Source organism: Siphonobacter sp. SORGH_AS_0500 (genome assembly GCF_002838835.1).
Taxonomy (GTDB): Bacteria; Bacteroidota; Bacteroidia; order Cytophagales; family Spirosomataceae; genus Siphonobacter.
In genome coordinates this window covers 288,358-403,700 of sequence record NZ_NHPP01000001.1, presented here as the reverse complement: position 1 = coordinate 403,700, position 115,343 = coordinate 288,358, and the positions used below count along the sequence as shown (strand labels likewise).

General features: G+C 45.0%; 94 protein-coding genes, 2 tRNA genes and 3 pseudogenes (2 of these 99 only partly in view). 51 read left to right on the top strand and 48 right to left on the bottom strand.

All coding sequences use genetic code 11. The features are described 5' to 3' along the window. From BWI96_RS01745 to BWI96_RS01730, 4 genes are all read right to left on the bottom strand, one after another. Positions 1-584, bottom strand: the 5' portion of a protein-coding gene (locus BWI96_RS01745; protein WP_106634969.1) for an undecaprenyl-diphosphate phosphatase. 211 nt of this gene lie to the left of the window's left edge; 584 of the gene's 795 nt are visible here — the first part of the coding sequence; it begins with the start codon at positions 582-584; the stop codon falls past the left edge of the window. Positions 585-686: 102 nt separating this feature from the next. Beyond that, positions 687-956 carry a DUF3098 domain-containing protein gene (locus BWI96_RS01740; RefSeq protein WP_106634968.1) on the bottom strand — a complete coding sequence of 90 codons (270 nt, stop codon included), beginning with the start codon at positions 954-956 and terminating at the stop codon, positions 687-689. Positions 957-1,009: 53 nt separating this feature from the next. After that, positions 1,010-1,894 carry an ABC transporter permease gene (locus tag BWI96_RS01735; protein WP_106634967.1) on the bottom strand — a complete coding sequence of 295 codons (885 nt, stop codon included), beginning with the start codon at positions 1,892-1,894 and terminating at the stop codon, positions 1,010-1,012. An 87-nt stretch (positions 1,895-1,981) separates the two neighbouring features. Then, a complete protein-coding gene (locus tag BWI96_RS01730) occupies positions 1,982-2,566 on the bottom strand; it encodes a bifunctional nuclease family protein (protein ID WP_106634966.1) in 585 nt (194 codons plus the stop codon). A gap of 301 nt (positions 2,567-2,867) precedes the next feature. Between BWI96_RS01730 and BWI96_RS01725 the strand changes: the two genes are divergently transcribed. Next, positions 2,868-3,188 (top strand): enzyme of heme biosynthesis, encoded by a 321-nt coding sequence (locus tag BWI96_RS01725; RefSeq protein ID WP_106634965.1) that lies wholly within the window; start codon positions 2,868-2,870, stop codon positions 3,186-3,188. A 244-nt stretch (positions 3,189-3,432) separates the two neighbouring features. On the opposite strand, the gene BWI96_RS01720 is transcribed toward BWI96_RS01725, so the two are convergent. Both BWI96_RS01720 and BWI96_RS01715 read right to left on the bottom strand, forming a co-directional pair. Continuing rightward, the gene (locus BWI96_RS01720; protein ID WP_106634964.1) at positions 3,433-4,722 is read right to left on the bottom strand and encodes a Gfo/Idh/MocA family protein; all 1,290 of its coding nucleotides are present in this window, start codon (positions 4,720-4,722) and stop codon (positions 3,433-3,435) included. 69 nt (positions 4,723-4,791) lie between these two features. After that, on the bottom strand, positions 4,792-5,616 hold the full coding sequence (locus tag BWI96_RS01715; RefSeq protein ID WP_106634963.1) for a purine-nucleoside phosphorylase: 825 nt from the start codon (positions 5,614-5,616) through the stop codon (positions 4,792-4,794). Between the two features lie 163 nt (positions 5,617-5,779). On the opposite strand from BWI96_RS01715, the gene BWI96_RS01710 reads away from it, so the two are divergent. Beyond that, on the top strand, positions 5,780-6,760 hold the full coding sequence (locus BWI96_RS01710; protein WP_157830174.1) for a DNA/RNA non-specific endonuclease: 981 nt from the start codon (positions 5,780-5,782) through the stop codon (positions 6,758-6,760). Between the two features lie 57 nt (positions 6,761-6,817). Here BWI96_RS01710 and BWI96_RS01705 read toward each other — a convergent pair. Then, positions 6,818-8,079: pseudogene (locus tag BWI96_RS01705) on the bottom strand (asparagine synthetase B). Between the two features lie 120 nt (positions 8,080-8,199). Here BWI96_RS01705 and BWI96_RS01700 point away from each other — a divergent pair. Next, positions 8,200-9,438, top strand: coding sequence for an ABC transporter permease (locus tag BWI96_RS01700; protein ID WP_106634961.1), 1,239 nt, complete (start codon positions 8,200-8,202; stop codon positions 9,436-9,438). Positions 9,439-9,557: 119 nt separating this feature from the next. Further along, a tRNA-Leu gene (locus BWI96_RS01695) sits at positions 9,558-9,641 on the top strand. A 470-nt stretch (positions 9,642-10,111) separates the two neighbouring features. Here BWI96_RS01695 and estT read toward each other — a convergent pair. The 7 genes from estT to BWI96_RS01660 form a co-directional block, all read right to left on the bottom strand. Then, positions 10,112-10,966, bottom strand: a complete 855-nt coding sequence (gene estT, locus BWI96_RS01690) for a macrolide hydrolase EstT (protein ID WP_106634960.1) — start codon at positions 10,964-10,966, stop codon at positions 10,112-10,114. 122 nt (positions 10,967-11,088) lie between these two features. Continuing rightward, positions 11,089-11,892: a helix-turn-helix domain-containing protein gene (locus BWI96_RS01685; protein ID WP_106634959.1), complete on the bottom strand. Its 804-nt coding sequence runs from the start codon at positions 11,890-11,892 to the stop codon at positions 11,089-11,091. A gap of 108 nt (positions 11,893-12,000) precedes the next feature. After that, entirely contained in the window at positions 12,001-13,092 is a 1,092-nt protein-coding gene (locus BWI96_RS01680; RefSeq protein WP_106634958.1) for a serine hydrolase, read from the bottom strand. Positions 13,093-13,202: 110 nt separating this feature from the next. Continuing rightward, on the bottom strand, positions 13,203-14,318 hold the full coding sequence (locus BWI96_RS01675; protein WP_157830173.1) for an AraC family transcriptional regulator: 1,116 nt from the start codon (positions 14,316-14,318) through the stop codon (positions 13,203-13,205). Between the two features lie 397 nt (positions 14,319-14,715). Further along, positions 14,716-15,027, bottom strand: a complete 312-nt coding sequence (locus BWI96_RS01670) for an isochorismate lyase (RefSeq protein WP_106634956.1) — start codon at positions 15,025-15,027, stop codon at positions 14,716-14,718. A gap of 95 nt (positions 15,028-15,122) precedes the next feature. Further along, positions 15,123-15,515 (bottom strand): VOC family protein, encoded by a 393-nt coding sequence (locus BWI96_RS01665; protein ID WP_106634955.1) that lies wholly within the window; start codon positions 15,513-15,515, stop codon positions 15,123-15,125. A 754-nt stretch (positions 15,516-16,269) separates the two neighbouring features. Then, positions 16,270-16,662, bottom strand: coding sequence for a hypothetical protein (locus BWI96_RS01660; protein ID WP_157830172.1), 393 nt, complete (start codon positions 16,660-16,662; stop codon positions 16,270-16,272). Positions 16,663-16,796: 134 nt separating this feature from the next. Between BWI96_RS01660 and BWI96_RS01655 the strand changes: the two genes are divergently transcribed. Then, entirely contained in the window at positions 16,797-17,015 is a 219-nt protein-coding gene (locus BWI96_RS01655; protein ID WP_106634953.1) for a hypothetical protein, read from the top strand. A 343-nt stretch (positions 17,016-17,358) separates the two neighbouring features. On the opposite strand, the gene BWI96_RS01650 is transcribed toward BWI96_RS01655, so the two are convergent. Both BWI96_RS01650 and BWI96_RS01645 read right to left on the bottom strand, forming a co-directional pair. After that, complete coding sequence (locus tag BWI96_RS01650) at positions 17,359-17,745, bottom strand: hypothetical protein (protein ID WP_106634952.1); 387 nt, start codon at positions 17,743-17,745, stop codon at positions 17,359-17,361. A gap of 592 nt (positions 17,746-18,337) precedes the next feature. Then, positions 18,338-20,698: an ATP-binding protein gene (locus tag BWI96_RS01645; RefSeq protein ID WP_106634951.1), complete on the bottom strand. Its 2,361-nt coding sequence runs from the start codon at positions 20,696-20,698 to the stop codon at positions 18,338-18,340. Between the two features lie 248 nt (positions 20,699-20,946). Here BWI96_RS01645 and BWI96_RS01640 point away from each other — a divergent pair, with 248 nt between their 5' ends. Both BWI96_RS01640 and BWI96_RS01635 read left to right on the top strand, forming a co-directional pair. Beyond that, the gene (locus BWI96_RS01640; RefSeq protein ID WP_106634950.1) at positions 20,947-22,071 is read left to right on the top strand and encodes an aldo/keto reductase; all 1,125 of its coding nucleotides are present in this window, start codon (positions 20,947-20,949) and stop codon (positions 22,069-22,071) included. A 385-nt stretch (positions 22,072-22,456) separates the two neighbouring features. Then, positions 22,457-24,742 carry a GH92 family glycosyl hydrolase gene (locus BWI96_RS01635; protein ID WP_106634949.1) on the top strand — a complete coding sequence of 762 codons (2,286 nt, stop codon included), beginning with the start codon at positions 22,457-22,459 and terminating at the stop codon, positions 24,740-24,742. Between the two features lie 168 nt (positions 24,743-24,910). Here the strand turns inward: BWI96_RS01635 and BWI96_RS01630 are convergent, their stop codons facing one another. Then, a complete protein-coding gene (locus BWI96_RS01630; protein ID WP_106634948.1) occupies positions 24,911-25,576 on the bottom strand; it encodes a DUF3431 domain-containing protein in 666 nt (221 codons plus the stop codon). Between the two features lie 88 nt (positions 25,577-25,664). Between BWI96_RS01630 and BWI96_RS01625 the strand changes: the two genes are divergently transcribed. From BWI96_RS01625 to BWI96_RS01610, 4 genes are all read left to right on the top strand, one after another. Beyond that, positions 25,665-26,018 (top strand): hypothetical protein, encoded by a 354-nt coding sequence (locus BWI96_RS01625; protein WP_106634947.1) that lies wholly within the window; start codon positions 25,665-25,667, stop codon positions 26,016-26,018. Between the two features lie 215 nt (positions 26,019-26,233). Next, on the top strand, positions 26,234-26,881 hold the full coding sequence (locus BWI96_RS01620) for an AAA family ATPase (protein ID WP_106634946.1): 648 nt from the start codon (positions 26,234-26,236) through the stop codon (positions 26,879-26,881). A gap of 7 nt (positions 26,882-26,888) precedes the next feature. Further along, entirely contained in the window at positions 26,889-27,143 is a 255-nt protein-coding gene (locus tag BWI96_RS01615) for a hypothetical protein (protein WP_106634945.1), read from the top strand. 284 nt (positions 27,144-27,427) lie between these two features. After that, entirely contained in the window at positions 27,428-27,643 is a 216-nt protein-coding gene (locus BWI96_RS01610) for a hypothetical protein (RefSeq protein WP_106635050.1), read from the top strand. An 85-nt stretch (positions 27,644-27,728) separates the two neighbouring features. Here the strand turns inward: BWI96_RS01610 and xylA are convergent, their stop codons facing one another. Continuing rightward, positions 27,729-29,060, bottom strand: coding sequence for a xylose isomerase (gene xylA / locus BWI96_RS01605; protein WP_106634944.1), 1,332 nt, complete (start codon positions 29,058-29,060; stop codon positions 27,729-27,731). 69 nt (positions 29,061-29,129) lie between these two features. Continuing rightward, positions 29,130-30,620, bottom strand: coding sequence for a xylulokinase (locus BWI96_RS01600; RefSeq protein ID WP_106634943.1), 1,491 nt, complete (start codon positions 30,618-30,620; stop codon positions 29,130-29,132). 276 nt (positions 30,621-30,896) lie between these two features. Between BWI96_RS01600 and BWI96_RS01595 the strand changes: the two genes are divergently transcribed. Next, the gene (locus BWI96_RS01595; RefSeq protein ID WP_106634942.1) at positions 30,897-31,877 is read left to right on the top strand and encodes an SPFH domain-containing protein; all 981 of its coding nucleotides are present in this window, start codon (positions 30,897-30,899) and stop codon (positions 31,875-31,877) included. Between the two features lie 57 nt (positions 31,878-31,934). Here BWI96_RS01595 and BWI96_RS01590 read toward each other — a convergent pair whose 3' ends face one another. From BWI96_RS01590 to BWI96_RS01575, 4 genes are all read right to left on the bottom strand, one after another. Beyond that, entirely contained in the window at positions 31,935-32,522 is a 588-nt protein-coding gene (locus BWI96_RS01590) for a hypothetical protein (protein ID WP_232793537.1), read from the bottom strand. Between the two features lie 280 nt (positions 32,523-32,802). Beyond that, positions 32,803-33,843: a hypothetical protein gene (locus BWI96_RS01585; protein WP_106634940.1), complete on the bottom strand. Its 1,041-nt coding sequence runs from the start codon at positions 33,841-33,843 to the stop codon at positions 32,803-32,805. A gap of 203 nt (positions 33,844-34,046) precedes the next feature. Next, entirely contained in the window at positions 34,047-35,063 is a 1,017-nt protein-coding gene (locus tag BWI96_RS01580; RefSeq protein WP_106634939.1) for a hypothetical protein, read from the bottom strand. 79 nt (positions 35,064-35,142) lie between these two features. Then, entirely contained in the window at positions 35,143-35,796 is a 654-nt protein-coding gene (locus BWI96_RS01575; RefSeq protein ID WP_106634938.1) for a hypothetical protein, read from the bottom strand. 212 nt (positions 35,797-36,008) lie between these two features. Between BWI96_RS01575 and BWI96_RS01570 the strand changes: the two genes are divergently transcribed. From BWI96_RS01570 to BWI96_RS01545, 6 genes are all read left to right on the top strand, one after another. After that, on the top strand, positions 36,009-37,085 hold the full coding sequence (locus BWI96_RS01570; RefSeq protein ID WP_106634937.1) for a hypothetical protein: 1,077 nt from the start codon (positions 36,009-36,011) through the stop codon (positions 37,083-37,085). A 134-nt stretch (positions 37,086-37,219) separates the two neighbouring features. After that, on the top strand, positions 37,220-37,993 hold the full coding sequence (locus BWI96_RS01565; RefSeq protein ID WP_106634936.1) for an ABC transporter ATP-binding protein: 774 nt from the start codon (positions 37,220-37,222) through the stop codon (positions 37,991-37,993). 8 nt (positions 37,994-38,001) lie between these two features. Continuing rightward, positions 38,002-38,754, top strand: coding sequence for a hypothetical protein (locus BWI96_RS01560; protein WP_106634935.1), 753 nt, complete (start codon positions 38,002-38,004; stop codon positions 38,752-38,754). Next, on the top strand, positions 38,727-39,482 hold the full coding sequence (locus BWI96_RS01555) for a hypothetical protein (RefSeq protein ID WP_106634934.1): 756 nt from the start codon (positions 38,727-38,729) through the stop codon (positions 39,480-39,482). The genes BWI96_RS01560 and BWI96_RS01555 overlap by 28 nt, the downstream gene beginning before the upstream one ends. Further along, on the top strand, positions 39,455-39,664 hold the full coding sequence (locus tag BWI96_RS01550) for a hypothetical protein (RefSeq protein WP_106634933.1): 210 nt from the start codon (positions 39,455-39,457) through the stop codon (positions 39,662-39,664). Before BWI96_RS01555 ends, BWI96_RS01550 begins: the two co-directional genes overlap by 28 nt. 18 nt (positions 39,665-39,682) lie before the next feature. Then, entirely contained in the window at positions 39,683-40,444 is a 762-nt protein-coding gene (locus BWI96_RS01545) for an ABC transporter ATP-binding protein (RefSeq protein ID WP_106634932.1), read from the top strand. Here BWI96_RS01545 and BWI96_RS22770 read toward each other — a convergent pair. The 5 genes from BWI96_RS22770 to BWI96_RS01520 form a co-directional block, all read right to left on the bottom strand. After that, complete coding sequence (locus tag BWI96_RS22770) at positions 40,439-41,650, bottom strand: DUF5686 family protein (protein ID WP_369804050.1); 1,212 nt, start codon at positions 41,648-41,650, stop codon at positions 40,439-40,441. The two genes, BWI96_RS01545 and BWI96_RS22770, sit on opposite strands and share 6 nt — an antisense overlap. 77 nt (positions 41,651-41,727) lie before the next feature. Then, positions 41,728-42,963, bottom strand: coding sequence for a DUF5686 and carboxypeptidase-like regulatory domain-containing protein (locus tag BWI96_RS22765; RefSeq protein ID WP_106634930.1), 1,236 nt, complete (start codon positions 42,961-42,963; stop codon positions 41,728-41,730). Between the two features lie 151 nt (positions 42,964-43,114). Continuing rightward, positions 43,115-43,747 (bottom strand): polysaccharide deacetylase family protein, encoded by a 633-nt coding sequence (locus BWI96_RS01530; protein ID WP_106634929.1) that lies wholly within the window; start codon positions 43,745-43,747, stop codon positions 43,115-43,117. A 140-nt stretch (positions 43,748-43,887) separates the two neighbouring features. Then, positions 43,888-45,021 carry a glycosyltransferase gene (locus BWI96_RS01525; RefSeq protein WP_106634928.1) on the bottom strand — a complete coding sequence of 378 codons (1,134 nt, stop codon included), beginning with the start codon at positions 45,019-45,021 and terminating at the stop codon, positions 43,888-43,890. Then, on the bottom strand, positions 45,018-46,019 hold the full coding sequence (locus tag BWI96_RS01520; RefSeq protein WP_106634927.1) for a lysylphosphatidylglycerol synthase domain-containing protein: 1,002 nt from the start codon (positions 46,017-46,019) through the stop codon (positions 45,018-45,020). Before BWI96_RS01520 ends, BWI96_RS01525 begins: the two co-directional genes overlap by 4 nt. Positions 46,020-46,069: 50 nt before the next feature. On the opposite strand from BWI96_RS01520, the gene ruvC reads away from it, so the two are divergent. Continuing rightward, entirely contained in the window at positions 46,070-46,651 is a 582-nt protein-coding gene (ruvC, locus tag BWI96_RS01515; RefSeq protein ID WP_106634926.1) for a crossover junction endodeoxyribonuclease RuvC, read from the top strand. A 190-nt stretch (positions 46,652-46,841) separates the two neighbouring features. Further along, positions 46,842-48,995: a response regulator gene (locus BWI96_RS01510; protein WP_106634925.1), complete on the top strand. Its 2,154-nt coding sequence runs from the start codon at positions 46,842-46,844 to the stop codon at positions 48,993-48,995. Here the strand turns inward: BWI96_RS01510 and BWI96_RS01505 are convergent. Next, positions 48,992-49,615, bottom strand: coding sequence for a 2,3-diphosphoglycerate-dependent phosphoglycerate mutase (locus tag BWI96_RS01505; protein ID WP_106634924.1), 624 nt, complete (start codon positions 49,613-49,615; stop codon positions 48,992-48,994). The two genes, BWI96_RS01510 and BWI96_RS01505, sit on opposite strands and share 4 nt — an antisense overlap. Before the next feature lie 217 nt (positions 49,616-49,832). Between BWI96_RS01505 and BWI96_RS01500 the strand changes: the two genes are divergently transcribed. Continuing rightward, a complete protein-coding gene (locus BWI96_RS01500; RefSeq protein ID WP_106634923.1) occupies positions 49,833-50,933 on the top strand; it encodes an endonuclease/exonuclease/phosphatase family protein in 1,101 nt (366 codons plus the stop codon). Positions 50,934-50,973: 40 nt separating this feature from the next. Here BWI96_RS01500 and BWI96_RS01495 read toward each other — a convergent pair whose 3' ends face one another. Continuing rightward, positions 50,974-53,004, bottom strand: a complete 2,031-nt coding sequence (locus BWI96_RS01495) for a thioredoxin domain-containing protein (protein WP_106634922.1) — start codon at positions 53,002-53,004, stop codon at positions 50,974-50,976. 180 nt (positions 53,005-53,184) lie between these two features. Further along, positions 53,185-54,837 carry a T9SS type A sorting domain-containing protein gene (locus tag BWI96_RS01490; protein WP_106634921.1) on the bottom strand — a complete coding sequence of 551 codons (1,653 nt, stop codon included), beginning with the start codon at positions 54,835-54,837 and terminating at the stop codon, positions 53,185-53,187. A 112-nt stretch (positions 54,838-54,949) separates the two neighbouring features. Between BWI96_RS01490 and BWI96_RS01485 the strand changes: the two genes are divergently transcribed. The 3 genes and pseudogenes from BWI96_RS01485 (at position 54,950) to BWI96_RS23095 (ending at position 58,189) form a co-directional block, all read left to right on the top strand. Then, a complete protein-coding gene (locus BWI96_RS01485) occupies positions 54,950-55,387 on the top strand; it encodes a hypothetical protein (RefSeq protein WP_106634920.1) in 438 nt (145 codons plus the stop codon). A gap of 154 nt (positions 55,388-55,541) precedes the next feature. Continuing rightward, positions 55,542-57,820 (top strand): annotated as a pseudogene (locus BWI96_RS23100) (family 78 glycoside hydrolase catalytic domain); the annotation flags it as partial. Between the two features lie 27 nt (positions 57,821-57,847). Then, positions 57,848-58,189, top strand: a complete 342-nt coding sequence (locus BWI96_RS23095) for an alpha-L-rhamnosidase C-terminal domain-containing protein (RefSeq protein WP_369804049.1) — start codon at positions 57,848-57,850, stop codon at positions 58,187-58,189. Between the two features lie 809 nt (positions 58,190-58,998). Here the strand turns inward: BWI96_RS23095 and BWI96_RS01475 are convergent. Continuing rightward, complete coding sequence (locus BWI96_RS01475) at positions 58,999-59,772, bottom strand: S1 RNA-binding domain-containing protein (RefSeq protein WP_232793535.1); 774 nt, start codon at positions 59,770-59,772, stop codon at positions 58,999-59,001. Positions 59,773-60,206: 434 nt separating this feature from the next. On the opposite strand from BWI96_RS01475, the gene BWI96_RS01470 reads away from it, so the two are divergent. The 18 genes from BWI96_RS01470 (at position 60,207) to BWI96_RS01390 (ending at position 83,014) form a co-directional block, all read left to right on the top strand. Further along, positions 60,207-60,827, top strand: a complete 621-nt coding sequence (locus tag BWI96_RS01470) for an RNA polymerase sigma factor (RefSeq protein WP_106634918.1) — start codon at positions 60,207-60,209, stop codon at positions 60,825-60,827. 153 nt (positions 60,828-60,980) lie between these two features. Beyond that, positions 60,981-62,063 carry a FecR family protein gene (locus BWI96_RS01465; protein ID WP_106634917.1) on the top strand — a complete coding sequence of 361 codons (1,083 nt, stop codon included), beginning with the start codon at positions 60,981-60,983 and terminating at the stop codon, positions 62,061-62,063. Between the two features lie 228 nt (positions 62,064-62,291). Further along, positions 62,292-65,894, top strand: a complete 3,603-nt coding sequence (locus tag BWI96_RS01460) for a TonB-dependent receptor (RefSeq protein WP_106634916.1) — start codon at positions 62,292-62,294, stop codon at positions 65,892-65,894. 18 nt (positions 65,895-65,912) lie between these two features. After that, a complete protein-coding gene (locus BWI96_RS01455) occupies positions 65,913-67,706 on the top strand; it encodes a RagB/SusD family nutrient uptake outer membrane protein (protein WP_106634915.1) in 1,794 nt (597 codons plus the stop codon). 160 nt (positions 67,707-67,866) lie between these two features. After that, complete coding sequence (locus BWI96_RS01450) at positions 67,867-68,796, top strand: sugar phosphate isomerase/epimerase (protein WP_106634914.1); 930 nt, start codon at positions 67,867-67,869, stop codon at positions 68,794-68,796. Positions 68,797-68,869: 73 nt separating this feature from the next. Continuing rightward, the gene (locus BWI96_RS01445; protein WP_232793534.1) at positions 68,870-70,348 is read left to right on the top strand and encodes an FG-GAP-like repeat-containing protein; all 1,479 of its coding nucleotides are present in this window, start codon (positions 68,870-68,872) and stop codon (positions 70,346-70,348) included. Positions 70,349-70,558: 210 nt separating this feature from the next. Continuing rightward, complete coding sequence (locus tag BWI96_RS01440; protein WP_106634912.1) at positions 70,559-71,689, top strand: hypothetical protein; 1,131 nt, start codon at positions 70,559-70,561, stop codon at positions 71,687-71,689. Between the two features lie 152 nt (positions 71,690-71,841). Beyond that, positions 71,842-73,410 (top strand): NAD(P)/FAD-dependent oxidoreductase, encoded by a 1,569-nt coding sequence (locus BWI96_RS01435; protein ID WP_106634911.1) that lies wholly within the window; start codon positions 71,842-71,844, stop codon positions 73,408-73,410. A gap of 173 nt (positions 73,411-73,583) precedes the next feature. Continuing rightward, the gene (locus tag BWI96_RS01430; RefSeq protein WP_106634910.1) at positions 73,584-74,225 is read left to right on the top strand and encodes a CoA pyrophosphatase; all 642 of its coding nucleotides are present in this window, start codon (positions 73,584-73,586) and stop codon (positions 74,223-74,225) included. 245 nt (positions 74,226-74,470) lie between these two features. Next, positions 74,471-77,080, top strand: a complete 2,610-nt coding sequence (locus BWI96_RS01425) for a DNA gyrase/topoisomerase IV subunit A (protein WP_106634909.1) — start codon at positions 74,471-74,473, stop codon at positions 77,078-77,080. A gap of 54 nt (positions 77,081-77,134) precedes the next feature. Continuing rightward, the gene (locus BWI96_RS01420) at positions 77,135-77,866 is read left to right on the top strand and encodes a vancomycin high temperature exclusion protein (protein WP_369804037.1); all 732 of its coding nucleotides are present in this window, start codon (positions 77,135-77,137) and stop codon (positions 77,864-77,866) included. Between the two features lie 72 nt (positions 77,867-77,938). After that, positions 77,939-78,706 carry a TatD family hydrolase gene (locus tag BWI96_RS01415; protein ID WP_106635048.1) on the top strand — a complete coding sequence of 256 codons (768 nt, stop codon included), beginning with the start codon at positions 77,939-77,941 and terminating at the stop codon, positions 78,704-78,706. Positions 78,707-78,735: 29 nt separating this feature from the next. Further along, entirely contained in the window at positions 78,736-79,803 is a 1,068-nt protein-coding gene (locus BWI96_RS01410) for an asparaginase (RefSeq protein WP_232793533.1), read from the top strand. A gap of 49 nt (positions 79,804-79,852) precedes the next feature. Next, a tRNA-Ser gene (locus tag BWI96_RS01405) sits at positions 79,853-79,940 on the top strand. An 83-nt stretch (positions 79,941-80,023) separates the two neighbouring features. After that, positions 80,024-80,569, top strand: a complete 546-nt coding sequence (locus BWI96_RS01400) for an alkylphosphonate utilization protein (RefSeq protein ID WP_106634908.1) — start codon at positions 80,024-80,026, stop codon at positions 80,567-80,569. A 101-nt stretch (positions 80,570-80,670) separates the two neighbouring features. After that, positions 80,671-80,811: an anhydro-N-acetylmuramic acid kinase gene (locus tag BWI96_RS23090; RefSeq protein ID WP_369804036.1), complete on the top strand. Its 141-nt coding sequence runs from the start codon at positions 80,671-80,673 to the stop codon at positions 80,809-80,811. Next, positions 80,775-81,875 (top strand): anhydro-N-acetylmuramic acid kinase, encoded by a 1,101-nt coding sequence (locus tag BWI96_RS01395; protein WP_369804035.1) that lies wholly within the window; start codon positions 80,775-80,777, stop codon positions 81,873-81,875. Before BWI96_RS23090 ends, BWI96_RS01395 begins: the two co-directional genes overlap by 37 nt. 248 nt (positions 81,876-82,123) lie before the next feature. After that, positions 82,124-83,014, top strand: a complete 891-nt coding sequence (locus BWI96_RS01390; RefSeq protein WP_106634907.1) for an SMP-30/gluconolactonase/LRE family protein — start codon at positions 82,124-82,126, stop codon at positions 83,012-83,014. A gap of 57 nt (positions 83,015-83,071) precedes the next feature. Here the strand turns inward: BWI96_RS01390 and BWI96_RS01385 are convergent, their stop codons facing one another. The 13 genes and pseudogenes from BWI96_RS01385 to BWI96_RS01325 all read right to left on the bottom strand — a co-directional run bounded on the left by BWI96_RS01385 (position 83,072) and on the right by BWI96_RS01325 (position 101,761). Next, positions 83,072-84,112: a hypothetical protein gene (locus tag BWI96_RS01385; RefSeq protein ID WP_106634906.1), complete on the bottom strand. Its 1,041-nt coding sequence runs from the start codon at positions 84,110-84,112 to the stop codon at positions 83,072-83,074. Continuing rightward, the gene (locus BWI96_RS01380) at positions 84,112-85,236 is read right to left on the bottom strand and encodes a hypothetical protein (RefSeq protein ID WP_157830170.1); all 1,125 of its coding nucleotides are present in this window, start codon (positions 85,234-85,236) and stop codon (positions 84,112-84,114) included. Before BWI96_RS01380 ends, BWI96_RS01385 begins: the two co-directional genes overlap by 1 nt. Further along, the gene (locus BWI96_RS01375) at positions 85,182-86,612 is read right to left on the bottom strand and encodes an MBOAT family protein (protein ID WP_106634904.1); all 1,431 of its coding nucleotides are present in this window, start codon (positions 86,610-86,612) and stop codon (positions 85,182-85,184) included. The genes BWI96_RS01380 and BWI96_RS01375 overlap by 55 nt, the downstream gene beginning before the upstream one ends. A 71-nt stretch (positions 86,613-86,683) precedes the next feature. After that, the gene (locus BWI96_RS01370) at positions 86,684-89,401 is read right to left on the bottom strand and encodes a hypothetical protein (RefSeq protein WP_106634903.1); all 2,718 of its coding nucleotides are present in this window, start codon (positions 89,399-89,401) and stop codon (positions 86,684-86,686) included. Between the two features lie 150 nt (positions 89,402-89,551). Further along, positions 89,552-90,943, bottom strand: a complete 1,392-nt coding sequence (locus tag BWI96_RS01365) for an NAD(P)/FAD-dependent oxidoreductase (protein WP_106634902.1) — start codon at positions 90,941-90,943, stop codon at positions 89,552-89,554. Positions 90,944-90,982: 39 nt separating this feature from the next. Beyond that, entirely contained in the window at positions 90,983-91,729 is a 747-nt protein-coding gene (locus BWI96_RS01360) for a glycosyltransferase family 2 protein (protein ID WP_106634901.1), read from the bottom strand. Between the two features lie 268 nt (positions 91,730-91,997). Continuing rightward, positions 91,998-93,641 (bottom strand): hypothetical protein, encoded by a 1,644-nt coding sequence (locus BWI96_RS01355; RefSeq protein ID WP_106634900.1) that lies wholly within the window; start codon positions 93,639-93,641, stop codon positions 91,998-92,000. 79 nt (positions 93,642-93,720) lie between these two features. Then, positions 93,721-94,617, bottom strand: coding sequence for a transketolase family protein (locus BWI96_RS01350; RefSeq protein ID WP_106634899.1), 897 nt, complete (start codon positions 94,615-94,617; stop codon positions 93,721-93,723). A gap of 90 nt (positions 94,618-94,707) precedes the next feature. Next, positions 94,708-96,692, bottom strand: a pseudogene (locus BWI96_RS01345) (NAD-dependent epimerase/dehydratase family protein). 88 nt (positions 96,693-96,780) lie between these two features. Continuing rightward, positions 96,781-97,599 carry a transketolase gene (locus BWI96_RS01340; RefSeq protein WP_106635046.1) on the bottom strand — a complete coding sequence of 273 codons (819 nt, stop codon included), beginning with the start codon at positions 97,597-97,599 and terminating at the stop codon, positions 96,781-96,783. Between the two features lie 157 nt (positions 97,600-97,756). Further along, positions 97,757-98,170, bottom strand: a complete 414-nt coding sequence (locus tag BWI96_RS01335; protein ID WP_157830169.1) for a hypothetical protein — start codon at positions 98,168-98,170, stop codon at positions 97,757-97,759. Next, positions 98,146-99,486: a glycosyltransferase family 39 protein gene (locus tag BWI96_RS01330; protein WP_106634897.1), complete on the bottom strand. Its 1,341-nt coding sequence runs from the start codon at positions 99,484-99,486 to the stop codon at positions 98,146-98,148. Before BWI96_RS01330 ends, BWI96_RS01335 begins: the two co-directional genes overlap by 25 nt. A gap of 217 nt (positions 99,487-99,703) precedes the next feature. Beyond that, positions 99,704-101,761, bottom strand: a complete 2,058-nt coding sequence (locus tag BWI96_RS01325) for an OmpA family protein (protein WP_157830168.1) — start codon at positions 101,759-101,761, stop codon at positions 99,704-99,706. Positions 101,762-102,066: 305 nt separating this feature from the next. Between BWI96_RS01325 and BWI96_RS01320 the strand changes: the two genes are divergently transcribed. The 6 genes from BWI96_RS01320 (at position 102,067) to BWI96_RS01295 (ending at position 109,378) form a co-directional block, all read left to right on the top strand. Further along, complete coding sequence (locus BWI96_RS01320; RefSeq protein WP_157830167.1) at positions 102,067-103,341, top strand: M14 family metallopeptidase; 1,275 nt, start codon at positions 102,067-102,069, stop codon at positions 103,339-103,341. Then, positions 103,338-103,760, top strand: a complete 423-nt coding sequence (locus BWI96_RS01315; RefSeq protein WP_157830166.1) for a hypothetical protein — start codon at positions 103,338-103,340, stop codon at positions 103,758-103,760. The genes BWI96_RS01320 and BWI96_RS01315 overlap by 4 nt, the downstream gene beginning before the upstream one ends. Positions 103,761-103,810: 50 nt before the next feature. Further along, complete coding sequence (locus tag BWI96_RS01310; RefSeq protein WP_106634893.1) at positions 103,811-105,610, top strand: M14 family metallopeptidase; 1,800 nt, start codon at positions 103,811-103,813, stop codon at positions 105,608-105,610. Between the two features lie 495 nt (positions 105,611-106,105). After that, positions 106,106-107,134, top strand: coding sequence for a metal-dependent hydrolase (locus tag BWI96_RS01305; protein ID WP_157830165.1), 1,029 nt, complete (start codon positions 106,106-106,108; stop codon positions 107,132-107,134). A 2-nt stretch (positions 107,135-107,136) separates the two neighbouring features. Continuing rightward, a complete protein-coding gene (gene cls, locus BWI96_RS01300) occupies positions 107,137-108,600 on the top strand; it encodes a cardiolipin synthase (protein ID WP_106634891.1) in 1,464 nt (487 codons plus the stop codon). Between the two features lie 319 nt (positions 108,601-108,919). Beyond that, the gene (locus BWI96_RS01295; protein WP_106634890.1) at positions 108,920-109,378 is read left to right on the top strand and encodes a hypothetical protein; all 459 of its coding nucleotides are present in this window, start codon (positions 108,920-108,922) and stop codon (positions 109,376-109,378) included. Here BWI96_RS01295 and BWI96_RS01290 read toward each other — a convergent pair. After that, positions 109,375-110,787 carry an MDR family MFS transporter gene (locus BWI96_RS01290; RefSeq protein WP_106634889.1) on the bottom strand — a complete coding sequence of 471 codons (1,413 nt, stop codon included), beginning with the start codon at positions 110,785-110,787 and terminating at the stop codon, positions 109,375-109,377. The two genes, BWI96_RS01295 and BWI96_RS01290, sit on opposite strands and share 4 nt — an antisense overlap. Before the next feature lie 172 nt (positions 110,788-110,959). Between BWI96_RS01290 and BWI96_RS01285 the strand changes: the two genes are divergently transcribed. Next, positions 110,960-111,346, top strand: coding sequence for a hypothetical protein (locus BWI96_RS01285; protein ID WP_157830164.1), 387 nt, complete (start codon positions 110,960-110,962; stop codon positions 111,344-111,346). 208 nt (positions 111,347-111,554) lie between these two features. Further along, positions 111,555-113,978: a TonB-dependent receptor gene (locus BWI96_RS01280; RefSeq protein ID WP_106634887.1), complete on the top strand. Its 2,424-nt coding sequence runs from the start codon at positions 111,555-111,557 to the stop codon at positions 113,976-113,978. Between the two features lie 94 nt (positions 113,979-114,072). Here the strand turns inward: BWI96_RS01280 and BWI96_RS01275 are convergent, their stop codons facing one another. After that, a complete protein-coding gene (locus BWI96_RS01275; protein WP_106634886.1) occupies positions 114,073-114,504 on the bottom strand; it encodes a DoxX family protein in 432 nt (143 codons plus the stop codon). Positions 114,505-114,761: 257 nt separating this feature from the next. Here BWI96_RS01275 and BWI96_RS01270 point away from each other — a divergent pair, with 257 nt between their 5' ends. After that, entirely contained in the window at positions 114,762-115,187 is a 426-nt protein-coding gene (locus BWI96_RS01270; protein WP_106634885.1) for a GNAT family N-acetyltransferase, read from the top strand. A 102-nt stretch (positions 115,188-115,289) separates the two neighbouring features. On the opposite strand, the gene rpe is transcribed toward BWI96_RS01270, so the two are convergent. Next, positions 115,290-115,343: the 3' end of a ribulose-phosphate 3-epimerase gene (gene rpe, locus BWI96_RS01265; protein WP_106634884.1), read on the bottom strand. It continues 597 nt past the right edge of the window; the window shows 54 of its 651 coding nt (coding positions 598-651); its start codon lies beyond the right edge, outside the window; the stop codon is at positions 115,290-115,292.

Below are 115,343 nucleotides of genomic sequence, written 5' to 3'. Positions count from 1 at the left end.
TAATCCAGCATTTTTTTGCCCGTGGCCGCAAACATCGTTGGAACAGCCAGAAAAAAGGAGAATTCCGCTGCTGCTTTACGGCTGATCCCCTGACTCATCCCGCCAACGATAGATGCACCAGAACGGGAAACGCCCGGAATCATAGCTATGCACTGGAACATCCCGATTTTGAAGGCATTCCATAAGTTAATATCCTTCTCTTCAGTAATGACCGGGTTGGTAAACCATTTGTCTACAAAGAGTAAAATGATTCCTCCGATCAGTAAGGAAACGGCGACGCCCATGGCACTTTCTAACAGGCTATCGATGATATCGCTGAATAACAAACCAAAAACGGCGGCGGGTATAAAAGCGACGAATAACTTGATATAAAAATTAAATGAACGGAAAAAACGCTTGAAGTATAAAACAACCACCGATAGAATCGCTCCGAACTGAATGGCAACCGTAAAAAGTTTGACGAAAGGATCGGAAGCAATGCCGGCGAACGAAGAGTAAAGAATCATGTGGCCGGTGGATGAAATGGGTAAATACTCCGTAAGGCCTTCAATAATTGCTAAGATAATAGCGTGTAGAATTGACATGAAAAAGGTTGATTAAATAGGAAGTAGATTTGGCGGAATAAAACAAAGAAAGTACTGGAAGCAGAGATGCTCCCAGTACCCTTCAAACAAGACCTGTATGAACTAAGCCTTAGGCTTTTGTAAAATGGCGTAGAATTCAATGATATAACCAGCAACCACAACGATAGGACCGAGGGTAAGGCCCAGGAAACCGAAGCCAAATTCCTCTTTGTCCATACTCATGATGAAAAAGCCTGCCAGGATGGTAACCACGCCGATGATCATCCACAAATAGTTGCTACGCTGAAAAGGCATGGCTTTCGCTTGAGCTGAGGCGTCATTGCCAGTTGCGAAGGGGCTGGAAATGCCTGAGGTTTTAAATTCTGTTGCCATAATAGTTAAATGTATGAGCGTTAACCGGGTATAAAATCTTTAATAACAAAAGGCTAGTAAAGCTTATCGACAGATGAGCGTAGATAGCGTTCTACGGACTGAAGCGTGCTTACAAATCCAATAAACATGCCAATGATCAACAGGACAGCGGCCAGGATTCCTAACTTCTCCCAATCGCCTAGCAGGACATTAATTTCGGGAACGTACTTGAAACCCAGATTGATAATAGCTACTAATAACCCGCAGGCGAGTATTGCACTAACAATGCCCTGAATCAATCCGCGGTATAAAAAGGGTTTGCGGATGAATCCATTGGTGGCTCCAACCAACTGCATACTACGAATAGTAAACCGCTGTGAATAAAGAGCGAGTTTAATCGTATTATTAACCAGAACAACAATGATAATCAGTAATAAAACTACGAAGGACGAAAGCACAATATAGATTTTAGTGATGTTTTTGTTCACCTCATCTACAAAATTCTCTACGTAGCTAGCTTCAAAAACCCCCGGAATGCGTTGTAAATCCTGCTTGATTTGTTTCAGACCGTTTTCTGAAAAATAATCTTCCTGAATTTTAATAAAGACGCCATCCCGAAGCGGATTTTCGCCCAGAAACTCTTTGAAATTTTCGCCCGTATCTTTAATAAACTTTTCCGCAGCCTCTTCCTTGGAAACAAAGGTTACCTGAGGCTTGCCCTCTTTCCGGGCAACGTATGGTTTAGCCAGAATCTGGTTACGAACTCCCTCGGATTGCTCGGCAGTAAGGTCTTTGTTGAGGTACACCTGAACCTCAATATTTTGCTTTACTACCTCCGATAATTTCCGGCCCATCACTGTTAATAAACCACACAAGCCAATGATAAACAGGGCGATGGTTAAGCTAACAGTAATAGTCAGATTAGGTAAATACTTTTTACGTTGTTTTTCTGTGGCCATACGAGCGAATCCTTGCAAAAATAGATGTTTCCCGAAGGAAGAAACAGCCGCTTGCTATTTTTAAGGGTTTTTAACGAACAGTAACTCCTAATTGCGACGACTTATTTCGTCGCGAATCTGGGCTGCTTTTTCGTACTCTTCATTCGTCAAAGCCTGATCCAGCATTTTATGCAAATCTTCGGTTGTGTTATCTTTCAACTGATCGGGAAAGGGCTTGCTGGCTGACACGGGAGCGGGCTCAGGTTTTTCGCTTGAAGTTCCTTCATTGGCAACGATTCCGGCTTCTGAAAGTAAGTTTTCAAAAGTATAAATGGGAACGTTGAAACGCAGACCAATGGCGATGGCATCCGACGGACGGGCATCAACTACGCGTTCTTTTAATCCATCCGTGCAGACAATCTGAGCGAAGAAAATCCCTTCCCGCAGATCGGAAATCACAATTTCAGTGACCTTATAATGAAAACCCTGAGCAAACGATTTAAACAAATCGTGCGTCATCGGACGGTTCGGGGTTATTTTTTCAATTTCGATAGCAATTGCTTGGGCTTCAAACATGCCAATAATGATGGGTAATCGACGATTACCAAACTCTTCACCCAATATCAGAGCAAATGACCCGGTCTGTGATTGACTCGGGGAAAGACCTAAAATCTCTAACTTGATTTTTTCCACTGGTTACGACCTCTGTTTAGAAAGGTAGGCAAAAGTAACAAGACCCGTCGAGTTTTGGAAACCAGACCTGCCTTATTCCGATTTATAATGCCTTTCAGGAGTTACAAAAAGTGTAACGAAAAGACTATACCAATTGTTCTGATGCCATTTTTGGCAGAAAAATTAGGGTCAGCTCATGATTTTAAGCTGACATAAGCAGCATTTTGAAGGAGAATCGCTTATGGATTATCTTCGCAAATGGAATAAAATAAAAATACTCATACGGGTCTGTTTCTCCGCGATCAGCCCATAAAATCCCGTTATGAACCGTCTGGAATTGTTAATAGATTTTTGTAGGGAAGAACCCAATGATCCTTTCAACTGGTATGCTCTGACGTTAGAATATCAGAAAACGGATTCCACTAAAGCGGGGGAAGGGTTTGATAAGCTAATCAGCGATTTCCCAGACTACTTACCCACCTATTACCACGCCGCCCAATTCTGGGCAGAGCAGGAGGAAGAGGACAAAGCCCGAGTGATTTACGAACAGGGAATTCAGAAGGCGGAAGAAGCAAAGGATTTCCATGCCCTGCGAGAGCTTAAGGGAGCTTATCAACGCTGGGTGGATGAATGGGAGCTTTAGGGGATAGTTGTTTGTTAATAGAAGAAACAAGTGAACACATTGGATCAGCCGTATTAGGAAGTACCGCTGCCAGCGTGGCCCGGCCAGCTTTTCTGCTGGCAGCAAACCCCAAATAAGCTATTGCTGCCAGCAGAAAAGCTGGCAGCGGCAGGGCTTTCAGCTTGTGAGTGAGAAACAGTTTTTCCAGCTTTTTCTCTGCCAGCAATAGTTCATTTCTTAAGTTCCCATCAGTAAAAGCCTTATTTTAGACCGGATATTGCCATTCTCCCCTATAATCTCGTCGGAGAAGTTTGGTGGCTTCTTCGTCATTCAGGATTTGTTCTTTCGTACCGTCCCAGTTAATGCTTCTGCCTAATTTATACGAAAGCATCCCTAAGAGAGCCATGTTCGTGGACCGCTGACCAATTTCAATATCACAAATGGGCTTTTGTCCGCTTTCAATGCAGTCGAGGAAATTACGCCAGAGTGCAGCAATGTTTTGCTGATCGGGTAAATCCAGTTTAGGGTCCTGATGAATGATGGATTTGTTCTTGTTAGTCGGATAGAAAGTCCAGCCATCCGTCCAGCCCATGTGAAAGGTTCCTTCCGTACCGTAGAAGTAACAGCCGACATTGGCTTTTTCGGCTTCATTCCCCGCAAAAAGCCGGTGTTCCCATTCAACCGTAAAATCGTCAAACTTCCAGGCCGCAATTTGGTGATCCGGGGCGTCGGTGTCGTCCTGGCGAATGGCTCTGTCGCCCGTCGAGTAAATCTGTTTGGGATGCGGGTCTTCACTCCACCACAGAATCTGATCCAGCCAGTGAATGCCCCAGTCGCCAAGCTGCCCGTTGGCATAATCCAGAAATAAACGAAAGCCTTTCGGATGCATGCTGGGGTGGTACTCGGCGAGGGGAGCGGGGCCGCACCAGGCGTTCCAGTCGAGTTCTTTAGGGGGCTCCTGAGCGGTTGTTTTCTCTCCTGGACCACCGCCGTAATGCACGAAAGCCCGGACCATGCCAATTTTTCCGGCTTTGCCCGATTTCAGAAAATCCATTCCTGAAGTGTTATGGGGGGAAACGCGTCGATGCGTGCCTACCTGTACGACGCGATTATGCTTACGAGCGGCATTCACCATCGCCCGACCTTCCAAGATGGTATGACTAACGGGTTTTTCTACATATACATGAGCTCCCGACTCGATGGCCGCAATGCAGCAAAGCGGATGCCAGTGATCGGGCGTGGCTACAATTACAATTTCAGGTTTTTCTTTGGCCAGCATTTCGCGGTAATCCCGATAGACTTTGGGCTGATCGCTGGTGAGTTTACGGAGTTCCTGCTGAGCGGACTTGATCTGGCGAGTATCCACGTCACAAAGAGCAACTACTTTCGATTGCCCTGCCTGCACGGCACACCGTAGGATATTCATGCCCCACCAGCCTGAGCCAATGAGGGCGGTTTTGTATTTTTCCGTTCGAACGAAAGAGGATAACAAAGGGACGGCGGAAAAGGCCAGGGAAGCCTTGGAAGTGCTTTCCAGAAAAGTTCTTCGGTTCATAGAGGTTTAGCGTCTGCCTTCGGGCGGTGAAACCCGAAGGCGTGTAGAGGAACCGAAAGATACAAAACCTCAGGAAATCTGTTGGATTAATCGAATAAAGAGTTGGGTTAAGTGAGGTTCAGCCTGAGCGGCTGCCGCCAGGATTTCTTCGAATTTGGCTTCTTTCAGCGTTTCAGGAAAACATAAATCCGTGATGACAGAACAGGCAAAAACCTTCATGCCCACCTGATGAGCTACGATTACTTCGGGAACAGTACTCATGCCAACGGCATCTGTGCCGAGCTGACGAAGGAGTCGGTACTCGGCTTTTGTCTCCAGTTGTGGTCCCTGAACGCTGGTATATACACCCGAATGAACGGTTACTCCCAACGCTTTTAGAATAGCTTTTCCCTGATTAATTAACTCAAGATCATACGGTTGGCTCATGTCGGGGAAACGCGGGCCAAATGAAGCAGGGTTTTTGCCGCGTAAGGGGCTTTCGGGCAGAAATAACGCAACGTGGTCTTCAATGATCATTAAATCGCTGATGTTGAATACCGGATTGAGACCCCCGGCGGCGTTGGAAACAAACAGATACTTCACGCCCAGCGAATGCAATACCCGAATGGGAAAGGTAACTTCCTGCATCGAATACCCTTCGTAATAATGAAAGCGACCCTGCAAGCAGATAACGGATTTTCCGCCCAAAGTGCCCAGTATTAATTTACCTGAATGCGTTTCAACCGTAGAGATCGGGAAATGGGGGAGCACATGATAAGGAATTTCGCAAAGCACCTCGATTTCCTGAGCCAGATGCCCAAGGCCCGTACCTAGAATAATACCGATCTTGGCTTCAAAATCGGGTAACTGATTTTGTATGAATTCGCTGGTTTCGCGAATGATTTCAGGAGTCATAAGAGAGATGTCAGAAGTACGAAGATAGATTGTGAGTAATAAATTGAAACAAAACGGAATAAATCTGACTAAAAACTGCAAACCGACAACCGTAAACTAAACTGATTTGACAAAAACGAGTCATCTTTACACCCGTTTTAGAATTCGTTATTTATTAGTTGAAATGGCACGTACGAGAGGGATGCGTAATAATCGCTTCGTTTTTATTCTGTTTTTAGTGGGTATCGGACTGGTTCTCCGCTACTGTAACCAGCCGCATCCTTTTGAGGTAATCAAGGGGGATTTGTATGAAATAGCGGGCATGAAACGCCCACCGGAAACGCGTCCGGTGGATACCAGCAAAGAAACAGGTTCGAAACGTGAAAAGGGTAGGAAAGAAGAGTATGACTCGGAAGCTTCGGATGTACGGGAGGAAAGCAGTACACAAAGCGGAGAGGAAAATACTAGCTCTACGCTGGGTTCGATAGATGAGTACTTACCTGCCTACAACAAGAATGATCAGATTATCAGACGCAGAGGATACATTCTTGACTATCAGGAAGAATATGAGCAGCCATCCTGGGTGGTCCATTTGTTACTTAACAAAAAAGGTAATGCTAAGCGAGCCGATAGTTTTCAGCCCGATCCAATGGTAAAGACGAAAACAGCTTTGCCGAATGATTACACCAATACGGGTTATGATCGGGGGCACCTGGCTCCGGCAGGTGATTTTAACTATGATCAGGAATTGAAGGACGAAAGTTTTTACATGAGTAATATGTCTCCGCAATTGCACGAGCTTAACACGGGCATCTGGAATAACATTGAGCAGAAAGTAAGAAGCTGGAGCAAAAAACGGGGTGATCTGGTTATTGTTACCGGACCCGTTCTGAAAAAAGGATTACCAACGATTGGCAAGAGTACGAAAATTGCGGTTCCTGAATACTACTACAAACTCGTATACGATCCTCATAAACAGGAAGCTATTGCGTTCTTTATCGCCAATAAAGCTTTTGTGAACGTAGTTCTTCAGGATTTTACGACTTCAATTGATGACGTTGAAAAGAAAACCGGAATTGACTTCTTTGCCAAGTTACCCAAGTCCGTTCAAACGAATATTGAAGCTCAGCATGACGTGAAAGCCTGGTTTGGCCGGGGACGTTAACGGCTTAGGTTAGTACCATAAAAAATCCCAGTCGGTATAGTCGACTGGGATTTTTTATTAGGTCTTCATTTTCTTCTTTTTCGCGGCGGGGAAAAGAATGTTATTAAGAATCAGCCGATACCCCGGTGAGGTAGGGTGTAAGTTTAAATCTGTCGGTTCTTCGCCTACTTCGTGACGATAATCTTCGGGGTCGTGACCGCCGTAGAAGGTCCAGAAGCCTTTACCGAAGGTTCCGTGAATGTAGCGAGCTTCGCCCACTGAACGATTCTCGCCCAGAATCAATACTTCCGGCTTAATGTATTCCTTTTTGAAAGCCGTCGTTTGCCCCATAAATCCTTTCACGGTCGTGGTATGATTCTGGGTTAACATCGTAGGAACGGCATCCCATTTCGCTGAAAATTGAAACAACTGAAAGTAATCGTTAGACTCGATCAATCGGCGTTCTTCGGGCTGGCTGTCTACCGTAGAAAATTCAATCTGGTAAGGGTCAAGGATAACCTTAAAGTCTTTGAAGGCAAAGGTTTTAGAGAAATCAAGCTTCTGATTAATGTTTGGATCGGCGGGGGTTCCGTCGTAAAAAGGGTCTACGAAATCAACACCATTGGCCGCCAGAGCTACGTCATAGGTATCCGTTGCGTTACACATGGCGAACATATACCCACCACCCGAAACGAATTCCTGAATTTTTTTGCCACGTTAAATTTCAATTCAGGAATGGTTGAAAACCCATATTTAGCCGCTGCCTGTAAGCCATTCCTTTTCTGAGCCTGGTAATAGGGATAATTTCGGTGCTGCCAGAACTTACCCATTTGTCCGGTAAAGTCTTCGTGGTGAAGGTGTAGCCAGTCGTAGGTGGGTAACTTGCCACTCATGACTTCATCATCATAAACCGTTTCGTAGGGAATTTCAGCGTAGGTTAGTACCAGTGTTACGGCGTCGTCCCAGGGCTGATTTACCTTTGGACTATACACGGCAATTTTCGGAGCTTTCTGAAGTTTTACCACGTCCATGTTCACATCCGGCTGTTGCAACTCCTGACGAATTTGCTGGGCCTGACCGTCCGAAATGACTTCATAACTGATGCCCCGAATAACTAGCTCATTCTGAAATTTCTGATTTTCGGGGATCATGAAACTGCCGCCCCGGTAATTAAGTAACCACTCAACTTCGGTTTCGTAATTTTTTAGGACCCAATACGCCAGACCATACGCTTTGAGGTGATTTTTCTGGGATTCATCCATCGGAATCAGTATTTGCGAGGCCCGAGCGGAACCGCAAATCACGCAGAAAAGGATGAACGGAACGATTAGTCGTTTCATTGGTGCAGTAGTTTTCAAAATCAGGAACGAATTTTGACCTTTAGACCATATACGATCTTCCGATCATGGTTCTTGAAAGAATGAATTTACCAGAAATTAAAGATAATTAAGGAGCAATCTATGAATTTGCTTGAAAATACCCGCGAAGGATTACGATCCATCCGGGCGAATTTATTACGTACGGTTCTTACTTCCTTGATCATTGCCGTGGGAATCAGTAGCCTGGTGGGTATTCTGACGGCCATCGACGGTATTCAAAGCAGTATGGATAATAGCTTTGCTGGTCTGGGGGCGAATACGTTTGATATTAATCAGGGCGAACAGATGGGGATTCGTATTGGCGGTCGCCGACAGAAGGTTTTTGGGGCGATTCTTTACCGCGAAGCTCAGGAATACAAAGAACGATTTGGCTTTGGTGCTACCGTTTCTCTTGCTACGATGGTGACGGGAGCAGCTCAGGTCAAGTTTGAGAGCAAAAAAAGTAATCCCAACGTCACGGTGATGGGAATTGACGAGAATTTTTTCGCAGTGAAAAGTTTTAAACTTCAGGAAGGGCGTAACCTGACGGCCAATGATGTGTCGATGTCTACGAATGTTGCCATTATGGGGGCCGAAATTGCGACTAATCTTTTTGGAACGTCCCAACCCATCGGGAAAGATATTACGGTGCTGGGGACAAAATTTCGGGTGGTAGGCTTACTGGAACGAAAAGGTAACCTGACGGGTGGAGGAGACGACCGCCGAATTTATATACCCATTGAAACGGCCCGGCAATTGGCCGGTACCCGCGTGTTATCTTTTGCCATTACAACCAGCGTCCCCGGCCTCAATCGGATAGAGTTATTAATGGGCGAAGCCCGGGGCTTAATGCGGCAAATCCGCCGTGATCCGACGACGCAGGAAGATTCTTTTCAGGTAGAACGGGCGGATGCCGTGGCGGAAAACTTCAAAGAAGCCAGTTCTAAACTCAAATATGGCGGTTTTGGTATCGGCATCATCACCTTACTAGGAGCCAGCATTGCTCTGATGAATATTATGCTGGTTTCGGTAACCGAGCGAACTCAGGAAATTGGCATTCGGAAAGCCCTGGGAGCAACACCGAGTCGCATTCGACAGCAGTTTTTAATCGAAGCCATTGTTATTTGTGTATTGGGAGGCGTTGCAGGGCTCATCCTGGCAATGGTATTTGGCAATGTGGTTTCGCAATTGCTCAGTCAGGGCACGGCTAGCTTTATTATTCCTTGGTTATGGCTTGGCATTGGGATTAGCGTTTGCATCGTCGTAGGCCTGTTTTCGGGCTTTTACCCCGCCTGGAAAGCCTCCCGGCTTGATCCCATTGATGCATTGCGTTATGAATAAGTTTAGTCAGCAGGTTGATTTACAGGAGAATGTGAAGAAGTAGAAAACTTTTTCAGGGAAGAGCTTGCCAAGGCGTGTAGGAATGTTGTATACTTGCACTCCCAAACGCGATACGCAATGCCCAGATGGCGGAATCGGTAGACGCGATGGTCTCAAACACCATTGCCTTCACGGGCATGCCGGTTCGACTCCGGCTCTGGGTACTGGTCATCCCTCTTAGTAGTCTGCTTGTCAGAATATTAAGAGGGATTTTTGCTTTGTTACTGAATAATCTCAGATTTTAAGGCTAGGATAGAAGGTAGCTAACTATGCGTATCAGATCCCCATGCAAAGCACTCAGGATTGGCCTTCACTTGAGCAGCTTTAAGGCCTAGGATGGGCTGTTTTACAGGAACAATTAGCCGCTAATTAGTCGCGTTTAATTGAATTGTTAAAACAACAATTGGATGAATGTTTGCCCAAAGCATATAACGATCAGATGCGTACGTTTGATTACCTCATTAATGGCATCATTCAGCATGAACATCTACCATCTTGGGCAAATTGGCTTAGTAATGAGCATGCTCAAGCACCAGTAAACCTTATCAAACTTAACTTCTTTTAATGTCTAACCTTAAAGGATGGTACCAAAGCTTACCTGTGCCAACAGAATTGTCAATGCTGAGACTTGGCCTTATGGTTTAGCCACGGAGCTAATGTGATCAGCAATGCCAGAGATTATTTTATCCCAATCTGCCGCATGAAGTTCATGGCCTGTTCCTTCTAAAGTTATCCGGTGTGCATCATCGAGCTCCGCTAGCAATACATCCGTGTGTTTGTAAGACCAGATGACATCATCGGTTCCATGAATAAGCAAAGTCGGCTGTTTAATCTCCGAGACTCGTCCATAGTATTGTTCTCCGCCTTGTAGGAATGCATGATTGAACATACTCACGTAATTAGTTGCCCGCTTGAATTCAGCCCGGATCAGCTGTTCGTGTCTGTTTTTATCAAAAGGTTTCCTACCACTCATCAAGTGGGCCCCTTGACTCATGTACTCGACCACGGCCTGCTCATCAGTCCAATCTACCTCTCCTCGCTTAGCCTGAAAAGCAACGATACGCTGGTCCATTTCCGGAATGGTGGGATCAGAGTCCCCCCAAGGTCCTGTGGAGATCAACGTGAGGGACTTAACGCGTCGCGGGTATTTGAGTGCTGCCATCTGGGCGATCAATCCGCCCAGGGACATGCCCACCAAATGAGCTTGACCCAGCCCGTAACCGTTAATGATGGCCATGGCATCATCCACTAGATCGTCTAACTGGTAGGGAGGAGGCCCCGGGGTATAGGTGGTCGATTGACCCACATCCCGGTTGTCGTAGCGAATGACAAAATAGCCTTTACGAGCCAGCTGCTGGCAGAAAGAGGTATCCCACCAGAGCATGGAAGCCGTGGCACCCATGATCAGTAAAACGGTAGGCCTGCCTACCTGGCCGAAGCTTTGGGTGCATAACTGCACATCTTTGTGTTGAATCAGGCGTTCATTCATCGACTTATGGTAATAGGTATCATCTGCTGAAGCACCAGGTAAACCAGCTCTTTTGAGCAGTACACCTGCGTGGACAAAGGTAGTCCCATCGGCAATGGCCTTACTTGTATAAAATCGACATTTTACTCAGAACGAAACAGGGACCAATCCTGCCTGAAATAAGTCATTGGCGGTTGGCCAGCAAACTCGTTGACATCTCGAATAAAATGGGACTGATCCGAGTAGCCAGCCGCGTAGGCCGTTTGGGTCAGCGAAGTGGGGTGATCCATAAACAAATTGATGCTATGCTCAAAGCGAATGATGCGTGATAATAACTTGGGGCTAAACCCGGCTATCGTCTTAAAGCGTCGTTCTAGCTGCCGTTGGGACAGATAATGCTGATCTACTAACGCTTGAATGGCGAGTTGTCCTTTACTCGAAGTAATAGACTGGATGCAGCGGAGGACGCCTAGATCGCTACTCGACAGAGTGGCCAATCTATTCTCAAAAAACATCGTCAGCTGGTGGATTCGCTCTGAGTTTGATCGGGCGAGGATAATGGTTTCTTCCAAATCCTTTCCGACTTGTCCCAACAAGTCAGAAAGTGCTAAATGCTGGTTCGTGAGTTCATGGGCGGGAACTCCTAACAGCATCCCCAGTGCTCCGGGATGAAAGTAAACTCCCACCAAACCCACAGCCTGGGGGGTCACATACTGATAGGCTCGCTGGGTTTGAGCTTGTATACTCGCTCCCTTAAGAATTTGCGAGGTACCCGATGGATTTTCGAGTTCCATCGTCCCTTGATACTGAAAGACCAGTTTGGAAGAGCCCGAAGCGACCGCCCAATGAAAAAAGTGGGTAGTTGGAGGGGCACTACTTTCCAGTGTCCAGAAAAAATGGATGTAGTCTCGGAGCCTCGGGGAGGGCAGATAGCGTAGGTAACGCATGGGCAATGATGTTTAGCAGGCCATGAACAAGATAGCTTGGTGAGTTTGTTAACAGTTTGCTAGGATAAACCCGTTCTGGTAAAAAAGTTGGCTAATAACGAATAGATTTTAGTCCAACTGCTGTTTAATCATTTCATACACATGGATTAACTGCCTTCGGCTTCCGTCGCGTCTTTTTTTCATTAAGAACAAACCAGAGCTCAACAGAGAGTTGCCTGTAAAGTTGCGTTGGGCGATTGCCAATCCACGTGTCGGGTCTACCAAAAGAAACTGTCCCCCAAAACCGTCTGCCCAATAGGTTTGAGTATCCTTATCAATCCACCACAAATACCCATAGGCATCAAAAGGCCACATGCTTTTATCCAATGTCTGGGTATAGGGTTGAAAGCTTTCTTCAATCCAGGAAGCCGAAACGATTGGCTTGCCCATCCAGACTCCCTTTTGAGATACCATCGCCCCGATCCGGGCCATATCGCGGGCACTGAGAAAAATCCAGTACACCCGGTAATCAGATTGGTCGTTTCGGATGGGCCATGGGTTTCCGTATACAACATTGGATGGTGCAAAGTCCTGCAGGCCAAGAGGCTGGGCTAGGTATTTATCCATAAACCCGCCAATGGTTTGCCCTGTTTTCTTTTCGAGAATAGCACCTAACACGTTGAAGTCAAAATTATTATAAAAGAAAAACTCTCCAGGTTTATATTGATCTCGTTTCGGTCGGTTGGCCTTGGCAAAATCCGTCTCGGCTTCGGCTGGCAGATACACTCCTGATTTGGCCATTAACAAATCACGAACTGTAGCGGTTTTCTCCTGGTGGGTCAGCGGGGTTTTGCTTTCATCGATTCCTAGTTCTCCCAAAGTCTGGTCAAGACGCAGCATACCTTTTTCAACCGCAATACCGATCAATAGATCCATTATGCTTTTTCTGGCTGAGTGACAGTTAATCAGCCGCCGGGTGTCTCCCACTTCAAGAATGATCCGCTCCTTCTGAATGGCTACTACGGCCTGAGCGTTCTGGGCAGTATCTTGTATATAAAGAGAAAGCTGGTTTTGGGTTGCGGCGGATAATGTACCCGCTGTGGAAAGGGGCTTGCCATAGCGGCTCTGCTTGTACCATACGCGTGGTAAACAGGCGTATACGGATGTTAAGACCAGGATGATCAGCGTCGCTGTAAGTAAAGATTTGACTCTCTTTTTCATAGTTGCTTGTAGTTTTGGGCGAAGCAACCATCGAATAATTAGATAAGGCCCTCAAAAGATATTTTGAGAGTAATTAACTTGGGTCGATACCTCAGAATACGGATATACCCTTACTCTTGTTTGAAGTGTTTGTTTTGTTGTACATAGGTTTTGGGTGAAATCCCGGCGATTGATTTAAAAATCCTGTAAAAGCTGGCCTCCGAATTAAACCCGCACTCAAATGCGATTCCTAGCAAGGAAAGGTTTTGTGATTGAGGGGTATCCAGCATCCTTTTCACCGCCTCTACCCGGTATTCATTAACTAGTGTTCGAAAGCTCTTGCCAAATGATTGGTTAATCACCTTGGACACCACTGACGAGCTACTGCCCAGTACATCCGCCAGTTTCTGAATAGTAAGCTCGGGATCCAAATACAATTTTTGCTCTATCAAAACCTTCTCGATCTGCTCTTTTAGTAAATTTTTTTTACTTGATTGGTCATTAGAAACGGGTGAGACAGGACCGCTTCGCTGGGCCGGCAGGAATGAAAGTAACTGCTGTTGGGAAAGCTTTGCAAGGATAACCGTGTTGTCTGCAATCATGTAACCCCTAAAACCAAGGTAATACACCAGGCTTGAAAGGTAAATGAAAAACACTTGCAAATAGACAAAGGGCCGTATCTGGAAAATCGAGAAATTTTCCAGCAAGAAAGTTAGCCCCCAGATTCCAATCAGTATAAAGCACAGCAGCGATAACCTTCTAAGCCAATTGTAGGTGGGATAATCGGTAGTAGAGGTATAATCAAAAAGCCATTGACGATACTGATGAACTAACCTTGCCCCCATCCACCAGTAGATAATAGCTGAAAAGATGGCTAAAATTTCCTCTATTTGCTTGACTAGATTAAACGAAAGGCCATTGGCAATAGCGTCTTTTTCATTTAAATCCATGGTCGATAAGGTTGCCATGTATACAGCAAGTGCATACCCCATTGAAATAGCAAAGGGGACAAAATGCGGCCAGTGCTTTCTGTTTAGTTTAAAAGGGACATAAACCAGGGAATGGATGTATAACCAGACGAGTGGCTGAATGAGCAGTTCAAATGCCAGTGGGAAGTACCGAAAGTATACAGAGTGCCAAAGTCCGGTAGTGTGAATCAATATTTTCACACCTAATAAATTGAAAGTGATCAGCACTGCTAACAATAACAACTTATTCAACTGTTGTCTTTTGCGAAGGGTAATCATTGCTGAAATAATGATACCCTGGGCGATCCCAATGAGAATAATTACTTCAAAAAGGGAAAATCCGGCATTGTGACTCATGGTCAATTAGATACAAAAAATGTATTTGTATAGGCTTGAAATAAAAGCATCTATGTAGAAGTGACACCGCAAATCGGTTTTCCCAGGGTTAGTTGCTGTTTTTCACTAATCCTTATGTATAATCTACTTTCTTCTAAGGTAATCCCCATTTGATTTATCGTACGTATACGTTTCCACGTACGATTGTAATAGATGAGTAGGTAAGTACTGGAAGAACGTTCTTCTCCCAGTATTTTAGCTACTCTATATCGTTAGTAAGTGCTATCTAGCCCATGTCCGGGAAAAGCCTATTCCGATCCTGTTTTATAAGTGTTTTTAATTAAGTCGAATGTTTCTGCCAATGTTTGATTTCTTCCTCAATGAAGTGAGTGACTAAGGTTCGATAGAGCCCTTCAATTATATCTGGATTTAATCCCTGCTGCTGGGCCCAGTCTCGGCGTTGAACTAGCATAGCAGTGAAGCGTTCAGGGGCACGTACCGCTGTTTCATTGGTTTTGAACTTAGCCGCTGCTTTGACATATTCAAATCGCTGTGCCCATAGACGAATCACTTCCTTATCGAGGGCATCAATAGCCTGCCTGATATCAACCATGTCCTGACAATCTTCTGGCTTCTTAAAGGGATGATCCATGTATTTCTTAATTGTATAATCAATCGTTATGTTATATTAACTAGCTGAGGCTGTTAGGGAAGCAATTTAGCTGTGAATATCTTTTTTGGAGACATTTAAGCTTTCGGCTCTAGCAAGTCCCAAAGATTGCCATAGAGGTCTTCAAATACGGCTACTTTTCCGTAGGTTTCTTCTTTGGGAGATCTAACAAACTTGATTCCCTGTTGCTGATACGCCTGATAGTCTCTTTCGAAGTCGTCGGTGTAGAGGAAGAGAAATACCCTGCCACCCGTTTGATTGCCAACCCGGCTTTCCTGAGCTTGCCCATCCGCTTTGGCTAGTAATAAAGCACACGACCCATCGCCCTTTGGAGCCACTAACACCCAGCGTTTGGTTTCGCTAAGTTTCGTATCTTCCAGCAAAGTAAACCCAAGCTTAGTCGTATAAAAGTCTATCGCCTCATCGTAATCTTGGACTACTAGGGTGAGGTGAGCAATGCGTTGATTCATAGAAGATGCTAAGCTAGTGATTAAATACTGGTACTGGTGGTATTTAATCACTGCAAGATCTAAAGGTAATCCATGCAAAAGGGGTGGAATAATCCCACGTTATAGATATTCCAAATCACCTGTAAAGAGTCTGCTGGCAGTGAGCGAAGCGAGCGGACCGTTAGCTATCTAGTCCACTGTAGAGGCTTTTCGTGATAACGAACGTTTCAGTACCCGTTGTGAGTGAAAATCAAATTATTGATTATCAGGTATTTGTGGTTTGCCTAACTGGGTTGGCTATATAGTCCACTGTTAGTTTGCTAGGATTGTGTAGATTCAATGGTTGGTTCAATACTCGCTAAAGTTATGGACATTAACCTCCGGCTTTCCTACTTCTCCTGGATCTTGATTATAGCCTCAACATTAGTTACTCTATTACTATCCTTTGGCTTTTACCTGGGCTCTAAAGATGATTCACAGGTTATGCTTATTGAACAGGGATGGGTTTTAATTCTAGTAGCTAGATGGGTTGGGTTTTCACTGTTATCAACACTAGCATCTGTTGCGATTGCCGTTCTTGGAACGATCGTATCAGACGCATCAAGTTACAGGCAAATATTCCGAATCTCAGCCGTTTGCAATAGCATCGGAGCATTTTTAGGAACCGTAGCTTTCGTCAGAACTATCATGTTTCGAAAATCTTCCACCTAACTCCCGGGGGTAGATTAGACGCTTTTAGCTACCGGGGAGGGTTAAATAGTAACTCTACCGCCCTTTACTTGCAAGACTGCCAGGAGGCTGATTCACCAACGATGATTGGACTAACTCCTATATGGGCTGGACAGAAGATATAGGGAGCTTCAGCATTCTCTTTCTTTTCCCGGTCTTCATCATAGTGAAAGGTCAGATAAAACACAGTGTCTGTTTTCTTAAATTCATCTGGAAGATTAAGTACTGCTGCCTGAGAGGTATAAATAGTACTCAAGTGAGCAGGCCGAGGAAGGTCCGAGCGTGGCTCCAAAAATGTCACCAGAGAAGCTTTAACTGGGCAGTACTCCATGGTATAACGTACCGCTACACATGTACGCTTATGAACGTTTGCTTGCTCTTTCGAGCAGGAGAAGAGGATGAAAGCAAGCAGGATGACCGATACGATATGGGATTTCATAGGCATAGACTTAATTGGTTCAATACAGACCCTGAACTTGTATTATAGGTTGCAAGGCCGTTCATCCTAAGTTCTTTGTTACTAGTCATGGAAGAACGATCTTAGATAAACTATCCACCCTTAACCGTCTGCTTATGTCTACTTACAAAGAGTTTATAAAAGTCTTCTTAGTTACCTTAGTAGGCATGTTCGTCTGCGTTTTTGCCATCGAAGTCCTCTACCGAGTTATGAAAGGATTACCATTTGAAGAAGCCATGACTCTCTATCAGCCTAACTATAGCCATGTGGGAGTCGCTTGTGCCATCGCTGTTGCAGTGACGTATGGAAAGAAGAGATCTCTTGCTGAGAAGTAAGTAATAAGCAATTCTCTGGGGTGTAAAATTTTAAACGCCCTTTATTATCAGGTGATTTAGTTTTTATAGATTTTAGAAAAATCAAAGGTAAGCTATTGCCAAACTTTCGCTTACACCGGCATATACTAATGAGCGAATGGTTTGTTGTTATCTATTTAACTTCTTTATTTTTAAGATTTAAACCTGCACGATTTAATCTTTACATTTATGGCATACGATTTTGTGACCCACAATTGTTTTGTAATCAGTCAGGAATAACTAGTATTTTTTTGAAACCTACATGAAGCTTATGGCTCTACTGGAACCGTAAATTATCAAATACACTAATGTAATTATTAATTCACTAGTGCAAAGTTGCTCTATACTCTAGCCAGTAATCCATAGGTAAGTAAGGCAGATGCCATTCTTCAGAGGATGATTTAGAGAATCTTTCAAAGCCATAGATAGATTGTCTAGTAGTTAAAGTCAGATTATGAAATTTAAACATCTGGTTTAATAATACATCGATGGAAATACTCTGAGCTGCTGCATAGCTAATCAGGTCTTTATAGTAGTCATCTAACAAATAGACATAGTATTGGGGATAGTTATTTTCAAAAATCAGCAGTTCACCATAGGCAAAGTCAGATAAGGAGTATTTATCAGGGAAAAGGCCTGAAACGAATGAAACTCCCAGAATTGGGGTTTTTAACAAGTTAATTTTTATTCGCTTGTTAACATCTATCATCATTGAAATGCTTTGAGTCTGCTATTAAGTGTAATATTCACCATCCCAAGGCCCTTCAAAACTGACGGTTGCACATGCACCCTTTCCTCTTCTTCATCTGGAATAAGGCCGAAAGTGTATCCATCAATTTGCACCTGAAATAGTTTAATTTTTATATCCTGGTACGTTACTTCGCCTCCCGCAGTCGCTCGGCTCTGCCGAGTGACTGCATAGCTGTAGGCCTCTGGCCGTCTGAGGCAAAGAAATCTACCAGAAAGCTAAAAGGTTTGCCTAACCTAAAAGCTTTGACTTCCATCGGCCAGAGGCCTGCACTCTACTTTGTCACTCGGCAGAGCCGAGCGACTGCGGGAGGCTATTAGGAGACGATCAATGTTGCATAAGTCGTAGAAAATGGGCTGAAAGTTTCAGATAGACTGTACTAGGGGTATTGCTATAAATCTAAGCTGTTGCTTAGTGGCTATGACGTCGGGAGTTACTCCTGTTCTAATCCCGTATTGGGGATAGTAAAGTTTCCCCCAACGTCCTTCCTTGTGGATGACAGATTCGTTCATTAATGGTCTCGAATAAAGCGAGACAATGTTATTTTAGAAACTCTCTAGGCTGGAAAATAAACCGTAAAAATAGATCCTTCACCCACGACACTATGAGCGGTGATGGCTCCGCCGTGGTTATTGACTACGTTCAGGCAAATGGCCAGGCCGACGCCTGTTCCGGCGAATTCGTTTTTACCGTGTAACCGCTGAAAAACCTGAAAAATCCGGTCAAGGTATTGTTCGTCAAAACCAATACCGTTATCCTGAATGTCAATCTGATGGTAAAGGGGCGTTTGTACAATGGGTTTTACGGTAAGGGGTAAATCGGTAACTTTCGTAATCCGGTACCGAATCTGAATGTTCGGAATCGTCGCATTGCCTAGCGTGTCACGACTGCTGAATTTTAGAGCATTGCTTAATAAATTCTGGAATAACTGACGCAATTGCGAGGCATCTCCCTGAACGCTGGGCAATGGAGCCTGCTGGACCTGAGCCCCGGACTCTTCAATGACAATCGAAAGATTATCCCGAATCTGTTGAAAGACCTCATTCAGACAAACAGGTAGTAATGTGATCGTGCGGCTGGAAATTTTGGAAAAATTGAGCAGGTCATGAATCAATAAAGACATCCGTTTGGCGGCATCCTGCATTCGGTTTAGATACAGCAACTCATCCTTGGCCGTAGGTTGGAATTTCTTCTTTAGCAAATCGCCAAACTGCTGAATTTTACGCAGCGGCTCTTGTAAATCGTGACTGGCGATATAGGCAAACTGTTCCAGACTTTCGTTCGAACGCATTAAATGCAGGTTCAATTCCGCCAGTTCGTCAATTGTACGGGCTAGCTTTTCATTCGTATGGATTAATTCCCCATTGGCTACCGCCAGCTCTTCCGTTCGTGCCTGAATCTGACTTTCCAAAGCAAACTGAAGTTTTCGCTGTTTGGTAACATCCTGAGCAGTTCCACTGACTTTGTAGGGCTCATTCTTGGCGTCGTAAAAGATCTTTCCCTGAGCATGCAAAATGCGTTCTGTATGCGTATGAACGTTTTCCAGCGTATACTCTACATCGTAAATGCTCTGGAGAAGAAAAGCTCCTGCCAGGGCTTCTTTCAGTCGAGGCACATCCGATTTCCGAACGGATTCGAAAAAGGCTTCCAGCGTGATTACTTTTTCACTGTCAAACCCATACCATTGCCGCATCCGATCAGAGAAAATGATTTCGTCCGTTTTTAAATCCAGCTCCCAGGTACCTAATTGAGCCAGTTCAACGGCACCCATCAGGGTAGCCTGAGCTTCAATGGCGTTTTGTCGTTGAACCACTACATCCGTGACATCAACGGCTACAATCAGCGTGGTGGTGTGGCCGGTTCCGGTTGCAACTGGGGTATAGTGAAATTGGTAATAACGTTTCGCAATCGAGTCAGATGGCTCATACACAGGTAATTCGGCAGAAGTATAAGCTTCTTTACGTTGATGAACTCTTTTCAGATCCTGGATGAAATCATGCTCAGCCCAGTCGGTCAGGCTTTCCAAACAGGACTTGCCAATGAGTTCACGTCCTTTCTGCAAAAGCTTAAACAAAGCTTCATTCGCAATTTCAAGCGTCATGTCTTCTCCCGAAACCAAGCCCATGGCAATCGGGGAGGCGGTAATCAGCGTCTGGAAGCGAGGATAGAGATCAGCAGACCCATGAGAAACCGGAGCTTCTTTATAGGAAGTAATGATGAGTTTAAAGTAATCCGGTTTCCTTTCAGTATCATAGGCACACCTTGCCCTGATCCGATGAATCGAGCCGTCATCCCAAACGACTCGGGGTTCAAAATACACCTGACCCGTTTCCATGAGGGTAGAGTAAGCCGCCTGTCGGAGTAACTCATCCTCTGGGTGAAAGTATTGTACGAAAGCAAATCGGCTGAGCTGGGCCGCTGCATTACCCGTCATCAGCCAGGCATACGAGGGAGAGTATTCAATGGCATTACTCTTGAGATTAACGATACAAAAACCGACTTCCTGATTCTGAAAAGCCAGTTCTGCTAGTTTCTGAGAAGGCTGGTGCGGAGCCATTTCTTCAATGATGCCCGTTAATTCAAAAGAGTTTTCCAGCGTTAAAATCTTACCCTTCATCCGCCGCCATTGAAAAGCATCTTTCGTTCGGAATTGTACTTCAAAAGCGGAAGCAGTAGGCGTATTAGGGGTAAAGTGAAAACGTTGGATGATTTGATGATGATCTTCAGTATGGATACACGCCAGAAATTGAAGGAAGGAAATGCGGCCTTCGCCGGAGTACCCCAGAAGCGATTGGGCCAGGTCGTTGCATACGATTTCCTGCGTTGTTGGTTCGTAACTCCAGGTACCGATTCCGCCCACCTGTAAAGCCAGTTGCAATCGTTTGATTTCAGAGTGAAGGTTTGTTGGGGTAGGCATAGAACTGCCGGATAGTTATGCTGATCAAATTAGGTGAAAAATCACATAAACATACTTGAATGTTTAGAAATTTAGATGAGTAAAACCTAGGTATTGTGAATAGATAAGTAAGGATGAGGATAAATTCAATTTTTTTCAATCAATTCAACTTCAAATGGGTTAATACCAGATCGAAGGATGGTTTGAAGAAAAGCTGTTTTTTGACGATTTAAACGATTAATCTACACTTCTTTACGCAACGGAACGCTATGATTACTCGCCGACATTTTCTTACGAATACCTTAAAAGGAGTGGCGTTGACCGGTACGGCACCACTGCTTACTCCCTTCTGGAGCGAACCGTCAAATGAACCAGAAACCATGACAGAAGACCAGAAAATAGCCAGGAAACATTATCGGCTGCCTTATCACTCGGGTTTGGGTGGGGTAGCGATTGGTAACGGATTTAAGCCTACTTCCGACAAGGATGCTGAACAGGCACTGGAAGCAGCCTGGGCACAGGGGGTTCGTTATTTTGACACGTCTCCTTGGTATGGATTGGGGTTGAGCGAAAGACGCTTTGGTCATTTTCTCAAGAATCAGAAACGCGAGGATTATGTATTGTCCACGAAGGTTGGGCGTATTCTCAAAGCTACTAAAACGCCGCCCAAAGCCCTGTGGCAAAATCCTTCGCCTTTTCAGCATGCATATGATTACACGGCCTCGGGCGTTCGCCGTTCCGTAGAAGATAGCCTGCAACGCTTAGGTCTGGACAGCATTGATATCGTGTTCATTCACGATTTATCGCCCGATAACGGAGATTTAAAAGAACGCTGGACGGAGCAATTCGAGATTGCTGCCAAAGGAGCCATGCCCGAGCTGACTAAAATGCGGGAAGAAGGGATAATTAAAGGTTGGGGATTGGGGGTTAATACCATCGAACCTATTCTAAAGACGCTCGAAGTAGCTGATCCAGATGTTTGCCTTTCAGCCACGCAATATTCGCTCATGTATCATCAGGATGCTCTGGACCGGCTTTTCCCGGCCTGTGAGAAAAAAGACGTGTCAATAGTGGTGGGTGCTCCACTGAATGCTGGTTTTCTGGCGGGTGTGGATCGCTATAATTACAGTGGGCAAATGCCCGAAGGGTATAAGGAAAAGCGGGAGAAGATCAGTGCCATTGCGAAAAAACACGGAACGGATTTGCGAACCGTCGCTTTGCATTTCTCGGCGGCTCCATCGTTCGTTTCGGCGGTTATTCCCGGAGCACGAACGGCTCAACAAGCTTCCGAAAACGCGATTTCGATGAAAGCAAAGGTACCGGCTGAGGTATGGCAAGAACTAAAAGCCCAAAAGCTGATTTCCGAACAGGCTCCCACGCCTAAAGTGGGTTAATCAAACCAAAAGAAACCCTGCTCGCATCACAAGCAGGGTTTCGGGATTACTTACTTCAGTTACTAAAGCCTTATCACGCAGAAAAAGCAGTACCAGAACCCCTTAAATAGCTGGTAGTATGGACGATAAAAAGCCTCTTGTGTCTAAAACAGGAGGCTTTTGTCATTATACGTAAGGCGTACTTGCTAACTTTTAGGGGTATTCAGGCCGCATAAAAAATGTTGCGGTTAGAAGAGTTCTAAATCCTGCTTAAGTGCTATAATTTGTATGAAATCAGTCGCTAACCCTTAACAGATTCACGAGCTGAAAGGCCATCATTCCGTCGCTTTAGGTATCGGGAGTCGGTTGAGAATCCTCAAGAAACGTTAATTTTAAGAAAAAACAGATGCGAATAATACTTACTCTAGGTTTTCAATTCATTTTCCTTTACTCCTTCGCTCAGAAGAATATGGTGCCTTACGTGAAACCCTTGATTGGTACCGAGAAAATGGGGCATACCTTTCCCGGGGCTACCGTACCTTTTGGTTCGGTGCAGTTAAGTCCTGATTCTGATACGATTTCGTATGAACTCAATGGCAAGTATAATGGCGAGGTCTATAAGTACTGTGCGGGGTATAAGTATGAAGATAAAACCATTGTCGGTTTCAGTCATACGCATTTCAGTGGAACGGGTCATTCCGACTTAGGTGATTTTCTTATTATGCCAACGCAGGGGAAGCTTCAACTCAATCCCGGTGTAGCCTCAGACCCCAAGACGGGCTACCGTTCGGCGTTTTTGCATACGAATGAAGTCGCTGAGGCAGGGTATTATAAAGTTAAGCTCGACGATGATCATATTCTGGCGGAGTTAACGGCTTCCAAGCGGGTTGGTTTTCATCAGTACACTTTTCCGAAATCAAATGATTCGCACCTTATTCTGGATTTAGCTTCGGGGATTTATAACTACGATGATAAAGTAATCTGGACGTACGTTCGGGTGGTGAATGATTCGCTCATCACGGGTTACCGTCAAACCAATGGCTGGGCTCGTACCCGCACGGAATATTTTGCTTTATCCTTTTCAAAGCCTTTCAAGTCTTACGGACAGAAAAATCTCGACAAGAATCAGGTCTATCGGGGTTTCTGGCGGAAGTTCGACCAGAACCATAATTTCCCCGAGATTGCGGGAAAACGCATTCGTATGCACTTCGATTTTGCGACGGCAGAAGGGGAGCAGGTGAAACTGAAAATGGCAATCTCGCCCGTAAGTCAGGAAAATGCTCTGGAGAACCTGAAAGAAGAAGTGCCCCATTGGGACTTTAACCGGGTAAAAGCGGAAGCTCAGGCATCCTGGAACAAGGAGCTGAACAAAATTCAGGTAGAAACCTCCGAAGATAACCTGGTCAATTTCTATACTTCCATGTATCACACGTTCATTAATCCAACGGAATACATGGACGCGAATCGGCAATACAAAGGCTTGGATCAGGGCGTTCATACGGCGAAGGATTTTGTGAATTATACTACGTTTTCGCTTTGGGATACCTACCGGGCTTTGCATCCGTATTTTAATATTATTCAGCCTTCGCGTAATAATGACATGGTGAAATCCATGATGGCTCATTATGACCAGAGTGCTCTGAAAATGTTACCCATCTGGTCGCATTATGCCAATGAAAACTGGTGTATGAGTGGTTACCACAGCGTTTCGGTAGTAGCCGATGCCATTATCAAGGGCGTTTATACGGGTGATGCCCATAAGGCTCTGGAGGCCTGTATGGCCACGTCTAATCACCGCGATTATGAGGGCATTGGGGAGTACATCGACACGGGGTACGTTCCGGCGGAGAAGAATGGGACGTCTGTTTCAAATACGCTCGAATATGCTTATGACGATTGGTGTATTGCTCAGATTGCCAAAAAACTGAATCGCCAGGAAGTGTATGAGAGCTATTTAAAACGTTCGCAGAATTGGAAAAATGTGTATGATAAATCCATCGGTTTCATGCGTCCACGGATGGCAGACGGTAGCTTTAAGAAAGAGTTCGACGTATTGAGTACGCACGGTCAGGGTTTCATCGAAGGGAATACGTGGAATTACAGTTTTTTCGTTCCTCACGATCCTGCCACAATGATGGAAATGATGGGGGGAGCTAAGAAATTTGCTACTCGTCTGGATACTTTATTCTCTATGCATTTACCCGATAAGTTCTTCGCTGAAACGGAAGACATTTCTCGCGAGGGCATTATTGGGGGTTATGTGCACGGGAATGAACCTGCTCACCACGTGGCTTACCTCTACAACTGGGCGGGTCAACCCTGGAAAACGCAGGAACGGGTACGGATGATTCTGAACATGCAGTATAAGCCAACATCCGACGGCCTGGGAGGGAATGATGATTGCGGTCAGATGAGTGCCTGGTACATTTTTTCGTCGCTGGGTTTTTATCCCGTAGCTCCCGGTTCTGATCTTTATTCGTTAGGAAGTCCGGCGGTGAAAAATGCTGTTCTAACTCTGGAGAATGGAAAGACGTTTACGGTAGAGGCCATTAACCAAAGCGACAAGAATGTGTATGTACAGAAGATTGTACTGAATGGTAAGCCCGTAACGAACTACACGCTTTCGCACGCAGACCTTATGAACGGGGGTAAACTGACGTTCTACATGTCGGCTAAACCTGTTAAAAAGTAATTTATGATAGAAAGCTGACCATTGGCTTTTGACGAAAATGCAGGGGACAGGTAGTTTACATTGGAGCTTCCCGAAAGGTTTAACCTTTCGGGAAGTTAAAAGGGCTCCTGACAAAAATCTAATTTGTAATACAGATCATACCGAAAGCTAAACGCCAGCCTTGCTACTTTATAAAGTTTGATGTCGCATGGGTTTGAGATGCACCGTCTCGCGACCCTGAAGAACTTCATCCGGGATGCCTTTAACTCCGAAAACTTTATCCCAGGTACGTTCGTAACAATGAGCTGCATCTGGAAAAGTAATGGAAAGTTCAAGAGCGTGCTGGTAATAGGATTTCGGCTTTTGTTGAATTATTTCCCGATGGATGATGAACTGAGCCCCCAATACGAAGGTATACTTCTCGGGGCCTTCTAGGCCGGTCAAAGCCCGATAGTAACCCGCAATATCCAGCCCGCGGGCGTCTTCATTTTTACTCCAGGTTTTGAATAATTTCTCTCCTGCTTTATCATCCGTATCAATCAGGTGACCCAGCCATTGAAAGCCGCTTATCTGTCGCTCGCCAGCGGCTAGTTCGCGTAAGGTTTTATGGAAATCGAAAGCATGGTCAAAAGGCTTTCCCTGGCAAAAAACCGTGATTTCAGCCAGAGAATCGTACTTTTCAAGAATATGATGTAGATACGTATGAGCTTCCCGCCCCACGTTAGGTAAGCGAATGCCAGACTCGTAGGTTTGGCTGGAATCTTTATGATAAACCGTCTGCTGAATAAGCTTCGGGACTTTGCGAAGCCAGTTGAGATTTTCGTTGTAATGGGCGACTACTAATTCAAATTGCATCCGGCAAAAATACGCAATTCTGATGGGAGGCTGGCATTGCTTTTTTACTTAGTAGTGTAGATCCATAACCACAAAAATAGATAAGATCATGTTTAACCGTCATAAAGAAAAACACGCTGGTACGTCGCTGGGCTCAGCCACTGCCGATACGAATTTAGTAAATAACCAGGGCTCCTCTTCAGAAGCAGGAAAGAACAGCACTATTACGCAGCCCATCGAAAAACCTGTAGGCGGCCCTTATGATCCTGAAGAGGACATCATTGAAAAAGAGGCAGGATCAGAAAAAGTATATGGTGAAGATCCTAATCCAGAAGCTCAGTTTTTAAACGACGCCAATGCTACGCACGACCGTCGATATAAAGATCTGGAAGAGCGTTTCCCAGAAGACGACGAACTCGATGGCGATCAAGCTCGCCCCGAACGTGACATTCCTCTGGTATAGTTACGTAGCTCTTTTAGGTTAATACCCCAAAGCGGTAGCAGGACTCTTTTCCTGCTACCGCTTTTTTTGTGGTAATATTATTTTGAACAAGTATCTGATAGTTAACTAATTATAGGTGAAACATTATTTGTGTAAATAAAAATTTACTCAAATAAGTAAAAATAAATAATCTGAGTAAGGAATTCAGGCCGTATAATTGTTGAAATCTTAAGCTTATGATTATATCCGTTACTAGTTTGAAGGGAGGGGTTGGGAAGTCCACCTTATCACAAAATTTAGCCGTTTGCTTTGCTCACGCGGGTTATAAAGTCTGCATCATTGACGTGGATACCAACCAGAGTACGATTCGCTGGTCGGGATTGCGTTCGGAAGACAATCCGGCCATTCCGGTATTCGGTCAGCCCGACGGCATTGAACTGTCGAAGAATGTAAAGATTCTGGCCCGGGACTATGAAGTCATTGTGATTGATGGTACGCCGTCACTGAATAAAGTAACCAGCAAGATTATCCTTCTGGCCGATGTGTTATTAATCCCGATCTTACCGAGTGGTCTGGATATGTGGGCGACGGAACAATTCATGGAGCGTTACCAGGATGCAGTTCATGAAAAAGAAGCTCCCATTCCGGCGTACTTCATTCTAAACCAATTTCAGTCAAACATTAACTTGGCCAAAGAAGTTAGAGATGTGCTGGAAGATTCATCAATTCCAGTTTTTCAAACTACCTTAGGTACCCGAACCGCTTACCGCGAAGCCGTCATTAAAGGCGTAGGCGTAGTGGAATACAAAGATCCGAAAGCGAAAACGGAGCTGGTAAACCTCTTTAATGAGTTAATTAAATATGTAGAAGTTGTAAATAATTAATTAAGGTATGGCAAAAGAATCGGTAGGCTTAAAAGGGACATTGGGCCTGGCTCCCAAAATCGCCGTTAAATCATCCACTATCGACATCGATAAAACGGAGAAAGATGTAAAGAATATTCACTCTACTAAAATTGAATTGACTCGAATTAGTGTCGATATGCCAAAAGCCCTATTCAAGAAAATGAAGATCAAAGTGGCCGAAGATGAAATGACAGTTCGGGATTATGTATTGAAACTCATCGAAGAAGACTTGAATAAGTAGGTATTTATGATACGAGTTAGGTATCAGGAGAAGGTCTGAGATAGAAGCATCTCAGACCTTTTTTATTTAAAAATTTAGGTGGAGATAACCGCCATTATTAGCCTTTGGTATCATTTTAAGAACAGCTTCAGATTGGAAAGTTGTGAGGAGTCGTGGAAACACTGGGGACTTTTGTGTAAGAAATGCAATAATATTTATTGAAAAAGTACAGTGGTATGGGTCTTTTATCATCACAAGTGACGATTAGTCGTCCCTATGCAACAAAACCTCAAATTAGTAAAATCATGAACAATCAATCGCAACAAGGTGGCCGTCAACAAGGTCAGCAAAACGATCAGAATCAAGAAAATCGTCAATCCCAACAATCTGGACAACAGAGTGGTCGTCAGCAAGGAATGGACCAAGGTCAGCAGCACCAGGAAGACAGCACTCGTCGTCAGGATCAAAACCAAGATCAGAACCGTGACCGCGAACAAAGTCGCCAGTCTGACCGGGTATAAAAGATAACTCAGTAAAAAGTAAAAGAGGGCCTTCGTTTAACGAGAGCCCTCTTTTACTTAATAAGCAATGATTACCGCTACTCCACTACAAAATAAAACGGTTAATCAAATTCTCCAGGTATTCCTGACGACCAGAACGGGTTTCTGGTTCGCCTAATTCTACGGCCAGATTGCGTAAATCCGTCAGGTTTAATTTACCTTCTTCGTATTCTTTACCTTTACCCGAATCAAAGCTGGCGTAACGATCCGTACGAATCTTCTTGTAATCGGAAGAAGTCAGGATTTTATCAGCGATGATGAATGATTTTGCGAAAATGTCCATCGCTCCTACGTGAGCGTAGAACAGATCGGCAGGATCCGTTGAGTTACGACGACGTTTGGCATCGAAGTTTACGCCACCGCCCTGCAATCCACCTGATTCCAGCAAGATCAGGGCAGACTCCGTCAGTTCATAAATATCGTTCGGAAACTGATCAGTATCCCAACCATTCTGGTAATCACCCCGGTTGGCATCGATGCTACCTAGCATACCCGCGTCAGCAGCAACCTGTAACTCGTGTGAGAACGTATGGCCCGCCAGAGTCGCGTGGTTTACCTCCAGGTTCAGTTTGAAATCGTTCAGTAAGTCGTACTGACGCAGGAAGCCGATTACCGTTGCCGCGTCGAAATCATACTGGTGTTTGGTAGGCTCCATAGGCTTAGGTTCGATGAAGAACGTACCTTTAAAGCCCTGGCTACGAGCGTAATCTTTCGCTGTGTGCAGGAATTTTGCCATGTGCTCCTGCTCACGTTTCATGTCCGTGTTCAGTAAAGTCATGTACCCTTCACGACCACCCCAGAATACGTAGTTTTCACCACCTAAAGCAATCGTTGCGTCAATGGCTCCTTTCACCTGAGCACCCGCGTGAGCCAGAACTGCAAAATCAGGGTTGGTAGAAGCTCCGTTCATGTAACGGGGATTCGAGAATACGTTCGCTGTACCCCAAAGCAACTTCGTACCTGATTCGGCCATTTTACCTTTGGCATAATCCACCCAGGTTTGCAGACGACCTTCAAATTCTACGACATTATTGGTGTAATCAGCCACGTCAACGTCGTGAAAACAGAAATAGGGCAGACCTAATTTCGTAGTAAACTCGAACGCCGCGTCAGCTTTATCTTTCAGGCGTTGAATGGGATCAGAAGAGCTATCCCAGGGATATACGTGCGTGCCGGGACCGAAGGGATCGGAGCCATCACCCACGAGGGTGTGCCAGTAAGCCATGGCAAACTTGAAGTGCTCTTTCAGGGTTTTACCTGCCACCACCCGATTTTCATCATACCAGCGGAATGCCAGTGGATTATCTGATTCGGGACCTTCGTAGTTAATCTTCCCGATGCCGGGAAAATATTCCTTTTCGCCTAATAAAACGGCCATGATTTAATCGTTTAAGGTTAAACTAATTAACGTATAAAGACGAATCGTTTCGGACCCGTCGGGTATCATTTACTTCTGTAAAAACTTTTCCAGAATGGACTGCCAGTGAGCATAATATTCCTGATACTGCTCCGCTTTAGAAGTGTCAGGCTCAATGGTAGCCAGTTTGGTTAGCTTCGTGAACGCTTCTTTGGGAGCTTCGAAGTAACCCAGTCCAATACCTGCTCCGAGAGCGGCACCTTTGGCTCCGTCGGTATCGTATAACTCCACCGGAGTTTGGTTCACATTCACGAAAGATTCGGTGAACACGTCACTTAGGAACATATTGGCCTTACCCGCCCGAACTACCTTTGCCGGACTGCCCATGTCGGTCATGATATCCATGCCGTACTTGAGCGAAAACGCAATTCCTTCCTGAGCGGCCCGGAAAACGTGACTGCGGGTATGAATGTTAAAATCCAGACCTGAGAACGTGCTCGATACCGTGCGGTTTTCAAGCACCCGTTCGGCCCCGTTGCCGAAGGGTAATACCCGAACGCCTTCGCTGCCCGCTGGAATAGTGGCGGCCAGTTGATTCAACTGACTGTAAGTCAAGCCCGAGCCAAATTGGTCCCGTACCCATCGATTCAGAATGCCCGTTCCGTTGATGCAGAGTAAAATGCCTAGGCGAGTCTGATCATTTCGCTGGTGGTTGACGTGAGCGAAGGTGTTCACCCGACTTTTGGGGTCGTAAGCCACCTGATCCGTTACGGCGTACACCACGCCGGAAGTTCCGGCGGTTGCCGCAAATTCGCCCGGTTCCAGAACGTTTAGCGAAAGTGCATTATTAGGCTGATCGCCTGATTTATAAGTAACGGGAATACCCGCTTTTAGCCCCAATAAATCCGCTACTGAACTGCGTAACTCGCCATGATTAGAGAAAAGCGGATTCAATTTGGGTAACACCGATTTCGGGAAGCCGAAGGCATTCATTACTTCCTCCGAAACAGCATTATTCTGAAAATCCCAGAAAATACCTTCCGACAGAGCCGAATTAGAAGTGGTAATACTGCCCGTCAGCATCATAGCGATGTAATCGCCGGGTAGCATGATCTGATAAACGCTTCCGTATACCTGGGGTTCGTTTTCCTTCACCCAAGCCAATTTAGCGGCGGTGAAATTACCAGGCGAGTTCAATAAATGGCTTAAAGCTTTTTCCGTACCAATTTTCTGAAAGGCTTGTTCGCCGTAGGAGACAGCCCGGCTGTCGCACCAGATGATGGACGGACGAAGCACCTGTTCGTTGCGATCCACCAGGACCAGACCGTGCATCTGATACGCAATCCCAATGGCGGCGATGTCCTTCGGATGGTAAGTTCCCGTGGCATTTGCCTTTAAAATAGCCTGTTGCACGCAATGCCACCACATCGAAGGGTCCTGTTCGGCAAAACCGGGCTTGGGCGTAGAAATCGGGTTTTCAAGATCGGGGTAGGAAGCTGAAGCCACCACCTGCTGACTATCTGCGTCAACGATTGAAACCTTAATTGAAGACGTACCAACGTCAATTCCTAGAAGAAGCATCGCTAGAGATGAATTATACTGCAAGTAGTGTCAAATTGACAATAATAACAAGTGAATCGGTTAAAAGCTGACGTAAATTTTGATAATAAAAAAAGAATTTATGGTAATATTTTGAAAATCAGGCCCCATCACTGCGGATCTTATTGGGGTGTTCATAGGCAGAAAAGACAGTTTAATCCACTTGCGAAGCCGTTTATCTTTTAATAGCTTTGACTGACTGATGGATTCATTTACATTCGTCAGTAATCAATGAAGCTAACCTTCTAACTCACCACTATGGGTATTTTTGATTTCATTCGGAACGAATTTATCAATGTCATTGAATGGGTAGATGATACTCAGGATACGATCATCTGGAAGTTTCCTGACAAAGGAAACGATATTAAGTATGGAGCTCAGTTAACGGTTCGGGAAAGTCAGGTTGCGATTTTCATGAATGAAGGGCAGATTGCTGATGTCTTTCTGCCGGGTCGGCACGAGCTCACCACGGCGAACATGCCGATTCTGACGACATTACGTTCCTGGAAATACGGCTTTGAATCGCCCTTCAAGGTAGACGTGTATTACGTCAACACGAAGCAGTTTACCAACATGAAATGGGGAACGGCGAACCCGATTATTGTCCGCGATCCTGAGTTTAAACAAGTTCGGATTCGGGCTTTTGGTACGTATACCTTCCGGGTAAAAGAGCCGAAGAAATTTCTGAAGGAATTTTCGGGAACAAATCCGCAGGTGCGGGTAAGGGATCTGGAAGAACAGTTACGTTCGGCTATCTTCTCCAAATTTTCGGATGCCATTGCCGAAGCCAACGTTTCGGTGCTCGATCTGGCTCGTAACTACACCGAACTCGGTGGAAAGTTGTTACCCATCCTGACGGAAGATTTCGATCAATACGGGTTAGAAATCGTCAAGTTCTACATTGAGAATACGTCATTACCTCCCGAAGTCGAGGCTTTCCTCGACAAAACCACGCAGATGAATATGGTGGGAGACATGGCCCGATTCCAGCAGTTTCAGGCGGGTGTTTCCATCGAAAAGGCTGCTGAAAACTCAGGTGCTGCCGCTAGCATCGTCGGGATGAATCTGGGAGGAATGATGTCAGGGGCGGCGGCAACGGCTCCAGCTTCTTCGGGGGCGGCTCAGTCGAAGGAAGATATTATGGGTTTATTGAAGCAGTTAGGGGAGTTGAAAACCGCCGGAATTCTGACGGAAGAAGAGTTCTCCGCCAAGAAAGCGGAGTTATTAGCTAAGTTATAATGATTCAGATTGTATCTAAACAAAACCAGCCTCCGAGCAATCGGAGGCTGGTTTTATTTAGAACAGTTTCGTCCAGGCAAATCGTATCAACAATAGTAATAAAACGAAACCCATAACGAGGTAACTGAACGGAATGTAGGTGACAGCGTAAAAATGAAGTCGATCCAACAGGAATAGCACACCGATTAAGGCCGCAATCAGGGTCAGAAATCCAGAGAGTTTTCCAAAACCCGGAATGTGTTCAAAAGGAATCTTTTGCCGGATGATCCAGAGCGTGGCAACCATGCTGAGAATGGGCAAAAACTGCGTAATCAGATTCAATGACCAGATGCTCTGCCGTTCAAAAAGAAAGAGATACAGGTTCAGCGTCACCGCAAAAACGCCCGGAATGGCCGAAGCAAAAACCAGTCCCATGTACACATATCGCCAGCGTAGAATCTCGGGAGCCGTTTGACCCGACCAAAGATTCGTAACCAAAGCCAGTAATGGTAAACAGCTCAGAAAGAGAGCAAAAGGGGCAGGGTTTTGCGAGATGTACCGAAAGAGTTCCTGAAGCGTCATGGGGCAAAAATAAGGGAATAACTTATTGGAAGCTTGTCTAAAATCACTACCGCCTGCCGCTGCCAGCTTTTTCGCTGGTAGCAAAACTCACCTCTTCCAGCTCATGCTGCCAGCGAAAAAGCTGGCAGCGGCGGAGAAATAACTCAGTTTCTTAGGAGAATCCGACGGTTATAAATTCCAGAAGGTATCTTAGAAAAATACAAAATCCCCGAAATTGTTTCGGGGATTTTCGATGGGCCAGGTACGTTTGTTACCGAAGAACTCTTGAACCATCAGGCTGTCCTTACGATCAATCCTCGGAAAAACCGGGAAGATTACTTCCTGCCAAGTATCCAGATCTTAAAGCGATTATTCCTCAAGACTATCATTTAGGCAAGTCTAACAGGAAACCAATGGTGAAGTTAGCATCCCAGTCAAACACAAACTGCTCGCAACCCGTAGCATCTGCAATCGCTTTGTAGATATTAATACCGGCTTTGGTCTTTGCATTTTCCATTTTATAGGCGTCGGGAGCGTCCAGTACGGTATAACGTTCTTTTCCTTTACGAACGGCCTTGGCTAATTCAAAAGGTACGCCACCAATGATGAAACAGGTTTTCCGCTGAGCACTTGGCACTTGCTTGGCCTTCGCTTTTACTTCTGAATACACCTGCTCATCGTTTTTACCCTCCTGGAAGTATTTTGAACCGTAGCTTTCCAAAGCCGTCGTTTTATTATCTGTTTTCCAGGAAATCTTGGTATTTCCCGATCCAATATCTACCACAAAGGCAGAGCTGTAGAAATCGGCGGGTAATACACTGCGAAGAGCCAGACGACCTTCTTCTTCAGGGGTTACGGTGTTTACAAAGTAATTCAGCGACTTTAACGCCCGGATGATTTTCTGAGTAACATCGGCTTTCACCGCACCGGAGCTCACTACAAAGTGAATGTCTTTGCTACTCACCCCGTAATCAAGCATGCCGCCAATGTATTTTTTGAGACCCGCCCGAACGTCTTCGTCCATGGCCATATTCTCAATAACCAGGCTATTGCCAAACTCTGATTTTTCCAGTTTCCAGTTTTTGTTCGCATCGATCCGAACAATAAAAGAGTTAAATCCGCTGGCTCCTAACTCGACTACGCCTTTCAGGGTTCCGCCAGTAGGCTGGGGAGCTTCGTAGTCAAAGCTGCGTTTGGAAGAAACAGCGGCGTCTGAATTCGATGAAGTTGAGCTTTCTTCAGAAGCAGAACCCTCCGCTGACGCACTGGTTTCGCCCGACTCCGAACGATGTTCCACTTGCTCCGTCTGATTTTTCTGAAGTGATTTCAGGAGATCGACACCTCCGACGTATTTAAATCCAAAGTAAATGGCTGCCAGAATCAGGACGGTAATCAGCAGCCGTCCGGTTACGGTTAGTCGTTGCATAAATGATGAGATAGAAGGGTATTGAAATTCGTTTAAAGGGGTTTTAGTTGGTTTGAAAGTTTGATGTAGTGGGAGAGATGTGATAGCGTTTGATCGTGTTTGAAAGTTTAATAAGGTTTGAAGATGTTTGAGAAATCTCATTAACCCAAAGGAACTTTCAAATCTCATCAAACTTTCAAACCTACTCAAACTACATCAAATGCTTATTCCAACAAGCTTCGATACCCCTGGTCTTTGGGAGGGTTAATGGGTTTGTTGGGTGAACTGGGAGCGGGTGAATCCAATTGAATGAGTTTGAAATCTCCCTTATTATACGCTTCCAGCATGGCCTGCCCTTTATCGGACAATACGCCGTTTTGTACGTCTACGGAATTAATGAAGTCCATCGAAAGATCCATCGCCCGTTTCATTTCGCCAAGTTTTTTACTCATATCGTCCTGGATGTACTCCATGGATTCATCGAAGTAAAACTTCTTGTCGGGGTTACCTTTAAAGATGCTAATGGCCGTTCGCAGGGCATTTGAACTCTCCTTGACGATCTGATATTCAGCTTCTTTTAACTTAACCTTAATTTCCGTTTCCTTAATGATGTAATCTGCACTGGTGTTCACCTTTTCCATGAAAGCCAAAACCGTCTGCACATTACGCTGAAGCGGGAATAGCTTTTCGTTCATTTCCTGCAAGCCAGCCCCTTCAATAGTGGCCAGGGAGGCCGTTTCTTTCATGCCGGGTTTATCGGCCATGCTTTGAGCTTTATTAGCCTCGGCAAACTTCTGTTTAATGGCCTCGTTGTTCTCATTAATTTTACGATTGAGCTTTACCAATTGTCCCGCTAGTAAGTCAATCTGACCCTGCATTTTACGACGCTTATCTTTCAAATCCTGAATGTAGATTTTCATGATGGCAATCGGGTCGAGTTGAATCACCAGTCCGGTTATTTTACGCATCAGGGTTTTGAAAAGAAAGAAAACGGCCGTGCGTACATCCTTACTCGTAAAAAGAAAAATAAGCGCGCCCAGAGCGGCTAATAACACACCCAGGTAAAGCGTATTTTCGGTTACTTTAATCAAAAACTCGACAACACGATTAAAGTACACTAATCCAACCCCAGCCAGGCCGATCAGAAATATAAAACCTAACACCCCCTCCGGTCGATTCCAGAAGGACTTTCGGGTCTGGTCCTCATTACCACCCCCCAATTGAGAAAAATCTGCTGACATATTTTTAGTTGTTTAGGGTTTTGAGTTTTTAGTTCAGGGTTATTAATTAACTCAAAACCCTAAACTCGAAACATTAAACTCATTTCAAGTACTGGCCAATTTTTTGGATATCCTTGTTGATTTCCTGGGTGAATTGTAAGAATGTGGCTTCGTAGTTGGCTCGGTTTTGCTGGAGTTTACCACTTTGCTCGTCTACTTCTCCCGCGATTTTTACCAGTCGTTCTTTATTCGACGCTATTTTATTCTGAATCTCCACAATTTGCCTGGTCAGGTTTTCATTTTCCTGCTGTAACGATTTTTGTTCGTTTTGTAAGCCGCCTACTTTTTCCTGAACGGCCAGATCCACGCTTCTTAAAAAAGCCTCCCGGTCCGATTGCAATGTCGTTAAATACTGATTAGCCGTTGAGGTTAATAAGCTTGGATTGATATCCTTATTTAAGGCCCGAAAACTAGCCCAGGCGGCCTGAAATTGTTGCTCTTCCTGAAGTCCAAGATTCGATAAATTTTTTAGCGTGGCCCGGAATTCAAAGTAATCGGCTCCGGGTAAATTATTCTTTTCAAGAACCGTAGCAAAGTGCTCAATGAACTTGTGATCTGGCGAACCGGAAACCGTTTGGGCAGCGGGTTTGGGTTCTACCGAAACGGGCTGCTCAGGCGAAGGGTTTGGACTAGCTGGAGCATCTTCAAAGAATATGTTCAACAGCTTTCGACCTAAACTTTTAGATTCAGACATAAGCGTAAGGTTTCAAAGGTTTACTACGGATGAAAACAGCTTTACTAAGGTTTGATTGGCATACATGATGGACCAAAGGTCAGCTATGGCGGCTGAATGACCAGAATCATTCATATAAACGGATGCCAGACCTGACAGAAACCCAGAAAACTGGGTTGAATGTTGAAAAGGTAATGAAAAATTCCTTTTTTTCGGGGAAGTTAACCTAATCTATGGAACGCGAACTTGACGACCTTCTCCACTGCCCTTGCCCCAGTTGTGGAGCTCAATTACAATACAATGCCGAAAAAGAGGCTATGGCCTGCAATCACTGCGGTTATACTGAAAAACTAGTGCTAGGAAAAGATCGGATTGAGGAAATCGACTGGACTCAGGCTCGAACCGATTCGAAACATACCGTCGAGCGTCGGCTGTTTACCTGTCAGCGGTGTGGAGCCAAAACCACGGTCAACTATGACACGCCTACCATTACCTGTGGTTTTTGCGGATCTACCAATGTTAATCCAGACGCTACCAAGACCCGGCTTTTTGAACCCCAGGGAATTGTGCCCTTCAAAATCTCCCGAACACAGGCGACCGAATCGTTTAAAAACTGGATTGGTCAGAGCATCTGGGCACCCAACGATCTGAAAAATCTGGCTCGGGTAGATACATTGCATGGTATCTACATTCCTTTCTGGACGTACGATGTTCAGACGCATTCGGAGTGGGAGGGGGAAGCCGGAACGTATTATTATGTCAATGAACAATTCCGCGATCAGAACGGAAACGTGCAAAGTCGGCAAGTGCGGCAAACCCGCTGGACGTACCGGAATGGAACACACCAGCAATTTTTCGATGACATTCTGATTCTGGCTTCCCGTCAATTACCCCAGCAAACCATTCAGAAAGTATATCCTTTCCTGCTGGAAAATGTGGTCAATTACGAACCACGGGTCATGTTGGGTTGGGAGTCAGAAGTTTATAAAATTGATCCGCAGGAAGGCTTTTCAGTAGCTAAAAAAATAGTAGACGACCGCATCGAGTCGGCCTGTGCTGAGTTACTGGCGGATGATACCTACCGTAATCTGGAAGTACAAACGGAGTATTCGGATCAGACGTTCAAGCACCTGGTATTACCCCTCTGGATTTGTGCGTATCAGTACAATGGCAAGACCTATCAATTCCTGATTAACGGCCAGACGGGTAGTATTTCGGGGAATCGGCCCGTTTCCGTCTGGAAGGTGTTACTGGCCGTATTAGCGTTTATTGGACTAGTTATTCTCTTTTCAGTTCTGGGCGGTAGATAGCGTTACGGAACATAGGAGTATTGAAGTGATGGAAAATGTTGTTGAATCGGTTGTAAAACATTGAATATTAATCTAACAACTAAAAATCAACAACTAAAACAACCTAATTGCCATTACCTAACCAGCAGGTATTTATGAATTCTATTATTTCTATTCAGCAGCTCAGCAACACGTATCCCGGTGGGCAACAGGTTTTGAAAGGCATTAACCTCGAAGTAAAAGCGGGGGAAATTATTGGTTACATTGGTCCGAATGGGGCGGGTAAGTCTACCACCATTAAAATTCTGCTGGGCATGATCTCCCATTTTTCGGGCGAGGTGCAGGTACTGGGACGGAACATTCGGACGGATGCTCTGGACATCAAACGAAGCGTAGGGTATGTGCCTGAAAATGCGGCTCTTTACGAAGTGCTAACGCCTCTGGAATATCTGACGTTCATTGGTCGCCTTTACGGTATGGACGATGCGGTCATTGAACGAAAAGCAGAAGATTTACTACAACTGGTGGGCTTATCCAGTCAGATGAATCAGCGGATGAATACGTTTTCCAAAGGAATGAAGCAAAAAGTATTATTGATCTCCGGCCTGATTCATAACCCGGAAATCATATTTCTGGATGAACCCCTGTCAGGTCTGGATGCAAACGCGGTTATTCTGGTGAAGGAGATATTGGCTCAGTTACGTTCTGCCGGCAAAACCATTTTTTATTCTTCCCATATCATGGATGTGGTAGAGAAAATTTCCGACCGCATCGTCATCATTAATCAGGGACAGGTAATTGCCAACGGAACCTTTGAAGAGCTAAAGGAACAGGCTCATTCGGGTTCACTTGAGCGGATTTTTCAGGGGCTTACGGGCGATGATACCACCCAGAGCAAAGCATCCGATTTCTTACAGGCACTTCAATAACGCTCTTCATGACCGGCTATCTTCTTTCGTTTCTCGACTACTTCCAACGCTTGTTTCGCTGGCTTGGCGTCGATTATTTCATGATGCGGAATATTGTTGAAGTAAAACTGATGATGGACAATCGTCGGAATTACGCAACGCTGGGCAAAAATTATCAGTCTGGCGATTCTAACAATCGGCTTTTAATGGTGTATGGATTGAATGCCCTGCTGGGTGGAATTATGTCCATCTTTGCGTTTATCATTCCGTCTGTTTTACTAACGACAACGATCCTGCTGGGTTACGTTATTGCCTGGGTAGCCCTAAATCTGATTTCCGATTACTCCGAATTATTACTTGATTCAACCGACAATACGATCCTCCTGCCACGCCCCGTTAGCGACCGAACCATTTGGATGGCCCGGCTGGTGCATTTGCTCCTGTACCTTACCTTACTGGCTTTGAGTATAGTGCTCGTGCCAACGCTGGTCATGGCCTTTAAGCTGGGGCTGGGTTATGCTCCTGTATTTTTGTTGCTGGCCTTACAGGCAACGCTCATGGCCGTTTTTCTGACCACCTTATTGTACATGCTGGTGGTTCGTTTTTCCAGTGAAGAGCGGGTAAAAGACATGATTAGTTACGTCCAGATTGGCATGTCTCTATTGTTTACGGTGGGGTACCAGATTCTTCCCCGGCTGATTCCCTATCAGGAATTAGCGACGTTCAGGATCAGATTCAAACCTGGCATTACCTCGTGCCAGCGGCCTGGCTGGGAGGTATGATGGATATGCTGGTCAATCAGAGATACGATTCGGGGCATCTGATTTTGACCTTTCTGGCAGTGGCGGTTCCGCCTTTATTACTGGTGGTCAATACTCGCTATCTGGCTCCTTACTTTACTCAAAAACTGGCCGTCATGGGTTCAGCGGATGCGGGCGTACCCGCCGCTGGGACGAATCAAAAATCGTCGGGATTGGCCGCTCGGCTGGCCGACTGGGTTACTTCGAGCAAAGCGGAAAAAGCCGTATTTGAGATGAGCTGGAAGCTTACTTCACGCGACCGCCGCTATAAAATGCGAACCTATCCGGCTTTTGGGGCTTTGGTACCCTTACTTTTTGTGTTTGTACAACCGCTTTTAAAGGAAAAAACCTCGTTAAGTACCCTTCAGAGTGGCTCTACTTATCTGGTCGGTATCTATCTCTTACAGATTATTGCGGGAAGTTTTTACGATAATAGCTATCAGTCGGATGATTACCGAGCTTCCTGGCTCTACTCAGCTATGCCACTCGATAAACCCGGAGAGGCCATCATTGGAAACTTTAAAGCTACGTTTCTGAAATTTTTTACTCCTTTTTATCTGTTGATTGCTGTTTTCCTATTTTCGGTCTGGGGTTGGAAAATCACGGATGATTTGCTGGCTGGGTATTTCTTTGCGCCTTCATTACCAGTACGGATGTCTGGTTTCGGCAATCGGGATGGCAGATGCCTTTTTCGCAGGAACCCAAAGTAAAAGGCGGGAAATCCACCCTGATGATCGTTATGATGCTCCTTGGGCTTCCGCTTTTTGGGATGATCCATTACGGAGCTACGCATGTCCCGGGCGGTGGCATGTTCATGGCAATCCTGTACGGAGGACTGGCCTGGGCCACGTTGAAAAGTTATCGGCAACTAAACTGGACACAATTTGAGTAATTTCTGCATTTTTGCAGGATGAATACACTTTTTCAGGCTTCCCATCTTCATAAATCCATTGAAGAACATTCGATTATTACTGATTTTTCACTGGAGTTACCGGCGGGAGAAATTTTTGCTCTGGTAGGCGAAAGTGGGGCTGGAAAAAGTACGCTTCTCAACATGCTGGCTTGCCTTACCCCAGCCGATCAGGGAGAAATCTGGCTCGAAGGCAAAGAAATTTCTTCTTCGGCTCGTTACCTCATTCCCGGTCACGCGGACATTAAGCTGGTTCCCCAGGAATACCGCTTGTTACCCAACCATACCATTCGCGAGAACATTGCCTACGCCTTACGGGAATACACAAAGGAGTATCAAATCTACCGCATTGATCAACTCTTGCAATTAACTGGACTTGAGGGGGTGCAGCATAAGCTACCCCGCGAGGTTTCGGGTGGCGAAAAGCAGCGAACGGCCATCGCCCGGGCTATCGCCGATGAACCCAAAGTCTTGTTGTTAGACGAGCCGTTTTCAAATCTGGATACGCTGAATCGTCAGAAACTGAAAGGAGAACTCCGCCGGATTATCCGTGAAACCGACATCGCCTGCCTGTTTGTTACCCATGATTTACTCGATGCCTTAACCGTAGCCGAACGAATAGGGGTAATGCGATACGGAAAGTTAGAGCAGATGGGTTCACCAAAAGAGTTGCTGAACCAGCCTGATACGGATTACGTCAAAGCTTTTATTTCCAGTGGACTAAGCATTCTTCAGGAAGTCAAAGAACGGCTGGAGTTATAAGGTAAAATAGGCCGAAGCTTTCACCGCAAAACGATTAATAGGTATGCCATCGATGGTGCGGGGCTGGGAAATATAGGTTAATCGGTGAAGGGCTTCAATTCGGAAAAACTTCAAGATGTTATCAATCCCATAGCCAATTTCTACGTAAGGTTTACTCGGATTGAGCGAGCCAAAACCGGGAATGGCATTCCCCTGTAAGTCATAGTCGGGAATAATATCCTGATTGGATTGGCGGGCTCCGCCGTATAACACATTCACGTTGAGTAAGGTCCGCCACTTGAGTTTCTTGATGGCCGGAATTCGGTTGAATAATAAACCTTCAAAATTGTGCTCGTACTTCAGCGAAGCATAACGGTCGGACAGAAATTCGTAGTAATTCATCATGTTAAACGCATTTCCGACGTAAAACAAGGACTGATTTCCCAGGTGAGGAAAGAGCAGAGGGTAGGGAAGGGTAGAAGGCGTGTAACCCGCCGAAAGGGTGTAATAACTGCGACCCAGAATGCCCAGCCGGAAGTTATCGGCCATGGAAAGGGTGAAGCGGTGATAATTAAAATCGCCCCCTAACGTATTCTGCAAACCCAGCGAATAACGCAGCGTGTAAATGGGAGACTGAGCCGTTCCGAGGCTAATCCGATCATTGTCGTTGTAAATGAAAAGTTCGTTTTTCGCGATCCGTAACTCCGTGATTAACTCCGTGTTATGATACGTTCGGGATTGGCCCGAGGGTTCATTTTCAGTAATATAGGCGAAATTATATAAAGGCTCGAAACTTCGCTGCCGAATCCCGATCATGGGTGTCAGGCCTTTGATAATCTCTCCCCGGATGTAAGCCATGTGTTCGCGTTGATAATACCCTCTACGGTAGCGGCCAAAGCGGGAGTAAGCCGCGAAAAGACTGTTATTCCCTACGGCTTCCGAGGTTAAGCCAATCTGTTCGAGATCATAACTTGTTCGGGCCCCAATTTCAGCCCAGGGCTTTCGACTAAGGATATACTTGGCGTTCGCTCCATACTTCATGACTCCGTCTTTAAATCCGTAAGCCAGATAACCATCCATCACCCAAACCTTGCTAAACTCAGCATTGGTGCGAAAACCCGCCCGCAAACGTAAACCTTCGATGGTATTATAAGCTCCGGCACTTAAAAAGGGCCCCACTTCAATACCCGGATACACCCGTTGATATCCATTCGCAATGATGGTCAGAACTTGCGTATAGGAACGGACAATGGGAATGTTTTTTACTGAATCAATGAGCGAGTAAGCCGTTTTTTCATCCTCCGTTAAGGATCTGGACGGGCTTCCTGCCAGTAGGTATCTTTTGAATCCCGGTAGTGATCAGCCAGCTCGATGGCTGGGTTGTAAAAGGTTACTTCCCGGGCCTGGTTGATCTTAAAATTTCGATTGGAAACGAAGAATTTAGCTAGAAAACCTACGGAGTTTTTCGTGAATTCTTTCACATCAATCAGTACCCGCGTTTGTTGCGGTAACCAGGCTTTTTCGTGGCTCACCGAATCAGTAATCGGAGCCAGTTGCTGCTGAATTTTGATGCTTTCTACGTAATTAATATTCGCATCACCAGAGATTTGTAAATCAACCTGACGAAGAGCATAACTTGCGGTGTCAATCCATATTTTACCCGTAAAGGCCAGGTCCTGAGCTCTCTTGGGCGTTACTTCAATTTCAAAACAGGGAGCGGAATCAATCTGAATGGTATCGCTCAGAAAGTAATCATAACTACCTTTCCAGCCATCAGCAATGGGAGAAATGAACTCTTTTCGAAGAATTAAAAGCCAGTTTTCGTAAAAATTATACTGCTGAAACGCACTGCCTATAAACTGGGAAAACGTACTGCCGTCGGTAATCCCTACACCCGTAATTTTCGTTTTACGGATCCGTTCTTTCGTTAATTCTGGATTGCGTCGATGGTATAAATCCGAAATACTCTCTGAAAGAAATACCGGAATAATGGGCTTGCCGTCTTCTCCCGCAATTTTCTGTAGTTTATCCAGCGGCCCCGTAATTTTTCGTCCAATGACCCCTTTTTTGAATTGCTCTGAAATCTTGTTGACGTCAAATTCATTTTTAACGTAACTCTCGTATTCATAGGCTTTTAAACGGCCCCAGTCATGAGCAGATTTGGCCGCAACTGTTTTTCTGATGATTCGAAAAGCGGGGTTTTCGCCTTTCGCAAAAATCCGTACTTCCCGAAGTTGGGAAGAGCCCGCCTGCAACTGAAAATCAATGATTTGTTCGGAAAGATGGGGCTGAATGGCTTTGACCGCTCGCTGGTAACCGATGTAACTAACAAAAATGGAATCGCTTAACTGACGGGCGTTGAAGGCATAATTGCCGTCAAAATCGGTATTAGCACCGGCCCCGCCGCCTTTGAGGCCAACGGCGGCAAAGGGAATAGGATCGCCCGTAACGGCGTCAGTGATTTTTCCTTTGATAATATGTTGAGCGTGCGTAATGCCGATGCCCAAGCTTAACAAAACAGCCAGGAGCCATTTATTCATAAACGTATCGATAAACTGATCAAGCCTTCAATTGGGAACTTTGGGGAAGGATATTAATGAAACGATAAAATACAAATACAGTTTCAATCAGTTTTGATTAATCTACGTTTGGTCCTGCTTAAGTACAAAATACGGCTTTTTCTGCGACGACTCAGGAGAGATGCATGGGTAAGGCTTTCAAAGCGAAGTTTTGCTGACGAAGGTATTCCAGCGTTTTAGGCAGAGCATAACTCATGTTTCGCCAGGCTTTGATGCTGTCGTGAAAGACGACAATACTCCCTGATTCACAGGCTTTAATGGTTCCCTGATAGACCTGTTCGGGCGAAAGATCGGGGTTGTAGTCGCCCGTCAGTACATCCCACATAATAAGCGTATGATCGTTCACGAGCTGAGCCGCCTGTCGCTTTCGTATGCGGCCATACGGCGGGCGAAACAGTCGGGTAGGGGGCAATAATTCCTGACATTGGGCCACGTTTTCATAATAAGCCTGATCCTCGGTTTTCCAGCCTTTCAGATGATTGAACGTGTGGTTTCCAACCGAGTGCCCCTGATCGATGATTTGCTTAAAAACATGCGGATGTTTTCGAATATTATCACCAATGCAGAAGAACGTAGCCTGAGCCTCAAATTGTTGCAATTGTTCCAGCACAAACTCGGTTACTTCGGGAATAGGGCCGTCGTCGAAGGTGAGATAAATGGTAGGCTCAACCGATGGAATTCGCCAGATCATTTCCGGATAAATCAATCGTAATAGAGCAAAGGATTTATGAAGAAAGAAAGCCATTATTTATGGGGGTTAGGAGTGACAATAAGTTCTTGTAATTAGTTAATAGTATTGTAGTTCGGTAGCTCAAAAATGAATGAAAATATATTAACTATTAACTAACAACTATTAACCGCAGCGGCGGCCGCTAACAACTGTATTCATTGAAGTTTTCTTCCTTTCCATTCGTATCCTTTACCCTGAGCCGCTAATCCAAAAAAACAGACATAAAAAGGATAGATGAGCTGTACTAAAGGAATCAATAAAATACTTTTTTCCTGACCTAAAAATCGTAATACAAGCGAAAGGAATATAAATTCACTGGAGAATTTAAGCAAAGCCATAGAGGCTAATACGAGTCCTGATAGTTGATTAAAGCTGAATAATAAAACCCCGGCGATACAGCTAACATTTGCCAAGAATACGAAAATAGCTAAAGCCGATACTTTCCAGTCCTGGTAGTGCTTCCACTTGCTGGCCCAACGGCGACGCTGTTGGTAAAAAGAACGAAAATTCTGATGAGCTTCGGTTGTGACCAGAGCTTCAGTACTTTTAACAAAACGAACTTCTCCCGGAAACCGGGCAGCGACTTTGTGCATCAAAAACTCATCGTCACCCGAAGCCAGATTTTCGTTACCAGAAAAACCACCAACGGCCTGAAATGTTGCTTTACTGTACGATAAATTAGCTCCATTGCACATATTGGGCCGTTCCCAGAACATAGCCACAGCGGCAGAACCAATCAAACTGGCAAATTCGACAATCTGAATTCGACTGCTTGCATTCCCTTCATCGTGAAACGTAACGGGGCCGGAAATGAGCCGGGCCTGAGTTTGTTGCTGGAAAGACGCAATAGCCGCCAGCCAATGTTTGCCTACCCGGCAATCGCCATCCGTGGTGACAATCCACTCGTGTTTACTTTGATGTAAAGCCTGTGAAATGGCTCTTTTTTTAGGAGAAGAATGAGGCTCGTTCGTAAGCGTAAGAAGCTTTAACGCGTAGGTGCATTCCTTACTGAAATGAGAAACCAATTCAGCGGTTCGATCACTTGAATTATCATTAGCCACCAGCACTTCAAATTGCTCGTGATCGAAGCTTTGATTTTCCAGATCCTTTAATAATAGTAAAATATTTTTCTCTTCGTTTCGAACGGGAATGATCACACTGATTCGTAACGGATTGGGTTTATTTTGAATAAAAAAGTTGGGCATTGCTAGCCAGCCTTTAATTAAGGCTAAACTAAATAAAAACCAGACAAATGGCCCAATCAGAATAATGATTTCAAGTATACTCATAATCGGTTTTCTTCCCGTTTCAAATACCTTAACTGAGTAACAAATAAAATGCCTACCAAAACGGGTAATACGATATTAATAACCCAGATCGTTAAGGAAGCGGAGGTAACTAAAGCCGGATTTACCTGATAAAAACTGAAGAAATAAAGGGTACTGAACGTCCGAATGCCCAGATCACTTAGAAAACTAAAAGCCGGAATCACACTTTTCGTGAGAAACAATAACCAGACCACTGTTAGCTGATCAAGCAAGGGAAGCGAAACCCCGAAACCGTGAAGCACCAGCAGGAATTGGACGCTATAGGTGAAAAATCGAAAGCCTGACAGAGCAGTTACCTGCGAAACATCCGCCGTTGAATAGGTTTCCAATACCCGGAAAAAACGGGCGGAGTTGGCCAGCCATTTGATTCGCTCCAGCGTGGGGGCCGCCCGGTCTTTAAGGCTTAATAAATAAAGCGTAGCTAAGTTGCTGATCCACAATAAAACAAGAGCAATCCAATGGCCGATACCGGGCGACTGAGGCATTCGATACAGGAAATAACTGTACGCCAGCGTTCCGGTAAAGAGGGTAACCAGAAATTGTACGGTGCTCCCTAGTAGAAAGGCTCCAATGCTATTGAGCCGGTTTTGGGCTTGTAGAAAACCCATTTTCCCCGTCAGGTCGCCTACGTTGGCCTGCGTTACAAAGCCGAGCGACTGCCCAGCCAGTACGCCACGCAGGGCCGTATAAAAAGAGATAGATTCCAGTTTTCGAGCCAGCACCTGCCATTTCCGAGCTTCAATGGACCAGTTGAGTCCGGTCAGGAGTATGGTCAAGGGTAACCATCCGCTGTTTTGCTGCGACCAGGCGGCCTGAATGTACTGCCAGACTTCGCCCAGGTCCTGTTGTTTACTCTGAAGCGTTCGAATGACGAAAGCAATGATGAGCAGCGGAACTACCCAGCGGAGGAGAAAGATAACAATTCGGCGGAAAGCCGGGTAAATGGAGTTATTTTGCATACAAATGCGACAACGAAAGCTTCAGGCTTCTCGTTTGTCACTGCAAAGCTATGTCAGAAAAGATTATTTTAGGTGTTGACCCGGGTACAAGGTTCATGGGGTACGGATTGATTTTGGTGGAAAAGGGACAGGTAACCCTGTTGCAATACGGGGTCATTAACCTCACAAAATATGACAATCATGAATTAAAGTTAGGCAAGATTTTTGAGCGAATCACAGGGCTGATTGATGAGTTTTCACCAGATGAGATGGCTTTGGAAGCTCCTTTTTTTGGGAAAAACGTACAATCCATGCTCAAGCTAGGTCGAGCACAGGGGGTAGCGATGGCGGCAGCCCTCGCCCGACAAATCCCCATTGTCGAATATTCTCCCAAGACGGTCAAGCAATCTGTAACGGGTAATGGAAATGCTTCCAAAGAACAGGTTTCCTATATGCTTGAAAGTATACTGAAAACCAGGCTCGAAGGCGAAAGACTGGATGCCACCGATGCATTAGGAGTAGCCATTTGTCACCATTTTCATGAGAACTCAGTAACGACTCCGAAGGGTAAAAAAGCGTTGGGAATTAAGCAGGCTAAAAAAGGTAGCTGGAGTGCATTTTTAGCAGAAAATCAGGACCGCATCAAAGGTTAAAAACGTATGATTTAGTAACCAGAGGAAGCCTGAGCTACGTAGCTCAGGCTTCCTCTTTTTGTACATATTGTTCATAAGTACTTAAAATATTGATAAGTTTGTATCTGATGATTAGTACTGACATTATTTTAATCTATTTTTAAAATAATAATAGGTAAAAAGTACTAATTTATAATTGCCTACCTGAATTATGGAGAATAAAATTAAGCAAATTGCCCTACGCAGATTTATCTGGGTAGTCATTCTAGTATTATTGTCATTAGTATGTGTTTTTATTGGCTTTACTAGTAAATCGAAGTCTTCAGCAATCAAGAAAAATATTACGGTTTTAAAGGATGAACAAAGCGATTACCAGAAAATAGATACTTGCATATCCCTATTATATGTAGCTGAAAATAATAGCCGATTATATACAGTAACTTCTGATACTACCTATTTATACAAGTTTCGGCAACAGCTGGAAATGATCTCATCCATTATCGATGTTATTCAGAGCGAAAATGAGAAAAGAATGCCTCTGATGCATGAAGATATGAATGAATTGATTGCGGAAAAGAAGAGAAAAAACAATCAGTTTTCGTACCTGAATCAATTAGCAGATAGCTTATGGGTGCTTTCTGCTAAAAATATGGATACCTCACTGGTTGAATTAAATTATCACCCAGCAATGAAGACCATTCATACCATTGAGAAAATAAAAAATATAGACACTGTTCATGTAATTCAAAAAAGAAAAAATAAGAAACTTTGGAGACGCATTGCGGATGCGATATCGAATAAAAATGATTTTGAAAATCAAACGAATATTAATTCAACGGCCTCATCTAAAGTAGAAAAATCGGCTCAGGCTTCAGACCTAGCTCATAGAAATACTATTAAAGCATTGAATGATTATTATAAAAAACTGCTGACTAATAAACAGAAACTTAACCGTACCGAACGTGAAATTCTTTCCCTTAATGAAGCCATATTTGCTGAATTCCAGAAAGCATTGAGTCAGCTAAAGAAAGACGAGATTAAAGAACAAGAGAGGTATAGAGATCGATTACTCACGGGAACCATGCATACTATTGAAGAACTGGATGATCTATCGGTTATTAGCATGGGTATTGTTTTTATTTTAGCAGTAGTTATCCTTTTCAATATATGGAAATTATATAAAAACGATTTGGCCCTCTTGCACTACAGTAATCAGGCCGTGGCATATGCGAGAATGAAAGGCGTGTTTCTGGCTACGATGAGTCATGAAATCAGGACCCCACTTAACTCTATCATTGGCTTCTCGGAACAGATGAATAGGGAGTTACTGCCTGATAGCCAGAGGGATAATCTGAATGCCATTCGTTCCTCATCAAGGTTGTTACTTGAAATTGTGAACGATGTTCTTGATTTTTCAAAGCTAGAAGAGGGTAAAATAGACTTATGCCATAAGCCCTTCCAACCAGCTGCTATCATGAAAGAAATGATGGATATGGTTGGCGTTCAAGCTCAAAACAAGCAGATTAGCCTCTCTTTGACTATCAATTTTGATAAGTCTGTTACCCTATCAGGCGATGCTTTCAGAATGAAACAGGTTATGATGAATCTGTTAAGTAATGCCATAAAATTTACCCCTGAGAAGGGCAAGGTTGAGTTTAAGTCAACACTTCTGGAAGCCACAACTGGTAAAATAGTCTGGTCTTTTGAAGTGAAAGATTCTGGGATTGGTATTTCCCAGGAAAATCAAAAAATAATCTTTAACGATTTTCAACAAATTGACCGGGAAGATCACGTAAATGCAATTGCTGGAACGGGTTTAGGTCTGGCTATTTGTAAAAGAATTGTTGAATTAGCAGGTGGATCTATTCTGGTGGAAAGTACCATAAATGTAGGTTCTACATTCAAAGTCTCGATTCCATCTGTACTAATAGAGCATTCGGTTTCTACGTTTACTGAGTCATCAGCCCAGGAGATTAGTGCAATTCTGGAGGGGAAAAATATATTAGTTGTTGATGATAATAAAATGAATTTGCTACTAATAAATAAAATATTCAAAAAACATCATCTAGTAGTAACAGAAGCTTCTAACGGACAGGAAGCCCTTGACTTGCATCTCAAAAATCATTTTGACTTAATTATTACCGACATTCAGATGCCCATAATGAATGGGTTAGAAATGGCAAAGAAAATTAAAGATAATTCAGATAAGTCCATTTCAAACGTGCGAATCGTAGCCTTTACGGGGACATCAATTCCAGAGCATCAGCAGGAATTACTGGATGCTGGAATTGATGATTCGTTAATGAAACCCTTCGTCGAAAATGATTTAAAACAGCTATTAATACGGATGTTTGGTGTCAATTAAAAAGACTGGGTAAGGTAATCAGAGTGAATGAGGTTCATCTGTTCATCAAAGTGATAAAAACGCGGGGCTCCCGTAGGAATATTTACCTCAGAAATAGCTGTTTCGCTGATCGATTCCAACGCCATGACAAGTGACCGGAGGCTGTTTCCATGAGCGACAACCAGGACGTTATTGCCCACTTTCAAATGAGGTACAATCGACTCATTGTAGTAGGCCATAACGCGTTTCTGAGTCATTTGCAGGCTTTCTCCGTGAGGCGGAGCCACGTCATAACTTCTTCTCCAGAGAGCGACTTGTTCAATGCCATATTTCTCAGCAATGTCTGTTTTATTTAGGCCTTGTAAATCACCATAGTTACGCTCATTTAAAGCCGCATTTTTCTCTATTGGAATCTGCGTTTCATTGATCTCTTTTAAGATGATGGAAAGCGTTTCCTGGGCTCGTTTGAGCTCAGAAGTAAATGCTATGTCAAACGTTATGGTCTTTAACTTTTTGGCGGTTAGTAAGGCTTCATCGCGACCATGATCCGTCAATTCAACGTCTACATCGCCCGTAAATTTGTTTTCCAGATTCCACTGGGACTGTCCATGTCTGACCAGGACTAAAATTCTATTATGCATGTTAACTTTATCAAAAATTGAACGGTTACCTGAACTTTGAATGATCTAAACTATAAATCCATTCTCATTGAACTTTGTTAGGAGATATAGAAATTTCATCTTATTTATAGTTTAACTAAACTGAAAGTATCTATTGTATTTGTATGAATTTATAAACTTTTTAATTCTTTTGCGAGTATTATAGAGTACTTTGCTTATCCCAATTTTCTAGAAATTTATGCAGTTAAGCTTGCTGATTTTTACATACCTACTGGTGATTTTCTCGCTTATTCCACTGATTCGTCATGATTACTGGACGTTTCGGGTTTTTGAATATCCCAGAAATCAGAAATTTTTGCTGTGTTTAATCCTCCTGGTTCTCTGGGCCTGGGTAGGCGATCCTTCCGATACCCTTACGCTGGTCACTATTGGAGTGCTGATTTTGAATATGGTTTATTTATTCTATCAGCTTTATCCGTACACGTTTCTTTCGCCCAAACAGCTCATGGATTGTGCGGATTGTACGCCCGATCGGAATATTAGTCTGCTGATTTCCAATGTTTATCAATACAATCGGGAGTCGGCAAAGTTGTTACAGCACATAAGTCGGCTCAAGCCAGATGTAGTATTATTGGCCGAAACAGATCAATGGTGGGCAGATCAGATGACGCCCATTCATCAGCACTATCCGAACCGCGTTCTCCAACCGATTGATAATACGTATGGAATGCTACTGTATTCGAAACTGAAGTTATCGGATGCCTCCGTTAAGTTTTTAGTAGAAGAGGGTATTCCTTCCATTCACGCCAAGGTTACCCTGCCTTCTAACGAGCAGATTCAGCTTTATTGCCTGCATCCAACACCGCCAGTGCCGCAGGAAAATCCACGCTCGACCGAGCGGGATAAAGAGTTATTGATGGTAGGAAAAGAAGCTAAAAAATCAAAAATCCCGGTGATTGTGGCGGGAGATATGAACGATGTAGCCTGGAGTTATACCACAGAATTATTCCTGAAAACCAGCGGCTTACTTGATCCGCGGCGGGGCAGAGGTTTTTATAGTACGTTTCACGCTAAAATTCCGATTCTGAGATTCCCTCTTGATCATATTTTCTGCTCGTCTGATTTCAAGCTACTGGAAATGCAACGACTGAAAAGTATTAATTCCGACCATTTCCCGATGTACGTTAAACTGACGTATGACCCACAGGCTGAGGCTTTACAGAAGGATAACGAATTAACACTGGATGCCGAAGATCGGGAGGTAGTTGAAGAAAAAATTCAAGCAGATACGGATTCAGATGGTAGTGCAAAGCCAGAAAAAAATCCCATCGGGACGTAATAGACAAGAGCCGTTGATCTTCTCAACGCTCTTGTCTATTTTAACCAATCAGTTCCCAGGCTGCGGCAACGGAGTCAACGGGTAGCTGACAGGCTCGATTGTAACAGACGTAAATCATCGTTCGTCCATCCGAGCCCCGATGCCGAAGCAAGGGTAAGTTGCTGGAAGTAATTGTCCCGGTGATGACTTTATTAGGTACATACTTGGCTTCCAGTTTTTGACGAAAAGCTTCTATTTCGGGCCCAACAATGGCAATTTCTACCGTTGGCGTAGATCGGTAAGCTGCTAAACTGGCCCAGTGCGAAAGATAATCTGCGTTGGTTAGTAGCAGAGGCTTCACTTTTTGCAGCATCTGGCTGGAACGCTCGCCCAAATCCGGTCGATCCAGTAGTAGGCTAAGGCGATATAAAACCGTCGCCATGATCGCATTCGACGAAGGAATGACGTTATCAAACAGCTCCTTTTTTCGGGCAATCAGTTCGTTGGAGTAGGAGGCGTCGGTAAAGAAATACAAACCGTCGTTTTCATCCCAGAAATGCTCCCCGGCGTAATCTGCCAGTTGCTCGGCAAGTTGTAACCAGCTTTCGTCAAACGTAGCCTGATACAAGCTGATCAATGCCTCAGAAACGGCTGCGTAATCTTCCAGAAACCCAGCAATTTTGGCCTGACCGTCTTTGTAGGAATGGTACAACAGGCCGTCTTTGATGAGACGATCCTTAATGAAATGAGCATTAGCTAAAGCCAGCTTCAGAAAAGATTCATCGGCGAAGACGCGGTAAGCATCAACCAGCCCCTTCAACATCAGGCCATTCCAAGAGGTTAGGATTTTATCGTCCAGACCGGGATGAATGCGTTCTTCGCGGTATTGAAGGAGTTTATCAAATTGCGGTTGAAGCTGATCGGAGAGTAACTCCTGCTCCATTTCAAAAGACTCCAGCGTTCGCTGCGGGAACAGAATGTTTTTACCCGTAGCGTGACCCGTGGCTTCTTCATGGTAATTACCTTCTTCCGTGACCTGAAAATACCCACTAACCAGGTCACCCCAAACGGGACCCAGAATGGAATCTATTTCTGCTTTCGTCCAGGTGTAATATTTTCCTTCTTCACCCTCGCTGTCTGCGTCCAGAGCTGAATAAAAACCGCCTTCCGGGTGCGTCATTTCGCGAGTTAACCAGGCGACGGTTTGGGTAACTACCCGTTTGTAAAGAGGCTCCTTCGTAACCAGCCAAGCTTCCGAGTAAAGGCTCAATAACTGGGCATTATCGTAAAGCATTTTTTCGAAGTGAGGGAGAAACCACTCTCCGTCGGTTGAATACCGGGCAAAGCCACCGCCAATCTGGTCATAAAGGCCGCCAAGGGCCATTCCATTAAGCGTGGTTTTAATGGCCTGAAGCGTATCGCTATCGTACGTTTGCTGATAGTAACGCAGAGCAAACAGCCAGATCGAGGGCATGGGGAATTTAGGTGCTCCGTTAGTGCCCCCTCGCTCGGTATCAAACGAAGCTGCCAGCTTATCGTAAACCGCTTTGAGTTCTTCGGAAGAAATAGTCACGCTAGAATCTTCGACTAAGGGTAAGCCATATTTCTCGGATTCTGTGTAATGCATATTGGTCGTAAACCCTTCGGCAGATTGCTGAAGGGCAGACCGCTGATTCTGAAAAGCTTCCGCAATCTGACTGCAAATCCCCATCCAGTTTCGGGCAGGAAAATAGGTGCCCCCGTAAAACGGTTTGGCATCAGGCATGAGGAAGACATTCAGAGGCCAACCGCCACGAACACCCATGGCCTGCACGGCATCCATATAAATCGCATCCACGTCGGGACGTTCTTCCCGGTCCACTTTTACACAAACGAAATGCTCGTTCATGAGTCGGGCAACGGCCTCGTTTTCAAACGACTCGCGTTCCATAACGTGGCACCAGTGACAAGCCGAATACCCAATGGAAACGATCAAAGGTTTATCTTCTTCGCGAGCTTTTTTCAAAGCTTCTTCTCCCCAGGGATGCCAGTCTACTGGATTATGAGCGTGTTGGCGTAAATAAGGCGAGCTTTCATGGATGAGGCGATTCATTGAATGATCAGTTATCTATTTGCGGTTTTCAGTTTCGCAAAAGAGTGAATGGATAAGTTATAGGAAGAAGCCTGAGCGTTGGAATAGGAACCTCAGCGGGTTTGACATCCATCGCCTCAGTTATTAAGCCAAGGAATATGAATTTACTTGTTGTTAGGAATCAGGACAGAAGGGGCATCTCTACTTTCGAATTAAAACCCGTTTCGTTACGGACTTACTTCCATCCCCAACCTTCACTAAATACATGCCAGGAGCGAGGTTATGCGTGTGAAGAGAAACGGGGTTATTACCCGTTTTAGCCGTTATCGTCTGCTGATGAACGATCTGCCCGGTTACGGAGAAAAGCTGAAGAGTTACATCCCGATTTTCGGAAGTAAAGACATCAATCGTCAGGCTGGCCGAAGCGGGATTGGGGTAAGTCTTGATGTCGAGTACATGCAAAGCGGACTCGGGTAAATCAAACGCACAAAGCATAATTTCCCGTCCCCGAAGGGTAATTTCCTGTTGCCAGTTGCCATACCGAAGCGTCATCGGTGTGCTGGCGTTTTCGGCGGCAAAAGGGTTATGAGCTGCTACCAGAATCTGATTTCCTTTTACTACGCCACGCCAGATAGCATCCTGGTCGGCAAAATGATCGCGGGCCGATTTGGGCACATAAAGCAAACCGCCATTGAAAAAATCCTTGAACTGGGAAAGTCGGTATAAGCCCTGCGTAAAGTACTCATAATTAGCCAGGTTTTCATTCGTTCCAGTGTTACCCGGACTTTCCCATAACCATAAACCTTTTGCTCCTGAAAAGAAGGGAAAAATAGCTGTAGCCTCCGCCATCCAGGTCTGAATGGGCTTATTAATATTCGTACTCGTGTAACGTAACCAGACAATTGGTACGACGTCTTTGGAACTCCAGGCTTTGTTGGCTTCTACCTGAAAAAGTAAGTAGGCCAGGTAGTTACCCGCGTAAGGATTGGGGTAGTCGTAGATGTAATAAGCCGAAGGAAGCAGGAAATCCTGCCGATTGTAAAACGAACCCCCAACGGTATTGGTGACTGAATCTTTCGTAAGAAAATGAACTCGTTCGGGATTGGTAACCCAGTCCTGCCAGGAGTTGCCGTCAATATTCAGGAAGGTATTTCGAATGGGTGAATCCGAATAAGAAGTCAGGCGGGTGCTGGCGGGTAAGCCATTCTCCCGCATGTACTGGAAGGGAGCCGCGTACAGATTCTGCATATCCCGATGGTAACGAATCAGAAAAGCTTCGTCGCTCAACTGGGTATAAACGGCAGGAACCAGATTCCGGCGTTTCAAACTCAGAATACTATCATTGGTATTGTAGTGACGTTCGATGTCGGCCATGAGAATGTCTACGTCTGGCATGGCTTTCCCGTGAGAATCACTGAATAAGTTAGCAAACGAACGCATTTCATTGGCCCATTTGCTACGGTAGGTGCTCAGATTATTACCCCAGGGTGAACGAATGACATCCCAGGGCTGGTTAATGCCGGTGGCAGTGCCATACCAGAGAATAGCCCGATTGGCCCGGGGGAGACTACCGTCGTACTCGTTAAAATTAGCCAGGTGAGAAAAGCCTTTTCTGAGTGGCGTTTGTTGGGAATCGTTCAGACGAGGGCCGCTGTAAACGATGGTGAAGGGTAAGGTAAAGTCTGGAAATTTTTGCCAGTTAATCACCCCGTTGGCCGTCGAAGCCTGAAAAGAGGGCGTCTCGCAGGTTTGTGAGAAACCCCCAAAGGGAGTCAATAGCCCAAGAATCGCTACCACTAGCGTCTGAATGCGGAGTAGGGAAGAAGGTAATACGTTCAAATCGATAGTTTTCATGTCTGGAATTCAATTGAACAAAATAAAGCCGATTTTTGCAGATCGGAAAGGCAATCCCTACTTTTGAATAGACGTTTGAAGCGATAGACATCGGTCTTTCCAACTTAATAGCATGACAAAAAAACTGATCTTCGGCCTTTTTAGCCTGATTTTATTGAGCTTTACTTCCTGCAAAAAGGACCCGGAACCAACCACGAAAGCGGATATTATTGTTAACAAGCCCTGGAAACTCACTCGGGTGACGGACACCAATGGTACCACGATCGTGGAGTCTCGTTTAGGAGTGGCTACTCAGGCCATCTTCGGCATGACCATCGAATTCCTAAGCAATAACCGTGTCCGGGCAGTCGATCTGAAAAGTGGTCAGGTCCTGAATGGCGGTACCTGGTACTTGAAAGATGACGATACGAATATGTCCATCGAAGTAGTGGGCTTTACGGGAAATTTCAAGGTCATTCAGTTAACGACCACTGCTTTAATTCTCCAGCAGTCAAACGTTCCAGTGGATGGAAAACAGCAGGCGGCTAATCTGGAGTTTGGGCATGAATAACCAGCATGCGTGAATACAGCCAGTACATTACTACTAATGAAAAGCCAGGGGTGAAGCCTTTGGCTTTTTCTTTTGCCCTGACCTTGCAACTTTTGCAGGGTTAACCATTGAAAATCTATTAATTTGCAGCAGTTCTAGTATATCTCTAAACCTAATGAAAGCATTTTATATCCCTTTACTTTTTCTGGCTTCACATGCGTTATTGGCTCAGCCCACCAAACTTCAAAGCGAATATCTAACCAATCCTTTAGGCATTGATACGCCGCAACCGCGACTAACCTGGCAGTTGCAGGATAGCCGCAAAGGAGCTCGCCAAACCGCTTACCAAATTTTTGTAAGTACGGATTCCGCTCAGGTTCAGAAAGGCGAAGTCTGGAAAACGGCTAAAGTGGCGTTTGTTCGAAATCTGGTTACCTATGAAGGCTCTACTTTAAAACCATACACCAAATATTACTGGGCCGTTCAGACCTGGGATCAGGACGGAAAACCTTCGGGACTGAGTTCAATTGCAAGTTTTGAAACGGGGCACATGAACCAGCAAAATTGGAAAGGATCCTGGATTTCAGATGCTCGTGATGTAACCATCAAACCCGCTCCGTACTTTCGGAAAAGTTTTCAGACGACAAAACGGGTGCGTTCTGCCCGGGCCTATATTGCGGCGGCGGGTTTGTATGAACTGTATCTCAATGGTCAGAAGATTGGTAATCATCGGCTTGACCCCATGTATACCCGCTTTGATCGTCGAACGTTGTACGTAACGTATGATGTAACGAAGCAAATCCAGGAAGGTAAAAATGCAGTGGGCGTTTTACTTGGCAATGGCTGGTATAACCACCAGTCAACGGCTGTGTGGTATTTCCATCAGGCTCCCTGGCGAAGCCGTCCTTCCGTTTGCGTTGATATTCGGGTAACGTATGAGGATGGCACCACGGAAACGATTTCAAGTGATACTTCCTGGAAAACGGCATTGAGTCCGGTGATCTTCAACAGTATCTATACCGCTGAGCATTATGATGCTCGTAAAGAGCAAAAAGGCTGGAATACGGCTGCGTTCGATGATTCCAAATGGAAAAATGCAATCAATCGTCCGGCTCCTTCCCTTCACATTGTAGCTCAGGCCCTGCATCCGATTCGGAACGTAGAGGCCCTGCGTCCGGTAAGTATGGTTCATCTCGATGATACTACCTGGGTATATGACTTTGGGCGAAATATTTCGGGCGTAACCGAGTTGAAGCTGAAAGGAAATGCCGGAACTATGGTTCGGTTGAAACACGGCGAGCGTTTGCTGGAAAATGGTCGGGTGGATTTGTCGAACATTGATGCTCATTATCGCCCTACGGATAACACCGATCCTTTTCAGGTAGATGTCGTAACCTTGAGTGGCCGGGAAGATGAGTTCATGCCAAAATTCAATTACAAAGGGTTTCAGTACGTCGAAATAACGTCCAAAAATCGCGATCTCGACTTAACTCCCGCAAACCTGATGGCCTATTTCATGCACAGTGATGTGCCGCCAGTAGGGAAAATTAGCTCATCAAATCCGACTCTGGATAAGTTGTGGTGGGCGACGAATAACTCGTATCTGTCCAACCTGTTCGGTTACCCAACCGATTGTCCGCAACGGGAAAAAAATGGCTGGACGGGCGACGGGCAAATCGCGATTGAGACAGGTTTATATAGTTATGATGCATCACCATTTATGAAAAATGGCTGGCCGATCATCGAGATGAGCAACAGCCCAATGGCATCTTGCCCGCCATTATACCAACCAGCGGCTGGGGCTATGATTGGGCCAATGGTCCTGACTGGACCAGTACAATTGCCATCATTCCCTGGAATTTATACCTGTTTTACGGCGATAAAAAACCACTGGAGGATAACTACGAAAACATGAAGCGTTACGTGGATCACATCACAGACATTGCTCCCAATGGCTTGACGAGCTGGGGTTTGGGTGACTGGATACCCGTGAAGTCTCAATCACCCGTGGAATTAACTTCCAGTATCTATTATTTCGTTGATGCTACGATTGTTTCCAACGCTGCGGGATTGCTTGGTAAACCCGCTGAGCAGCAGTTGTATGCATCGCTAGCCAAAAAAATTCAGGATGCGATTAATGACAAATACCTGAACAGAGAAACGGGCGTCTACGGCTCTGGATTACAAACGGAACAGGCCGTTCCATTGCAATGGGGCGTTGTTCCTGAAAATCTGAAAAGTAAAGTAGCCGCTCATCTGGCGAAACGAGTAGCAGCGGACGGCAATAGTCTGGATGTGGGATTACTTGGAACCAAAGCTATTCTTAATGCCCTGAGCGAAAATGGTTATGCCGATGTGGCTTATACATTGGCTTCCAAAGAGACGTATCCGTCCTGGGGCTGGTGGATTAAAAATGGTGCAACGACGTTATACGAAAACTGGGATATTCAGGCCAAGTCTGATATTTCACTGAATCACATTATGTTCGGGGAAATTGGAGCCTGGTTATATAAAGGGTTAGGAGGTATTAAGCCCGATCCAGAAAATCCCGGATTCAAAAATGTGTGGCTGCGACCTAATTTTGTGAAGAATCTTGATCAGTTTGAAGCTGAACACGAAGGTCCTTACGGTAAAATCGTTTCTTCCTGGAAACGTTCAGGAACGATAATTGAATATAAAGTAACCATTCCTGCCAACAGTACGGCTTCCGTATTTATCAATTCCAAAAAAGTAAAACTGGATGGAATGCCTATCGTTGGAACGGACAGTAAACAGGGATTCCGATTACTGACCGGAAACTATACGTTCCTGATTGAAGAATAGAATGTAAGAGACTTTCTAAAAATAAGATTTAAATAAAGTAGGAATTCTCTCCCTACTTCGGGAGAACCGTTTTAGGAATAGTTTATATAGCAATAATCTATTATCCAGAGTGAAGCGAAGGAGCTCGATGTTTGTACCCCGGATTTCATCCGGGGCTACCCGTGTTCAACCCCTCCGGGGTTATTTGTCGTAAGACTATTTTAACAATGTTAACAACAACCCCGGAGGGGTTAAATGTAAATAGCCCCGGATGAAATCCGGGGACACTATGAGGACACGGTTGGCATCTAAGGCTATTTCATACTTTATCATCAGCGTCTGTCATCCAGAGCAAAGCGAAGGATCTTATGATCTTTTTCGAGTTTATGGGGTCATACGGTAACTTGACTAAACCCGACCCATTCCTCAGAAGGTCTCTCACTTCGTTCCCGCAGTCGCTCGGCTCTGGCCGAGTGACTACGTAGCTATAGGCCTCTGGCCGGTAGGGTGCGAAAGAGTAGGGAGTCAGGGAACCCAATCCAAACAGGCTTGCGAACATCGGCCAGAGGCCTACCAGACTACAGCGTCACTCGGCCAGAGCCGAGCGACTGCAAGGATCATATTCCTCTATAGCCAATCGAAGAGACTCCACTGGTGCGAGATTCCATCTCGGTCCTAAGATAAGCCAGGTTATACCTGCTGTTATCCCTCAAAGTTGCAGAAGCCCTGATTCGCCATAAGGTCTTCGATTATAACTTTTAAGGTTTAACTTAATAGTCAACGCCCCGAAAATTCAAAACTTTCGGGGCGTTGCCAGTACTAATAAGTTGCTAATTCCGATAAATTCCGTCCTCTTCCAGGCGAATAATTCGCTCCCGATACAAGGCCCCAATGGCTTTCTTGAATGCTTTCTTGCTCATTTCCAGCGTCGCATAAATCACCGCAGGATCACTGCTATCATTTAAAGCCAGAAAACCATTCTGTTCTTCCAGTTTTTTAAGAATCTTTTCAGTGTTAATATCAACGCTTTGATAATATCCCTGAGGTTGTAGCGAGAGATCAATAGACTTGTCTACTCGAACTTGTTTGATAAATGCCTTTACTTTAGTTCCAATCGTGAGCGGCTGGAAAACCTCATTATAATAAAAAAGCCCCCGGTAATGGTTATCGATAATTGCGTTATAGCCCAGATCGCTGCGTTCGTAAATCAGACATTCTACTTCGTCGCCCGGAGCAAAGGGAATGCGGTCGTATTCCAGATACTGACCCACTTTACAAGTACCAATCAAGCGATCCGTTTCTACGTCAGGCACCAGACCCACGACAACGGATTCACCTTCTTCCAGTGGATGATTTTGCTCACTGAACGGAACCAGCAGATCTTTCTCAAGTCCCCAGTCCAGGAAAGCCCCGAATTTACTGACCGACTTAACCGTTAATAAACCGAACTCGTACAGTTCCAACTTGGGTTGAAGCGTCGTGGCAATCAGACGATCTTCTGAGTCACGGTAAATGAATACCTCCAGAGCGTCTCCTTCTTCCAGATTTTCCGGGATGTATTTGTTAGGTAACAGAATTTCGTCTTCACCATTACCCATAAACATGCCAACGCTGGTTAGTCGGAGGGCGGTGAGTGTATTTTTTTTCCTACAGTAATCATGCAATGTATAAAAATGGAAAGTGGCTTTCCGAGTCATGCTTCATTTTACAGACTACAAAGGTCTTAAACTTTAATGAGCTTCTTACGCGATGAACCTTTTAAAACAGGAATAAATATAGAAACCTAATTGCGTATATACATATACGTTCGTTTTTTTAGGTATTGTACTTCATAGGAGAGTATAAAAGGCAGGTATAAACGTCTAGTTATGCCAATTGATTATCAGAAAATTGCAATCGTATATTCGTATTGTGTCAAAATAACGCATTCTATGCTTAGATTTAAACAAAAAAAATAATTGAATTTAATAATTAATCTATGCACATACAATCAGAGAAAAAATTACTTTTGTTCAGTTCTTAACCGAAATAATACTAAATGCCATCCTCAGAAAAATCATCATTGCATCTGGATCAAGAGCTATGGAGCCGATTCAGAGGGGGAGATGCAGGTGCTTTTTCGGATCTGATGAGGCGATATTCCCGGCTTTTGTTTAGATACGGTAGCCGACTTTCACCTAACAGTGATCTTGTTAAAGATTGTATCCAAGACATCTACTTTGACCTATGGGAACACCGGGCCACGATTAGGCAAACGGTCTCCGTAAAGCCCTACCTGTTTAAAGCCTTACGTCTTCGTATTTTCCGCGAACAGGGAAAATGGAATCGCTACGAAAATCTGGAAGATGAAATGCCTTTTTCAGTTGAGTTTTCCGTTGAAAATCAATTGATTGAGATGCAGGAGACGGAAGACATGAAGGAAAAGCTCCAGAAGCTGCTAAACACTCTACCCAAACGACAAAAGGAAATTCTATACCTGAAATTCTACGAAGAACTGAATCACGACGACATTGCCAAAGTAATGAATATGAACCGGCAGTCGGTATATAACCTTATGCATGAAGCCATTCTACGGCTGCGTAAAAATTGGTATTCTTCCTGCACTTATCCTGCTTTAATACTAGCTCTCGGCGGAATCATTACTTTTATTTTACACTAAGTATTCAATATCTACTATGCTGATTTTCAGCAGTTAATATAACTGTCTTTAAAAATTTGTAACTTTTTTAACATTTTTTAACACTTTGACCAGTAGATTTTTGATCAAAGTGGATATTACTGACAAAGACGGGTAAATAATTCTATTCAATCAATGAAAAATTATAATCATTACGAAATAGAAGATTTCCTGATCGACGAAACTTTTGCAGATTGGGTACGCGGCGTACAAAACGAATCGTCGGAAGAATGGGAAGAATGGCTTAGACAAAATCCTTTTAAACAACCACTAGTTCATGAAGCACAAATACTCTTTCAATCTATTCAGGTAAAGCCCGGTCACGATATTGAAGATCATGAAGTGGAAAACATGATTTTTGATATGCAGCAACGCATACAACCGCCCCAGAGGATAGGCCGCTGGCCGATGATACGAGTAGCTGCCGGCCTGTTTTTCATGGTAAGTGTAGGAGTGGCAGTAGGGATCTATTTAAAAAAAAGTGATCGAGGGACAAGTGCTTATCAGTATCTGGTGTCAACTAGCAGTCAACCGTTGATCGAGCGAAAAAATACAACAGGAGCATCCATTTTTGTTCATTTGCCTGATCACAGTTCAGTAGTATTAAAGCCAGGTGCCCGGATTAGTTTCGACCCGGCCTTCAAAGGACAGCAGCGAGTCGTGTATTTGGAAGGAGAAGCTTTCTTTGAAGTAACTAAGAATCCGGATCGGCCTTTTTATGTGTATGCTAATGACTTGGTTACTAAAGTATTAGGGACAAGTTTTGTGATAAATGCCGAACCCGGAGGAGAGAAAGCCAGCGTGGCGGTTATGACGGGGAGAGTTTCTGTATTTTCAAGAAACGGACATGAGACGAAAGTAACGAAACACGCTGAACAGTTAGCCGTTGTGTTAACTCCGAATCAGCAAGTAGAACATCACTGTGGCGACTCCCGCTTATTGAAAGGAATTGTTACTAAACCCCAGTTAATTCAAAAGAGCGATCAGGTTTCAACCTTTGATTTTTCGGATACCTCTTTAACGGAAGTTTTCGCAAAACTGGAAAAAGCCTACGGCGTGCGGATTATATACGACGAAGAAACGATGGCCAAGTGTCCACTGACGGCATCGTTCACCAATCGGCCCCTGTTTGAAATGCTAACGATTATCTGTAAAGCAGTAGAAGCTCGTTACGAAGTCCTGGATGGACAGATTATCGTGTATGGCCGAGGATGTTAAATGAATTACGATCAATTTCCTAATACGACTTTTCAAACTCTATAAAAAACCTGCATCTCTTGCCTATGAAATAAAATTTGACCGCTTTCAGTAAAAAAATCGGCAGTGTTACCAGCACCGCCGACCCTAATTTTCTCCACTTCTCACTGCCAGGTGAACAGCAACTTCCGAAGGGTTGCCCGTGGATTCTTTTTGCCGAATCGCATTTCAACAAAACACCTCAAAGGTATGAAAAAAAATAAACGGCTAATGTTAGCATTCATGAAGATTGGTGCCGCACAACTGGCACTTGCCACATCTTTAGTGGGTGCGAGTTATGCTCATCATAGTATTGCTCAGGATGTTCTGAATAAAAAAGTAACATTGAACATTCAGGGTCAATCCATGAAGGATGCCTTAAAAACCGTAGAGCGTCTTGCCAATGTAAAATTTGTATATAGTTCACAATTAATTCAGGCTAGCCGTAAGGTAACCATTTCAGTAACGAACGAGTCATTAAATCGGGTGCTGTCGCAATTATTACAGCCCTATAACCTGAATTATGAAGTATCGGGTGGTAACATTATTTTAAGCCGCAGCATCACCAATATTCCCGTACATAACTCTTCTGGAACGAGTGCTTCACGGGTCATTCCAGAAGTGGTGATTACGGGTAAAGTAACAGACGAAGCCGGAGCCGGAATTCCCGGAGCAACGGTTCGCCTGAAAAACTCTACGGCGGGTACCAGTACAGATGCCGAAGGTAAGTTTTCGTTGAACGTTCCAGATTTGACCGGTACACTTGTCGTCTCCTCGATTGGGTACACACCCAAAGAAGTTGAAATCAGTAATCAGACGAATCTAACGGTTATCCTAGCCAGTAACTCGCAGGAGTTGGGTGAAGTAGTTGTTGTTGGTTATGGTACGCAGAAGAAATCAGATTTAACGGGTGCGGTATCGGTTATCAACGTTTCTCAGTTAACGGAACAACCATCGCCGCAGGTAACCAGTCAGCTTCAGGGACGTGCTTCCGGGGTGACGGTATTAGGTTCTGGTCAGCCGGGTGAAGCCCCTCAGATTCGGATTCGGGGTATTAACAGTTTTGGCAATAACGCTCCTTTGTATGTAGTAGATGGCGTTCCCACTCAGAACATCAACGATATTAACCCTAACGACGTTGCGTCGATGCAGGTGTTGAAGGATGCGGGTTCGGCTTCCATTTACGGTTCTCGTGCTGCCAACGGCGTGGTCATCCTGACCACGAAAAAGGGTAGTGGCAAAGTAAAAATTACGTACGACGCCTATTACGGAACGCAGCGAGTGAAGAGCGGTAACGTTTGGGATATTCTGTCTCCTCAGGATATGGCTAATCTGAAATTCAGAGCTTTACGTAATTCTTCTTCTAATGCAGTAAAGGATGATATGTATGGTAATGGTCAGGACCCTGTACTTCCAAACTATATCGTTCCCACCGGGGCGAATACTGTAGACGAATCAACATATTATGTAAATCCTAATTACACTAATTCTGACGATTTTAATTCATTCAATCGAATTGTAAAAGCAAATAAAGGAGGTACTGACTGGTTCCATGAAATTTTTAAACCAGCTTCGATCCAAAGCCATAACGTAGCGGTAAGTGGTGGTGGGGCTCAGGGTAACTATCTGTTCTCGCTGAACTATTTCAATCAACAGGGCACCCTGTTAAATACTTATCTGAAACGTTACACTTTACGTTCTAATAGTACATTCAATATTAGTGATAAGGTTCGGGTAGGGGAAAATCTGGCCTTTGCCGTTACGGACAACCGTCGGGTTAACTCCTCAACAGAAGGTAGTGCAATTGGGATGGCTTTCCGGATGCAACCCATTATTCCAGTGTATGATATTCGTGGTAATTACGCAGGATCATATGGCTACCAGTTAGGTAACGCGAAAAATCCGGTAGCGATTCAGGAACGTGCTCGTAATAATAAAGGTCTGCAAACGCGTCTCTTTGGTAATATGTACATTGAAGCAGACATTTTTAAAGATCTCGTAGCACGAAGCAGTTTTGGAGGTGAGGTTTTCTCAGGAGCATTTAACTCCTTTGCTTATCCTGAATACGAGAATTCCGAGAACGTAACCGTTAACTCATATACTGAGAACACGTTCGCTGGATTTAACTGGACCTGGACTAATACCCTGACCTGGTCTCATAACTTCAATAACACGCATGATCTGAAGGTATTAGTAGGTACGGAAGCGTATGCTAACCGGGGCCGTAACGTGGGTGGAACCACGACGGGTTATTTCTCGTTCGATCCCGACTTTACCAACCTGACTTCGGGTTCAGGAACACCTACGAATTATAGTTCACGTTATGCTGATGCCTTATACTCTTGGATTGGTCGTGTAGACTATAACTTGTTAGGCCGTTACTTATTAAGTGCAACCGTTCGTCGGGATGGTTCTTCTCGATTCCTGAAAACGCAATATGGGGTATTCCCGGCTGTGAGTGCGGGCTGGAGAATTTCTCAGGAAGAATTCATGAAAGACATTAGCTGGATTACGGATCTTAAAATTCGTGGGGGCTACGGGGTCATGGGTAACCAGTTGAACGTAGATCCTGCTAATGCGTATACGACGTATGGAGGGGTCCGTGGGCAATCGTATTATGACATGACCGGAAGTGGTAATACTAACGTTTTTGGTATTCAGCGTACCAGAATTGGTAACATTGATGCGAAATGGGAGCGGAATATTAACTCTAACATCGGTATTGATGCCACGTTGTTTAATGGTGCGTTGGACGTAACGGTTGATTACTACCGTAAAGACGTTCGTGATTTGTTGTATAACCCAGAATTAGCTGGTGCCGTTGGTCAGGGTAGTGCTCCTTTCGTGAACATTGCCAACATGAAAAACTCTGGAGTTGACCTAGCTGTTACCTGGAACAAGAAGATTACGGGTGACCTGACGCTGAATCTGACAGGAACACTGACCACTTATGACAACAAGATTCTGAAAGTGTCGAATGGTAGTAACTATTTCGATCAGGAGGGACGTCGTTTTAACGGTAGTAACATCGTCCGTAATGCCGTAGGTCACTCGATTGGACAGTTTTACGGCTATAAAGTAGAAGGCTTCTGGGATTCTCAAAGTGAGATTGATGCGGCTAACGCAAAAGCTCAGGAAGCTACCGGAAACGCATCCGCAGTCTATCAGGACGCAATCAAAGTGGGTCGTTTCCGGTATGCTGATGTGAATGGTGATGGTCAGATCACGGATGCAGACCGTACGTTCATTGGTAATCCTAACCCTAAATTTAGCTACGGTCTGAATATCGCTTTAAACTACAAAAACTGGGATTTTGGAATGTTCCTTTACGGGGTTCAGGGTAATGACATCTGGAATAACGTGAGATGGTGGACGGACTTCTATCCAAGCTTTGGCGGTGCGAAAAGCCGTACGGCCTATTACGACTCTTGGACTCCTGACCACATGAACGCAAAAGCTCCCATTCAGGAAAATACTGGTTCCTTTAGTACCAACCAGGTTCCCAACTCTTACTACGTAGAAAAAGGAGCCTACCTCCGGGCGAAAAATGCTCAGATTGGCTACACGTTACCAGCCGCATCGCTGAAAAAACTGGGTGTTCAGAAATTACGGGTGTATTTACAGTCAGCCAACCTTTTTACAATTACCAAGTATTCGGGCTTAGATCCTGAAATTGGAACGACGGTTAACACTAATAACAGTTCAGGCGGTAGTAACAACCAGTCATTTGCTACGACAACGTCCTTTGGTATTGACGAAGGAGTTTATCCCAACCAACGCCAATTCATTTTAGGTCTGAATTTGTCATTCTAAACAAACGTGAAGAACTCGATGAAAGCATTCAAATATATCCAGGTGACGGCTGTTTTAGCCACTTGCCTAAGTACGTTCTCCTGCAAAGATTCATTTCTTGATCAACCCGTATTAGGGGCATTGAACGATACGCAGTTGACAAATAAAGCTGGAGTTAATGCACTCCTAATTGGGGCCTACGGGGTTCTGGATGGTAATGGTGCAGGTGCTGCCAACGCCTGGGATGCGGCTCCGGGCAACTGGATTTACGGTAGCGTGGCGGGTGGCGATGCCCACAAAGGCAGTGATGGAGCGGATCAGGGAAGCATGAATGACATCATGCAATACACGCAAAACGCCAGTAATGGTTTCTTCAATAGCAAATGGAAAGCTAGTTTTGAAGGGGTTAATCGCACAAACATTACTCTTTTTTACATTAAAAAAGCACAGGATTTAACAGCGGCAGAAGCAAAAACAATAGAAGCTGAAGCTCGTTTCTTGCGGGCACATTATTACTTCGATTTGAAAAAGATGTTTAATAATGTGCCTTGGGTTGATGAAACTACCACAGATTATGTTAACCCTAATCCCGCAGATTTCAACAAAGCTAATACAACGAGTATCTGGCCTAATATCGAAGCAGATTTCAAATTTGCCTTCGATAATCTCCCAACCACTCAGTCGAATGTAGCCCGTGCTAATAAGTGGGCAGCGGGAGCATACCTGGCTAAAACGTATTTGTACCAGAAGAAATATCAGGAAGCAAAAGCCATGTTTGATCAGGTAATTGCGAGTGGTGTTACTTCCAATGGTTTGAAGTATGGGTTGTCGAATCGGTATGAAGATAACTTTGATGCGGCAACAAAAAACAACCTGGAATCAGTATTTGCAGTTCAAATGGTGGCTAAGGATGGAACAAACTCAATTGATAATTCCAATATTGGTCAGATGTTGAACTTCCCTTATAATAGTCCCTTCCGTTGCTGCGGGTTTTATCAGCCTAGTCAGGATCTGGTAAACTCTTTCCGTACGGATGCTTCAGGTTTGCCTTACGTGGATGATTATAACAGTAATCCTGTAAAAAATGATATGGGTGTGAGTTCGAAAGATTCCACCTTCACGCCTGATAAGCAGCAGTTAGATCCACGCCTAGACTGGACCGTAGGTCGTCGTGGTATTCCTTATTTGGATTGGGGTAAACATCCCGGTCAAGACTGGATTCGGAGTCAGCCTTATGCGGGGCCTTATTCTCCCAAGAAAAATGTATACTGGCAGGCTACTCAGGACAAATATGCCGACCAAAGTTCCTGGGCTCCTGGAACCGCTATCAACGTGCTGATCATCCGTTACGCTGACGTACTACTGATGGCTGCCGAAGCGGAAGCTCAGTTAGGGAACCTGTCAAAAGCTCAAGATTACGTTAATATGGTACGGGCTCGTGCGGCTAAGCCAGAAACCTTAGTGTATAGCTACGTAAACGATAAGGCTCCTCTGTCGGGCTTCTCTTCTACGCCTGCCGCTAACTACAAAGTAGCTCAGTATCCCGCCGGTGCCTTCGCAGGATACGGAAAAGACAAGGCCCTCCGTGCGATCTATTTCGAGCGTAAAATCGAATTAGCGATGGAAGGTCACCGTTTCTTTGACTTATCCCGTTGGGGTATTGCGGAACAGACGCTGAACGCCTACATCGCATACGAAAGTAAAATTACTACGGACTTAACGGGTGGACGTTTCACGGCTCCTAAAAACAACTATTTCCCTATTCCTCAGCGTCAGATCGACTTGTCAACAGTAAATGGCACTCCGACTCTCACGCAGAACCAAGGTTATTAATCATAAGGTTAATGTAATCGGACAGATAGGCAGCACCTTGCTGCCTATCTTCTTTTAGAGAAGGTTTTGGGTTTAGCGTTTTGAGTTGAGTGTTAAATAAAACTCTAAACCCGAACATTTGAACTCAAAACGCTGAACACAAAACCCTAAACTCAATCTCATGAACACACGTCGAGGTTTTTTGAAGAGTGCTGGTCTGATGCTGGCTGGTAGCTCGCTTTACCCATTGCTGAGCAGAGCCGAGGGGTTAGGTAGTGCATTCGTAGCAAAGCCCATCGGAATTCAGTTGTTTACGGTGTTTGAACCCATGAATCAGGACCCGAAAGGAACGCTGAAACAAATCGCAGCTATTGGATATAAGGAAATTGAATCTGCGTTTAGCAGTCGGGGAGGGTATTACGGCTTTAAGCCCAAGGAATTCAAAGCAATCGTAGAGGATTTAGGCATGAAATGGCGTTCGCACCATGCCCTTGGAGCCCCATTTAAACCCCGCCCCGGTATGAAAATGCCGCTGGGTAAGGATGGCAAGCCAATGACGTTTCCACCTTCGTTAAACCTAAAAGAGAACTATCAGCAACTGGCCGACGAAGCGGCTGAGGCAGGATTAAATTACCTGGTGTGTGCCAGTACGCCTGTGGCTACGATGGAGGAAATCAAGAGTTCGATTGAGGTTTTCCAGAAAGCAGCCGAAGCAAGTAAAAAAGCGGGAGTTCAGTTTGCGTACCATAACCACGCCACAGAATTCGATCCCGTGGAAGGAGGGAAGACGCCTTATGAAGTAATCCTTTCGCAAACGAGTCCTGATTTAGTGAAAATGGAGCTGGATTTAGCCTGGGCCACCAAAGCAGGCAAAGACCCGGTAGCGATTTTTAAAGAACATCCCGGACGCTTTCCAATCTGGCACATTAAGGACATAAAATCCGATTTGAAGACCATTACGGAAGTAGGTAATGGCGTAGTTGACTTCAAAAAAGCGTTTAGTGCTGCAAAGATTGCCGGGTTAAAGTACTTTTTTGTTGAACAGGATTTAGCTCCTTCGATGGATAACGTAAAAATCAGTTTTGACCATTTGTCGAAGATTCTGGCTTAAGAAGAATTGAATGTAGAAAATCCCGTCTAACTTCCCCACTAGACGGGATTTTTCGATGGTATACATACGAGTTATGAATAGAACGAATCGTTTTTGGGTCATAGGCCTAAGTCTGTTAATGGGCTGTGGACAATCGCCTGAGTCGAAGAAGGAAAAAGATGGAGCCGAACTGGTCGAAACTTATTGTTCGAGTTGCCATTTATCCGTCAAGCCTGAACTGCTGGATAAGGAAACCTGGCTCAAGCATGTCTTACCCGCAATGGCTCCTAAATTGGGCATCCCTACGACGGCAAGCGGCGAATATTACATCGTAGCCAACAGTCAGGAGAAGTCAGCTTTGTCTTTTCAGGAATGGACAAAACTCGTGGCTTATTTTGAAAAGATGGCTCCTGATAGCCTGAAAGCAGCCAGCCGTGAACCTCTTAAGAAAGACTGGTCGATTTTTGAATTACAAAAACCTAAAGAATTTTCGGAACATGCGTTAACCACGATGGTGCAATTCCAAGGCGATAAAATCTATTCTGGTCATAATGGTCAGACTGCGATGTATGCCTGGGATAAAAACCTGAATCGTTCGGAAGTAATCAGTCTACAATCGCCCGTAGTGAATGCGGAATTTATCAGCCCAACTGAAGCAGCCGTTACCACCATCGGAACCTTGCTGGCCGTAGATCAGCCCATCGGAGAGGTGGTGAAAGTAGATCTAGCCACCAAAAAAACGACTCTCATTGCAAGCCAGTTACCACGCCCCATTCAATCCGTTGCGGGGGATTTTGATAAAGATGGACGGATGGACTGGGTCATTTGCGGTTTTGGACATGATAAAGGTGGACTATACCTATCAACGCAACAGGCCGATGGCAGTTATCAGACCCGTCCCATTCGGGCGGAGGCCGGAGCTACTCAGGTGGTGGTTGATGATTTTAACAAAGACGGCTGGCCCGATTGCATGGCTTTGTTTGCTCATGGGGACGAAGGACTCTGGCTGTTCACGAATAATAAAAAGGGTGGATTTGAAGAAAAACGCATTCAGCGATTTCTGCCATTGGCGGGGTCAACCAGTTTTCAATTAGTCGATTTAAACAAAGATGGGCAGTTGGATTTAATCTACACTAGTGGAGACAACAGCGACTATTCCAAAATTCTGAAGCCTTATCACGGCGTTTATACGTTTATCAATCAGGGTAATTTTACTTTTAAGCAAAACTGGTTTTATCCCGTCAATGGTTGCACAAAAGTAATGGCCGCTGACTTTGATCAGGATGGAGATATCGACTTAGCAACGATTGCTTTCTTCGCCGATTTTAAAAATAACCCGGACGAAAGTTTCATCTATTTCGAGCAGGATGCCCGTAAACAATGGGTCCCTCATGCCGTGCCCGTTCACACAAATGGCCGCTGGATTTGCATGGATGCTAAAGACTGGGACGGCGACGGCGATCTCGATATTGTGCTGGGTAATTATTCCCGAGGCTTTAATAATCAGGAGGATTATAAACCAAACTGGAATTTGAACCTGCCCTTAATTGTACTGAAAAACCGGACGAAGTAAGAGCCGAATTTTGCCAACATTCCGAAAGCTTCAAGCTTTCGGAATGTTGAGTTTTGTGATTATTTAACGATAGGTTTATTGGCTATAAAACGTTGAATATCAATTTGATAACTAATAACTAACAACTAACAACTACTTATATGGCCAATTAGCTATTATTTTTGCGGGAAATCTGCGTCATGGCAAAATGCCACCGCGACTTTTCCCTGCATGAAGTCACTTACCATTGTCAATCGCCACTATCCTCCCAATCCCGGTATTACCGGCGAGTCAGCGTGGGATCTTGCTCAGGTACTCATTGAAAATCATGGCGTTGATGTACATATTGTTCACATTGACCGCACCTACGATGGCGGCGGAGCCATTCGGCAACCCGTAGGTCAGACGCATGCAGTATCGACTATTTACGAAGGGAAAAATCCACTACTACGCTTCATTGCTGGTCCATTAGACGGTTTTTTGTTAATTCGAAAGGCTCTTAGAATTCGTAAAGGTCCTTTGTTAGTCATGACCAGCCCGCCCTTACTACCCTTCTGGGCTTCTCTGTTTTTGAAACGGAAAAACTGGATACTCTGGAGCATGGATTTGTTTCCTGAAGGCTTCGCGGCGGATGGAAAAATTAAAGAAACGAATTCGATTTATCGCTGGATTATTAAGAAAACGTATCAGAATGCTCCGAAGGCATTGGTTGCTTTGGGGCCCAATCAGGCGGAGCTATTACGCTGGAAATACCAGCATTCCATCCCTACCATTTTATTACCCTGCGGCGTACTGGTCGATCAGCCCCAGGACGAAACTCGCCCTGAATGGCGAATGGATGACTCCAAAATCTATCTGGGTTATGCAGGCAACGTGGGAGAGGCTCATTCGGCTGAATTTCTGGAACGTATCATCCATCACATAAATCCCGATCATCAGCGACTGATTTTGGCTTTGTACGGAACTAAGGCTGAAAATCTGATCAGACTGGCAGAAGGAAAGCCGGGCATTCTGGTACTAAAAAATATTCCCCGGGCACAGTTGCAATGGCTTGATGTTCAGTTAGTAAGCCTGTTGCCGAAGTGGACACACATTGCCGTACCGTCCAAAGCCGTAAGTGCGATCTGTTCGGGATCTCCCATTATTTTTTGCGGTAGTAAAGAAGCCGATACCTGGGAACTTCTTCGGGATGCCGCCTGGTTAATTAATACAGACGAATCGCTGGATGAGCAGGTAAAGACCCTGTTAAATTCATTGACGCTGGCAGAAATCGAAGACAAAAAACGATCCGCCCGATTAGTTGCCAGAAGATTAAACGAAATGGTAACCCAGGCCTATCAGCAAATTGAGAAATTAATATAAGAGTGTGGTTTTAATTGAAATACTGGACTCTATCAACCACAGAGTTTCACTAAGTATTGCTCAGATTTGCACAGAGTAGAGGGGCAGTTAATATAATTGAAAACTGCAAACAGTAAACTGAAAACTTTTAAGGTTAACTACCTTACAAACCCATGAAAAAAACAGTAACGTACGTTCTCGAGCCCGAGATCGCTCTGGATGCTGACCGCTTTCGTCAGCACATTTCCGAAGAATTAGCTTTACCACTAGATTCCGCCGACTGGCAGGTCCGCAAAACCCGTCAATCGGTTGATGCCCGGGGGCGGCAGGTAAAGGTTAATATCGAAGCGGAGGTCTTTATCAATGAAATTCCCCAACCCCAGCGTCAGTATCAGTTTCAATACGGAAATGTGAGTGCCGCTCCTGCAGCAGTGATCGTTGGAGCGGGGCCAGCCGGTTTATTTGCGGCTCTTCGACTGATTGAATTGGGTATTAAACCCATCGTGCTGGAACGCGGAAAAGACGTGCGGGCTCGTCGTCGTGATCTGGCCGCTATTAATAAAGAACACATCGTTAATCCTGACTCAAACTATTGTTTTGGTGAAGGTGGAGCGGGGACTTACTCCGACGGTAAATTATACACCCGGTCTAAAAAGCGGGGTGACATTCGGCGGATTCTGGAAATTCTGGTGAATCATGGAGCGGTGGAGGATATTCTTATCGACGCCCATCCGCACATCGGGACGAACAAATTGCCTTACGTAGTTGCGGCCCTGCGGGAACAGATTCTGGCTTCGGGTGGAGAAGTGAAATTCGATGCCAAGGTAACCGACTTTATCATCGAACAGGGGCACATGCGAGGGGTAGTTACGGCAGATGGGCAGGAACATACCGGACTTGGCGTGATTTTGGCGACGGGTCACTCGGCTCGGGATATTTTTGATTTATGCCAGAAGCGTAACGTTTTCATGGAAGCTAAAGCTTTTGCCATGGGTGTTCGTATTGAACATCCACAGGCTTTAATCGACCAGCTCCAGTACCATCGGCCCGAGCGTGGGTTATTGCCTGCAGCGGCGTACAGTCTGGTGGCTCAGACGAAGTACAAAGGAGTGGATCGCGGCGTGTTTTCTTTCTGCATGTGTCCCGGTGGCTTTATCGTACCAGCGGCTACGGCTCCGGGCGAGTTAGTCGTAAATGGCATGTCGCCTTCCCGTCGCGACTCGTACTTTGCCAATTCTGGCATGGTTGTGGCGGTGAATGAACCCGACTGGAAGAAATATTCTAAATACGGTGCTTTAGCAGGCTTACATTACCAGCAGGAAATCGAGCAGAAAGCCTGTCAGGCGGCGGCTCAAACCCAAAAAGCTCCGACGCAGCGTGTGCAGGATTTTATTCAGGGAAAAGTTTCATCTGAACTCAATGAGACCTCTTATCAGCCCGGATTAGTTTCACTGGATTTATCGAACATCTTACCTGAAACTATTGCCGAGCCTTTAAAACTGGGCTTACAGGAATTTGGTAAACGCATGAAAGGGTATACGTCGAACGAAGGCCAGTTGATCGGTATCGAAAGCCGTACGTCTTCTCCCGTCAGAATCCCTCGGGACAAAGAGACCTACGAGCACGTAGAAATTAAGCGGTTATATCCATGCGGCGAAGGGGCCGGTTATGCCGGAGGAATTGTTTCGGCTGCCGTAGATGGTGAACGCTGTGCGGAGGCTTTAGCGGCGAATTATCGTTAGATAAACGCATAAATGGGCTTGAAAATCGCTATTTCCGATAAAAAATGCTACTTGAGAATGAATACATTTTCAGTGACTTAAGTTAATCTTACGGGAAAGACTTCCCGAATGGATAACCTATTTCCGCTCAGGAAGCCTTAACTTGCAGGCAATACCCCGTAATTTCTACCAATATGAATTTAGCAACCGCAACCTTTTCTGAATTCTCTGCTTCACTAAGTCAACGTCTACAAGAGCCGTTGCCGGGAGAGCTGGCTCATCAGAAAATGGCAGCCGGGGGCAAAGCTCGTATTAAAATGCAGCCTAATGAACGCACGCGTCAAAGTGCGGTTCTGATTCTGTTTTACGAATATTTGGGTAATTTATACCTGCCACTGATTTTGCGTCCGAAGTATGAAGGCGTGCACGGTGGGCAAATGGCTTTTCCGGGTGGTCGGATGGAGCGGACAGATAAAAGTCTGATTCATACCGCCTTACGGGAAGCCCAGGAAGAAATAGGAATCAAAGCCAGCGACGTGAAGATCCTGGGTTCACTGACAAAATTATATATTCCACCCAGTAATTTTTGGGTATTACCCGTCATTGGAACGCTTTCCTACCGTCCTGATTTCTATCCTGATCCAGTGGAAGTCGATATGATTCTGGAAATTGAGCTGGAAGAAATGATGAACGAAGGAGTGTTAGGCACTGAAAAACGGGAGTCTAAAGGCCTGATATTTGATGCTCCTTATTACCTCTTACAGGATCAGAAAGTATGGGGAGCAACGGCCATGATGATTGCCGAACTGTTAGTCGTATTAAACGAAGCCAAGTAATAATGGTGGTTGGTTTTTTTACGCAAAAATCCAGATTGAATGCATTTATTGGCTGGTATTGATCAATAAAATTCATTATCTTTACTCAGTTAATTAAGTTAGTCGATCCATACGTATGAATTGATGAAGGAAGTGAAGATGAAATCTTTGTTGAAACAGGAAATAATCACTCATTTTCAAGCTTTAGTACCCGTGTTTTACTAACGAAACTGGTCTTCCCTTTTCGTTTGAACCCCTTTTTACCCATGTCCGAACCATTCGAACAGGAAGAATCCCTGCACGATCAGATTGCCGTTGACGGTATGTATCAGCAGTGGTTTCTGGAATATGCCTCTTATGTGATTCTGGAGCGGGCCGTGCCCGCTATTGAAGACGGACTAAAACCCGTGCAACGCCGAATTCTGCACGCCTTAAATGAGTTAGATGACGGTCGTTTTAACAAGGTTGCGAATGTCGTAGGGGCTGCTATGCAGTATCACCCCCACGGCGATGCTTCCATCTATGATGCCATTGTTAATGTTGGTCAGAAAGGTCTTTTGTTTGACTGCCAGGGAAACTGGGGCGACATTAATACCGGCGACAGTGCCGCCGCTGCCCGTTACATCGAAGTTCGTCTGTCTGCCTTTGGTAGAGAGGTCGTATTTAATGATGACACGACCGAATGGCAATTGAGTTACGATGGTCGTAAACGAGAACCCGTTACTCTGCCCGTTAAGTTTCCTTTGTTGCTGGCTCAGGGCGTAGAAGGGATTGCGGTGGGTCTGTCCACTAAAATTCTCCCTCATAATTTCATTGAACTCTGCGAAGCTTCGATTGATATTCTGAAGGGTAACCCCATTTCCTTATTACCCGATTTTCCGACCGGAGGAATGGTCGATACCACGAACTACAACGACGGTCAGCGGGGAGGTAAAGTTCGGGTGCGGGCCAAAATCAAAGAGCTGGATAAGAAAACACTGGTCATTACCGAAATTCCTTACGGAGCGACGACAACTTCCGTTAAGGATTCGATTATAAAGGCTAATGACGAAGGAAAAATCAAGATTCGGAAGGTTGAAGACCTGACTTCGAAGAATGTAGAAATTCACGTTCATCTGGCCCCTGGCGTTTCTCCAGACATTACTATTGATGCTCTGTACGCCTTTACCGAATGCGAAGTAAGTATCTCGCCGAATGCCTGCGTCATCACGGCTGATAAACCCATTTTCTCGAATGTAAGCGACATCCTGCGGATTAATACCGAGCAAACGAAGGAATTATTACGTCGGGAGCTGGAGATTCGTCGGCTGGAATTACAGGAAAAAATTCTGTTTTCTTCGCTTGAAAAAATCTTCATCGAAAACCGGATCTACCGTCAGATTGAAGAATGCGAAACGTTCGAAGCCGTCGTTCAGACCGTTGACAAAGGACTGGACCCCTATAAGAAGGATTTCTACCGTGAAATAACGGAAGAAGATATTCTGCGACTGCTCGAAATTCGGATTAAACGGATTTCTAAATACGATGCTTTCAAGGCCGATGAGGCCATGAAACGGCTGGAAAAAGAACTGGCCGAAGTCATGGAGCACCTGGCTCATATGACGCGTTTCGCGATTGATTACTTCAAAAACTTACTAAAGAAATTTGGTAAAGGCCGCGAACGTAAAACGGAAATCAAGAGCTTTAACACGGTCTCGGTGGCGGTGGTTGCGGCAACGAATGCCAAGTTATACGTAAACCGCGAAGATGGGTTTATCGGTTTCGGCCTCAAGAAAGACGAATACGTATGCGACTGCTCGGATATTGACGACATTATCGTCTTCCGTCGGGACGGCAAGTGTCTCGTTACCAAAATTCAGGACAAAGTCTTCGTTGGGAAGGACATTATGTATTGCGGCGTGTTCCGAAAAGGAGACGATCGCCGGGTGTATAACCTGATGTACAGCGATTCAAAATCGGGGGTGAGTTATGCGAAACGCTTCTGCGTAACGGCTGTTACCCGCGACCGGGAATATGACCTGACGGCAGGTAATCCAAAATCGAAAGTATTGTGGTTTACGGTAAATGATAACGGGGAAGCAGAAACCGTTGAAGTAAAACTAACGGCTTCATCCACGGCCAAGGTAAAGCAATTTGAATGGGATTTCGCGAAATTATCCATCAAAAACCGCGAAGCCTTGGGTAATCAGGTAACCAAGTATCCGATTCGGAAAGTAGAGCTGAAGCGGACGGGTGTTTCTACCTTGGGAGGGGTGGACATCTGGTATGATCCTACGATCAGTCGCCTGAACCGTGATAACCGGGGACAATACCTGGGTAACTTCGAAGCAAAAGATTCAATTCTGGTTATTTATAAAGATGGTAACTATGAGTTAACCAGTTTCGAGTTAACCAACCGTTACGAGCAGGATCAGATTTTGAGTATTTCGAAATTTACTCCAGAAACCGTTATTTCAGCGATTCACTTCGACGGAGGACAAAAGAATTACTTTGTCAAACGTTTCCACATCGAAACAACGACTGTCGATAAGAAATTCTACTTCATTGGTGAAGCGAAAGGCTCTAAACTGCTGGTCGCAAGTGTGGCTGATTTTCCTCGGATCGAATTGAGTACAAAAGAAACCGACAAAGGTCCAATCACAAAAGAAGAACTGGCCGTGGATGAACTGGTGGAAGTGCGGGGCTGGAAAGCTCTGGGTAATAAACTGACCTCTAATAAAGTGGTGGAAGTGAAAGCCTTAGCTCCTAAAATCGTGGAAAAGCCAGTAGAGCAAGAGACGAAGCCCGTGAAGAGCGTTGCAGAAAATTTGGAGGAAAAGGAGATTGAAAATCAGGAAGATCCTGCCTCGCTCAACCAGCTCGATTTGTTTGGATAAAGAAGTCTTGCGAGATTTAGGTAACGAACCGCTAGAGTCGTAATCACAGAATGGATGGATATGACCGAAAAAACCCTACTTTTTAGTGCTACACGCCAGGTGAGTCACCGGACTAGCCTTTTGGTAAAAATTACCAAGTGGATAGCCAAGGTAGGGTTTGCTGTGTTCATAATTATTCTGCTTTGTAATGTTTGGGTAGTGCTAAGTACGAGTAACCAGAATTATTATTTTCTGAAGCAACTTCCGGCTAATGATGTCGGGTTGGTGCTGGGAACGAGTAAATACAGTGCCAGCGGTCGTCAGAATTTATTTTTCAAATACCGTATGGAAGCAGCCGCCTTATTATACCATGAAGGAAAAGTGAAAGTGCTGATTCTGAGTGGCAATAATGATTCGGAATACTACAATGAACCTCGAGACATGGAAGATGCTCTCGTGGCTTTAGGCGTTCCGGCCAATGTGATCCAGCATGACTTTGCGGGCCGCCGGACGTACGATAGTATTGTTCGCTGCCGGGAAGTTTTCAAGCATAAGCAGGTAACCGTCATTTCGCAACCTTTTCATAACGCCAGAGCTTTATTTCTGGCTAATCAACTGGATGTTGAGGCGGTGGCTTTTGCGGCTCAGGATGTACCCAATGGATATTCGATTAAAACCCTGGTTCGGGAATACCTGGCTCGTCCGAAAGCGGTGATGGATGTTTTTTTCCTGAACCCAACCTTTACGCGACGAAACATTCCCATCGAAAACGAACGCCGGAAGCGGGCTGTGGACGATTCCATCTAATGGAACTTACTTTTCAGAAAACCCGGACGATCCGTCTGGGTTTTCTTAGTTTTGCAGGATTATTCAGGGCTTATGATTATAGAAACTCACGCTCACCTGTACGATGAGCAATACGATACCGATCGCGAAGCCATGATTCAGCGGGCGATCGACAAAGGCGTAGACCAATTCTGGTTACCCAACTGCGATTCGGAAACGATTCCGGGCATGATGGAGCTGGCTAAAAATTATCCCGGAAAATGCCGCCCTATGATAGGTCTGCATCCCACGTATGTGAAGGAGAATGTAGAGCAAGAGCTGGCCATTATGAAAGAGTGGCTTGATAAAGACCCGTCAGCATTTGTAGCCATCGGAGAAATTGGTCTTGATTTTTACTGGGATGTTACCTTTGCTGAGCAACAAAAAGCTGCTTTTTTAACGCAGTTGCAATGGGCTCAGGCCTGCAAACTTCCCATTGCCATTCATTGCCGGAATGCCTTTTGGGAGACGGTAGAACTAATCGAAAAACACAACGACCCAAATTTGAGAGGGATTTTTCACTGTTTTTCGGGTGGAGTTGAAGAGGCCAAAAAAGCGATTGAGCTTAACTTTTTGTTAGGCATTGGTGGGGTAGTTACCTTTAAAAACGGAGGGCTTGATAAGGTCATTCCCGAAGTAGAATTAAAACATCTGGTGTTAGAAACGGATGCCCCCTATCTGGCTCCCGTACCATACCGGGGAAAGCGAAATGAATCCAGTTACTTACCGCTGATTGCTCAGAAAATTGCGGATTTAAAAGAGGTTTCGCTGGAAACTGTTACTAAAATCACTACTGAAAATGCCTTACAGTTGCTTCAGTAAGATTAACCAATACCCTAAAGCATACTTCATTGAAACTTATTACTGTTGATACGGCGGCTTCGGCCCATTCCCCGGTTTCAGTTCTGGTCATCTATACCGGCGGAACGTTTGGCATGGTCTATGATCGTCGTCTGGAAACGCTTGTTCCCTTCAATTTCGAGCAAATTCTGGATCGCATTCCAGAATTAGCCCGCCTCCGTTTTTCGATTTCTGTCTTGGTGTTGGATGAATTACTGGATTCGTCCAACATGCAGCCGGAGCACTGGTTACACCTGAGCCAGATTATTGCCGAGCGTTACGATCAGTACGATAGTTTTGTCATTGTTCACGGCACCGATACTATGGCCTATACGGCTTCGGCTCTGAGCTTCCTTTTTGAGAATCTGAATAAACCCGTGATCCTGACCGGAGCTCAGTTGCCCATCGGAGCCGCCCGGACGGATGCCGTCGAGAATTTTATTACCGCTCTCGAAATAGCCGCCGCTCGTGACGAATATAACCAGCCGATGGTACCGGAAGTTGCCATTTATTTTCACTCGCTGTTGCTACGCGGAAATCGGGCACGTAAACAGGAAAGTAGCCAGTTTAATGCGTTCCAGTCGGAGAATTATCCCTTGCTGGCCGAAGCCGGGGTTACCATTGATTACAATCGGCCCTATATCCGGTCTTACCAGTCAGACCAACCGTTTCGGGTGCACCAGAAACTGGATTCAAATGTGGTTATTCTGAAAATTTTTCCCGGAATCTCTGCGTCTGTTTTACACAGTATTTTGTCGATTGAAAACCTGAAAGGAGTGGTGCTGGAAACGTACGGTGCCGGGAATGCTCCCACAGCTCCCTGGTTTCTGGAAGCTTTACAAAAAGCAACCGAACGCGGTGTAATCCTGTTAAACGTCTCGCAATGCATGGGGGGGAAAGTAATGCAGGGACGCTATCAGACCAGTAAGTATCTGAATGACATGGGCTTAGTGAGTGGGGCAGACTTGACGTCGGAAGCCGCCGTTACGAAATTGATGTTTTTATTAGGACAATACGGCGACGACATCGAACGCATTAGAAAAGAATTATCTGAATCTTTACGAGGAGAATTAAGCTAAACGCTTGCTTTTGGGCATTTCAAAGTTGTATCTTGCGGACCCAAAACACAGAGGGGTGTCCGAGTGGTTGAAGGAGCACGCCTGGAAAGTGTGTATACCTCTAAAGGGTATCGAGGGTTCGAATCCCTTCCCCTCTGCTAAAGCCTGATTATCAGCCGATAATCAGGCTTTTTTTGGTTTTCAGTTGTCTTATTAATCCATTCATTTAAAAGGTATCCCCATGTCAATTTGTGCATTATGCGGTTCTTCGGAGCAACTTTCTGTGTATGAAGTGCAACCCGTCCGTTCTTTTCCGAACAAAGTAATACTCTGCCAAACTTGTTTGGATCAGATTGAGCGTAAAACGGAATTGAAACCCGATTACTGGCATTTTCTGTCGGACGCCATGTGGAGCGAAGAACCCGCCGTGCAAGCAATAGCGTGGCGAATGCTGAATCGGTTAAAGACGGAGACCTGGGCAGCGGATTTGCTGGATATGCTTTACCTGGATGAAGAGTTGCTGGATTGGGCAAAGGCTCTCGGAGAAGAGGACGAACCAATCGCGGCTCTGGAGCATAAAGACAGCTTAGGAAATGTATTGAATCACGGCGATTCTGTGGTGTTAACCAAAACGCTGGATGTGAAAGGAAGTTTGATTAACGCCCGTATTGGAACCGTAGTAAAAAATATTCGACTGGTTGAAGATAATCCAGAGCAGATTGAAGGGAAAATCGATGGACAATTGATTGTTATTCTGACAAAATACCTGAAAAAACAGAATGGCTAATAAAGAAGGACTACTCACCTGAGTAGTCCTTTTCATTTGTTTATTTATAATGTAGGTCAATTGGTAGATTCTTTATTTGCCTGCATAAATAGCAATAAACTATGAATTCAAATATTGAGAAATTATACCAGATCGCTAATAAGCAAACCCGCCGGATCATTGGGTTGATGTCAGGGACTTCGATGGATGGGCTGGATGTAGTGCTTTGCGAGTTCGAGGGGCAAGGGGAGAAACGCAGGTAAGGGTTTTAAACTTTAAAACGGTTCCTTTCGACGAGTCGATTAAAGACGAAATTCGAAAAGTATTTGCTCGTCGTGAGATTGATTTTCAGCAACTTGCTTTATTAAATCCCTGGATTGGTAACCTTCACGGAAGCATCGTGCTGGATTGTTTGAAGGAATGGAATGTAAATTCCGCAGACATTGATTGCATTGCCAGCCACGGCCAGACGGTCTTTCACGCCCCTAAAATCTTACATGGCCTAGCGAAATTTCCCAATGCAACCCTTCAAATTGGTGACGGCGATCACATGGCTGTAACAACGGGCATCATTACCCTGTCCGATTTTCGACAGAAGCACTGTGCTGCGGGTGGTGAAGGAGCTCCACTAGCCGTGTATGGCGATTACCTGATTTTCTCAAAACCCGGAGAAAATCGCATTCTTCTCAACATGGGCGGCATCGCCAATTTCACTTACTTACCCGCCAACCTGAATGCAGATGAAGTTTTTGCGACGGATACAGGCACGGGTAATACGTTAATTGATGCAGTAACCCGCAAGTATTTTGACTTGCCTTATGACGAAAATGCTGAAATAGCCCAGCGTGGCGTGATTAATGAAGCATTAGTAACAGAACTTAAAAACGATCCTTTCTTTCAAAAAACATTTCCGAAAACGACGGGTCCTGAGTTATTTAACCTAGATTATTTGCAAAGAGCACAACAGCGAAGCCAGACGGAAGAGCTGTCTCCCGAAGACGTGCTAGCGACTCTGACTCGCTTTTCGGCTGAAACCATCGCTAAAGCAGTGAAGCAATCGCTGGACTGGCATGAAAGTTCTACCCAATGGGTAATTTATGCAAGTGGGGGTGGGGTGCATAATCCTTTGTTACTGGCTCATATTCAAGAGTTATTACCCAAGTTTAGCCTTAGAAAGACCGACGAATTAGGGATTTTGGGGGATGCCAAGGAAGCTGTTCTGTTTGCTACGCTTGCTAATGAAGCCCTGGCGGGTGGTAAAACTAATTTTGGGCATAGACAGGGAGTGCCTAGTGTGTCAATGGGAAAAATATCCTTTCCGCATTAATTGAAGTACTTAATAGTTGTTAGGGTCCGTGGTTGTTAGTTGATCGATTACGATTCAACCTATTACAACAAAAAATATAGTATTAGACAATCAATGTTTAGGCGTTTACCAACACCAATGCAATCTTATGAGTAAGGTAACTCGGCGGCAAGGACCAGAACCGTTATTGTTTTGGATTTGTTACCTGAAATCTTAACTAAAACGGCTATAATCTCTTTCATTTGCAGCATTATTAATCATTCAGACCGATGCGACTTAAAACTTCTCTAAACCTTCTGCTAGGAATTGCCTTATCCACTTCAGTTTTTGCTCAGGAAAAAAACTTGATTGCTCCGGGGGCGAGCCTACAAAAAATCTCCAGTCAATTCATTTTTACAGAAGGCCCCGCGGCTGATAAGAACGGTACTATCTATTTTACTGATCAGCCAAACGATAAAATCTGGAAGTATGACACCGATGGAAAGCTGACCTTATGGATGGATAAAACAGGCCGATCGAATGGACTTTATTTTGACAAGAAAGGTAACCTGATTTCCTGTGCGGATGAGAAAAATGAGTTATGGTCCATTTCACCCGACAAAAAAGTAACAGTATTGATGAGCGATGTTGCGGGTAAAAAACTGAATGGCCCTAACGATTTATGGATCGATGCAAAAGGGGGGATATACTTCACCGATCCTTATTATCAACGTAATTACTGGCAACGTCAGAAACCTGAAATTGAAGAGCAGAAAGTATATTATTTGCCCAAAGGAAAAAAACAGCCGACGGTAGTTGACGATCAATTAGTAAAACCGAATGGAATTATTGGGTCAGCTGATGGCAACTATTTATTTGTGGCCGATATTCAGGCTAATAAAACGTATAAATACCAGATTAATAAAGACGGAAGTCTAAGTAATCGTCAGCTTTTTGTCAATCAGGGTTCCGATGGAATGACGCTGGACGCGGAAGGGAATTTATACATTACCGGAAAAGGCGTTTTCATTTATAACGCTAAAGGCGAGAAAATTCAGCATATTCCTGTACCAGCCGGATGGGTAGGTAATGTTTGTTTTGGAGGGAAAGATCGAAAAATGCTCTTTATTACAGCTTCCGAATTCGTATATACTTTACAAATGATTAATAAAGGAAATTAATAAGGTTTTTAACTAACCCAAAAAGACACGTCTAGGCGTGTCTTTTTTTGAACAGACTTATGGTATGGATGGAATCCTGCTCTTGGCCAACTGTTCATTAATGGCTCTTAACCATAGATCACGGCTTTGGCAAGTCCAGTGACTATCTCCCTTTTGGTAACCTTCCGCACCTAAAGGTTTTACCAGAGAATACGCATCAATTATTTTCACTTTAAGACGCGTATCCGACTGAATGCGTTCAATTAAGTGATTATAAGGCCCCATTTCGGGAGCAGTTACTGTCGTTTTATTAGGAATAATACTAAGGTATATTTCATCAAATCCTAACGAATGATAGTTGTCATAACTCTCATTTAAATGAGTAATCAGCTTCGTAATTTCTTCTTCTGAGACTGAATTAAAATTGGAGTTAATTAAAGTAGAATCCGTATCTAAATTTAAAAAAACATGCTTACGATCAGGAGATAGTGAAGTCATGGCATGCGTCCGATCGAAGAGGTGGAGATTCAACCAGGCTTTAAATTCTTTTAACCGAAGAAAGACAGGCCAGTTAAATAATACGTTGTCGTAACGTTCTTCAGGCACCTTAAGCCGGGAATCATGCGTGCCTTCTAAGAAAGCAACCAAATCATTGGTAGGCACCGAGGCATGGGTGTTGGGTACCGAAGATTGTACAATGGAAAGGTTGGTAATTAAAGTAGCTAAATGTTCGCGAAAATGCCGCTCGACGGATTCAATCAATAACACATTGTGTAAGGAAGTATCTAGCCGTACGGTTTTCTGATCATTCCAGTGAGTATAAGAATAACGCTGAGCAATGAAATCTGAACTATCAACCGAACCAGGTTCCATAAAACTGTCCCCAATGGCATACAGTGCAATCGATGCTTTGGGAGCACCGGTGGGATATAGCTTTGGACAAGTTACATGAGCTTGTTTGAACTGAACAAGATTAGTAAAACGATATAAGTCGCCGTATTTGTAATCATCCGGTAAATAACCTGCTAATCCAAGCGTATGATAAAAGGATTTAGATAATCCGATCAGGAATATTGCGACTAAAATAAAGATGAGTATTAATCGAGCTAATTGACGCATTATACTTGATTTTTCGGAGCAGGAGCATGGACACGTATCCAGTTATTAACTTGATTCAACCAGATTAATTTTCCTTTATTATTCCAGTGCCCGTCGCCCTTATGATACAATTCTGGTTTGCCTTTTAACAAACGGTGCATATCAATGTAAGGCATTTGAAGATCCTCGTGTTGCTGAATTCGTTCAATAATTCGATTGTAAGGCAGGCGGTTAGGTTCAAAGATTAGGCTTTTGTTGGGGATAATTGTTAATACGACTTCATCAAAGCCCATTTTTAAATAATGGTTACGAATACTATTCAGCGTAAGCACTACTGAATCAATTTGAGTGTCTCTAACAGGGTAATAGGTTGAAAATAAATTGGTAGTATCTGTTTCGAAGTCATAATACATATTCTTTTTATCTTCTGTCAATACCGCTTTCCCTACCACACGATCAAATAAAGTAGCGTGTAATTCAGCTTTGAATTCTTTCCATTTTAAAGCCCAATTCTGGTTGAAAACCAGGAACTCAATTCGCTGATTAACGGATTCCGCTGATAAAAAATCTAATCCTAAGCTATTAAAAGAAAAGGAGTGATCGTTTGCCGGGCTGACATTTTTAATTTCTGGTTCTGTCGTTTTAATTCCCCGATCTATGTAGATATACTCCGTTTCTGGATTTAATCGTTCGATGATACTCCGCTGGACAATTTCAAATAAAAGTACGTTGTAGTGACTGGTATCTAGCTTTACGGTCAAATAGGAGTCGTCATTGAGCCAACGACGATAGTTTTTTTCCCCCGCCAATAAAGAAGTATCAATTCCCATTCCGGTAAAACTATCGCCTAGAATAGCAACCGTAGTGTTTTTGATTTTGGTGGGTTTTTCATTCAGTGGAACCTGATCATTTTCGTAAAAGTTTTCTTCTTTAACTCGAGTTAAATTACTGGTATTGTATAAATCACCGAATCGATATTGATTCGGAATAAATCCTTTTTCTGATAATTTACGTTGCCATTTAGGCGAATAAATGAAAATAGCAAAAATGACCAAAGCCCCTAAAATGCCTAATTTGATTATCGTATTCATTAAAACTGGAAGTAGATAAATTGGTTGGCAGTAAAGACTCCAAATAAATAACAACTAACGACAAGGGCACTGAAAATGGCCCAGAACTTCACGTTACTTCTGGTAGGAATCTGGAAGTAACGGTTTTCTTTCCAAAGCAAGAATCCAATCAGAAGCAAACAGAAAATCATTTCGTTTGCATTGAGCGGCGTTTGGAGTTTGTCATGAACGGATATAGACGCGATTCCTTTGAAGTAGAGCAACGCATCGCGGAGGGTAATAGCCCGGAAGAAAACCCAGGTTAGCGTAATTAATCCAAAGGTAAGAACTATTTGTAACCCCCGATACCATGATGCACTAGGGACGGTAATGCCCTGGCGATCCATAAAACGATCCCGAAGCTGGCCCATGGTTTGATAAAAGCCGTGCAGAACGCCCCAGATTACAAAATTCCAGCTTGCTCCGTGCCAGATTCCACTGACCAGAAACACGATGAAGCGATTGATATACTGACGAACGGGGGAAACCCGGCTACCGCCTAAAGGAATGTAAATGTAATCGCGGAACCAGGTGGACAGCGAAATGTGCCAACGCCGCCAAAACTCAGCAATGGAAGCCGCTTCGTAGGGGGACTTGAAGTTTTCCATGAGCGTAAAGCCCATTACTTTGGAAGCTCCAATGGCTACATCCGAGTAACCCGAAAAATCACAGTAAATCTGGAAGGAATAGAAACAGGCAGCTACTAACAAACTGGTTCCGTTATGGTCGGTGATATGACCAAAAGCAGGGTCTACGACCATGGCAAGCCGATCGGCAATTACCACTTTTTTGAATAAGCCCCAGGCCATGCGGATGAGGCCTTCTTTTACGTTTTCCCAATCGTAGCGGAAGTATTCGTGGTACTGCCAGAGCACGTTTTGAGGACGTTCGATGGGCCCCGCTACCAATTGCGGATAAAACATTACATAGAGGGCATAAATCCCAAAATGGCGTTCAGCTTTCTGATTACCCCGGTAGACCTCGATGGTATAACTCATGGCCTGGAAAGTGTGAAAAGAAAGGCCAATGGGTAATAAGATACCGGGAAGAATGTCGGTACCTAGTCGCGGAACATGCGTGTCAGAACCCAATAGGTGTACGACATGCTCAATATTCTCAGAAATGAAGTTGAAATACTTAAAGAAAGCCAGAATACCGACGTTGGCAACCAGACTAAGGGTAAGTAACCATTTTCGCTTGACTGGATTTTTTTGATTTTCAATCCAGATTCCGGCGAGATAATCGATGATAATCGTAGCAAAAAGAATGATGATGTACTCGGGTACAAACACCATGTAAAAGTAACAACTCGCCAGCAGAAGCAGAATCCAGCGTCCATTCCACTTCAGACTGAAATAACTTAACGTAACAATTCCGAAGAAAAGAAGAAATTGAAGAGAATTAAAAATCATTCGACTTTTGGTAAATGGGGCTCAAAATTATCAATATCGGTCTAAACCAGCAGAAAGTGATTCCAAAGGTATTAACGAATCTTCGAGGTTAGGATTTGAACGCCTTTATCACTGGTAGCGTAAATAAAGAGTTTCTGATAGGATTCAGCAAATTCAATGGTAACCTTGTAAAGGCTTGGAATGGGAGCCTGAATCAAAGCTTCGCCCTGCAAATTATAAAGCATAGTTCCACGAGAATCGGTGACTGCGATGATTTTCGTTTCGGCTCCGAAGTCATAATATCGAAGCTGACTTTCTGAGGTAATCGGGAAAATATTAAAAAGGGAGTTTGCCTGTTTATCAAACAAGGTAACATTCTGATTTGTTTGCTGAATAATGAGCCAATCCTTAGCCGACTCTTCTACCAGCATTCGGAATCGCGTTTCTTTCGAAGGTTTGATCAACTGACGGCGATTAACCACCTTTCCTTCCTGAGACATCTTCAAAATTTCACCATTGGCACTAACCAGTTGAAGGGCAAAATCAGCATCGCGATCAGTGGTTTCCACGAAGGCGGGGCCATCGAACGGCTGGTTTAGTTGCACGGGAAAATTAGGCAGACTGAGTCCTTTCGCATTCGACAAGGCAACGCTTCCGTTGGGTTGCAGCAACACGGCATACGAATCGCCCTGGGTGTAGGCCATGCTGATGGGAAGGTTGGCATGGCGAATGTCGGAACGCAAACCCGAAGGCATAAGAGACAAGGTCGCTTTTGTAATCGTATATAAATGTCCGTCTGCATCGAGAGCAGAAAACTGCTTTTTGCGTTCGGGCGTTTGATCAAAAAGAGTTAATTCATAATCAAGCAATTTACTAAATGGCTTGGATGCGTAAAGCTGATAGCCCTTGGAGGTAGGATTCAGGATGTACAAGTGGGTTTCGGTAAATAATACCAGTTGATCCCGCCCTTTACCGAAATAATCCATAAGCTGAACCGGAGCTACCAGTGGCCCCGACAGGCGAAACTTGACCGTAGGCGTGGCTCCAACGGTCACCGGAATCAGGTAATTATCTTTAGTGGTAAGAATTAAATCTGTCGTTCCGGTGACTGCGTTTCGGTAGACATACGGTTCTCGCTGAAGCGGTCTGCCGAGCGGATTAGGAATTAACTTTTGCAGGAAAACTTTTCTTAGCAAACTAGGATCGGCGGTAACCCGGCCCTTCGTCCAGACAAACTGATGATCCACTTTACCGGGCAAAACCGTCACCTGCCAGGTCAGGAAATTCAAACGTTTGATGGGTTCTTCAAGATTGGTAATGGGTCCTTTCCATTCACTTCTGAGGTTTTTCAGGATCGAAAACCAAGATTTTCCAGCGTTGAAAACCAAACTGAAAGGACGAGGCTGTAAAATGCGAAGCACTTCCTGTCCCTGGGCGGAGTTCATCCACACATTACCGCGTTTATAATCAGTAATGTAATTCCGCATGGCCTGCATGTTGCTCGCTACGACGGCATAGCCATCAATGACCGTGTAATACGTTTTAGGAAAACCCTGAAAAATAGATCCAAACCAGAGGGAAGGTAACTCCGGTAACAAAATCTGACGTATGGTATAGCCCGAGATGATTTCCTCAAATTTCTTTGCTTTTTCTTCCTGCCGAATACTGCCTGATTCGTAGTGCATCCAATTCTGGAAGGCCCGGGCATTATTCAGTTTCATCAGCAAGATATTGCCTCCTTCGTTCAATTCATCGCTTTCCATTCGGCAGAGAATCAGCTCCCGATTGATGTGGTAATAAACCGAATCCGGACTGATGATGTACTTGTCTTGCCACTCAGACTTTAAATTCGCTTTCGAGGGCTCGTGTTTTTTCTGATAACGCAGAAAACGATTCGCCCAGCCAATGGGGTCAGAGAGGCTAAACTGGTAAAAAGCGGCGGTAGAATTAGGAATAAAGCGTTGACTAATCAGGGCAGCGGCTTGCTGGGAATCAAAGGTTTGCCAATAGGCGTGAGCATCCTTGGTTGCGGTGGTCGTCTCAACCAGCAGGCCTTTCCGAACTTTATTAACCGTAGTTTTATAAGCAGTATTTACGGGAAGTAAGGCCAGTAATGATCCCGCTGCGGATTGCTGACTCATCATGCGTCCGGCAAGAACGCTCAGATTCGCCCAGTTAAGCCAGAATTTAGTCTTAGCCGTGGCGTATTCGTCAGGAGTAGGGGGAGCATTATCCGGTACATCAAGTAATTTACTGATTTTCATCGCCACGTTCTCAACCAATAAGGAGGAGGGACTCAGTATGAGATAGTTATCATACTGCATGAAAGAAAATCGTTTCCGGCTTTTAGAGATGGTGACGTCCGTAATGCTCTGCTTCGCGGTTTGATGTTTCAGGCCTCTGACTTCATTCGAATTTAATCCATTGAGATACGAAAGAAAAGATTGATCTCCCGGCTGGTAAGGGACATAAATCAGGTAGTTAACCACGCTATTCGTCTCGGCGTGGAGCGAATAGGTTATGGTTTTATTGTGCAGAAATGAGTGTAGTAAAGAGGTATCAGGAACAGCCTGACGTAGCAATTGAAGAGCATCCTGGGCTTCTTCCAGAATGGGTAAATCGGTTAATTTGATCTGGTAAGAACGCAGCGGTTCCGGCGGATTTTGTAATTCAGTACTCTCAACGGCTAAGAGGTAATTTTCGGGAATATAAGCCCACACCGAACGTTCGTTGGTACTCCAGCGATAGTAGGCCCAGCAGGCCAGGCCAGCCAAACACACAATTCCCAGAAACCAGTAAAGACGCTTCACCCGGTAATAAATTTTTTATCCGATAAATGGGTTGTTTTAAGACGCAACACTTGCGTACCATTCAGTTACCGAAAATACGGAACATCTGATATAAAATTCAGTGGTTCCGCAACTGGCAATTTTATGGTACTTACTTATTTTTTAGCTACGTTATTTTCCCCACATGGCATTAGCCGTATCTGGGAAGAAGAGCGAAAGTTCAGGTACATTCATGGCTACCCGGTTGGCCCATTCTACGCCCTGCATCAGGGAGTGATCTTGGTTAGAAACTTCGTATTTCCAGGCTCCGAAACGACCACGGGAATATATATCCAGGGGTTCGAGGGCAGGAAGTACCGTTTTCAGAATGCCATCGCGTTCTACGCTTGGCGTTGGGTAGCCATATTCAAAGCGAATGTGGAATTGCGAGATGATATCCTCTTCCGATTCAATCAGTTGATCTTCCTTGAGGGCTCTGATCACTTCCGCCATCAGGGTTTCCTGATCGACGGGTTTTTTCGGAGATTCACTTACTTCCACCATCAATGACCATTGCTCCTCAATGTTGGGAACGTTGTTTGGCGAATAATTCGAGAAGACCGTGATTCGGTAGTAAGGGCTATTAGATTCAGGGAAATACATCCAGCACTTGGTAGCGAGTTCAGCTTTCGGCTTTCCTTTCAGACCGATCCCAATTACGTTCGTGGAAGAATGTTTCAGTCCCTGAGCTTTTTCAGTAATAGCCGAATCCAGACCTTTTACTTTTTGGGTAAACAAGTCCAGTGGCATCGTGTTCAGCAGCGTTTCGTAACCAATGGTACGCCCATCGGCCAGCGTAATTTGCTTGCTAGCGGCATCAACACTTTCGACGTTGGCGTTCAGGATAATATTCTCCCGACCTACCAGATCACCTACGGCTTCCCAGATACCGCCCGTACCGCCATGTTTGGGGAATTGGAAAGTAGCATTGGGCCCCCAGGAATAATCGTCGTTGTTGAATAAAATATTCTTAGTAATGCGATGAAGATCAACGACCGAAACGCGTTCGCCTACCCAGACAGCGTTCATGTCTTCGGTAGGGTATGCCCAGACTTTGAAGTTGTAAGGGAACATGAAAACTTCACCTAACCCTTTGCCCTGCGTGGCCAGAATCCATTCCCGGAAGTTTGCGGGTTTGCCCTGAAAAGGTTTCTTATAAAGATCAATCAGACCATCCAGACATTTCCACATCGTTTCCTGAGAAAGGTACTTGATGTTATTCTGGAAAGGATAGGGAACGAAACGGTTTTCGATCCATACCCAGCTTTCGCGTTGGTGCGTAAGCCAGCCGTCTGCTCCCAGAGCTTTCAGCATTAACTCGTCAAAATACTTGTAATGCGAAAATTGTACGTGCCCACCAACGTCCCAGGTAAAACCTTGTTCATCGACGAAACTGGTTGCTAATCCACCAATGTGATCTTCTTTTTCAAGGACGATAAAATCAGTGATACCCAGTTCTTTCAGACGATAAGCTGCCCCAAGACCCGTCGGACCAGAACCAATAATGACGTATTTATAATTCATAAGGATTAATGTAAGTGCAATTTCAGAAATGAGGTGTTACTAAGCCTTGATCGCTCTGACTTTGGAATTCAATTCCTGACGGAACTGGAATAATTCCTTGAAGCTTTGCCAGCAAACTTTAAGCAGCTTCATTTTCTGAATGGATACCTCGCCAGTGGCCCGTTCTTTGTGAGTAATGGGGATATCAAATGTTTTATTACCAGCTTTCCGAGCCATAATGGCGAGGAAAATGTTGGGAGCAAAAGGTAGTGGCGTTGGGAGCTGAGCTAATAATCGTTTCAGTAAACTACCCTTAATCAGACGGAAAGGAATATTACTGTCATTGATGAACGTTCCATATACTGCAAACAAAGAGTACTTGAGAACGCGGGTAACAAAAAGGCGGAAGGTAGCATCATGGCGGACCTGACGGAAACCCATGATAAACTCGGATTCATTCCGTTTTTCCCAAAGCTTGAGGACATCTTCAGCCACGAACTGATCATCGGAATCGGTTTGGAATACCCATTCTGAATCAATTTCTACTGCTTTGCGATACGCGTGAACAACGGCGTTTCCGTGGCCACCATTCTTCTGATGAACCACCATTAAAAGAGGATACTTGGGTGCTATCTGGTCAAGTTTGGCTCCGGTTGAGTCTTTGGAACCATCATTTACAACGATAAGACGGGTTTCACCGAGGGGCTGGAAATATTTTTCAAGAAATGCTGACCAATTTTTAACGACGGTTTCAATGATTTCCTCCTCGTTATAGGCAGGCATTACAATAGATAGCAGGACAGACATGAAATAACTATTGGTTCTTACTGAAAAGACAACAAGCAAGGTTGATTCAGCAAAGGTAGTGCATTATTTTGATGAAACAGGTTTCCGAATACGAGCTATTAGACTCTGGGACTAAGCGTTTGTCTTTTACCTTAAGATAATCACTAGACAAATACTTACTTACCAGTTGCGTAATCGCCGTAATTGGATAACCTACAGCTGGACCTTTTGTTTTGCTAACTCATATAAGATTGTATCGTTTGATTAAATATAATATTTTGATAATCTACTACCAGTTCTGTTTTAAAGCTGGTGTCTGATCCTGATCCGGGATATGGATCGTTTGTCCCGTTTTATAGAGAGTAGACTTCCCATGGTCATGGGTAACCACTAAAAGCGAATAATCACCGGGTAAATATTGGTTCGGATTATGGTCAATCGTTGTCGATGAATACGGATGAATATAGTTCCGGCTAGCAGGGGCCACTCCGGGACGATCTATAGCTGTAAACATGAACGGAACCAGGTAAGATTTACCAGGTTTGTGGAGCAGGTAATAGGAACGGGTAAAATCTTTCGCTGCTTCGCCAGCTTTCTCCATTTCCAGAACACTAACCTGCTTCGTCTGGGTAATTTTCAGGCCGGGGTAGGCCGTAAGCTGATTCGTGTCGGGTTGGAGTAACGTGTTCAGCGAGGCATTGTACCAGGCAGCCGCTGCTTCATTAATAGGTTTACTTTTGACAGGTTCAGCCGGATACGAATAGTTAAACTGATCACTCATCAATTGGTTTCTGAGCCGTAAGCTATCGTCATAAAAATAGGAATAGCTAGTCCAGGCAATGAGGAGGCTGAACAGTAACGTTACTAATCCAATCGTTTTTCGAACAAAGCCATTGGTTTGCAGGATGAGCCAGGTATAAACCAGCAGGCTTATGACTATCGTATAGACTTTATACCGACTGGTAGTAAAGGTATTTTCATCAAAACCCAACCGACCGAATGCGACAATGGCAGTAGTACCCAGAACAAAAGCTAAAGCAGACCCTAGGAAATACTCGACTTTAGTTAAGGATTGTTTTTGAAAAACTTTTAAAGCTAATCGCAGGAGAATGCCACCAGAAAGAACAAACAGTATCAAGCCAGTCCCCAAAACCAGTAAGGTTGATTTTCGGGGATAGAGCGGTTCGGCGATGGACCCCAGAATCAATAAAACAGCCCGGACGTAGGCAACGATTTTATTCGGAACGGGGTGGGTGGGTTGTTCCGTCTTTTCGTAATGAAGGAAGTAAAGAACCCAGACCAGAACGCCAACCCCCAGCCAGATAAACACTTTCTTTTTAGGCGATTGAAGCCACAACACAATGACACCAAGGGGCCAGATTAATAACCCATTAGTGCTGGTGATACTGGTTAAAATAGCCAATGAAATGCAGATCCCTAAAGGTAGCTGATAGGCTAGGGCGTATAGACAGCAAATGACCCAGGCAATGACGCCAAAGTTTTGCAGGGCGGCCATGCCCCAATACATATTCTCCCACTGGGAGAGATTGAAAATCAGAAAAGGAATGGGTAATACATAAAGTAAGCCTACGGATTGCTTCAATACTTTATACCAGACCAGTACAATGAGGAGCAGAGACAGATTACCTACCCACATCAAGTGCACAAAATTCAGGTGACCCGTAAGAACATAGTCCAGAAGGGAAACGATTCGGTCGTAAACAATGCGGTGTTCATTATGCTGTCTCCAGAACGCGTCAATATACTGGGGAAGTGACTGAGCTTCCTGAAATCGCATGATAAAGGCCCGCAAGCCGTGATCATCCCACTTAGGAATATTAATGGCCAGTGAATCAAGCAAGTAAAAGTACAGAAGTATAGGTACTAAGCCCATACCAAAGACCAGTAAAGAGATAGATCGATTGTTGGACATGGGGAGAAATTAGAGTTTTGGGTTTAGCGTTATCACTGTAGAAACAACAATAATAACGCTAAACCCAAAACTCAAAACATTAGACAGGTAATGCTTCCAGTATGGATGCTGAATCAAGATGGGATTGCTGCTGATGATAGGATTGATCGCCGTATAATCCGTCGGGATACCCTTCGGCTCGCAGGCTTTTGAATGACTTTAAGGAAACTCCTCTTTCGAGCAATTGCACCGAAAGTTGCTGAGCCAGACCACCAATGCTGACGTGTTCTTCAGTAACAATGACATGCCCTGCATCAGTCAGTAGCCGGACGATTTCATCCGTTACCTGAAGCGGTAGCGTTAGGGCTGTCAATAGGTTAATCTTACGGTCATCACCGTCTAAAGCTGTCAGGACATTCTGCGTAACTGGGCCTAGTGAAATCACACTGGCTTCTGCATCGGGGTAACTCTTCAGCACTTTGAAAGACCCTGAAGTCTGCTCCAGCGAAGGTGTATTTTTTCCATAGCCTAAACGTAGGTAAGCCGGACGTCCAGTCTGTACCATGGTTCTTACACAATCACCAACTTCGTCAGCAAAAGCAGGAACGTAGCAGGTTACGTTTTGCAGGGGACTCAGAGCAGCTAAATCTTCGATGGCATGGTGTGAACTTCCCATAATTCCGTAGCCATAACCACCTCCATTACCCACCAGAAAAACGGGCAGATTGTGCAGGCAAACGTCGTTACGGAATTGCTCCAAACAGCGATACACTACGAAGGGAGCGATGGAATAACAAATCACTTTATAGCCTCGTGAAGCCATTCCTGCGGCCATGCCGACCATGTTCTGCTCAGCCACCCCTGCGTTAATAAACCGGGGACCCATGGCTTTCTGAACATTTTCCAGGGCACTATACCCCAAGTCGCCCGTGATGAAAATAAGCTTTTCATCCTCCAAAGCTAACTTCTCAATGGCTTCACTAAATTCTTTTCTCATGATGGTTTAGTTGTCAGTTGTCTGTTTACTGTTGTCAGTTTTAAAGTATCCCATAACTGACAACAGTAAACAGACAACAGTAAACTGTCCTTATTTTTTCTGCTGAGTAACCAGCGTTTTGATCTCTTCGGAGGTCTGGTATTTTTTGCCGCCTTTTCTAACCATGGTGCGGATAAACTTGGGACGTTTCTTCGTCTCTTCGAAAATCTTGCTGATGTATTCGCCGAGGAAGGAAAGGCCCAGCAGGGTCAATCCGCCAAACAAAGTAATCAGAATAATAACTGTCGTTATGCCCTGCGGCGTATCTGGGTCGATGACGTATTTGGCCAGAATCTGGTAGAAAATACCAAGAACGGACAGACCAGTCAGGATGAAGCCAGCGTAACTCATCAACTCCAAAGGAACAAAGCTAAATGAGAAAATTGCTTTGCGGGCCCAGGCAATGTTTTTTCGCCAGTTGTTAGTAGAAACACCAAACATCCGCTCGGGACGAACGTAGGGTACTCCCGTTTGCTTAAAGCCGACCCAGGCTCGTAAGCCCCGAAGGAATTGTTCGGTTTCGGGTAGGGCTACCAGTTCTTTCACCACTTTCCGGTCAATCATGGAGAAATCACCGGCGTCGCGGGGAATGGGGATGTAACTCAGGTTCTGGAAAATACGATAGAAGCCTTTGTAGAAAATGTGCATGTGCGGCTTCATTTCCCGCTGTACTCGCGTGCCATAGACCACTTCAAACCCTTCCTGCCATTTTTCGTAAAAGTCAGGAATGATTTCTGGGGGATCCTGTAAGTCCCCATCCATTAATACCACGGCATCGCCCGTAGAAATTTCCATCCCACTGAGAAAGGCCGATTGACTTCCAAAGTTGCGGGAGTGGGTGATCCCAATGACGTTCGGATCTTTGGCACAGAGCTGTTCCAGAACGGCTTCGGTATCATCGGGGGAGCGGTCATTTACAAAGATGATTTCGTAACGAACCTTCATGGCATTGAACGTCTTTACGAGTCGCTCGTACATGTAAGGCATGGCCTGAGCGTCTTTGTAACAGGCAATAATAGCCGAGATAACCGGGTTTAAGTATGGATTTTCGAAGGCCGGAACAATCCGCTCTTCGTACTGATGCTTCTGCTGCCAGTCGTAGGTGCGTTGCAGCCCTTCGGCCAATGAAAATTTGGTCCCCCAGTTCAAGTCCTGACGGGCGGCAGTCGGATCACCGTACCATTCGGCTAGGTCCCACTTCCGGTTTTGCATGGTTCCGTAGACGGCTTCCTGCTTAATTCCAAATTGTTGCTGAACGGTTCTGACCAGATCAGCAATGGTGGTTTTAACGCCAGAAGCAATATTATAGGACTTTCCTCCGATCACGCTGTAGTCCGCCAGAGCGGCTTTCACGAAGGCAGAAATGCAGTCGTCTACATACACAAAATCCCGGGAAATTTCAGGCGAGACCAGCGGAGGAAGTTGTCCTTTCCGAACGTTTTCGATCAGTCTTGGAATGAGGCGGTCGGGTTCTTCCCAATCTCCATAAATGGAATACAAACGAAGGTTAACCGCCTTTTTCTGCTGAACCTGATGATAAAACTGAACGAGATAGGCCGAAGAAACTTTTGAAACCGCATAGTGGCTATTCGGCTCTACGGGATCCATTTCGGAGGGGGCTGTGCAGTTAAAGCCATATTCCGAGCTACTTCCGGCGTGGATGTATACCGTTTCGGAAGTACAGTTTTCCAAAATGTTAACCGTTCCGATTACGTTCGTTTCATAGGTCAGCGTAATGTTCTGTTGCTTGGAGTAAGCCCCATACGCTGCGAGATTAAAGACCGTTTTGGGCTTTAACTCGTCAAAAACACCTTTAACGGAGGTCGGAGAAACGATGTCGCAGTGGATGACATTTTCGGCTGGAACGTCCAGTAACTTCAAACGCCAGCCTTGCGGGCATCATGAGTAAGGGTATATACATCTTTGCGGATGGCAAAGAGTTTTTCAAACAATGCAGCTCCAATAAACCCACTGGCACCAAATACAAAAATGGGTCCACGCAGCTGCAATATATCGTCACGTAATGATTCGGTCATTCGATGGGGCAGTTTACCGTTTGCAGTTTTCAGTTTTCAATTGATGCATAGAAGCAATAACTGACAACGGAAAACTAACAACCGAAAACTAATGAACGTGTTCTACAGATAGTTGATAAGTCTCGGTAACGTCTTTTTGGGCTTGCTCGTAGAGGTCGGCAGACATGGGCAGGTAGTGCCATTCCATGCGATTTTCCATGTAAGAAATGCCTTTGCCTTTTACCGTATTGGCCACAATGACTTTGGGTTTGCCATTCCGCTGTGAGCGAAGATGTTCAACGGTTTGGATAATCGCTGGAATATCGTGACCATCGATTTCGTGTACTTCAGCTCCAATGGCCTCGTATTTTCGGGGATCGGCTGAATCACCCAGAATGTCCTGCGTCTGTCCGAATCCCTGCAAACGGTTCCGGTCAATCAACACAATGAGCTGATCCAGTTGATTATTCACCGCAAAATGCAGAGCTTCCCAGGTAGTGCCTTCGTTGGTTTCTCCGTCAGACATTAACACAAAGGTCAGTAAATCAGCACCCAATAATTGATTGGCTTTGGCAATACCCGTGGCAATGGGCAGACCATGCCCTAACGAACCCGTCGCAAAAGGAATGCCGGCGTGTTTGTTGGGAGCCGGGTGAGCGGGAAGCGTAGTGTGGTTCTTATAAAACGTTTGTAAAGTATCGTCAGAGATTTCGCCGAGGTAGTTCAGGCAGATATACAGTGCCACTGCCGCGTGACCCTTCGAAAGAATGAAGGTTTCGGACTCGCGTTTTTGCTTCACTAGTGTTCCGATCATCAGGTCGAGGCAACTCATGGAGCAACCAATATGACCAGCATTGGCCATTTTGTAGAGCCCCAGCGTTTTGAGTCGCAACTCTCCGGCTAATTGTTTTAATTCAGTTTCCAACATGGAAAAATAAGGCTGGCAGTTGAAATTGGTTACTGGTAATCGCAATGGTAGGATTCGTAGATTCAAACCTTTTTAAAGGCTGAATGTTCGGAGAATCCAGTTATTTGTCGATGAAATTAATTCTGACGTGGTCACTTCAAAGGAGGCTATTGCACTATTAATAGCGATACTTGGCTCCTTCGAAATCAAAAATCAGCCGTTTTTTTCCGGTTGACTTTTGCCAAAGATACAATTTATCTGACTCGGCGGGGTCGATTCGCTGCCAATAGGTTGCGTCTTTGGGGAGATAGACATTGATAAGCTGAGCATCCACAACGGATACTTTGATGCCATAGGTGTATTCATCAGCCGCTCCAAAAACATCCTTTACCCCGCTCGGATAAAGAATGGTATCGCCAGGCATGTATAGTTTCTTCAGCAGTTCGGCGGATTTGATATAAGGATTAGGAATCCGGGCTTCCGACCGATAAGTGTACTTGGGAGAACGATCCTGGTAGATTTCTCTTAGCATTTTAGCAATTGCCCCGAACTGAGTCACGCAGGCCACTACGATAATGACCTTTGCCCACAAGGCAAGCTTAGAGCTTTCCCGTAGGCTATAGCAATCAGAATGATAGCATAAGGGAATGAAAAGCCGCCGTATCGTTGGGTAATGCCAAACGTATGCCCGTTTTTCAGAGTCATGACCACCAGAAAAGCCGTAGGGACGAAGGTTAATAAGGCGAAAAGTACAAGTAATGAACGCTCGGAAGCCGCCTTTCTCCGAGTACCGTAATAGATCAGAACCCCTAAGAGGATAAAGCCACTTTGTAGAGCCAAAAATCCCCAGGGTTGAGTTTTGTATAAAAATAAAGAAGCGAGGGTGGCGAGAATAGCCAGAATCGACCATTTGAACCGCTGATACTTTTGATATTGCCAGAGGGCAAAGAGTGAAAGTAGCGTGGTAATGCCCCAGATGATAAAATTGGTCTTTCCCGTTAAACGGCTGGCCAGCCCATTGGTAATCCAGAACTGATCGGTCAGCACGGGAGCCAGTTTACTCCAAACATTTTTAGGAGTAGCGAGCATTTCCGGTGATTGCGTATGGGCTACTTTATTATACAGTTCGCCCTGATATTTCAGCGTGTGCAAGGTGTATTCTCCGCCTTTTCCGGGCGACATCCACCAGACCATGCCTGCAATGGGTAATAACAGGGATAAGCCCAGCCCGATCCAGGTGCGAAGATTCCGAACGTATAACAGCACGTACAAGCCGTGAATAGCGATGACAATAATGGCCAGTAAATGACAGAACCAGACGAGCCACGCCAGTACGCCATACCAGAGGAACTTCGTCCAGTGAACCGGATTCGGGGAACGAACAATATCGAGAAAGACGTCGGTCAGTAATAAGGTAAAGAAAAAGGTCATCGAGTAGTTACGGGCCTGATGACTGTAGGCGATGAAAAAGGGTTCAATGGCCAGTACCAGAGCCACACTCAGAGCCAGCTTATCACTTTTGAGGTGTTTTTGCGTAAATCTAAAACCCAGAGCAACGATCAAAACGCTAAAGATGACCGACAGAAAACGAACGCTGAAATCACTCATCCCAAACAGGGCTACCCAGGCGTGGAACAATACGTAATAAGCCGGGGAGTTGCCAATGTCACTGCGGTTGATGGCTTCGTAATAATCAGCCATGTGTTTGGGTCGCCAGAAATCCTGGGGCGTGAAATATTTCTGATGAAGTTCGGGCTGATTGGCTCCTTCCAGCGGAACGCCCTGCGAAACGAGCAAGGTCGATTTTTCATCAAAAAATAAACTATAATCTCCTAGTGTATACACCCGAAGCCCAAAGGCCAGGAGCAGAATTCCAGACAGGAAAAGGATAAGTTGGTTTCGTGACATGGCACTAATTCGGACCAAAGAAGGCTGATTGAGTCGCGAAAATGGTCAAAAAGGCTGGGGGATGCAAATCTTAACGGGAATGTATCATGGAAACGGTGCACGGGTAATAGAAGCTTCCTAGGGATGGGTACAGCGTAAATACAGGATGTGAAAACGATCCACAACCTGAACGTAATTCCCATACTCACGCGGTAACCCTGATGCTGAAAAGGGTAGGTTACTTGGTTAATATCGTAAACTCAACCCGCCGATTTTTTCGCCGGTTTTCTTCACTGTAATTACTAACCAGTGGTCGGCTGGAACCATAGCCTTTGCAGACAATTCGATTCGCTGAGATGCCTTTGAAGACCAGATAACTTTTGACATGATCGACCCGTTGCTGAGATAAAACCAGATTGGCATCGAAATCTCCCTGATTGTCAGTGTGCCCTTCCATGAGAATCGTCATCGTAGGATGTTCCTTCATGATTTGAACCAGGCGACGTAACTCGGCAAAAGAAGAAGAGTCAACTTCGGGCTGGCTTTGCTCAAAATAGACGGTGTTCATCGTGATTTTTGCTCCTGCTTCGATGGGGATCAGTAACAGGTTTTTACGAAGTTCCCGATACCGTTTTTCCTCTCTCAAATCCAGTTCTTCGGCAATGGGATAAAACCCTTCTTTGGCGGCGTTTAGCCCATAAAGCTTTTTGCTGGGCAGAATGAATTTATACTCGCCCGTGGCCGGGTTATATTCCGTTTGAATACTGTCTTTCTCGCCCTGTAGGACCTGAGCAAAAATTTTGGCGTTTACTGGTTTTCTGGTAACCGAATGGAGCACACTTCCCGAAACGATCACCACCGGTTCGGGTTTGATGGCTTCCGTGGTGCGAATGCGGAAGATATCTTCCTTTCCGTAAGAATTCTCGGTAGAAGATAAGTAGGCATAATCTCCCGAAGCAGGGATAGAGAAAAAAACATCATCACTGGGTGTGTTGATCATCGGTCCCAGGTTTTCTGGCTCTGACCAGTTCTGCCAGGTATTATCCAGGCGGCGGGTTACAAAGATGTCGTGCTCACCATAACCCGGATGTCCCTTACTGGAAAAATAGAGGGTTTTGCCATCCGCTGCTAAAAATGGGGAGCCATCTTCTTCGGGGGTATTAATGATTTTTCCTAGATTTTTGGGGGTAGACCAAAGATTGGGAGCTTTCAGAAAAGAAACGTACAAATCCCGACCTCCGAAAGAGTCGGCCCGGTATACGCTCATCAATAAGATACGTTCATCCGCCGAAAGAGCATATTCAGTAGAGTAACGACCGTGCTGACGAAGAATATCAAAATTCTCGATTTTCATGGGAGTGGGAAAAGTCCAGCCCGTTGGTGTTTTACGAGAAGAGGAGATGCCGAGAGACATTTTTCCTGACTTATCGTATTCATTCACTAAGTAAGCGGTACGCAAGTCCGTCGAAATGGCAAAAAGGCAGTTATGGTCCTCATTATTCAAAGGAGGTCCCATATTCTGAGCTTTCTGCCAGACTCCGTTAATCTGATGCGAAACCCAGATGTCCTGCTTTTTTCTTTCGATCTCATCATCTCCTTCTTTTACGGGTTTTCCCAGGTTTTCTGGATGATTCCATCGGGTAAAGTAGAGGGTTTTGCCATCTGAGGCAATCAGCGGTGTTAATTCATTCACTTTTGAATTAATGGCTTCTCCCAGATTCTCCTTACTAATTTTCTGATCCGTATACTTTTTAGAAAGATGGATCGTCGGTTTAAACGGGACGGTGTCCTGTGAAATGCCAATCGCGTCGATTTGCGTATACCCCGGACGTCTGGTTGTGTTAAGCACAACGGTTAGAGCTGCCACCGGATAACGGGTAAGCGATTCTAACGGAATAGACCAGACTTTACCCTGATGGGATGGAAAAGCGGCGGAGTTAGAATAAACTAGTTTTTCGTCTCCTTTCGGATCGCTCAGCCAAACCTGATTAATGCACCCGGCCCCGTAATTTTCAACGATGGTAATCTGACGGACGGGCATTAAGGTGTCAAAAGATACTTTCAGAAATTCTTCGCCAGAATCCGGCTGGGCGGGTTGCCAGGCGGCTTGGCTATCGCCCATGCCCGGCCCGGAGTTGGGTTTTCCCAAAGCTTGTTTAGCCGCGTAGGAAAAGTCTTCGGTCTTCGTTTCCGAGGAAACCTGCACTACTTTGGTGGCCCAATGAATGCGTTGAGCAAAAGCCCCTGCTACACTTCCAAGAACATAAATAAAGATCAGGCCAATCGTTCTTTTCATAAATAATAATAAAGATACTAGGGGCAAGCAGGAAAGTAACTTGCCTGTTACTGAATTAAAGAAACGGAAAGCCGTCCGATCATCCTTTGTGATTTACTAGTCCAAGATAAGTAAAAGCTTCTTATCTCATGAATTAGTTTTTTAGTCGAAATTTAAAACAAAACTAAAGTTAACTGGAGCCTAAACTTCTATTTTTGTAAGTAACGGACCAAACTACTTTTATTTTTTTCTGCTTGATTCCTCTTTTGCAGAATTTAACGTTTGAGTATCAGCCGGAAAATACTTCAAAAAATCAACTATCCCCTATGAGAAAACGCTTCATCAGCACGCTTGGGCTTGCTCTCTTGCTGGGTGGACGCTTGTGGGCTCAGTCGGTCTATCCCGATCAGGCCGCTTTGACCAAACGTCTCCAGCAAATCAATGCCCAGCATAAAAATCTAACCAGCCTTCAGTCGATTGGTAAAACGTCTACCGGAAAAGACCTTTGGGTTCTGAGTGTCGGGCAGGGCGATGCAAAGAAAAAACCCGCAGTGGTAATCATTGCTAACGTAGAAGGCTGGCATCTGGCCGGAACGGAACTAAGCCTGCAAACCGCCGAAAAATTATTGACCCAGGCTTCAACGGATAGTGTATCGAAGCTGTTAGCCAGCAAGACGTTCTACTTCATTCCTAGTCTAAACCCAGACGCAGCGGCTCAGTTTTTCGCTAAATTAAAATATGAACGCAGCGGTAATGCCCGAACAACAGATGACGATCGGGATGGGCGGATAAACGAAGACGGGCCGGACGATCTTAACGGCGATGGCCTCATTACCCAGATTCGCATCGAAGATCCCGAAGGTAACTACCGGGTGGCAAAAGGCGACAGTCGCGTTCTGGTGAAAGCGGACCCCTCGAAAGGTGAACTCGGACGTTACCTGGTGTACACGGAAGGTATTGATAATGACAAGGATGGGGAATTCAACGAAGACGGCGAAGGCGGGATTCAACTGAACAAAAACTTTACCTTCGAATACGAACCCTTCAAGCCCGGAGCGGGTGATTACCCCATTTCTGAAAACGAAAACCGGGCCTTGGTAGACTGGCTTTATGAGAATAAAAACGTCTACGCGATTATTACGTTCGGGATGTCGAATAACCTGACTGAACCGAACAAGTTTGATGCGATGAAAGCCAATCAGCGGATTATCAAAGGTTGGCAAGCCAAAGACGTGGCGATTAATGAGTATGTCAGCAAATTATACACAGGAGCAGGCCTGACCGATGCTCCGACACTTTCTCCCAGCAAAGGTGACGTATCCACCTGGGCTTATTACCATTTCGGTAAATTCAGTTTCTCGACGCCCGGTTGGTGGATGCCTAAAGACACCACAAAAGCGGCGGCTCGCCCCGCAGGAGCAACGCCTGCTCCGCGTCCCGGTGCAATGCCCGGTCGTGGCATGACATCCGCAGGGGGAGGTTCAGAAGACGAGGTAAATGTGCTGAAATGGGCGGCCACTAACAACATTCCGGCTTTCGTGGAGTGGAAAGAAATCAAGCACCCCGATTTCCCCAACCAGAAAGTAGAAGTAGGAGCATGATGCCTTTTGTGAAATGGAATCCTCCGGTAGCCTTATTGACCCCAGCCGCCGACAAACACGCCAGCTTCCTGCTAGCCTTCGCAAAGGCCATGCCTGAGATTGAAATCGTGCATGTGAAAACGGAAAATCTGTCAGGAGGTCTGAACCGAATCACGGTTGATGTGCATAATAAAGGGTTATTACCTACGCATTCAGAAATCGGTAATCGCGTGAAATACGAAGACCGTTTGAAGGTAATTGCAACTCCGTCTAAAAACCAGAAAATCATTTCGGGTCGTACGCATCAATTGGTTCGTACCGCTATTGCCGGTAACGGTGTTGAGCAAATGACCTGGCTGGTTTCCGGTACTGGTACCTTCGAAATTGAGGCATCTGCGGGCCCTACGGGTTCGGCGAAAGTGAATGTTACCCTGAAATAATGACTCTGTCGTCTTCAGCCTGAACTGATGACGCTCAACATATTCATCGCATGAAAAAATTAGTAACGCTGGCCTTACTGCTCTCTGGAGCTTCAGTAATGGCCCAGCAGAAAGACCCGGTGGGGATTCGAGCCATTGGCACCCCACCCAACCCGAAGGTACAGGTTTCCTGGAACCGCTATTACGACTACAAAGGTTTGCTGGACATTATGCAGCGAATCGTGAAAGCTTACCCTAACCTGGCTAAGCTCGAAACCATCGGTAAGTCCCAGCAGGGCCGGGACCTGTACGTGCTTACCATTACGGATATGAAATCAGGGAAGCCAGATACGCAAAAACCGGCTTTCTGGACGGATGGGAACATTCACTCCAACGAGTTGCAGGGTTCGGAAATGGCTTTGTATGCCGCCTGGTATCTGACTGAAAACCATGCTTCCAATGCTTTTATTAAAGAACTTTTGCGGGACAAAGCCTTTTACTTCGCTCCAACGATTAACCCCGATGCCCGCGAGGACTTTATTTACAATGCCAATACCGCCAACACGCCACGCTCGGGCATGTTACCCATTGATGACGACGGCGATGGTTTGGTAGATGAAGATAACTTCGACGATCTGGACGGAGATGGTGAAATCACGATGATGCGTCGGAAGTCGCCTTATGGTCGCCTGAAAACGAATCCTGAAGACCCCCGGATGCTGATTCCCGTGAAACCCGGCGAGCAGGGAGAATACGAAATGCTGGGCTACGAAGGGCTGGATAATGACGGCGATGGTCAGATCAACGAAGATCGTCCGGGAAGTTATGACCCGAACCGTGACTGGGCCTGGAACTGGCAGCCCGATTATATTCAGGGTGGAGCGTACAAATACCCTTTCAGTCTTCCCGAACCTCGGGCCATTATGGAATGGGTCATGAAACATCCCAATATTGCGGGTGCCCAGAGTTATCACAATTTCAGCGGGATGTTCTTACGCGGCCCCGGTGCGGCGGAGGACGATATTCATTACGACCGCGAGGACGTGCAGGTATACGATTACCTCGGACAAACGGGCGAAAAAATGATTCCGTCCTATAAATACGGAGCGATTCATAAAATCCTTTATACGGTTTACGGCGGCGAAATCGATTGGTTTGCTTTGGGTCGGGGCATTTTTATGTTCTCAAACGAGCTGTGGACGTCTTACCTGTATTTCAACAAAAAAGGAGAGTCGAACGAACTCAGAAATGCTCCCAATACCGAGCCTTATGATTTTGATCGTCTGTTACTGCACGGGGATGCGTTTGTCGAATGGAAACCTTTCAAACATCCGCAATACGGTGATATCGAAATTGGTGGATTCAAGAAAAACTACATCCGAAATCACCCCGGTTTTATTCTGGAAACCGACGGCCACCGGAATGCGGCTTTCACGATTTTCCACGCGAACCAGATGCCAAAAATTGAGGTGAAGGAAGTGGAAAAGCAGGATTTGGGTAACGGATTAACGCAAATCACGGCAACCATTACCAATAGCCGCGTCATCCCTACGCACTCATCTTTTGACGTAAAAAACAAAATCAACCTGCCGGACTATGTAACGCTGAAAGGAGCACAGGTGGTGAGTGGCTTGCAGATGAGTAACCCCGACGGTGGCGGTATGGGTTATGGTGGTCCATCTCCTGCTTTTGAGAGTTACAGAGAGCAGAAACTAAATCCCGATAAACTCGAAGTAGCGAATATTCCTGGTTTGGGTTATGTACGTCTACGTTGGATTGTAAAGGGTAATCCCAGTAACTGGAATATCGAAGTAAACAGCCAGAAAGGTGGGGTAGTAACTGCCAGCGGCAATTTCGAGAAGAAAAAATAGCCCAAACGCGATGCCATCGCGTTTGGCCGGGGAACGAAATGGTGCCCCCAAATGACAGACGGCAGGTTTTCCTGCCGTCTGTTTTGTTACTATGCTTTTTCGGATTGACAATCATCCGCCGTGGTTGGTGTCCTCACTAACCACGGTTAATGGCTGGTGAGGACACCAGCCAGGGGGAGTAACAAAAATCACCTCTTACCCAGACATAAGAAATTCTTTGGCAGAACCACCGTTCCGTCGTGGTTGGTGTCCTCACCAACCACTTTAATGGCTGGAGAAGATATCAACCCGGTGGGAACGTAGGAGTGTTAAAATCGCCCCTTACTCAGGAGTATCCGCCGTGGTTGGTGTCCTCACCAACCACTGTTAATGGCTGGTGAAGACACCAGCCAATGGGAGTAACAAAAATCACCTCTTAACCAGACGCAAGAAATTCTTTGGCAGAACCACCGTTCCTGTTCAGGAGTTAATACAAAAACCTTTCAACTGCTCGAATTGGATACGCTCACTCACATCACCATCGGGGCCTGCGTCGGAGAAGCATTCCTTGCCAAACGCATCGGCAAGAAAGCTTTACTCATCGGTGCCGTTGCCCAGAATCTCCCCGATATCGACGCACTGGATGCTCTATTTCTATCACCCGCCGAAAATCTATTGGTACATCGGGGGATTACTCATTCCCTGTTGCTCGCCTTTTTGGCACCTTTGGGTTTTTCATGGGTATTAAGAAAGAAATTTCCGCAGGTAAACTTTCTCCATTTTTATCTATTCTTTCTGATTCAGCTGTTACTCCATGATTTCCTGGACGTTTGTAACTCGTACGGCACGGGCATCTTCGAACCTTTTAGTCATCAGCGGATTACTTTCAATTTACTTTACGTAATCGACCCTTTATTTACCTTACCGCTGGTTCTTTCCTGCCTCGCGTTGCTTTATCTGAAAAACCAGCATTCCGCCCGAAAAGCCTGGGTTAGTCTGGGGCTGATCTCCTGCTTTTTGTACCTCTCCGTTACCCTTTTTCATAAACGAAAAATCAACCACTCGATTGAAGAATCCCTGCGTACTCAATCCATTACCAGTACGGATTATTTCACTACGCCGACGCCGTTCAATAGTTTGTTATGGTATGCGGTAGCGGCGGTGCCGGGGGGGTACCAGATCGGGTATCGCTCGGTTTTTGACCATGGATGGACCCCATTTCATTTCGTGCCGCAGCGGGAAGAGTTATTGAGGAATATTCAAAAAGAAAAAGAAGTGCAGGATCTGAAATATTTTGCCCGGGGCTTTTATACCATCAGCGATCAGGACCATGCGTTGCAGTTTAATGTACTTCGCTTCGGACAGGTATTAGGCTGGGAAAATCCTGACGCAGCCTTTGCTTTCCACTTCTATTTAAATGCGGACTACGATAATCGCTTGGTGATGCAGCGGGGGCGTTTTTCGGGCTGGAACCAGGGAAGTATTCAACGAATGATACAGCGAATCGGTGGTCAGCAGGTTGAGGCTCCTAAAACTTTAGAGTAATCATGCATTTTTTAGAAGAAATCGATTGGCTATTAATCTGGGAAGTCGTCTACGGGTTTATTGTTTTTCTGGTATGCGTTCGCATCATTTATGATACCCGAGCCAGTACTAAAACGCTGGCTTATCTGTTGTTAACGGTTTTTCTTCCCGTTGCCGGAATCTTCATCTATTTGTCCTTCGGAATCAATTATCGAAAACGAAGTTTGTATTCCAAGAAATTGATTGACAACGATCAGTTACTCAAACAGCTCCATACGCAGGTTACCCAGATTACTGAAAATAACCTGAAGGCCGACGCCCCGGCCGTTCAGCAAAATCGCGAGTTAGCGTATCTACTGCTGAATGATAACCTGAGTCCATTAACGTCTCGAAATCAGGTGAAGTTATTGCTAAATGGCGAAGAGGCGTTTCCCGAGATTATCAAGGCATTAAAGAATGCCAAACATCACATCCACATTGAATATTACATCTACGAAAACGACGCCATTGGAAATGAAATCAAGGATATTCTGATTCAAAAAGCTCAGGAAGGCGTTCAGGTGCGGTTTATTTACGATGATTTTGGCAGCAGATCCATTCGCCGTTCCATTGCTCCCGAGCTTCGGAAGGCTGGGGTAGAGGCGTATCCCTTTTACGAAGTTATTTTCATTGCTTTGGCCAACCGACTGAATTACCGCAATCACCGCAAGATTATTGTCATTGATGGATGTACCTCTTTCACGGGTGGAATCAACATTTCTGACCGTTATCGAAATCCCAATAATAACGATTTGTACTGGCGGGACACGCACATCCGCATCGACGGGCCAGGTTCGTATTACCTTCAGTATATTTTCATGTGCGACTGGAATTTTTGTGCCCAAGATACGCTGGAACCGAGTCGGCACTATTACTGCGAACCCGATGCTTTTCCAGCGGACGCTCTGGTTCAGATTGCGGCCAGTGGGCCTGATTCGGTGCAGCCTACGATTTTATTCGCTCTATTACAGGTGATTAATCTTTCCCGAAAAGAGATTCTCATTACCACTCCCTATTTTATTCCCGGTGATAGTTTACAGGATGCCCTGATTGTAGCGGCCCTGAGTGGGATTAAGGTTAAACTGCTCGTGCCCGGAATTTCGGACTCCTGGATTGTAAACACGGCGGCGAGTTCATATTATGATGATCTGTTGCGAGTAGGCGTGGAGATTTATCGGTATCAAAAGGGTTTCATTCATGCTAAAACCATTGTGTCCGATGGGCAACTTTCCGCTGTAGGAACGGCCAATATGGATCACCGAAGTTTTGAGTTAAATTTTGAGGTAAATGCCTTTATCTACGATGCAGATTTCTCCGAAAAACTTCGAAAAGCCTTCTACGAAGACCTTCAGCACGCCGAACGCATCGATCCTCAACAATGGATTAACCGTCCCAAATGGAAACGAATGCTAGAAAAACTGACCCGCATGATTTCGCCTTTATTGTAAGGCGACCCGCATTCAACTAAGCTAGCAAACCTTCTTTCTAAAATTTTAGAAAAAGCGATAAGTGGATTGACTAGTATGTTTTAATAATTATTAAAACGTTTTAGTAACGTTAATTTTAATTTTTCTGTGGATTGAAACCTGGACGATTAGCTGGAAAAAGCAACCGGGAGCCGAAAACTGCCAACGGAAAAACTGAGAAAATTCAATCTTTTTGGAAAACGATACGTATATGTATTTTTAAACCACAGCTTGTTATGAAATACATCATTTGTAGCCTGCTACTTGCATTAGGTGGATGGCATGAAGAGCCACCGAAAGGATGGACCAGTACGCAAAATGGCACGAACACCGATATGAGGCCGAAAAACCTGCCTGCGAAACGGCTTTTCGTATATACGCTTTTTCCCGTTCAGGAGACGAAACACAGGTCTTTAACGGATTGGTTGAAGATAGAATCCCGAAAGGATGCGATCCAGTATGGGTTTTAACGCAAAATTTTACGCCCGAGACGGTCGACCAAATCGAAACCTTGACCGGAAAAGTAGAACAAAATGGTAAGCAAAAGATCTTGATGTATATGGCTTTTGCGGCTAATAATCAATACTATCTGGCTCGAATTGTGACCGAACCCGACCAGAAAATGTATTCGCCTTATTTGTCTCAAGTGGCGGCCCACTTTCTCAGGCTGGCGAATTCAGAAGGCGTAAACGTTCCGGCTTTACCGCAAGATCAGGCTAAAGACACACAGGAGTTGAAAGAGGTGTTGCAAAACTATTAAACGATGGCATCGGGCGTTTGCTCAGGAATGCGGGCTTTCGTGCGGGGTAACCTTCGAGCGACTAGTACACCGACCATGACCAGCACACCCGAAATCATAAATACATATTGAATGGCATAATGTTCGGCCAGCATGTCAGAAGCGTGCTGGCCGACGTAGTATTGGTAGATGAGTTGCTGTAATAAGGCACTAACCGCAATGCCAATAGAGCCGCTTAACTGCTGAACCAGCGTATATACCGAAGAGGCCGGGGTTACCTGATTGGGTAATACGGCATTCATGGCAGTAGCCGTAAGCGGGGAAACCAGCAAGCCTAATCCAATGCCCCTCACCGTCATGGCGGCTATGACGAAGGGTACACTCGGCGTGTTGATCTGCGAAAATAGGAACATGGAAATGCCAACCAGAGCCAGGCCCGCCATCACAAAACGTCTGGGGCCGTATTTATCTGATAACTTTCCGGCGAGTGGCGTGAAAATGGCCATCATTGCCGAGTTAGGCAGGATCATTAATCCCGAATCCAGTTCTGAAAACTTAAGATACCCCTGCAATAAAAAAGGTAATAGGAAAAGACCACTAAAGAGAGCGATGGATCGGAGCGTAGTAATGAAAATGCAAACTACGTAAAGCGGACGTTCAAAAATACTCAGATCAAATAAGGCTTCGGGGCGTTTGTAACTGCGTTTGATGAAAATAATAAAGGCCGCCAGGGAAACGACGAGAGGAATCAAGACCTGAAGTGAGCCAAGCCCCTTGCTTGATAATAAAGCGATGCCGTACTGAAAAAGGACGATGAAAGCAGTAAAATAGATAAAACCCACCCGGTCAAAGTGGATGTTTTTATCACTCGAACGATCCAGGAATTTCAGGGATCGGGCGGCGATGCCGATGGCTAGCAAGCCGATGGGCAGGTTAATGTAAAAGATGGACGGCCAGCCAAAGGCTTCTGTTAAAATTCCTCCCAGGGTTGGACCAATAGCGGGACCGGTTATGCCTCCCAGCGACCACCAACCCATGACTTTTCCTCGTTCGTTCGCCGGAAAAACGGTAGTCAGAATAGCCATAGCAGTAGGAGACAAAGCTCCACCGCCGAAAGCCTGCAAGGCACGGGCGGCAATGAGTTGTTCCAGATTTCCGGCTAAGGCACACCCAAGCGACCCCAGAATAAAAACGCTGAGACTTCCGATATACAATTTATAAAAGCCAAGTCTGAGACGCAGCCAGTTGGTAAGCGGCATGAAGATGCAAAAGCCCAGCATATAAATGGTAATGACCCATTCGATGGCATCGACTTTCACACCAAATTCGCGGCTCATGGTTGGTAAGGATACGTTAACAATACTACTGTCGATCCCGGCCATGAGCGTGCCAAGCATTAAGGGAATGAGTACGGAAGCGGGACTTTTCATCAAATAAAACAAGCTAACAATTACCTAAGACCCCGAAACAAGTCCTCTGTATAAGTCATTTGGTCTGCAAATTGTTATTTCTGGAAGCCATTTAAGGGGACGAAAAGGGCAGGAAATGAAACAATGTCAAAACCTTTGTTATTTTTGTAGTAAACCGATTTGAACCTTCCTCGTGACGCTGTCATCCAAACCTTCCTGGCGGAGCTTATACCGGCAACCAGCAGCTAGATTTTTTCTAGTGCTGTTTACGGTGATGTTCGTCAATGGGGTAGTGTTTCGGCACGGGCACCGGCTGGCGGATGGGCGGATTATCTCTCACGCTCACCCCTTCAAATCCCAGAATAAAGGGCCCATTCAGCCTAACTCCCATACCTCACTGGAGTTACTTCTGCTGGATGCGGTGTCAAACCCCGTTCTGGAGTTAATGGATTTTGAATCCATTGATTTTCAGCTAGTCGTATTAGCTGAAGTCTCCATTTTAGTAATCGCTTACCAGGGCATTCGCCTGCGGCGACCCTTCCTGTATTATTCCCATCGCGGGCCTCCGGCTCTGAGTTAATTTTTCGGGTAAAGAAGTACGTTTTCGTGGCTGCGGAGAATAGCTCCGCAGAGCTCGTCTGTACTTGTTATTCGACTCATTTCTGCTGTCTTTCTTTTTTCTCTTCATACCCTAAACGGGCTTTCTGCCTGCGTAGGCGGTGGTTTATTCATGTACCGTCTGCTCAGCGTGAGTTCGTGTGTGGTCCATTTTTTCCCGCATAAACTTCATGAAAAATTTATTTTTACTTTTCTGCTTCCTGATTTCGGGAAGCTTGCTGGCTCAAAATTCACTTTCCGGAAAAATTATTCACAAAGAAGACAACGAAACCGTTGTCGGAGCCACCATTTACATTCCCGATCTCCGCATTGGAGCGAGTTCAGATGTAAACGGGGCGTATCGGATTTCTAACTTACCCAAAGGCACGTTCACGGTTCAGGTAAGTTATGTTTCGCACCGTACAGTTATCGAAAAAGTGACGATTGACGGAGCCACCACGAAAGATTTTACGATGGAAAATGCGGCACAGTCGCTCGAAGAAGTGATTGTGTCAGGCTCGTCTACAAAAACGGTGATCAAGGAAAGCCCCATTCCGATTGCGGCGATTACCCAGCTTCGTTTGTTACAACAATCATCTACCAACCTGATCGATGCGGTGGCTAAGCTGCCGGGGATGTCGCAGGTATCAACGGGAGCGGGCTTGAGCAAGCCCATTATTCGCGGGTTAGGTTTTAACCGGGTGATTACCATGCACGACGGCGTTCGTCAGGAGGATAACCAGTGGGGCGAAGAGCACAGCATTCAGATTGATGAGTATTCGATTGATCGGTACGAAATCATTCGCGGAGCGGGTTCGCTCATGTACGGCTCGGATGGCTTGGGGGGCGTGATGTCCGTGTTATCGCCTCGCCCCGTGGAAGAGGGCAAAATGGTAGGTCGTGTGTTGAGTAACTACCAGACCAACAATAATCTCTACGGGATCTCTGCTCAATTGGCCGGTAATAAAAACGGGTTCGTCTGGCTGGCTCAGGCTTCCACTAAGTCCACCAAAAATTACCGCAATGCCTACGATGGCCGGGTGTTTGCCTCCAATTTCACGGAGCCCATTAACTTCAATGGTTATTTTGGTTTAAATAAGAAGTGGGGGTATTCCCGCATTCACTTCCTGCGGACGTATCAGAAGTATAACATCATCAACGGAACGCGTGATGCATCAGGCCGATTTACAACGGCGAGTCTGGACAATAGCGGAGAAGTAGTAGATCGCCCTGTAACGGATGCGGAATTGAACAGCCGGGATTTTATTCCGTATAACTCGCAGCGACTGATTAATGAGAAAGTTTCCTGGAATAACCTGCTGAATTTCTCGAATGGCTCGTCGTTGTCAGGAGTATTCAGTGTGGCCCGTAACCGCCGGAGTGAATATGGCGACGTAACCCGTCCCTGGGAATCACAACTGGATTTGTATCTCTATACGAATTATTACGACGTTCGTTACAACTTTGCCGCCAAGAATAACTGGGAGGTGAACGTGGGTACGAATGGGATGTTCCAGCGACTGGATAACCAGGGCTTTCAGGTGTTGTATCCAAACTACAATCTCTTCGATAACGGGGTTTTCATGTTTGCCAAGAAGAGTTATGAGCGGCTGAAAATATCGGGAGGTGTTCGTTATGACATTCGTTTGCTGGATATTGGCAAGTTATACATTGACCCCGATGGTAATTTTCAGGTAACACCTCAGGGCTCAGGTAGCGAACGTTTCGCTGGTTTTGACAAAAATTACCAGAATGTTTCGGCGAGTATCGGTGGGGTGTATAACCTGACGGACAAGCTGGCGGTTCGGATTAATGGCTCTCGTGGTTTCCGGGCACCCACCGTTCCTGAGTTATCCTCGAACGGCATTCACGCCGGAACCTTCCGCTATGAAATTGGGAAACTGGATGCGGTGCCTGAAGTAGCGTATCAGGGTGATTTGGGCTTAACCTACGAAGACAAAAACTGGTACGTAGATCTAAGCGTTTTCCAGAATTCGATTAAAAACTATACGTATTCCAAACGAGTGCAGGGAGCTAATGGGCAGGATACATTGTATAACGGAAATGTGCCTATTTATCGTTATGCTCAGGGAAATGCCCGTTTACGTGGAGTAGAGGGAACGGTAACGTTCAACCCACAGGCCGCTCGCTGGTTTAGCATCACCCAAAGTTATTCAGCCGTATTTGGGGACAATTTATCCGCTCAGGAAGCGGCTGCCCGATACTTGCCCTTCATGCCCGCTCCCCGCTGGATTTCCCAAGTGAAGTTAACCAAAGATCGATATAAGGATTTTCTGCGTAATCTTTATCTAACGGTTGACCTGGAAGTAACGCAGAAGCAGAATCGTTTCCTGGAAGCGTATGGCACTGAAACGGCTACGCCGGGTTACCAGTTAGTGAACATTGGGCTAGGAACGGACCTTGTCAGCAAGAACAAGCGGACGCTGGCTTCCTTCTATTTTTCGGCTAATAACGTATTTGACGTAGCGTATCAGTCGCACCAGAGCCGCTTGAAGTACCTGGATGTAAACCAGCGGACGGGTCGGGTTGGCGTCTTTAATATGGGGCGTAACCTGAGCTTCAAACTGGTAATACCTTTTGAAGTTAAACTTTAAGTGAATCATTATCCAAAAGAAAACCCGAACGGAATTTTCGTTCGGGTTTTCTTTTACCACCATACTCAACAAAGGTTGAAGGCACTAAAAAAGATCAATGTACGTGAGACTTCATCCATTGATCGACGGAAAATCTTCCCGAGCCAACGATTAAAAATAAAATCAGCAGAGCTAGGGTCAGGATTGACAGCCACAACTCCGAATTGATGTAAGAGAAACCCCGGGAAATATTAACAAAAAACACAGCAACTACTAGAATTGGAATCTGAAAGGCAACGGCAATACGGGTAATGCAACCAAAAGCAATCAATAAACCTCCGAACAAATGAGCAAAGGCCACGTAATGAATTCCGGCCATGGACCAAATGAAATTCGACTGCGTTAAAAGCGGCCCAATGCCATTGGTATCCATTAAGAAGGAAATACCCCGGGTAAAAAGAAAGATACCCAAAGCGACTCGCAAGGCGTCGAGCCAGACGGGGTGATGTGTATCGCCCCAATGTTCTATACGTTCAATCGTACTCATAACTTTCTTGGTTTGATTAGATGAAAGTTAAGAATAATATTGGATAATAAAAAGTTTTTTATGGATTATTTTATAGGATATTTACGATAGAGCGTAGGGAATAGCTGTGAATACTGATAACAGCAATCTATTTAACTTAACACTTTGTAATAACTTCCCGAAAGGCAGCGTGCCCTGATTTAAACTTTCGGAGAGTTGAATCGTCTGCTGCTCTACAAACTTGATCTGACGATTCTCTTATAACAAACAATTTTACAATGATTTACGAAGTTTGTGCTTTTGCGAATGAACATACCGATGACCTTCGACAAATTTATCTAAAGTCACGACAACAGACCTTTACCTGGCTCGATACAGCAAATTATGCACTAGATGATTTTGATCAAGCGACGGTTGACGAAGTAATTCTGGTTGCGGTTTGTGAGGGCCAATCAATTGGATTTATTTCATGGTATGCACCAGCCAATTTTGTTCATCATCTGTTTATTGATTCAGCCTACACAAACAGAGGAATTGGAAAGGAATTATTGTCGCATTGCTTAGCCAGAATGGGGAGACCTGCCCAGCTTAAATGCCTTGAACAAAACGTGAACGCTCTAGCGTTTTACCAGTCGCAAGGGTGGCAAATTCAGGAGCAGGGTGAATCGGAGGAAGGAAGTTACTTTTTACTGTCGCTTGCTTAAACTGGTCCGAGATTGGGTCAAAAAAAGCTGCCAGCTTTTCCGCTGGCAGCGATGTACGTAACGCTGTTGTCTTTGGGGTGGTTACATGAGGGAATACGACAATTATTTCTTCAGTTCAGCAATTGTCTGCTCTGGGTTTTCAGAAGAGAAAACAAA

Coding starts and splice junctions, on each gene's coding strand:
- BWI96_RS01570 (WP_106634937.1), top strand. CDS start 36,009: ATGGAACGCGAACTTGACGACCTTCTCCACTGCCCTTGCCCCAGTTGT.
- BWI96_RS01330 (WP_106634897.1), bottom strand. CDS start 99,486: ATGTCACGAAACCAACTTATCCTTTTCCTGTCTGGAATTCTGCTCCTG.
- BWI96_RS01645 (WP_106634951.1), bottom strand. CDS start 20,698: ATGCCTACCCCAACAAACCTTCACTCTGAAATCAAACGATTGCAACTG.
- BWI96_RS01530 (WP_106634929.1), bottom strand. CDS start 43,747: ATGGCTTTCTTTCTTCATAAATCCTTTGCTCTATTACGATTGATTTAT.
- BWI96_RS01470 (WP_106634918.1), top strand. CDS start 60,207: ATGCCATCCTCAGAAAAATCATCATTGCATCTGGATCAAGAGCTATGG.
- BWI96_RS01495 (WP_106634922.1), bottom strand. CDS start 53,004: ATGAATCGCCTCATCCATGAAAGCTCGCCTTATTTACGCCAACACGCT.
- BWI96_RS23090 (WP_369804036.1), top strand. CDS start 80,671: ATGAATTCAAATATTGAGAAATTATACCAGATCGCTAATAAGCAAACC.
- cls (WP_106634891.1), top strand. CDS start 107,137: ATGCATTTTTTAGAAGAAATCGATTGGCTATTAATCTGGGAAGTCGTC.
- BWI96_RS01350 (WP_106634899.1), bottom strand. CDS start 94,617: ATGAGAAAAGAATTTAGTGAAGCCATTGAGAAGTTAGCTTTGGAGGAT.
- BWI96_RS01625 (WP_106634947.1), top strand. CDS start 25,665: ATGTTTAACCGTCATAAAGAAAAACACGCTGGTACGTCGCTGGGCTCA.
- BWI96_RS01545 (WP_106634932.1), top strand. CDS start 39,683: ATGAATACACTTTTTCAGGCTTCCCATCTTCATAAATCCATTGAAGAA.
- xylA (WP_106634944.1), bottom strand. CDS start 29,060: ATGGCCGTTTTATTAGGCGAAAAGGAATATTTTCCCGGCATCGGGAAG.
- BWI96_RS01500 (WP_106634923.1), top strand. CDS start 49,833: ATGCAGTTAAGCTTGCTGATTTTTACATACCTACTGGTGATTTTCTCG.
- BWI96_RS01685 (WP_106634959.1), bottom strand. CDS start 11,892: ATGCGTTACCTACGCTATCTGCCCTCCCCGAGGCTCCGAGACTACATC.
- BWI96_RS01430 (WP_106634910.1), top strand. CDS start 73,584: ATGAATTTAGCAACCGCAACCTTTTCTGAATTCTCTGCTTCACTAAGT.
- BWI96_RS01610 (WP_106635050.1), top strand. CDS start 27,428: ATGAACAATCAATCGCAACAAGGTGGCCGTCAACAAGGTCAGCAAAAC.
- BWI96_RS01440 (WP_106634912.1), top strand. CDS start 70,559: ATGAAGTCACTTACCATTGTCAATCGCCACTATCCTCCCAATCCCGGT.
- BWI96_RS01400 (WP_106634908.1), top strand. CDS start 80,024: ATGTCAATTTGTGCATTATGCGGTTCTTCGGAGCAACTTTCTGTGTAT.
- BWI96_RS01365 (WP_106634902.1), bottom strand. CDS start 90,943: ATGAATTATAAATACGTCATTATTGGTTCTGGTCCGACGGGTCTTGGG.
- BWI96_RS01615 (WP_106634945.1), top strand. CDS start 26,889: ATGGCAAAAGAATCGGTAGGCTTAAAAGGGACATTGGGCCTGGCTCCC.
- BWI96_RS01445 (WP_232793534.1), top strand. CDS start 68,870: ATGAATAGAACGAATCGTTTTTGGGTCATAGGCCTAAGTCTGTTAATG.
- BWI96_RS01490 (WP_106634921.1), bottom strand. CDS start 54,837: ATGAAAACTATCGATTTGAACGTATTACCTTCTTCCCTACTCCGCATT.
- BWI96_RS01270 (WP_106634885.1), top strand. CDS start 114,762: ATGATTTACGAAGTTTGTGCTTTTGCGAATGAACATACCGATGACCTT.
- BWI96_RS01735 (WP_106634967.1), bottom strand. CDS start 1,894: ATGGCCACAGAAAAACAACGTAAAAAGTATTTACCTAATCTGACTATT.
- BWI96_RS01665 (WP_106634955.1), bottom strand. CDS start 15,515: ATGAATCAACGCATTGCTCACCTCACCCTAGTAGTCCAAGATTACGAT.
- BWI96_RS01465 (WP_106634917.1), top strand. CDS start 60,981: ATGAAAAATTATAATCATTACGAAATAGAAGATTTCCTGATCGACGAA.
- BWI96_RS01505 (WP_106634924.1), bottom strand. CDS start 49,615: ATGCATAATAGAATTTTAGTCCTGGTCAGACATGGACAGTCCCAGTGG.
- BWI96_RS01295 (WP_106634890.1), top strand. CDS start 108,920: ATGGACCAGTACGCAAAATGGCACGAACACCGATATGAGGCCGAAAAA.
- BWI96_RS01290 (WP_106634889.1), bottom strand. CDS start 110,787: ATGAAAAGTCCCGCTTCCGTACTCATTCCCTTAATGCTTGGCACGCTC.
- BWI96_RS01720 (WP_106634964.1), bottom strand. CDS start 4,722: ATGAACCGAAGAACTTTTCTGGAAAGCACTTCCAAGGCTTCCCTGGCC.
- BWI96_RS01640 (WP_106634950.1), top strand. CDS start 20,947: ATGATTACTCGCCGACATTTTCTTACGAATACCTTAAAAGGAGTGGCG.
- BWI96_RS01740 (WP_106634968.1), bottom strand. CDS start 956: ATGGCAACAGAATTTAAAACCTCAGGCATTTCCAGCCCCTTCGCAACT.
- BWI96_RS01630 (WP_106634948.1), bottom strand. CDS start 25,576: ATGCAATTTGAATTAGTAGTCGCCCATTACAACGAAAATCTCAACTGG.
- BWI96_RS01580 (WP_106634939.1), bottom strand. CDS start 35,063: ATGTCAGCAGATTTTTCTCAATTGGGGGGTGGTAATGAGGACCAGACC.
- BWI96_RS01655 (WP_106634953.1), top strand. CDS start 16,797: ATGTCTACTTACAAAGAGTTTATAAAAGTCTTCTTAGTTACCTTAGTA.
- BWI96_RS01475 (WP_232793535.1), bottom strand. CDS start 59,772: ATGTTTATGGGTAATGGTGAAGACGAAATTCTGTTACCTAACAAATAC.
- BWI96_RS01560 (WP_106634935.1), top strand. CDS start 38,002: ATGACCGGCTATCTTCTTTCGTTTCTCGACTACTTCCAACGCTTGTTT.
- BWI96_RS01425 (WP_106634909.1), top strand. CDS start 74,471: ATGTCCGAACCATTCGAACAGGAAGAATCCCTGCACGATCAGATTGCC.
- BWI96_RS01670 (WP_106634956.1), bottom strand. CDS start 15,027: ATGGATCATCCCTTTAAGAAGCCAGAAGATTGTCAGGACATGGTTGAT.
- BWI96_RS01385 (WP_106634906.1), bottom strand. CDS start 84,112: ATGCGTCAATTAGCTCGATTAATACTCATCTTTATTTTAGTCGCAATA.
- BWI96_RS01565 (WP_106634936.1), top strand. CDS start 37,220: ATGAATTCTATTATTTCTATTCAGCAGCTCAGCAACACGTATCCCGGT.
- BWI96_RS01635 (WP_106634949.1), top strand. CDS start 22,457: ATGCGAATAATACTTACTCTAGGTTTTCAATTCATTTTCCTTTACTCC.
- BWI96_RS22765 (WP_106634930.1), bottom strand. CDS start 42,963: ATGAATAAATGGCTCCTGGCTGTTTTGTTAAGCTTGGGCATCGGCATT.
- BWI96_RS01310 (WP_106634893.1), top strand. CDS start 103,811: ATGAAAAAATTAGTAACGCTGGCCTTACTGCTCTCTGGAGCTTCAGTA.
- BWI96_RS01320 (WP_157830167.1), top strand. CDS start 102,067: ATGAGAAAACGCTTCATCAGCACGCTTGGGCTTGCTCTCTTGCTGGGT.
- BWI96_RS01340 (WP_106635046.1), bottom strand. CDS start 97,599: ATGTTGGAAACTGAATTAAAACAATTAGCCGGAGAGTTGCGACTCAAA.
- BWI96_RS01485 (WP_106634920.1), top strand. CDS start 54,950: ATGACAAAAAAACTGATCTTCGGCCTTTTTAGCCTGATTTTATTGAGC.
- BWI96_RS01420 (WP_369804037.1), top strand. CDS start 77,135: ATGGATATGACCGAAAAAACCCTACTTTTTAGTGCTACACGCCAGGTG.
- BWI96_RS01435 (WP_106634911.1), top strand. CDS start 71,842: ATGAAAAAAACAGTAACGTACGTTCTCGAGCCCGAGATCGCTCTGGAT.
- BWI96_RS01325 (WP_157830168.1), bottom strand. CDS start 101,761: ATGAAAAGAACGATTGGCCTGATCTTTATTTATGTTCTTGGAAGTGTA.
- BWI96_RS01390 (WP_106634907.1), top strand. CDS start 82,124: ATGCGACTTAAAACTTCTCTAAACCTTCTGCTAGGAATTGCCTTATCC.
- ruvC (WP_106634926.1), top strand. CDS start 46,070: ATGTCAGAAAAGATTATTTTAGGTGTTGACCCGGGTACAAGGTTCATG.
- BWI96_RS01355 (WP_106634900.1), bottom strand. CDS start 93,641: ATGTCCAACAATCGATCTATCTCTTTACTGGTCTTTGGTATGGGCTTA.
- BWI96_RS01575 (WP_106634938.1), bottom strand. CDS start 35,796: ATGTCTGAATCTAAAAGTTTAGGTCGAAAGCTGTTGAACATATTCTTT.
- BWI96_RS01675 (WP_157830173.1), bottom strand. CDS start 14,318: ATGATTACCCTTCGCAAAAGACAACAGTTGAATAAGTTGTTATTGTTA.
- BWI96_RS01550 (WP_106634933.1), top strand. CDS start 39,455: ATGCCTTTTTCGCAGGAACCCAAAGTAAAAGGCGGGAAATCCACCCTG.
- BWI96_RS01510 (WP_106634925.1), top strand. CDS start 46,842: ATGGAGAATAAAATTAAGCAAATTGCCCTACGCAGATTTATCTGGGTA.
- BWI96_RS01650 (WP_106634952.1), bottom strand. CDS start 17,745: ATGATGATAGATGTTAACAAGCGAATAAAAATTAACTTGTTAAAAACC.
- BWI96_RS01600 (WP_106634943.1), bottom strand. CDS start 30,620: ATGCTTCTTCTAGGAATTGACGTTGGTACGTCTTCAATTAAGGTTTCA.
- BWI96_RS01280 (WP_106634887.1), top strand. CDS start 111,555: ATGAAAAATTTATTTTTACTTTTCTGCTTCCTGATTTCGGGAAGCTTG.
- BWI96_RS01450 (WP_106634914.1), top strand. CDS start 67,867: ATGAACACACGTCGAGGTTTTTTGAAGAGTGCTGGTCTGATGCTGGCT.
- BWI96_RS01620 (WP_106634946.1), top strand. CDS start 26,234: ATGATTATATCCGTTACTAGTTTGAAGGGAGGGGTTGGGAAGTCCACC.
- BWI96_RS01460 (WP_106634916.1), top strand. CDS start 62,292: ATGAAAAAAAATAAACGGCTAATGTTAGCATTCATGAAGATTGGTGCC.
- BWI96_RS01375 (WP_106634904.1), bottom strand. CDS start 86,612: ATGATTTTTAATTCTCTTCAATTTCTTCTTTTCTTCGGAATTGTTACG.
- BWI96_RS01710 (WP_157830174.1), top strand. CDS start 5,780: ATGGCACGTACGAGAGGGATGCGTAATAATCGCTTCGTTTTTATTCTG.
- BWI96_RS01525 (WP_106634928.1), bottom strand. CDS start 45,021: ATGAGTATACTTGAAATCATTATTCTGATTGGGCCATTTGTCTGGTTT.
- BWI96_RS01700 (WP_106634961.1), top strand. CDS start 8,200: ATGAATTTGCTTGAAAATACCCGCGAAGGATTACGATCCATCCGGGCG.
- BWI96_RS01360 (WP_106634901.1), bottom strand. CDS start 91,729: ATGTCTGTCCTGCTATCTATTGTAATGCCTGCCTATAACGAGGAGGAA.
- BWI96_RS01455 (WP_106634915.1), top strand. CDS start 65,913: ATGAAAGCATTCAAATATATCCAGGTGACGGCTGTTTTAGCCACTTGC.
- BWI96_RS01595 (WP_106634942.1), top strand. CDS start 30,897: ATGGGTATTTTTGATTTCATTCGGAACGAATTTATCAATGTCATTGAA.
- BWI96_RS01725 (WP_106634965.1), top strand. CDS start 2,868: ATGAACCGTCTGGAATTGTTAATAGATTTTTGTAGGGAAGAACCCAAT.
- BWI96_RS01275 (WP_106634886.1), bottom strand. CDS start 114,504: ATGAGTACGATTGAACGTATAGAACATTGGGGCGATACACATCACCCC.
- BWI96_RS01585 (WP_106634940.1), bottom strand. CDS start 33,843: ATGCAACGACTAACCGTAACCGGACGGCTGCTGATTACCGTCCTGATT.
- BWI96_RS01315 (WP_157830166.1), top strand. CDS start 103,338: ATGATGCCTTTTGTGAAATGGAATCCTCCGGTAGCCTTATTGACCCCA.
- estT (WP_106634960.1), bottom strand. CDS start 10,966: ATGAATGAACGCCTGATTCAACACAAAGATGTGCAGTTATGCACCCAA.
- BWI96_RS01415 (WP_106635048.1), top strand. CDS start 77,939: ATGATTATAGAAACTCACGCTCACCTGTACGATGAGCAATACGATACC.
- BWI96_RS01680 (WP_106634958.1), bottom strand. CDS start 13,092: ATGAAAAAGAGAGTCAAATCTTTACTTACAGCGACGCTGATCATCCTG.
- BWI96_RS01660 (WP_157830172.1), bottom strand. CDS start 16,662: ATGAAATCCCATATCGTATCGGTCATCCTGCTTGCTTTCATCCTCTTC.
- BWI96_RS23095 (WP_369804049.1), top strand. CDS start 57,848: ATGTTCGGGGAAATTGGAGCCTGGTTATATAAAGGGTTAGGAGGTATT.
- BWI96_RS01715 (WP_106634963.1), bottom strand. CDS start 5,616: ATGACTCCTGAAATCATTCGCGAAACCAGCGAATTCATACAAAATCAG.
- BWI96_RS01520 (WP_106634927.1), bottom strand. CDS start 46,019: ATGCAAAATAACTCCATTTACCCGGCTTTCCGCCGAATTGTTATCTTT.